Source organism: Sphingomonas sp. 28-62-20 (assembly GCF_002281505.1).
In genome coordinates this window covers 1-92566 of record NZ_NCGH01000013.1, presented here as the reverse complement: position 1 = coordinate 92566, position 92566 = coordinate 1, and the positions used below count along the sequence as shown (strand labels likewise).

95 protein-coding genes, 1 tRNA gene and 1 pseudogene are annotated in these 92566 nt (G+C 63.2%); 53 read left to right on the top strand and 44 right to left on the bottom strand.

Annotated features, from left to right (window positions below; all coding sequences use genetic code 11):
- Positions 1 to 176 precede the first annotated feature (176 nt).
- A complete protein-coding gene (locus tag B7Y43_RS12800; RefSeq protein ID WP_374132041.1) occupies positions 177 to 569 on the bottom strand; it encodes a hypothetical protein in 393 nt (130 codons plus the stop codon).
- Complete coding sequence (locus B7Y43_RS12795; protein ID WP_374132050.1) at positions 566 to 1891, bottom strand: MFS transporter; 1326 nt, start codon at positions 1889 to 1891, stop codon at positions 566 to 568. Before B7Y43_RS12795 ends, B7Y43_RS12800 begins: the two co-directional genes overlap by 4 nt.
- An 89-nt stretch (positions 1892 to 1980) precedes the next feature.
- Between B7Y43_RS12795 and B7Y43_RS12790 the strand changes: the two genes are divergently transcribed.
- From B7Y43_RS12790 to B7Y43_RS12765, 6 genes are all read left to right on the top strand, one after another.
- Positions 1981 to 2250 (top strand): metal-sensing transcriptional repressor, encoded by a 270-nt coding sequence (locus B7Y43_RS12790; protein ID WP_374132040.1) that lies wholly within the window; start codon positions 1981 to 1983, stop codon positions 2248 to 2250.
- Between the two features lie 426 nt (positions 2251 to 2676).
- Positions 2677 to 3039 (top strand): hypothetical protein, encoded by a 363-nt coding sequence (locus tag B7Y43_RS12785; RefSeq protein WP_374132039.1) that lies wholly within the window; start codon positions 2677 to 2679, stop codon positions 3037 to 3039.
- A 68-nt stretch (positions 3040 to 3107) separates the two neighbouring features.
- Positions 3108 to 4343: a TolC family protein gene (locus B7Y43_RS12780; RefSeq protein WP_374132038.1), complete on the top strand. Its 1236-nt coding sequence runs from the start codon at positions 3108 to 3110 to the stop codon at positions 4341 to 4343.
- Positions 4340 to 5575 (top strand): efflux RND transporter periplasmic adaptor subunit, encoded by a 1236-nt coding sequence (locus tag B7Y43_RS12775; protein ID WP_374132037.1) that lies wholly within the window; start codon positions 4340 to 4342, stop codon positions 5573 to 5575. The genes B7Y43_RS12780 and B7Y43_RS12775 overlap by 4 nt, the downstream gene beginning before the upstream one ends.
- On the top strand, positions 5572 to 8691 hold the full coding sequence (locus B7Y43_RS12770; RefSeq protein ID WP_374132036.1) for an efflux RND transporter permease subunit: 3120 nt from the start codon (positions 5572 to 5574) through the stop codon (positions 8689 to 8691). Before B7Y43_RS12775 ends, B7Y43_RS12770 begins: the two co-directional genes overlap by 4 nt.
- Before the next feature lie 11 nt (positions 8692 to 8702).
- Positions 8703 to 9056: a copper-binding protein gene (locus B7Y43_RS12765; protein WP_374132035.1), complete on the top strand. Its 354-nt coding sequence runs from the start codon at positions 8703 to 8705 to the stop codon at positions 9054 to 9056.
- A 26-nt stretch (positions 9057 to 9082) separates the two neighbouring features.
- Here the strand turns inward: B7Y43_RS12765 and B7Y43_RS12760 are convergent, their stop codons facing one another.
- The 7 genes and pseudogenes from B7Y43_RS12760 to B7Y43_RS12730 all read right to left on the bottom strand — a co-directional run bounded on the left by B7Y43_RS12760 (position 9083) and on the right by B7Y43_RS12730 (position 14547).
- Positions 9083 to 9802, bottom strand: a complete 720-nt coding sequence (locus B7Y43_RS12760; protein ID WP_374132034.1) for a hypothetical protein — start codon at positions 9800 to 9802, stop codon at positions 9083 to 9085.
- 40 nt (positions 9803 to 9842) lie between these two features.
- On the bottom strand, positions 9843 to 10244 hold the full coding sequence (locus B7Y43_RS12755; protein ID WP_374132033.1) for a DUF305 domain-containing protein: 402 nt from the start codon (positions 10242 to 10244) through the stop codon (positions 9843 to 9845).
- Between the two features lie 78 nt (positions 10245 to 10322).
- A pseudogene (locus B7Y43_RS12750) lies at positions 10323 to 11380 on the bottom strand (copper resistance protein B).
- Positions 11377 to 13254, bottom strand: coding sequence for a copper resistance system multicopper oxidase (locus B7Y43_RS12745; RefSeq protein WP_374132032.1), 1878 nt, complete (start codon positions 13252 to 13254; stop codon positions 11377 to 11379). Before B7Y43_RS12745 ends, B7Y43_RS12750 begins: the two are co-directional and overlap by 4 nt.
- A gap of 5 nt (positions 13255 to 13259) precedes the next feature.
- Positions 13260 to 13841 (bottom strand): RNA polymerase sigma factor, encoded by a 582-nt coding sequence (locus B7Y43_RS12740; protein WP_374132031.1) that lies wholly within the window; start codon positions 13839 to 13841, stop codon positions 13260 to 13262.
- Positions 13838 to 14278: a periplasmic heavy metal sensor gene (locus tag B7Y43_RS12735; protein WP_374132030.1), complete on the bottom strand. Its 441-nt coding sequence runs from the start codon at positions 14276 to 14278 to the stop codon at positions 13838 to 13840. The genes B7Y43_RS12740 and B7Y43_RS12735 overlap by 4 nt, the downstream gene beginning before the upstream one ends.
- Complete coding sequence (locus B7Y43_RS12730; RefSeq protein WP_374132029.1) at positions 14275 to 14547, bottom strand: hypothetical protein; 273 nt, start codon at positions 14545 to 14547, stop codon at positions 14275 to 14277. The genes B7Y43_RS12735 and B7Y43_RS12730 overlap by 4 nt, the downstream gene beginning before the upstream one ends.
- A 118-nt stretch (positions 14548 to 14665) precedes the next feature.
- On the opposite strand from B7Y43_RS12730, the gene copC reads away from it, so the two are divergent.
- The 3 genes from copC to B7Y43_RS12715 are packed head-to-tail and all read left to right on the top strand — an operon-like array spanning position 14666 to position 16197.
- On the top strand, positions 14666 to 15049 hold the full coding sequence (copC, locus tag B7Y43_RS12725) for a copper homeostasis periplasmic binding protein CopC (protein ID WP_374132028.1): 384 nt from the start codon (positions 14666 to 14668) through the stop codon (positions 15047 to 15049).
- A 3-nt stretch (positions 15050 to 15052) separates the two neighbouring features.
- Positions 15053 to 15940: a copper homeostasis membrane protein CopD gene (copD, locus tag B7Y43_RS12720; RefSeq protein ID WP_374132027.1), complete on the top strand. Its 888-nt coding sequence runs from the start codon at positions 15053 to 15055 to the stop codon at positions 15938 to 15940.
- Between the two features lie 29 nt (positions 15941 to 15969).
- On the top strand, positions 15970 to 16197 hold the full coding sequence (locus B7Y43_RS12715) for a hypothetical protein (protein WP_374132026.1): 228 nt from the start codon (positions 15970 to 15972) through the stop codon (positions 16195 to 16197).
- A 41-nt stretch (positions 16198 to 16238) separates the two neighbouring features.
- On the opposite strand, the gene B7Y43_RS12710 is transcribed toward B7Y43_RS12715, so the two are convergent.
- Positions 16239 to 16532 carry a metal-sensitive transcriptional regulator gene (locus tag B7Y43_RS12710; protein ID WP_374132025.1) on the bottom strand — a complete coding sequence of 98 codons (294 nt, stop codon included), beginning with the start codon at positions 16530 to 16532 and terminating at the stop codon, positions 16239 to 16241.
- 85 nt (positions 16533 to 16617) lie between these two features.
- Between B7Y43_RS12710 and B7Y43_RS12705 the strand changes: the two genes are divergently transcribed.
- The 13 genes from B7Y43_RS12705 (at position 16618) to B7Y43_RS12645 (ending at position 29107) form a co-directional block, all read left to right on the top strand.
- Positions 16618 to 16896 carry a hypothetical protein gene (locus B7Y43_RS12705; RefSeq protein ID WP_374132024.1) on the top strand — a complete coding sequence of 93 codons (279 nt, stop codon included), beginning with the start codon at positions 16618 to 16620 and terminating at the stop codon, positions 16894 to 16896.
- A gap of 60 nt (positions 16897 to 16956) precedes the next feature.
- A complete protein-coding gene (locus B7Y43_RS12700) occupies positions 16957 to 19320 on the top strand; it encodes a heavy metal translocating P-type ATPase (RefSeq protein ID WP_374132049.1) in 2364 nt (787 codons plus the stop codon).
- 261 nt (positions 19321 to 19581) lie between these two features.
- Positions 19582 to 20517: a P-type conjugative transfer ATPase TrbB gene (gene trbB, locus B7Y43_RS12695; RefSeq protein WP_374132048.1), complete on the top strand. Its 936-nt coding sequence runs from the start codon at positions 19582 to 19584 to the stop codon at positions 20515 to 20517.
- Positions 20514 to 20831: a TrbC/VirB2 family protein gene (locus B7Y43_RS12690; RefSeq protein ID WP_374132023.1), complete on the top strand. Its 318-nt coding sequence runs from the start codon at positions 20514 to 20516 to the stop codon at positions 20829 to 20831. Before trbB ends, B7Y43_RS12690 begins: the two co-directional genes overlap by 4 nt.
- Positions 20831 to 21097, top strand: coding sequence for a VirB3 family type IV secretion system protein (locus tag B7Y43_RS12685; protein WP_374132022.1), 267 nt, complete (start codon positions 20831 to 20833; stop codon positions 21095 to 21097). The genes B7Y43_RS12690 and B7Y43_RS12685 overlap by 1 nt, the downstream gene beginning before the upstream one ends.
- Before the next feature lie 7 nt (positions 21098 to 21104).
- A complete protein-coding gene (gene trbE, locus B7Y43_RS12680) occupies positions 21105 to 23540 on the top strand; it encodes a conjugal transfer protein TrbE (RefSeq protein WP_374132021.1) in 2436 nt (811 codons plus the stop codon).
- On the top strand, positions 23537 to 24274 hold the full coding sequence (trbJ, locus tag B7Y43_RS12675; RefSeq protein ID WP_374132020.1) for a conjugal transfer protein TrbJ: 738 nt from the start codon (positions 23537 to 23539) through the stop codon (positions 24272 to 24274). Before trbE ends, trbJ begins: the two co-directional genes overlap by 4 nt.
- An 11-nt stretch (positions 24275 to 24285) precedes the next feature.
- Positions 24286 to 24621, top strand: a complete 336-nt coding sequence (gene trbK-alt / locus B7Y43_RS12670; RefSeq protein ID WP_374132019.1) for a putative entry exclusion protein TrbK-alt — start codon at positions 24286 to 24288, stop codon at positions 24619 to 24621.
- Positions 24622 to 24623: 2 nt separating this feature from the next.
- Entirely contained in the window at positions 24624 to 25922 is a 1299-nt protein-coding gene (gene trbL, locus B7Y43_RS12665; RefSeq protein ID WP_374132018.1) for a P-type conjugative transfer protein TrbL, read from the top strand.
- A gap of 8 nt (positions 25923 to 25930) precedes the next feature.
- A complete protein-coding gene (gene trbF, locus B7Y43_RS12660; RefSeq protein WP_374132047.1) occupies positions 25931 to 26611 on the top strand; it encodes a conjugal transfer protein TrbF in 681 nt (226 codons plus the stop codon).
- The gene (gene trbG / locus B7Y43_RS12655; RefSeq protein WP_374132017.1) at positions 26611 to 27609 is read left to right on the top strand and encodes a P-type conjugative transfer protein TrbG; all 999 of its coding nucleotides are present in this window, start codon (positions 26611 to 26613) and stop codon (positions 27607 to 27609) included. Before trbF ends, trbG begins: the two co-directional genes overlap by 1 nt.
- Before the next feature lie 116 nt (positions 27610 to 27725).
- Positions 27726 to 28865: a TrbI/VirB10 family protein gene (locus B7Y43_RS12650; RefSeq protein ID WP_374132046.1), complete on the top strand. Its 1140-nt coding sequence runs from the start codon at positions 27726 to 27728 to the stop codon at positions 28863 to 28865.
- Positions 28866 to 28867: 2 nt separating this feature from the next.
- On the top strand, positions 28868 to 29107 hold the full coding sequence (locus B7Y43_RS12645; RefSeq protein WP_374132016.1) for a DUF2274 domain-containing protein: 240 nt from the start codon (positions 28868 to 28870) through the stop codon (positions 29105 to 29107).
- Between the two features lie 337 nt (positions 29108 to 29444).
- Here B7Y43_RS12645 and B7Y43_RS12640 read toward each other — a convergent pair.
- The 3 genes from B7Y43_RS12640 to B7Y43_RS12630 all read right to left on the bottom strand — a co-directional run bounded on the left by B7Y43_RS12640 (position 29445) and on the right by B7Y43_RS12630 (position 31923).
- Positions 29445 to 29519, bottom strand: a tRNA-Thr gene (locus B7Y43_RS12640).
- Between the two features lie 204 nt (positions 29520 to 29723).
- On the bottom strand, positions 29724 to 30119 hold the full coding sequence (locus B7Y43_RS12635) for a cupin domain-containing protein (RefSeq protein ID WP_374132015.1): 396 nt from the start codon (positions 30117 to 30119) through the stop codon (positions 29724 to 29726).
- 10 nt (positions 30120 to 30129) lie between these two features.
- Complete coding sequence (locus B7Y43_RS12630; protein ID WP_374132014.1) at positions 30130 to 31923, bottom strand: aminopeptidase P family protein; 1794 nt, start codon at positions 31921 to 31923, stop codon at positions 30130 to 30132.
- 118 nt (positions 31924 to 32041) lie between these two features.
- Here B7Y43_RS12630 and B7Y43_RS12625 point away from each other — a divergent pair, with 118 nt between their 5' ends.
- Entirely contained in the window at positions 32042 to 34102 is a 2061-nt protein-coding gene (locus B7Y43_RS12625; protein WP_374132013.1) for a S9 family peptidase, read from the top strand.
- Between the two features lie 2 nt (positions 34103 to 34104).
- Entirely contained in the window at positions 34105 to 34497 is a 393-nt protein-coding gene (locus B7Y43_RS12620) for an acyl-CoA thioesterase (protein ID WP_374132012.1), read from the top strand.
- A gap of 172 nt (positions 34498 to 34669) precedes the next feature.
- Here the strand turns inward: B7Y43_RS12620 and ppc are convergent, their stop codons facing one another.
- Positions 34670 to 37357: a phosphoenolpyruvate carboxylase gene (ppc, locus tag B7Y43_RS12615; protein ID WP_374132011.1), complete on the bottom strand. Its 2688-nt coding sequence runs from the start codon at positions 37355 to 37357 to the stop codon at positions 34670 to 34672.
- Between the two features lie 155 nt (positions 37358 to 37512).
- Here ppc and B7Y43_RS12610 point away from each other — a divergent pair, with 155 nt between their 5' ends.
- Positions 37513 to 37845, top strand: coding sequence for a hypothetical protein (locus B7Y43_RS12610; protein ID WP_374132010.1), 333 nt, complete (start codon positions 37513 to 37515; stop codon positions 37843 to 37845).
- Positions 37846 to 37852: 7 nt separating this feature from the next.
- On the opposite strand, the gene B7Y43_RS12605 is transcribed toward B7Y43_RS12610, so the two are convergent.
- A complete protein-coding gene (locus B7Y43_RS12605) occupies positions 37853 to 38419 on the bottom strand; it encodes an HNH endonuclease (RefSeq protein WP_374132045.1) in 567 nt (188 codons plus the stop codon).
- Positions 38420 to 38552: 133 nt separating this feature from the next.
- Here B7Y43_RS12605 and gluQRS point away from each other — a divergent pair, with 133 nt between their 5' ends.
- The 6 genes from gluQRS to B7Y43_RS12575 all read left to right on the top strand — a co-directional run bounded on the left by gluQRS (position 38553) and on the right by B7Y43_RS12575 (position 43607).
- The gene (gene gluQRS, locus B7Y43_RS12600; protein ID WP_374132009.1) at positions 38553 to 39422 is read left to right on the top strand and encodes a glutamyl-Q tRNA(Asp) synthetase; all 870 of its coding nucleotides are present in this window, start codon (positions 38553 to 38555) and stop codon (positions 39420 to 39422) included.
- 9 nt (positions 39423 to 39431) lie between these two features.
- Positions 39432 to 39659 carry a twin transmembrane helix small protein gene (locus B7Y43_RS12595; RefSeq protein WP_374132008.1) on the top strand — a complete coding sequence of 76 codons (228 nt, stop codon included), beginning with the start codon at positions 39432 to 39434 and terminating at the stop codon, positions 39657 to 39659.
- Between the two features lie 19 nt (positions 39660 to 39678).
- Positions 39679 to 40248: an ATP:cob(I)alamin adenosyltransferase gene (locus tag B7Y43_RS12590; protein ID WP_374132007.1), complete on the top strand. Its 570-nt coding sequence runs from the start codon at positions 39679 to 39681 to the stop codon at positions 40246 to 40248.
- 23 nt (positions 40249 to 40271) lie between these two features.
- Positions 40272 to 41531, top strand: coding sequence for an ergothioneine biosynthesis protein EgtB (gene egtB / locus B7Y43_RS12585; RefSeq protein WP_374132006.1), 1260 nt, complete (start codon positions 40272 to 40274; stop codon positions 41529 to 41531).
- A 2-nt stretch (positions 41532 to 41533) separates the two neighbouring features.
- Positions 41534 to 42511 carry an L-histidine N(alpha)-methyltransferase gene (egtD, locus tag B7Y43_RS12580; RefSeq protein WP_374132005.1) on the top strand — a complete coding sequence of 326 codons (978 nt, stop codon included), beginning with the start codon at positions 41534 to 41536 and terminating at the stop codon, positions 42509 to 42511.
- A 226-nt stretch (positions 42512 to 42737) separates the two neighbouring features.
- The gene (locus B7Y43_RS12575; RefSeq protein WP_374132004.1) at positions 42738 to 43607 is read left to right on the top strand and encodes a 3-hydroxyacyl-CoA dehydrogenase NAD-binding domain-containing protein; all 870 of its coding nucleotides are present in this window, start codon (positions 42738 to 42740) and stop codon (positions 43605 to 43607) included.
- A gap of 22 nt (positions 43608 to 43629) precedes the next feature.
- On the opposite strand, the gene B7Y43_RS12570 is transcribed toward B7Y43_RS12575, so the two are convergent.
- A complete protein-coding gene (locus tag B7Y43_RS12570; RefSeq protein ID WP_374132003.1) occupies positions 43630 to 44394 on the bottom strand; it encodes a MerR family transcriptional regulator in 765 nt (254 codons plus the stop codon).
- Between the two features lie 52 nt (positions 44395 to 44446).
- Positions 44447 to 45706 carry a NupC/NupG family nucleoside CNT transporter gene (locus B7Y43_RS12565; RefSeq protein WP_374132002.1) on the bottom strand — a complete coding sequence of 420 codons (1260 nt, stop codon included), beginning with the start codon at positions 45704 to 45706 and terminating at the stop codon, positions 44447 to 44449.
- A 256-nt stretch (positions 45707 to 45962) separates the two neighbouring features.
- Here B7Y43_RS12565 and B7Y43_RS12560 point away from each other — a divergent pair, with 256 nt between their 5' ends.
- From B7Y43_RS12560 to B7Y43_RS12530, 7 genes are all read left to right on the top strand, one after another.
- On the top strand, positions 45963 to 46643 hold the full coding sequence (locus tag B7Y43_RS12560; RefSeq protein ID WP_374132001.1) for a VUT family protein: 681 nt from the start codon (positions 45963 to 45965) through the stop codon (positions 46641 to 46643).
- A gap of 86 nt (positions 46644 to 46729) precedes the next feature.
- Positions 46730 to 47191 carry a hypothetical protein gene (locus B7Y43_RS12555; RefSeq protein ID WP_374132000.1) on the top strand — a complete coding sequence of 154 codons (462 nt, stop codon included), beginning with the start codon at positions 46730 to 46732 and terminating at the stop codon, positions 47189 to 47191.
- Between the two features lie 381 nt (positions 47192 to 47572).
- Positions 47573 to 48490: an acetylglutamate kinase gene (gene argB, locus B7Y43_RS12550; protein ID WP_374131999.1), complete on the top strand. Its 918-nt coding sequence runs from the start codon at positions 47573 to 47575 to the stop codon at positions 48488 to 48490.
- A 66-nt stretch (positions 48491 to 48556) separates the two neighbouring features.
- Positions 48557 to 48859 (top strand): YggT family protein, encoded by a 303-nt coding sequence (locus tag B7Y43_RS12545; RefSeq protein ID WP_374131998.1) that lies wholly within the window; start codon positions 48557 to 48559, stop codon positions 48857 to 48859.
- Positions 48856 to 49164 carry a DUF167 family protein gene (locus B7Y43_RS12540; RefSeq protein ID WP_374132044.1) on the top strand — a complete coding sequence of 103 codons (309 nt, stop codon included), beginning with the start codon at positions 48856 to 48858 and terminating at the stop codon, positions 49162 to 49164. Before B7Y43_RS12545 ends, B7Y43_RS12540 begins: the two co-directional genes overlap by 4 nt.
- Positions 49161 to 50036 carry a bifunctional 5,10-methylenetetrahydrofolate dehydrogenase/5,10-methenyltetrahydrofolate cyclohydrolase gene (gene folD / locus B7Y43_RS12535; RefSeq protein WP_374131997.1) on the top strand — a complete coding sequence of 292 codons (876 nt, stop codon included), beginning with the start codon at positions 49161 to 49163 and terminating at the stop codon, positions 50034 to 50036. The genes B7Y43_RS12540 and folD overlap by 4 nt, the downstream gene beginning before the upstream one ends.
- Positions 50033 to 50653, top strand: coding sequence for a MarC family protein (locus tag B7Y43_RS12530; protein ID WP_374131996.1), 621 nt, complete (start codon positions 50033 to 50035; stop codon positions 50651 to 50653). The genes folD and B7Y43_RS12530 overlap by 4 nt, the downstream gene beginning before the upstream one ends.
- Before the next feature lie 169 nt (positions 50654 to 50822).
- Here B7Y43_RS12530 and B7Y43_RS12525 read toward each other — a convergent pair whose 3' ends face one another.
- The gene (locus B7Y43_RS12525; RefSeq protein ID WP_374131995.1) at positions 50823 to 52610 is read right to left on the bottom strand and encodes an AcrB/AcrD/AcrF family protein; all 1788 of its coding nucleotides are present in this window, start codon (positions 52608 to 52610) and stop codon (positions 50823 to 50825) included.
- Between the two features lie 60 nt (positions 52611 to 52670).
- Here B7Y43_RS12525 and B7Y43_RS12520 point away from each other — a divergent pair, with 60 nt between their 5' ends.
- Together B7Y43_RS12520 and B7Y43_RS12515 are read left to right on the top strand one after the other, a co-directional pair.
- Positions 52671 to 53093 carry a GtrA family protein gene (locus B7Y43_RS12520; protein WP_374131994.1) on the top strand — a complete coding sequence of 141 codons (423 nt, stop codon included), beginning with the start codon at positions 52671 to 52673 and terminating at the stop codon, positions 53091 to 53093.
- A gap of 13 nt (positions 53094 to 53106) precedes the next feature.
- Positions 53107 to 53838, top strand: coding sequence for a bifunctional 2-polyprenyl-6-hydroxyphenol methylase/3-demethylubiquinol 3-O-methyltransferase UbiG (locus tag B7Y43_RS12515; protein ID WP_374131993.1), 732 nt, complete (start codon positions 53107 to 53109; stop codon positions 53836 to 53838).
- On the opposite strand, the gene B7Y43_RS12510 is transcribed toward B7Y43_RS12515, so the two are convergent.
- The 4 genes from B7Y43_RS12510 to B7Y43_RS12495 all read right to left on the bottom strand — a co-directional run bounded on the left by B7Y43_RS12510 (position 53813) and on the right by B7Y43_RS12495 (position 59250).
- Positions 53813 to 54874, bottom strand: coding sequence for a glycosyltransferase family 2 protein (locus B7Y43_RS12510; protein ID WP_374131992.1), 1062 nt, complete (start codon positions 54872 to 54874; stop codon positions 53813 to 53815). The genes B7Y43_RS12515 and B7Y43_RS12510 overlap by 26 nt on opposite strands.
- A gap of 52 nt (positions 54875 to 54926) precedes the next feature.
- A complete protein-coding gene (locus B7Y43_RS12505) occupies positions 54927 to 56726 on the bottom strand; it encodes a DUF885 family protein (protein ID WP_374131991.1) in 1800 nt (599 codons plus the stop codon).
- A gap of 68 nt (positions 56727 to 56794) precedes the next feature.
- Positions 56795 to 58885 (bottom strand): bifunctional (p)ppGpp synthetase/guanosine-3',5'-bis(diphosphate) 3'-pyrophosphohydrolase, encoded by a 2091-nt coding sequence (locus B7Y43_RS12500; protein ID WP_374131990.1) that lies wholly within the window; start codon positions 58883 to 58885, stop codon positions 56795 to 56797.
- A 50-nt stretch (positions 58886 to 58935) separates the two neighbouring features.
- Entirely contained in the window at positions 58936 to 59250 is a 315-nt protein-coding gene (locus B7Y43_RS12495) for a hypothetical protein (protein WP_374131989.1), read from the bottom strand.
- Positions 59251 to 59418: 168 nt separating this feature from the next.
- On the opposite strand from B7Y43_RS12495, the gene B7Y43_RS12490 reads away from it, so the two are divergent.
- The gene (locus tag B7Y43_RS12490; RefSeq protein WP_374131988.1) at positions 59419 to 59910 is read left to right on the top strand and encodes a helix-turn-helix domain-containing protein; all 492 of its coding nucleotides are present in this window, start codon (positions 59419 to 59421) and stop codon (positions 59908 to 59910) included.
- 3 nt (positions 59911 to 59913) lie between these two features.
- On the opposite strand, the gene B7Y43_RS12485 is transcribed toward B7Y43_RS12490, so the two are convergent.
- Genes B7Y43_RS12485 through B7Y43_RS12475 form a run of 3 tightly spaced genes read right to left on the bottom strand, consistent with a single transcriptional unit; the run spans position 59914 to position 62401 of the window.
- Entirely contained in the window at positions 59914 to 60339 is a 426-nt protein-coding gene (locus tag B7Y43_RS12485) for a thioesterase family protein (protein ID WP_374131987.1), read from the bottom strand.
- Positions 60340 to 60388: 49 nt separating this feature from the next.
- Positions 60389 to 61162, bottom strand: a complete 774-nt coding sequence (locus B7Y43_RS12480) for a sulfite exporter TauE/SafE family protein (RefSeq protein ID WP_374131986.1) — start codon at positions 61160 to 61162, stop codon at positions 60389 to 60391.
- A 30-nt stretch (positions 61163 to 61192) separates the two neighbouring features.
- Positions 61193 to 62401 carry a pyridoxal phosphate-dependent aminotransferase gene (locus B7Y43_RS12475; RefSeq protein WP_374131985.1) on the bottom strand — a complete coding sequence of 403 codons (1209 nt, stop codon included), beginning with the start codon at positions 62399 to 62401 and terminating at the stop codon, positions 61193 to 61195.
- A 123-nt stretch (positions 62402 to 62524) separates the two neighbouring features.
- Here B7Y43_RS12475 and B7Y43_RS12470 point away from each other — a divergent pair, with 123 nt between their 5' ends.
- The 4 genes from B7Y43_RS12470 to murA all read left to right on the top strand — a co-directional run bounded on the left by B7Y43_RS12470 (position 62525) and on the right by murA (position 67116).
- Positions 62525 to 64282, top strand: coding sequence for an alpha/beta hydrolase (locus B7Y43_RS12470; RefSeq protein ID WP_374131984.1), 1758 nt, complete (start codon positions 62525 to 62527; stop codon positions 64280 to 64282).
- Between the two features lie 123 nt (positions 64283 to 64405).
- Positions 64406 to 65224, top strand: coding sequence for a phasin family protein (gene phaP / locus B7Y43_RS12465; protein ID WP_374131983.1), 819 nt, complete (start codon positions 64406 to 64408; stop codon positions 65222 to 65224).
- 179 nt (positions 65225 to 65403) lie between these two features.
- Positions 65404 to 65733 carry an ATP-dependent Clp protease adaptor ClpS gene (clpS, locus tag B7Y43_RS12460; RefSeq protein WP_374132043.1) on the top strand — a complete coding sequence of 110 codons (330 nt, stop codon included), beginning with the start codon at positions 65404 to 65406 and terminating at the stop codon, positions 65731 to 65733.
- A 99-nt stretch (positions 65734 to 65832) separates the two neighbouring features.
- Positions 65833 to 67116, top strand: coding sequence for a UDP-N-acetylglucosamine 1-carboxyvinyltransferase (murA, locus tag B7Y43_RS12455; protein WP_374131982.1), 1284 nt, complete (start codon positions 65833 to 65835; stop codon positions 67114 to 67116).
- Positions 67117 to 67139: 23 nt separating this feature from the next.
- Here murA and B7Y43_RS12450 read toward each other — a convergent pair whose 3' ends face one another.
- From B7Y43_RS12450 to rpmF, 5 genes are all read right to left on the bottom strand, one after another.
- Positions 67140 to 67484 (bottom strand): MerR family transcriptional regulator, encoded by a 345-nt coding sequence (locus B7Y43_RS12450; protein ID WP_374131981.1) that lies wholly within the window; start codon positions 67482 to 67484, stop codon positions 67140 to 67142.
- 14 nt (positions 67485 to 67498) lie between these two features.
- Positions 67499 to 67798 carry an integration host factor subunit alpha gene (locus B7Y43_RS12445; protein ID WP_374131980.1) on the bottom strand — a complete coding sequence of 100 codons (300 nt, stop codon included), beginning with the start codon at positions 67796 to 67798 and terminating at the stop codon, positions 67499 to 67501.
- 93 nt (positions 67799 to 67891) lie between these two features.
- On the bottom strand, positions 67892 to 68851 hold the full coding sequence (locus B7Y43_RS12440; RefSeq protein WP_374131979.1) for a beta-ketoacyl-ACP synthase III: 960 nt from the start codon (positions 68849 to 68851) through the stop codon (positions 67892 to 67894).
- Positions 68848 to 69879 carry a phosphate acyltransferase gene (gene plsX, locus B7Y43_RS12435; protein WP_374131978.1) on the bottom strand — a complete coding sequence of 344 codons (1032 nt, stop codon included), beginning with the start codon at positions 69877 to 69879 and terminating at the stop codon, positions 68848 to 68850. Before plsX ends, B7Y43_RS12440 begins: the two co-directional genes overlap by 4 nt.
- 29 nt (positions 69880 to 69908) lie before the next feature.
- On the bottom strand, positions 69909 to 70088 hold the full coding sequence (gene rpmF, locus B7Y43_RS12430) for a bL32 family ribosomal protein (RefSeq protein ID WP_374131977.1): 180 nt from the start codon (positions 70086 to 70088) through the stop codon (positions 69909 to 69911).
- A 159-nt stretch (positions 70089 to 70247) separates the two neighbouring features.
- On the opposite strand from rpmF, the gene B7Y43_RS12425 reads away from it, so the two are divergent.
- Positions 70248 to 70829, top strand: a complete 582-nt coding sequence (locus B7Y43_RS12425) for an MAPEG family protein (protein ID WP_374131976.1) — start codon at positions 70248 to 70250, stop codon at positions 70827 to 70829.
- Between the two features lie 17 nt (positions 70830 to 70846).
- Here B7Y43_RS12425 and B7Y43_RS12420 read toward each other — a convergent pair whose 3' ends face one another.
- Positions 70847 to 71515 carry an MBL fold metallo-hydrolase gene (locus B7Y43_RS12420; RefSeq protein ID WP_374132042.1) on the bottom strand — a complete coding sequence of 223 codons (669 nt, stop codon included), beginning with the start codon at positions 71513 to 71515 and terminating at the stop codon, positions 70847 to 70849.
- 118 nt (positions 71516 to 71633) lie between these two features.
- On the opposite strand from B7Y43_RS12420, the gene pabB reads away from it, so the two are divergent.
- From pabB to msrA, 4 genes are all read left to right on the top strand, one after another.
- Positions 71634 to 73430 (top strand): aminodeoxychorismate synthase component I, encoded by a 1797-nt coding sequence (pabB, locus tag B7Y43_RS12415; RefSeq protein ID WP_374131975.1) that lies wholly within the window; start codon positions 71634 to 71636, stop codon positions 73428 to 73430.
- 31 nt (positions 73431 to 73461) lie between these two features.
- Positions 73462 to 74661 carry a pyridoxal phosphate-dependent aminotransferase gene (locus B7Y43_RS12410; RefSeq protein ID WP_374131974.1) on the top strand — a complete coding sequence of 400 codons (1200 nt, stop codon included), beginning with the start codon at positions 73462 to 73464 and terminating at the stop codon, positions 74659 to 74661.
- Between the two features lie 137 nt (positions 74662 to 74798).
- A complete protein-coding gene (locus B7Y43_RS12405) occupies positions 74799 to 74945 on the top strand; it encodes a hypothetical protein (protein WP_374131973.1) in 147 nt (48 codons plus the stop codon).
- A gap of 72 nt (positions 74946 to 75017) precedes the next feature.
- Entirely contained in the window at positions 75018 to 75677 is a 660-nt protein-coding gene (gene msrA, locus B7Y43_RS12400; RefSeq protein ID WP_374131972.1) for a peptide-methionine (S)-S-oxide reductase, read from the top strand.
- A 7-nt stretch (positions 75678 to 75684) separates the two neighbouring features.
- Here msrA and pdeM read toward each other — a convergent pair whose 3' ends face one another.
- The gene (gene pdeM, locus B7Y43_RS12395) at positions 75685 to 76347 is read right to left on the bottom strand and encodes a ligase-associated DNA damage response endonuclease PdeM (RefSeq protein ID WP_374131971.1); all 663 of its coding nucleotides are present in this window, start codon (positions 76345 to 76347) and stop codon (positions 75685 to 75687) included.
- A 122-nt stretch (positions 76348 to 76469) separates the two neighbouring features.
- Here pdeM and B7Y43_RS12390 point away from each other — a divergent pair, with 122 nt between their 5' ends.
- Complete coding sequence (locus B7Y43_RS12390; protein ID WP_374131970.1) at positions 76470 to 78389, top strand: potassium transporter Kup; 1920 nt, start codon at positions 76470 to 76472, stop codon at positions 78387 to 78389.
- A gap of 26 nt (positions 78390 to 78415) precedes the next feature.
- On the opposite strand, the gene B7Y43_RS12385 is transcribed toward B7Y43_RS12390, so the two are convergent.
- The 5 genes from B7Y43_RS12385 to B7Y43_RS12365 form a co-directional block, all read right to left on the bottom strand.
- Entirely contained in the window at positions 78416 to 78742 is a 327-nt protein-coding gene (locus B7Y43_RS12385) for a RodZ family helix-turn-helix domain-containing protein (RefSeq protein ID WP_374131969.1), read from the bottom strand.
- Between the two features lie 339 nt (positions 78743 to 79081).
- A complete protein-coding gene (locus B7Y43_RS12380) occupies positions 79082 to 80506 on the bottom strand; it encodes a M20/M25/M40 family metallo-hydrolase (RefSeq protein ID WP_374131968.1) in 1425 nt (474 codons plus the stop codon).
- A 63-nt stretch (positions 80507 to 80569) separates the two neighbouring features.
- On the bottom strand, positions 80570 to 81532 hold the full coding sequence (locus tag B7Y43_RS12375) for a retroviral-like aspartic protease family protein (protein ID WP_374131967.1): 963 nt from the start codon (positions 81530 to 81532) through the stop codon (positions 80570 to 80572).
- Positions 81533 to 81571: 39 nt separating this feature from the next.
- Positions 81572 to 83983, bottom strand: coding sequence for a ligase-associated DNA damage response DEXH box helicase (locus B7Y43_RS12370; RefSeq protein ID WP_374131966.1), 2412 nt, complete (start codon positions 83981 to 83983; stop codon positions 81572 to 81574).
- 150 nt (positions 83984 to 84133) lie between these two features.
- Positions 84134 to 85489: a hypothetical protein gene (locus tag B7Y43_RS12365; RefSeq protein ID WP_374131965.1), complete on the bottom strand. Its 1356-nt coding sequence runs from the start codon at positions 85487 to 85489 to the stop codon at positions 84134 to 84136.
- Between the two features lie 271 nt (positions 85490 to 85760).
- On the opposite strand from B7Y43_RS12365, the gene B7Y43_RS12360 reads away from it, so the two are divergent.
- On the top strand, positions 85761 to 86042 hold the full coding sequence (locus tag B7Y43_RS12360; RefSeq protein WP_374131964.1) for a helix-turn-helix domain-containing protein: 282 nt from the start codon (positions 85761 to 85763) through the stop codon (positions 86040 to 86042).
- Positions 86043 to 86124: 82 nt separating this feature from the next.
- The gene (locus tag B7Y43_RS12355) at positions 86125 to 87123 is read left to right on the top strand and encodes a ligase-associated DNA damage response exonuclease (protein ID WP_374131963.1); all 999 of its coding nucleotides are present in this window, start codon (positions 86125 to 86127) and stop codon (positions 87121 to 87123) included.
- Here B7Y43_RS12355 and B7Y43_RS12350 read toward each other — a convergent pair.
- From B7Y43_RS12350 to B7Y43_RS12320, 7 genes are all read right to left on the bottom strand, one after another.
- Positions 87120 to 87530, bottom strand: a complete 411-nt coding sequence (locus B7Y43_RS12350; RefSeq protein ID WP_374131962.1) for a hypothetical protein — start codon at positions 87528 to 87530, stop codon at positions 87120 to 87122. The two genes, B7Y43_RS12355 and B7Y43_RS12350, sit on opposite strands and share 4 nt — an antisense overlap.
- Positions 87531 to 87634: 104 nt before the next feature.
- Entirely contained in the window at positions 87635 to 87931 is a 297-nt protein-coding gene (locus tag B7Y43_RS12345) for a putative quinol monooxygenase (RefSeq protein ID WP_374131961.1), read from the bottom strand.
- Positions 87928 to 89427, bottom strand: a complete 1500-nt coding sequence (gene rpoN, locus B7Y43_RS12340) for an RNA polymerase sigma-54 factor (RefSeq protein ID WP_374131960.1) — start codon at positions 89425 to 89427, stop codon at positions 87928 to 87930. The genes B7Y43_RS12345 and rpoN overlap by 4 nt, the downstream gene beginning before the upstream one ends.
- Positions 89428 to 89545: 118 nt before the next feature.
- Positions 89546 to 90334 carry an ABC transporter ATP-binding protein gene (gene lptB / locus B7Y43_RS12335; RefSeq protein WP_374131959.1) on the bottom strand — a complete coding sequence of 263 codons (789 nt, stop codon included), beginning with the start codon at positions 90332 to 90334 and terminating at the stop codon, positions 89546 to 89548.
- Between the two features lie 136 nt (positions 90335 to 90470).
- Positions 90471 to 91040 carry an LptA/OstA family protein gene (locus B7Y43_RS12330; protein WP_374131958.1) on the bottom strand — a complete coding sequence of 190 codons (570 nt, stop codon included), beginning with the start codon at positions 91038 to 91040 and terminating at the stop codon, positions 90471 to 90473.
- Between the two features lie 6 nt (positions 91041 to 91046).
- A complete protein-coding gene (gene lptC / locus B7Y43_RS12325) occupies positions 91047 to 91685 on the bottom strand; it encodes an LPS export ABC transporter periplasmic protein LptC (RefSeq protein WP_374131957.1) in 639 nt (212 codons plus the stop codon).
- A 5-nt stretch (positions 91686 to 91690) separates the two neighbouring features.
- Positions 91691 to 92311 (bottom strand): ribonuclease D, encoded by a 621-nt coding sequence (locus B7Y43_RS12320; protein ID WP_374131956.1) that lies wholly within the window; start codon positions 92309 to 92311, stop codon positions 91691 to 91693.
- Positions 92312 to 92566 lie beyond the last annotated feature (255 nt).

The following is a 92566-nucleotide window of genomic DNA, read 5'->3' as shown; positions in this document are numbered from 1 at the left end:
TTGCTTGAGCAACAGAGCGAAAGGTGGCGCGGGGTCTGCCCACGCCGGACCCGCCAGCGTCACGCTCGCGAGTCCGCCGAACAGCGCCGCAAGGCGCCGCCGGCTGATAAAGCCAGTCATAGAGATGTGATCCTTGCACGAGTTGGACTCGGGCGCGCCCCAGCGCGCGGCAGTGATCAGGCCTTAGGTGGTCTCAGCAACGATGTCGGGTCGATGCCAGCTTTAAGGGCTGAACGCGGCACCGACCAGTTGGTCGTGAATGACGCCTCATAGATCGGCGCGACGGCTGTATCAGGCACTGCGAGACTCTGCCCGACCATGTGCGCAGTAAGGTGCACGGCGCCGTCGGGGTCGCTCGAATCCTGTTTCTCATGATCGTGTGAGATCGAAACGGCGTGGATCGCATCGTCGTCGTGAACGCTGGCATTGTGCCATGTCGATACGGCACTCATCGTCATCAGCGCGATCAACGCGAGCAGGAACCCCCAAGGGGCAGATCGAGGTCGAACGAGCAGCACGCTCAGCAGTCTAAGCGGAGTGCTGCGTTGCGGCAAGGCAAACGCACTCATGCCTTGGGCCAGTGCGGGTGACGCTTGTCGATCACAAAGGCATGATCGCCGCTCTCGTGCTCTTTGAGGTGCGGGTCGCCAGCGGGAAGGTCGTGGTGATCGTGCGCCACCAGATCGGGATCGTTCGCCGGCCACAGCCGGATCGCCGCCAGCGTGCCGACCGCCGCGATAGCCGCCATCGCGCCGAACGCGGTCGCCATGCCGACCCGCGCGCCAAGCTGCCCGACCAGCGGATAGCAGAGCAGCCAGCAGACGTGGCTGAGTGCGAACTGCGCCGCGAACAATGCGGGGCGGTCTTCCGCATTGGCGGATCGGCGCAATAGCCGCCCGGACGGCGTGACGCTCGCCGAATAAGCGAGGCCCATGACGATCCACCCAGCAATCAGCATATACCAATAGCTGTCGGCCTTCCCCATCGTGGCGGTGACCAGCGCCATCGCGGCGAGCGCTAGCGCCATCAGTGTAGCGGCAGCGATCATCACGGTGCGATCGCCGACGCGGTCGAGGATGCGCGGCAGGGTGAGTGCCGCCGTAATCGACCCGCCGCCGAATGCCGCCAGCGTCAGCGCAACGTCGCGCTGGCTAAGCCCAAGCCCCCTCACGATCACCACGGTGTTGACGATCACCATCGCGCTCGCTGCCGCCGCCGCCAGCGTCAGCGCGAGCAGCCCGCGCAGGCGGGGCGTCTTCAGATAGATGCGTGTCCCGCGTGTCGTCTTGTCGTAGATGCCGCCTGCGTCTTCGACCGCCTTGGGTCGCGGCAGGGTGGTCGAGACCACCAGCAGTGCAGAAGCGACAAAGCCGACGGCGGTCCCGGCGAACAACCAATGGAAGCTGATGACGGTGAGCAACGCCGCGGCCAGGATTGGGCTGGTCAGGCTTTCCATGTCGTACGCAAGCCGAGATAGCGACAGCGCCCGCGTATAGTCGCGCTCTTCCGGTAACACGTCGGGGATCGTCGCCTGGAAGGTCGGCGTGAAGGCGGCCGATGCCGATTGCAGCACGAAGATCAGGACATAGACTTCCCAGACCTGCGTGACGAACGGCAGGCAGAGCGCAACGGCGGCACGGATCACGTCCATAACGACGAGCAGCGCCCGGCGCGGCACCTTGTTGGCGAAAGCTCCCGCGATCGGTGCCACGCCGACATAAGCGATCATCTTGATCGCCAGTGCCGTGCCCAGCACGGCACCCGCGTCGCCACCGGCGATGTCATAGGCAAGCAGCCCGAGCGCCACAGTCGCGAGCCCCGTGCCGATCAATGCAATGATCTGCGCAAGGAAAAGGTGGCGATAGGTACGGTTGGCCAGGACAGCGAGCATAGGCCGCATATCACTTGCTTATGCTCCCATGTCTATCCCCCCTGGGGGATATCATGGACAGGTTAGCGATGGCATGTCAGAGTCGAGGGATGGCTCATACAGCGCACACCAGCCACCCGGCGATCGTCAAACGTCTCAACCGGGCAACCGGCCACCTCCGCAGCATCGTCACCATGATCGAGGAGCAGCGGCCCTGCGTCGATATTGCCCAGCAGTTGCAGGCGGTCGAAAACGCTATCGCCAGTGCCAAGCGCGCGCTGATCAACGATCACATCGATCATTGCCTCGTCCACGCGGAGGAAGGCGAAGGCCCGCAACAGGCGATCGAGCAGTTTCGGGCGATCTCGAAATACTGGTGATTGTGGTGAATGGTTTTCGATATGAAAATTCGCCACGACCTTTCGGCAATTGCGATGTATTGGCCGTTGATTGACGCGAACGAATATCCGACTTTAGTCAGCGGCACACTAACTCGGCGAGGCTGCCGGTAGGCCATCTCGAACTTGAAATTAGTTGGCGAAGATCTGCTAACTGACATTGCCCGTCTGAAAAACCGCCGGACAATGATCGGGCCATTGCAGCGTTTCTGGTTATGGCGGTAGTCTCCGCTCGGGGGTGGGTCCCAAAAGCGACAATTTCGGCAATTTGTCGGTGACTTAAATCGGTCGTCAGAGCAAGCCAGCGACCGCCCGGTGAAGCTCTAGCGCCAAGCCTGCGACCGAGCCGAACTGACGTCGTTTCTTCTGAGAATTGACTTTAGCGATGCGCCAGCGCACTCAAACACCATGTTCGCGACGCTTATCCGTCACTTCTTGCTTCTCGCGGTCGTTATCGGCCTTGCGGGTCAGGGCGTCGCGCATGCTTCGGCGCCATGCGATGCCATGATGAAGGCTCAAGCCAGTCCGATGGCCGGCATGACCGACTGCGATGCGATGGCAGGTGCAGGCAAGAACAAAGCGCCCTGCAAGGATATGACGGCAGGCTGCTTTGCCATGGCAGGCTGTTCGACCGTCGCGGCGATCGACACGCACCCCGATCTCTTTGTATCACCCATGCCCATGACCATCGCGCCAACATGGCCTGCGACGCCGGTGCTGACCGGGCGCGAGATCGCGCCCGACCCCGACCCTCCTTCTCTGCTTGGCTGAAACGAAGCGAAGTGGGCGGCTGACCTGGCCGCCCCTTCGCGTGTTCGCTTCAACCAAGGGGTTGCACAATGAAAATGTTCTGGATGGCTGCGTTTGCAGTCATCGTCCCGCTTGGGACGGGCGCGGCGTTTGCCGAGCCGATGACGTTCGACGCCGCACTGAAGCGGGCGAGCGAAGCACCAAGCCTGCGCGGGCGGGATGCGAGTGTCGCGGCGGCGCGCTCATCGGCGATCGCTGCCGACCGGCTCCCTGATCCGACGCTTGATGTCGGGCTGAAGGATTTTCCGGTGACGGGACCTGACGCAGGCCAGTTCAACCGCGACAATTTCACGATGACTACCATCGGCGTCAGCCAGCAATTCACCAATCCGGCTAAGCGCCGTGCCCGCGCAGCACTGGCAGCAGCGGGCATTGGAGTGGCCGAAGCCGATCGGCTGATCGAAGCCCGCGCGGTGCAGCTCGAGACCGCACTGGCATGGATCGACGTCTATTATGGGCAAAAGCGTCTCGCATTGCTGCAGACACTCGATGCGAGCCTTGATGATCTGCAAAAGACCGTTAGCGCGCGTCTCGCCTCTGGCAGCGCGCGACCGTCACAGGCCCTCGAACCAGCTCAGCTCCGCGCCCAAGTCATCGACCGCCGCGCAACGCTTGTATCGGAAATCGCGCGCGCCAGAGCCAAGCTGGTCCGGTTCACCGGCGACCCCGATCCCCAAACAGCGGGCGACCCACCGGCACCGATGGTGGATGGTGCCCGGCTGCGAGCATCGCTTGGCGCCTTGCCCGCGCTCCGCGCCCGCGATGCAGCGACGTTGTCGGCGGAAGCACAGACCGGACTTGCGCGCGCCGACAAGCATCCCGACTGGACCGTGAGCGCGTCTTATGGCCGCCGCGAACCAGCCTTTGGTGATCTTGTGTCGGTGGGGGTCAGCATGGACCTGCCGCTCTTTGCCAAGCGTCGCCAGGACCCAAAGATTGCGGCGGCGGCGAGCGAGGCTGCCCGCACGAGGTTTGACCGGGAAGCCGCAGAACGCGAATGGGCAGCCGCGCTCGACGCTGATCTCGCCGAACATGCGATGCACCACCAACGCCTCGAAAATGCGCGCAATACGCTCGTGCCACTGGCCCGCCAGCGCGCCACGCTTGACCGCGACAGCTATGCGGCTGGCAAGACAGATTTGGGCACCGCGCTGCTTGCCACCCTTTCGGTTGCCGAAGCCGACGTCGATCTGCTCGACCGTGAAGCCGAGGTCGCGCGCGATGCCGTGCGGATCAACATCACCTATGCGGGGGACGACCGATGAGCATCGAAGCAACACGGGCGGCGCGGTTGCGCGCCGTGGCACTAATCGCTGTCGTCCTTGCAGGCGGCGGTGGATATTGGCTCGGCACGCAGCGCGGCGGTGGCACTGCAGCGACTGAGGCGACCGGGCCGGGGGGCAAGATCCTCTATTATTACGACCCGATGTTCCCGAACCAGAAGTTCGACAAGCCGGGTAAATCGCCGTTCATGGACATGCAGCTGATGCCCAAATACGCCGACGGCGCTGGGCCAGGAGCTGCACCCGGCGTGAGCATCGACTCTTCGGCGATGCAGAATCTCGGCATCCGTGTGGTGGCTGCCAAGACCGGCACGCTGGCATCGACCCTCAATGTCACGGGCAACATCGAGTTCAACCAGCGTGACGTCGCGGTCGTTCAGGCGCGCTCGGGCGGGTTCGTCCAACGCGTCTATGCCCGCGCGCCCGGCGATGTGATCGGGGCTGGCGCGCCGGTTGCCGATGTCCAGCTTCCCGAATGGGGCGGCGCGCAAACCGAGTTTCTGAGCGTGCGGCGGATTGGCAATCCATCGCTCACTGCTGCTGCCAGGCAACGACTCCGTCTGCTCGGCATGTCCGATAGCGTGATTGCGGGTGTCGAACGCAGCGGACGCACGAACGGCACCGTCACGATCACAAGCCCCATCAGTGGCGTCATCCAGACGCTCGATGCCCGCGCCGGCGTGACGCTCGCCATGGGCCAAACCCTTGCACAGGTAACCGGCCTCGGAACCGTCTGGCTGAACGCCGCCGTGCCCGAAGCCCAGGCCGGGGCCGTTCGCGTCGGTCAAAGTGCGACGGCGACATTGACTGCTTTTCCAGGCGAGACGTTCGGCGGGCGCGTGATCGCTATCTTGCCGACTGCCCAAACCGATAGCCGCACGCTGACAGTTCGGATCGAGCTCGCCAATCGTGGTGGCCGGTTGCGGCCGGGCATGTTCGCGCAGGTCGGTCTTGGCGGCGATGCCCGTCCGGCATTGCTGGTTCCCAGCGAAGCCGTGATCCGTACCGGTACGCGCACGATCGTCATGCTGGCATCGAAGGACGGACGCTACCACCCCGCCGAAGTGCGTACAGGCCGTGAGGGTGGCGGCCAGACCGAAATCCTCGAAGGCTTGCGCGAAGGCGAACAGGTCGTCGCCTCGGGGCAATTCCTGCTCGACTCCGAGGCGAGCTTGACCGGCATTGCCGTCCGTCCGCTGGGTGGCGCAAAATGATCGAAGCCATCATCCGCGCTTCTGTGAAAGCACGTGGGCTGGTCGTTGTCGCCGCGCTGGTGCTGACCATCATCGGCATCGGCGCAGCGCGGACCACGCCCGTTGATGCACTGCCCGATCTGTCGGACGTGCAGGTCATCATCCGCACCACCTACCCGGGACAAGCGCCCCAGATCGTCGAGAACCAGGTTACCTATCCGCTCACCACGACGATGCTGTCGGTTCCCGGCGCGCGCGTCGTGCGGGGCTATTCGTTCGTCGGCGATAGCTTTGTCTACGTGCTGTTCGAGGATGGCACCGACCTTTATTGGGCACGTAGCCGCGTGCTCGAATATCTCAGTCAGGTGCAGGGCCGTTTGCCCGCAGGCGCGACCGCCTCACTCGGCCCCGATTCCACGGGCGTCGACTGGATCTACGAATATGCGCTGGTCGACAAGACCGGCCGCCACGATCTCGCGCAACTTCGCAGCATCCAGGACTGGTTCCTGCGCTATGAACTGAAATCGGTCCCGGGCGTCGCTGAGGTCGCCAGCATCGGCGGGATGGTCAAACAATATCAGGTGGTGCTCGATCCGCAAAAGCTCGCCGCCTACGGCGTCACGGCGAACGATGTCAGCGATGCCCTCAAGCGCGCCAATCAGGAGACCGGCGGCGGTGTCGTCGAAATGGCCGAAGCCGAATATATCGTCCGCGCAACCGGTTATCTCAAAACACTCGACGACTTCCGCGCGGTCCCGCTGAAAACCGCAGGCGGCATTCCCGTGACAGTTGGCGATGTCGCCACCGTTCAAGTCGGCCCTGACATGCGCCGCGGTATCGCCGAGCTTAACGGCGAAGGCGAAGTCGCAGGCGGCGTCATCGTGATGCGCCAAGGCAAGAATGCCCGCGAGGTGATCGAAGGGGTGCGCACCAAGCTGGCCGAACTCAAGGCCAGCCTGCCGCCCGGTGTCGAGATCATCACGACCTATGACCGCTCGGGCCTGATCGACCGCGCGGTTGAAAACCTGACCGGCAAGCTCTTCGAGGAATTTGCCATCGTCGCGCTGGTTTGCGCGCTGTTCCTTTGGCACGTCCGCTCGGCATTGGTTGCGGTGTTGACGCTGCCGCTCGGTATCCTGATCGCGTTCCTCGTGATGCGGGTTCAAGGGCTGAACGCAAACATCCTGTCACTCGGCGGCATTGCGATCGCAATCGGCGCGATGGTCGATGCGGCCGTCGTCATGATCGAGAATGCCCACAAGCATCTCGAGCGCTGGGCGCACGATCACCCTGATACCGAACTCAAAGGTGCAGAACGCTGGCGCGTCATCACCGATGCGGCAGCCGAAGTCGGACCTGCACTTTTTCTCAGCCTGCTCATCATCACTTTCTCGTTCATCCCCATCTTCTCGTTGCAGGGTCAGGAAGGCCGACTGTTCGCGCCGCTCGCCTTCACGAAGACCTATGCGATGGCGGGCGCGGCGCTGCTCTCGATCACGCTTGTCCCTGTGCTCATGGGGTGGCTGATCCGTGGCAAGATACCCGCCGAACAGAGCAACCCGATCAATCGTTTCCTCACGCGCATCTACCGCCCCGCGCTGGACTGGGTGCTGGCCAAACCCAAGCAAGCCCTCCTCATTGCGGGATTGGTGTTCGCATCGAGCCTTTGGCCGATAAGTCAGACCGGCGGCGAGTTTATGCCGCAACTGAACGAAGGCGATCTGCTCTATATGCCCTCGGCATTACCGGGCATTTCTACCGCCAAGGCGTCGATGCTGCTTCAACAGACCGACCGGCTCATCAAGACAGTGCCCGAAGTCGAAAGCGTGTTCGGCAAAGCCGGCCGCGCCGATACCGCCACCGACCCTGCGCCGCTCGAAATGTTCGAGACGACGATCCGATTCAAACCCAAAAGCGAATGGCGCGCGGGGATGACGCAGGGCAAATTGATCGAAGCGCTCGACAAAACCGTCAAAGTCCCCGGCCTCGCCAATTTCTGGATACCGCCGATCCGCAACCGCATCGACATGCTGGCGACCGGTATTAAGAGCCCGATCGGCATCAAGGTGTCCGGCGCCGACCTCGGCGACATCGACCGCACTGCGCGCGAGATTGAAGCGGTGGCGAAGACCGTGCCGGGCATCAGCTCGGCGCTCTCCGAACGGCTTTCCGGCGGACGCTATATCGACGTCAATATCAATCGGGCCGCCGCCGCGCGGTACGGCCTCAACGTCGCTGACGTACAAGGCATCGTATCGGGGGCCATCGGCGGCGAAGCGGTCGGACAGACCGTCGAAGGCCTGGCGCGCTACCCCATCAGCGTTCGATACCCGCGCGAAGTCCGCGACAGCCTCGATAAGATCGTCAATCTGCCGGTCCTGACGCCCTCGCGTCAGCAAATCACGCTGGGGACTGTGGCCGATGTCCGCATCACCAACGGCCCGCCAATGCTCCGCAGCGAAAATGGCCGTCCTGCCACCTGGGTCTATATCGACGGGCGTAGCCGCGCGCTCACCGATATCGTTGGTGACCTGCAACGCGCGATTACACAGAAGGTTAAGTTGCCGCCCGGCATCAGTGTTGCCTACACGGGCCAATTCGAGTTTCTCCAACGCGCGACGCAACGATTGACGATCGTCGTGCCCGCCACGTTGCTGATCATCTTCGCGCTGCTCTACGCGACCTTCCGGCGTTGGGATGAAGCCGCGCTCATTATGGCGACCTTGCCGTTTGCGCTCACCGGCGGGGTCTGGCTGCTCTATCTGCTCGGCTATAACCAGTCGGTCGCAACCGGCGTCGGATTCATCGCGCTGGCGGGCGTGTCAGCCGAGTTCGGCGTGGTCATGCTCATCTACCTCAAGCACGCGTTGGCGGAGCATCGGCCTGAGGACGTCGAAGCCGCCGTCCGCGAAGGCGCGCTGCTCCGCGTGCGACCTAAAGCAATGACGGTCGCTGTCATCCTCGCCGGGCTGTTCCCGATCCTGATCGGCACCGGCACCGGGTCCGAAGTCATGAGTCGGATCGCCGCGCCAATGATCGGTGGCATGATTACCGCGCCACTACTGTCGATGCTTATCATCCCGGCGGCCTATCTGCTGATGCGGCGACCGCGCCCTAATTCCATCCCGCAAAGCTAAGGAGAACTGTTATGACCAAAGTCCTGACTATCGTTGCACTGCCCGCGCTTCTTGTTGTTGCCGGATGCAGCAAGCCTGCCGAGCAAGCTGCGACACCGACCGCCTCAAACGCGATGGCGAACATGGAGATGTCGACCGCATCCAAAACGGGCAAGGCCACAGGAACGGTTACCGCAATCGATACTGCGACAGGCAAGATCACGCTGGATCACAGCCCCGTTCCCGAGCTGCAGTGGCCCGCCATGACGATGGGATTTGGTGCGAAGCCGGAACAGCTCAAGGGCTTGGCCGTCGGCGATAAAGTCGCATTCGAGTTTACCATGAAGGGCACCACTGCGGAAATCTCGACAATCTCAAAGCAATGACGCTGTTCTATCGGCAATGGACGGATTTAGCTGTCGGTTCGTGCGGGTGAGCCACCGTAAGTGGCTCGCTTACGCCGAAACGGCCAGCGCATGAGCAGAAGGACCGTGCCGGCGAGCCCGAGGGTCAAACCGCCAAGGGCAAAGGCGAGCAGCCACCATGTGTTGAAGTTTTCGTGGTTCGACCAATCCATGATGTGGAGGCCCCAGAAAAAGTCGTAGAGCCGCCACGTTCCTGTGCGGACGGCGGCGATTCTGCCTGTGCCGGTCACAAACACGCGGGTATGGTCGGCGTCGGCAAAAGCTACACGCCATGCCGGGAGTAAACCACGATATTCGGTACTCTCGGTCGTAATGCGTTCGGTTGTCGACGTGGGATGGCCCGTGCCGATCCAGGCGGTGTCGGCAATTTTCTTCGCCTGTGCCGCTGTCACAAAGGGGAGCGCCGATCCGGTCGATCCGTCGAACAGCTTGATCCCGCTCTTCGTTGCGACCTCGAAAACGGGTCGGCCGAGCACAACGCGAACCGTCACGCTTTCAGCGTCGCCGCCAGCGCTGCGCAGCACCGTGTTGACGTCGGCAAGAGGAACACTCTGCGGGATTGCCGTCACGGTCTTGCGATCAACAAGATGGTCGCCATGCACCTTGTCGATCGAAAGAAAGCTCATCAGCGCGCCGCTGGAAAACCACAGAATCAGCTGGAATCCGATGACGAGCGCCAGCCATTTGTGAAGGCGGCTGGCAATCATGTGGATCCGTTGGCGACGTAGTTTCAGCTCCTGTTCCTTCCTATTGAGCAGGTTTGCCGTGGCTGCTGAGCCAGCCCTGAAGCTCGCCGATGTCCTTTTCCTGCATGTCGATGGTCATCTGTGCCATCCGCTTGGTATCGGCGTCGGATGCCTGGGCGAGTGCAACACGCGACATGGCAATGGCACCACGATGATGCTCGATCATCTTACGGGTCCACTTTTCGGAAGCGTCACCCGCCTTGGCCATCATCATCTTCATATGCATGTCCATCTCGGACTTCGCATAGGGGTTCGACGGGTCATTCATCATCATCGAATGATCCATGCCTGCCATACCCGACATAGCGGGTTTAGCCGGCTTAGCGTGCTTGTGCTCGTGTGCGAGCGCCGGGGTCGCCAGTGCGAATGCCGCAATCGCGGCAATTGTGTAGGTCAGTTTCATTGATCGTTCCTTCGTCGGGGCCCCCGCCTGTCGTAACCAGTCGCAGCGCCGGATGGGCCAGCCTGCAACGCGGTAATATCAAAACCAGAATCGAATGCCGGCAACGAGGCCCGCGCTGGTGGGGTTCTCGCCATCGGATAGGGCGCGAACTGGCGCTTGATCTCGTAGCGAAGCCGCAAGCCGACCTCGGCTGTGGACAGCCCCGCGCCGATCCGGCTCGATGGCACATCCTGCGCTGCAAAATTCAGCTCGACGCGAGGCTGCAAGATCAGCCGCTGAGTGAGGCGCTGGTCGTAATAGCCTTCGAGACGCCCAAGCACGTCGCCCTTGTCTGACAGGAACAGCGCGCCTCCGACCTCGAACCAATAGGGTGCAAGACCTTCAAAGCCCACGGTCGCATAGGTGCGTCGTGCCCCGCGCCCGAGATCCTGGCGGATGCCGACCTGCGCGTTGAAATAGGGATCGATGGCGCGGCTGTAGAGCGCTTGCACTTCGGCTTCATCGACCCCTTCTCCGAACCGGCCCTCGCCTTCGGTCTTGATCGTAAAGCGGTTGATGTCGCCACCATACCAGCCCTCACCGTCCCATCGGAAGCCATCCTGCCCGCGACGGGGCTGATACTCAGCGAGGTTGAACATAACGAAGCCGAACGTCTGCGCACCGCTCTCGTTCATCATTTGCCGATGCGACCGTTCGATGTCGGCGGCGGGGAAAATGCGCGTCGCATAATGATCAGAAGGCGGCGCGGGCGCGGGCGCGTTACCTGCGGGCAGATCGGTGCCGCTTTTGGCCATGTCGGGCATCGCGCCCTGGCCGGTTGCGACACCGTCCACCGGCGGCGATGATGCGGCCGCGTTATCACCCGACATGTCCATTCCGGGCATGGTCGCGTGATCCATCCCGCTCATGTCATCCGCTTTGGGAGCGGGCGATGAGGGTCCCTTGTCAGGAGCGCGTTTGACCGGCTTTGCCTGCGGCTTGGGAGCTACGGGCTTGCGCGGTTTGGTCACAGCTTTGGGCGCAGGCATTTTCATGCCCGGCATCGAACCATGGTCCATCCCCGACATGCTCTGGGCTAGCGCGGGTGAAGTCGCACCGAGCGAGGCAGCCAGAGCAAAGGCGATGACGCGACTCACGCGGCTTCGCCGCGCGGACGGACGCTGACGACACGCATCATGCCCGCCGCCATGTGGTAGAGCAGGTGGCAGTGAAATGCCCAGTCGCCGACGGCATCGGCCGTCACGTCGAATGTCACCTTGCCGCCAGGCTGCACGATCACAGTGTGCTTGCGCGGAGCGTGGTCGCCGTGCCCCGTCACTAGTTCGAAGAAATGCCCGTGCAGATGGATCGGGTGGCTCATCATAGAGTCGTTGATGAGGTTCACCCGCACCCGCTCGCCTTCGATAAAGGGAATTGGCGCATGATGGTCGGACATCTTCACGCCATCGAACGACCACATGAAGCGTTCCATGTTCCCGGTCAGATGTAGATCGAGCGACCGGTCAGGGGCGCGCACATCCGGGTTGCGGTCGAGCGCCATCAGGTCGCGGTACGTCAGCACCTTGTGGCCGATGTCCTGCAGACCCTGACCCGGCTCGCCAGTGCGATCCATCGGCATCGGCGAAATCGTCTGCACGCCGGGATCGCGTTTCACCTGTGGCGCGGCCGAAAAGTCGCGCATCTTCATGCTACCGTGATCCATGCCCGCCATCGCCCCGGCGGCGGGCGCTGCCCCCGACATGTCCATTTCCGGCATCGCCGCGTCTGGCGCTGGAGCGGGTGCCGACATGTCCATCGTCGCGGCACCATGCCCCATCGCCGCATGATCCATCCCGGCCATCGAACCACCCGACATGTCAATGCCGCTCATGTCGCCCATGCCCATGTCTGTCATGTTGGCAAGCGGACGTTTGCGAAGCGGCGGTACCTCGGCGACCATACCTGCGCGCGGCGCAAGCGTCGCACGCGCCATGCCGGAACGGTCGGCCGCCTCGCCGACGAACGTGTAGGCCCGGTTGTCACTTGGCGTCACGATCACGTCATAGGTCTCGGCAACGCCGATCTGGAACTCGTCGACCTCGACCGGGCGAACGTTCAGACCGTCGGCCTGTACGACTGTCATCCGCAAACCTGGAATGCGGACGTTGAAAAACGTCATCGCCGAGGCGTTGATGATGCGGAAGCGAACGCGCTCGCCGGGCTTGAACAGGGCCGTCCAGTTGTCGCGTGGACCGTGGCCGTTGACGAGAAACGAATAAGTCGATCCGTTTGTGTCGGCGATGTCGGTCGGGTCCATCCGCATCTTGCCCCAATCGATCCGATCCTTGATCGGCTGATCCCGCCCGGCGAGTAACCCGCCGAGCGTCTGGCGCTGCATGTTGAAGTGGCCTGGATTGACCTTCATGTTCCGGAATATTGCTTCGGGCGACAATGGGCTGTGATCCGACAGCACAATAACATGCTCGCGGTCCGAACCGATGGGATCGACGCCCTCGGGATCGATAACAATTGGCCCATAAAGGCCCTCTTGCTCCTGGAAGCCCGAGTGGCTGTGATACCAATAGGTGCCCGCCTGATTGACCGGGAATTCATAGACAAAGGTCGAGCGCGGCTTGATCCCCGGGAAGCTGACGCCGGGCACCCCGTCATATTGGAACGGGACGAGCAAGCCGTGCCAGTGGATCGAGGAGTCAACGTCAAGCTCGTTCGACACAGACAGCCGGACTTTTTGGCCCTGACGCAACCGGATAAGCGGTCCCGGTACGGTTCCGTTGATGCCAATGGCGCGGAACGGCTTGCCGTCGATCCGCATCGCCTGCCGCGCAATCCGCAGGGTGACATCGGAACCGCTCACAGTTGGCAGTGGCGCAATAATGCCCGTCGACGCAGATTGCGCCCAGGCCGGGAACCACCCGGCCAGCGCAGCAGTGCCGCCGACCGCAGCCCCCGCGCGCAGCAGCGCGCGACGATCGATTACAGGGAGGGTTGCTGAGAGTTCGCTTGGTGTCATGCGAGTCATACGCGGCGCGGCCCGTCTTCCCTCAAAGCCTCGTTCAGTTTCTGGCGCGCACGATACAGGCGGGTCTCGACCGTCTTTTCGCTCACCCCCAGCGTCGCTGCGACCTCGGCTTGCGACATGTCCTCGATCGTCCGGAGCAACAGCGCTTCTTTCAGTCGCGCTGGCAAAGTAGCAATAGCAGCCGCGACGCGCGTCAGCCTCTCCCGGTCTTCGGCGGTACGGTCTGCCCCTACAGCCTCGTCGGGGATTGAATGACCGACGTGGTCAGGCATTCCCAGGCTGAACAACCGCCGCACTGCGCGTCGTCGTCCCCAGTCGCGCGCCTTGTTGAGCGCAATCCGCGCGATCCAGGCACGGAATGGACGCGCGGTGTCAAAGCGATCGAGCGCACCGAATGCGGCGATCAATGTTTCCTGGGTGATATCCATCGCTTCGTCGGCGTCGCCGGTTGCACTGCGGACCAGCCGGTAGACGGCCTCACGGTGGCGTTCGGCGAGCACGCGGTAGGCGGCTTGGACACCCCTGCGTGCTAACGCGACCAATTCCCCGTCAGACGCGTCATCAAGCGCAAGCGTCACTGCGCGTCAGCGGTCAGCGCCTTGACCACAGCCTGGTCGAACACTGCCGTCTGGTCGCGCCTCAGGAGCGATCGCATGGCAAAAACATGTTCGAGCGTTACCTTCTGCAACTTCCCCATGGTCACGTGGCAGGCGTCGACAGCTGCGGCGACACGCGGACCAAAGCCGTGCTCGGTCTCGATTGCTTCGGCGAGCCGGGCGTTGTCGGCACGCAGTTCGAGTTCGAGCGCTTTGCGGCGAACCGAAAATGTTGCTTCAAGGGCGTCGAGCTTCGCATGCTGTTGAGCATCAAGCGTAAGCTTGTCGTGCAACAAGGCGTGAAGTTCGGCACCCGTGTGCGACGGTGCTGGAAGCAAAACTCGTCCGATAAAAACACCGGCGATTGCAGCGACAAACGCGATGACCCCGATAATCGCGGCACGGCGCACCGCGGTCACGGCGTTTGTCCAAGCAACGTCGAAGGCATGAGTGGGGAATTGGCTGCAAAGGGTGTCAGCGAGCCTTGCGCCGACGCCGGCTCGGTCGGTAACCCGGCACCGGCCATCCCGACAACGAGTGCAAAAATGGTAGCAAACGCAATCGGCCGACGAAGATCACCGGCGCGTGCCGCCGCCACATCGGCGAGCATTGCCCCGTCGATCGTCGCAAGCTGTGGCGGCACGGGCATTTGACCCAGCTGGATCACCAAATCTTCGACATCGCTCATAATCGTCCTCCGGCCCGATCATACTATACGGCGCTCGCCCGCGTTCCCCTCAATCGACCACTATGAGGGGTTGGTCGTTGCGACGCGTATGCATAGCGACCCAACTGAGGAGCCTGCCATGATCAATCGCTTTCGCGCCGCCATGTTCGCCCTTGCTGCCTTTGCAACGAGCAACGCAGCGCTGGCGCATACCCATCTCGTAGCGTCGACTCCGGCCGCCAATGCCAGCGTCGTGAAACCGACCACTATCTCGCTCAACTTTAACGAGAAGGTCATGGCTGAATTCTCGGGGGCCGAAGTGGTCATGACCGGGATGCCGGGAATGGCGAACCACCAGCCGATGAAACTTTCAGGGTTGAAGTCAAACTGGAGCGAGGACGGCAAGACGCTGACGCTTGTCGCCGGCCGCGCTTTCCCGGTCGGCACTTATCAGGTGACCTGGCACGCGGTGGGCGCGGACACGCACCGGATGCAGGGTACGTTTACGTTTTCGGTCAAATAACGGGTGAGTGACCCGCTCTACATCGGCATCCGGTTCGCGCTTTACGCGGACTTGATGCTGCTGTTCGGCTTACCCTTCTTCGCAATTTATACGCCGGGCGAGCGAGGAAACTTTCCCCATCGTCGCCGGGTGCTCGGCTTCCTCGCCGTGCTCGGAATAGCGCTTTCGGCCCTGTCGATCGCGGCGATGACCGCATCGATGGCGGGCGTCTCGCTTCTCCAAGTCGATCGCGCGTCAATCGTCATGATGGTGTCTGACACGCCGATGGGCACGGCGTGGGCCGTGCGAATGGCTGCGCTCACCGCGGTTGCGATCAGCGCACTCATCAAAGCACCGCCAGTCCCCGTCGCGGTGCTCGGGGCGATCGCGCTCGGCACGCTAGCGTGGACAGGGCACGGTTCCGCTGGCGAAGGGAACGCCGGGATAGTACAGTTCCTGGGCGATCTAGCGCATCTGCTGGCAGCGGGCGCTTGGCTCGGCGCGCTCGTCGCACTGAGCTATATGGTCTGGGCAGCGCGCGACGCAGCGGCGACACAGCATGCCCTGGCCAGATTTGCATCGGCCGGCACACTTATCGTTGCGGCCATCATTGGCAGCGGGCTGATCAATGGTGTCTATCTCGTCGGCTGGTCCAATCTCGGCATGCTGCCGCGCACAAGCTATGGGCAATTGCTAATTCTAAAAATCGCATTGTTTTGCGGGATGCTCGTGCTCGCGGCACTGAATCGGTTCCGGCTGACTCCCGCGCTGCATGCAGCAATCGAACCCGACGGGACCGTTCTCGCGTGGCGAGAGTTACGTCTAAGCCTCATACTCGAATTGAGCTTGGCAGCAGCGATCCTGGGCTTGGTCGCATGGCTAGGTACATTGGAACCGCCAATGTCGATGTGAGCCACCAAGCACATACGAAGGTACAGGCGATGCCAAAGGCAATCCCACTCTCGATCCTAACTGCAATGCTGCTTTCGGGCTGCGCCACGACCGGCGACCGGATGGCGACGAGCGAACAACGCGCCGCGTGCGTGGAAATGGAAAAGAACATGGGGCTCGGCAGTCCTCACGATCATGGCGAAATGAAAGGCAGAGGCCTGAACTCGATGAATCTGAGCCATGAGCGCTGCGTCCAGATACTCAAGCAGCCGATTTGAGCGGCGATCGGCGGGCGTGGTGTGCCCGCCGACGCTACCGCTCAGTCCTGGGCCATTCGAGGGAATACACGCATCAGCTCTTCGAGCTTGATCGCCCGTGTTTCTGCGTCGCCGCTGGCGGCAGCTTCATCGAGACAATGGCTGACGTGACCGCGCAAGCCGCGCAAGAGTTCGGCCTCGACTTTTGACAATGCGGCCCGTGCCGCCTGCACCTGCGTCACGACGTCGATACAGTAGCGGTCGTTGCCGATCATTGCGGCAATTCCCCTTATTTGCCCCTCGATGCGCGCGAGCCGCTTTCCCAAAGCATCCTTGTTACCGCTGTATCCTCGCATGTGTTCCTCTGATCCACGTCCGGATTGCATATACCCCTTGGGGGTATCATATAGTGTGCGGGGCGGCTGGAAACAGGAGTTATTTATGACCCACCCGGACACAAGCATTCATGCGCACAGGCTCAGCGTCAACCGGCTGGCAATGACCGGCGCACTGTCGACTACGCTACTCTTCATATTGTGCTGGGTCGCAGGCGCGCTTGGCTTCGTTGGCAGCCACGCGTTTATTGCGCTCTTCACCCTGGCTCCGGTCCTCTCGGTCACGGCACTTTGCATCGGCATGCTTAGTGCTGCGGTGTTCGGCGGCATCGGCGGGGCGGCAATCGCACTAATCTACAACGTCCTCGGCCAGCGCGCTGCGTGAAACTGCCGTATCGCAGGAGTATTTGATATCGTGACCGAACATCCCGCAGCCGCATCATCCATGCCGGCCACCAAGCCTGACGACGCCGTCGAAGGCGGATGCTGTGGCTGCTCAACCTCCAAGGTAGCGGAGACTGGTGGCAGTGTCCTTGATCCGGTTTGCGGGATGACGGTCGATCCAGCAAAAACGGCCCATCACGCGACTCACGATGGAACGGAATATCATTTCTGTTCCGCGGGATGCCGGACGAAGTTCGTCGCCGCTCCAGCGCAATATCTGAAGGAAGGCCCACCCGCCGCGCCCCAGGCTGCGGAGGGCGCGATCTGGACATGTCCGATGCACCCCGAAATCCGCAGGCCCGGTCCGGGCAATTGTCCGATCTGCGGCATGGCGCTCGAACCCGAGGCACCGTCGCTCGACGACGCACCTAACCCCGAACTGATCGATTTCACCCGCCGCTGGTGGGTGTCGGCGGCGCTGGCAGTTCCACTGCTGGCGCTCACGATGGGAACCGATTTGCTCGGGCTACATCTGGTGAGCGCGACAATTTCGCCGTGGCTCCAACTTGCCTTGGCCGCCCCGATCGTCTTGTGGGCAGGCGCTCCCTTTTTCGTTCGCGGCTGGACTTCGCTCAAGACGCGCCACCTCAATATGTTCACGCTGATCTCGATCGGGGTGGGCGCAGCGTTCCTTTACAGTCTTGTCGCGACACTCGTGCCGGGTATTTTTCCCGACACGTTCAAGATGCACGGGATGGTGCCGGTCTATTATGAAGCGGCGGGTGTCGTGGTCGCGCTGGTCCTACTCGGCCAGGTGCTCGAACTCCGCGCGCGCGCCTCGACTGGTAAAGCGATCCGAGCGCTCCTGAACCTTGCACCAAAGACCGCGCGGCGGATTGCACCTGACGGCACGGAGACCGAAGTACCACTCGTCGAAATTGTCGCAGGCGACCATCTCCGGATCCGTCCCGGTGAGGCCGTGCCTGTCGATGGCATCGTCGTTGACGGCAGGTCGTCCGTCGATGAGTCGATGCTGACCGGGGAACCGCTCCCCGTTGAAAAAGAACCAACGAGCGCGCTGACAGGCGGCACGGTCAACGGCACCGGCAGCCTGGTCATGGAAGCGCAAGCGGTCGGCAGCGACACAATGCTCGCGCGCATCGTCAGGATGGTTGCCGAGGCGCAGCGCAGTCGGGCACCGATTCAAGCCGTCGCCGACCGTATCTCGGGCTGGTTCGTGCCGCTGGTTATCGCCATTGCGATTGCCACGTTCATCGTCTGGAGCCTTGTCGGTCCCGAACCGCGCATCGGTCATGCACTGCTCAACGCGATTGCGGTGCTGATCATTGCCTGTCCGTGTGCGCTTGGGCTGGCGACGCCGATGTCGATCATGGTCGGGACCGGACGCGGCGCACAGGCAGGCGTGCTCGTGAAAAGCGCCGAAGCGCTTCAGGGCTTTGAACAGGTGGACACCTTGCTGATCGACAAGACCGGGACGCTGACCGAGGGCAAACCCAAGCTCGTCGGCATTGAGACGATCGGCGAAGTTGCCGAAGACGAACTGCTGCGGCTCGTCGCATCGGTCGAGGCGCGTTCCGAACACCCACTCGCCCACGCCATCGTCATGGCGGCAAAAGAGCGCAAACTCGTGCTGGCCGATCCAGCGGGATTCGAAGTCCAGGTCGGCGCTGGCATCAGCGCGACAGTTGACGGGCGCACCGTCGTCATCGGCAACACCGCCCAAATGCAAAGCGTGGGTGTCGACCCGCAACCGCTGTTCGACGCTTCGGAGGCCAAACGCCGCCAGGGCGCTGGCGTCATGCTGGTCGCCGTCGATGGTGCACTCGCTGGCTTTATCGCCGTTGCCGACCCGATCCGCGCCAACGCAAGGGATTCAATCACCGCACTGCGCAAGCAGGGGCTGCGGATTATCATGCTCACCGGTGACAACCCGACGACGGCGAAGATCGTCGCCGATGCCGTGGGCGGCCTGGATAGCGTTCGCGCCGAACTCAAACCCGAAGACAAGGCACGCATTGTCGCCGAACTGAAGGCTCAGGGTGCAAAGGTCGCGATGGCAGGCGACGGCATCAACGATGCGCCCGCACTCGCAGCTGCCGATGTCGGCCTAGCGATGGGCACGGGCACAGACGTCGCCATTGAAAGCGCCGGGATCACGCTGACCAAGGGCGATCTCGCTGCCATCGTCCGCGCCCGCACCCTCGCAAAGGCAACGATGGCCAATATCCGCCAGAACCTGTTCTTCTCGTTCGTGTTCAACGGCATTGGAGTGCCGGTTGCGGCGGGTGTTCTCTATCCGATAACGGGTTTGTTGATGTCACCGATGTTCGCGGGTGCCGCGATGGCACTATCGTCGTTCACCGTCGTCGCAAATTCACTGCGACTGAACCGCGTTAAACTCTAGGTGTCCATCAAACGCGACGGTCTGACCTGACGTCAAAAGGCCGCCAATCTGATTTGAACCAAATTGCCGCCATTCCGCCCTCTGCAAGTCGTTGCACGCCAGAACCCTACGCCACTCGGTAACTTGTTGAACTTCATCGATCCTGCCGCTTCTTGATCGACCCCGATGAATCGTCGCCCGCGCGAGCGGGCGACGCACACGGGATTGATATCGGTGAACACGCTCGCTTTCAGGTCGGAGAGCTACGCGCGCGGCGCACGGATGCTGCGCACCGCGCTCGGGCCCGCGATCGCCGGCTTCCTCGACGATGCGAGCGTCGTCGAGGTGATGCTCAACCCGGACGGGCGGCTGTGGATCGACCGGTTGACCGGCGGTCTCGAAGATACCGGCGCGCGCCTCAGCCCCGCCGATGGCGACCGCATCGTGCGCCTGGTCGCACACCATGTCGGTGCCGAGGTCCATGCCCAGGCGCCGCGTGTTTCCGCCGAGTTGCCGGAGACCGGCGAGCGGTTCGAGGGGCTGCTTCCGCCCGTTGTCGCCGCGCCCAGCTTCGCGATCCGCAAACCCGCCGTCGCGGTGTTCGGCCTCGGCGACTATGTCGCCAGCGGGATCATGACCGAGCCGCAGGCGGTCATCCTGCGCGCCGCCGTCCACGAGCGCCGCAATATCCTGGTCGCGGGCGGCACCTCGACCGGCAAGACGACGCTCGTCAACGCGCTCCTCGCCGAGGTCGCCCTGACCGGCGACCGCGTGGTGCTGATCGAGGACACGCGCGAGCTGCAGTGCGCCGCGCCCAACCTCGTGGCGCTGCGCACCAAGGACGGCGCCGCCAGCCTCACCGATCTCGTCCGTTCGGCGCTTCGCTTGCGCCCCGATCGGATTCCGATCGGCGAGGTCCGCGGCGGCGAGGCGCTCGACCTCATCAAAGCGTGGGGAACCGGCCACCCCGGCGGGGTCGGCACGCTCCATGCCGGGTCCGCGCTCGGCGCGCTGCGCCGGCTCGAGCAACTCGTCCAGGAAGCGGTCGTGACGGTGCCGCGCGCGCTGATCGCCGAGACCATCGATCTCGTAGCGGTCCTGTCGGGTCGCGGCGCGGCCCGCCGCCTCGCCGAACTCGCCCGCGTCGAAGGCATCGGCCCCGACGGCGACTACCGCCTGACACCCGCAACCCCGCTGACCCAAGGAGACCCCGCATGACCTCGCTCCGCCGCCGGTTGACCGGCACCGCCCAGTTCACCGCGCTCATGGTGCTGACCGCTCCGGCCTATGCCGCCGGCTCCTCGATGCCGTGGGAAGCTCCGCTCCAGTCGATCCTCGACTCGATCCAGGGCCCGGTCGCCAAGATCATCGCGGTGATCATCATCATCGTCACTGGCCTTACGCTGGCGTTCGGCGACACCTCGGGCGGGTTCCGACGCCTCGTCCAGATCGTGTTCGGCCTTTCGATCGCGTTCGCCGCCAGTTCCTTCTTCCTCAGCTTCTTTTCCTTCTCCGGCGGGGCGCTGGTCTGATGAGCCCGGAGGAACCGATCACCGGCTTCTACGCACCGGTGCGCCGGTCGCTTACCGAGCCGATCCTGCTCGGCGGCGCGCCGCGTTCGGTCGCGATCGTGAACGGTACGCTGGCGGCCGCGCTCGGTCTCGGCCTGCGGCTGTGGCTGGTTGGCGCAGCGCTCTGGCTCGTGGGTCACATGGCGGCGGTCTGGGCCGCGCGGCGCGATCCCGCCTTCGTCGAGACCGGGCGGCGGCACCTGCGCTACCCGGCGCATCTCGGGTGAAGCCGAGATGCTGAACCTCGCCGAATATCGCGCAAAGCCACAGGTCCTCGCCGACTTCCTACCCTGGGCGGCGCTGGTCGCACCCGGCGTCGTCCTCAACAAGGACGGCAGCTTCCAGCGCACCGCGCGGTTTCGGGGGCCGGACCTCGACTCCGCGACGCCGGCCGAGCTGGTCGCGACGACGGCACGCCTGAACAATGCGCTTCGCCGGCTCGGCTCAGGCTGGGCGATCTTCGTCGAGGCGCAGCGCCACCCCGCCGGCGGCTATCCGGCAAGCACGTTCCCCGACATCGCCTCTGCATTGGTCGACGCCGAACGTCGCGCGCAGTTCGACGAGGCCGGCGCCCATTACGAGTCCAGCTATTACCTGACCCTGCTCTGGCTGCCTCCGGCGGAAAACGCCGCCCGCGCCGACGCGTGGCTCTACGAAGGGCGCGGTGATCGCACTGCGTCTGGCCGCGAAGCGCTTGGCCAATTCGTCGACCGCGCGGAGCGCGTGCTGGCGATGGTCGAAGGGTTCATGCCCGAGGCGGCCTGGCTCGATGACGCCGAGACGCTGACCTATCTTCATTCGACCGTCTCAACCCGGCGCCACGGCGTCCGGGTGCCAGAGACGCCGATGCACCTCGATGCGATCCTTGCCGACGAGCCGCTGACCGGGGGCCTCGAACCGCAGCTCGGGGGCGCGCACCTGCGCACGCTGACCGTGATGGGCTTTCCGAGCCAGACTTGGCCGGGCCTGCTCGACGACCTCAATCGCCTGGCCTTTCCCTATCGCTGGGCGACGCGAGCGATCTGCCTCGACAAGACCGATGCCACCAAGGTGCTCGGCCGCATCCGCCGGCAATGGTTCTCCAAGCGCAAGTCGATCGCCGCGATCCTCAAGGAGGTGATGACCAACGAGGCCTCGGCCTTGATTGACTCCGACGCCGCCAACAAGGCGCTCGACGCGGATCTCGCCTTGCAGGAGCTCGGCTCCGATCTTGTCGGCGCCGCCTATGTCACCGCGACAGTGACGGTCTGGGACGCCGATCCGCGCATCGCCGACGAGCGGCTGCGCCTGGTCGAGAAGACCGTGCAGGGCCGCGACTTTACCGTCATGCGCGAGACCATCAATGCGGTCGAGGCGTGGCTCGGGAGCCTGCCCGGCCATGTCTACGCAAACGTCCGCCAGCCGCCGATCTCGACGCTCAATCTAGCGCACATGATGCCATTTTCGGCGGTCTGGGCGGGCCCGGCAGAAGACGCGCATTTTGGCGCGCCGCCGCTGTTCTTCGGGCGCACAGAAGGTTCGACGCCGTTCCGGCTATCGCTCCACGTCGGCGACGTCGGCCACACTTTGGTGGTCGGCCCGACTGGTTCGGGCAAGTCGGTGCTGCTCGCGCTGATGGCGCTGCAGTTCCGACGCTATGCGCGCTCCCAGGTCTTCGCGTTCGACTTCGGCGGCTCGATCCGGGCGGCCGCGCTCGCCATGGGCGGCGACTGGCACGATCTCGGCGGCTCGCTCGGCGACGACGTCGCCGAGCCCGTCGCGCTCCAGCCACTCGCCCGTATCGACGACCCCACCGAGCGCGCCTGGGCCGCCGAGTGGGTCGCTGCCATCCTTGGCCGGGAACGGGTCGAGGTGACGCCTGAGGTGAAGGATCATCTCTGGTCAGCACTGACCTCGCTGGCGTCGGCGCCGCCGTCCGAACGGACGCTCACCGGCCTGTCGGTCCTCCTTCAGGCGCAGCCGTTGAAGCGCGCTTTGCAGCCCTATTGCGTCGAAGGCCCTTGGGGCCGGCTGCTCGACGCCGAGGCTGAGCGGATTGGTGATGCATCGGTCCAGGCATTCGAAACCGAAGGGTTGATCGGGACCTCTGCGGCTGCGGCCGTGCTCGCTTATCTCTTTCACCGCATCGAAGGTCGCCTCGACGGTCGCCCGACGCTGCTCATCGTCGACGAGGGCTGGCTCGCGCTCGACGATCCGGGGTTCGCGGCACAGCTGCGCGAATGGCTGAAGACGCTGCGCAAGAAGAATGCGAGTGTCATCTTCGCGACGCAAAGCCTCGCCGACATCGACGGCTCGACCATCGCCCCGGCGATCATCGAGAGCTGCCCGACCCGCATCCTGCTCGCCAACGAGCGCGCGCTCGAGCCCCAGATCGCCGCCATCTACCGCCGGTTCGGACTCAACGATCGCCAGATCGAGATCCTTAGCCGGGCGACGCCCAAGTGCGATTATTACTGCCAGTCGCGGCGCGGCAACCGGCTGTTCGAACTGGGCCTGGGCGAAGTCGCGCTCGCCTTCACCGCCGCGTCGGCCAAGACCGACCAAATCCTGATCGCTCAACTGCTGGCTGAACACGGCCGCGAGGGGTTCGCACGCGCCTGGCTCGCCGCGCGCGGCGCGGGCTGGGCGATCGACCTCATTCCCACCCTCGATCTGGAGACTGTTCAATGAAGCCCTTGCGTTCGATCCTCACCGCCGGCGTCGCCGCGCTCTCGCTCGTGACCGCGACCGTGCCGGCGCACGCCCAGTGGACCGTGTTCGACCCGTCCAACTATGCCCAGAACATCCTGACCGCGGCGCGCTCGCTCCAGCAGATCAACAACCAGATCACCTCGCTACAGAACCAGGCGCAGTCGCTGATCAATCAGGCGCGCAACTTGACGAGCCTGCCGTTCTCCTCGCTCCAGCAATTGCAGCAGTCGATCGCGCGGACGCAGGCACTTCTGCAACAGGCGCAGGGCATCGCCTATAACGTCCAGAACATCGACCAGGCGTTCCGAACCACCTATGCGCCCGCCAGCGCGTCGATGACCGACCAGCAACTGGTGTCCGGTGCGCAGGCGCGGTGGCAGCAATCGGTCCAGTCGCTCCAGGATGCGATGCGCGTGCAGGCGACCGTCGTCGGCAATCTCGACACCAACCGCACGCAGATGTCGGCGCTGGTGTCCTCGAGCCAGGGCGCGACCGGCGCCTTGCAGGCGACCCAAGCCGGCAATCAGCTGCTCGCGCTCCAGGCCCAGCAGCTCGCAGACCTGACCGCCGCCGTCGCCGCGCAGGGACGCGCGCAGAACCTCGAGGCCGCGCAGCGCGCCGCGGCGCAGGACCAGGCGCGCGAGCAGCTCCGCCGGTTCCTCACGCCCGGCGCTGGCTACCGGCCGACCACCGTCACGATGTTCCACAACTGAGAGGATCGGCGATGCGTCGGCTTGGCTGGATGCGCAGGATGGACGGTGCCGAAGCCAGGAAGCTGATCGCGCTGATCCTCGTCGGCATGATCCTCGCCGCTGCGGCGGCGTGGATGACATCGAGGGATCGGTCACCATCGATCGACCGCGATGTCCCGACCGAGACAGCCTCATCTGATCCGCTCAAGACCGAGTTCGAGCGCTGCCAGCTGCTCGGCGAGGCTGGCGCGCATGACCCAGCCTGCCTCGCTGCCTGGGCCGAGAACCGTCGCCGCTTTCTAGCGCCCGATCGCCGTCCCGCCGCTCCAAACCCGGCCGCAACGTCGACTGCAACGGAGGCGCATTGATCATGGGCGGCACCGGCGTCATCGATCGTTTCCTTGAGGTCTTCACCCGCTACATCGATAGTGGGTTCGGGCTCCTGCAAGGCGAAATGAAGTGGCTGGCGGCCACGCTGATCGTCATCGATCTCGTCCTGGCCGCCCTGTTCTGGGCTTGGGCGCCCGATGAGAACGTACCCGCGCGGCTCGTCAAGAAGGTGCTGTTCGTCGGCGCATTCGCCTTCCTCATCAACAACTGGGGCAATCTCGCCCGGATCGTCTTCGAGAGCTTCGCCGGTCTCGGGCTGAAAGCGTCGGGCACGAGTCTCGCCACCGCCGATTTCCTGCGCCCGGGCCGCGTCGCGCAGGTCGGCCTCGACGCCGGCAAGCCGATCCTCGACTCGATCTCCGGCCTGATGGGCTACGTCTCGTTCTTCGAGAACTTCATCCAGATCGCGGTGCTGCTGTTCGCTTGGGTGATCGTCCTGCTGTCCTTCTTCATCCTCGCCATCCAGCTCTTCGTCACCCTCATCGAGTTCAAGCTGACGACGCTCGCAGGCTTCGTGCTCATCCCGTTCGGGCTGTTCAACAAGACCGCGTTCGCCGCCGAGCGCGTGCTCGGCAACGTGATGTCGTCAGGCATCAAGGTGCTCGTGCTCGCAGTCATCATCGGTATCGGCTCGACGCTTTTCGACGAGTTCAAGACCGGCTTTCCGGTCACGCCGACGATCGAGGACGCGATGGGCATCATGCTCGCCTCGCTGACCTTGCTTGGCCTGGGCATCTTCGGACCCGCCATCGCCAACGGCATCGTCTCGGGCGGCCCGCAGCTCGGCGCGGGCGCGGCGATCGGCACTGGCCTTGCCGCAGGTGGGGTGCTCGCGGGCGGCGCGGCGCTCGCGACCGGAGGCGCATCGCTCGCCGGTGGCGCGGTCGCAGGCCTCGCCCGCGGTGGCGCGTCGATCGCGGGCGCTGCCTCGGCCGCCTACAGCATGGGCGCGGCCGGCCAGACTGGCGCTACTTCGGTCGCAGGAGGTATCGGCAACGTCGCCAAGACAGGTGCGGAGGCTGCAACTAGCCCGCTCCGCCGCGCCGCCGATGGCTTGAAGCAGAGTTTCGCCAGCGGCTCAGAGTTCGCCGCGCGTGGCGGCGCGCCCGCCGCCAACGACCCAGCGCCGACCGGCAGCGGCGGGTCGGGCGAGCCCGCCTGGGCCGCCAACATGCGTCGCCGCCAGGCTGCCGCCCATGCCGTGCAAACCACGGCCCAGGCCGTGAAGTCCGGCGATGGCGGCGGCTCCGGCTCCTCCGTCAGCGTCTCCGAGGACTGATCCCGATGATCTTCAAGCGACCCGCGGTCCGCTACGGCCGGACTCCCGAACCCGAAACACCCTATCAGCGCGCCGCCCAGGCGTGGGACGACCGCATCGGCTCCGCCCGTGTCCAGGCGCGCAACTGGCGCCTGATCGCGTTCGGTAACCTGATCTTGTCCGCCGGGCTCGGCGCGGGTCTGATCTGGCAGTCCGCGTCGGGCACGATCGTCCCCTGGGTCGTACAGGTCGACAAGCTGGGCCAAGCGCAGGCGGTGGCTCCAGCCGACGCCGCCTATCGTCCGACCGATCCGCAGATCGCCTGGCACCTCGCGCGGTTCGTCGAGGAAGTCCGCTCGATTCCGGCAGACCCGATCGTGCTCCGGCAAAACTGGCTGAAGGCCTATGACTTCACCACCGACAAGGGCGCGGCGGCGCTGAACGACTATGCCCGCGTCAACGACCCATTCGTCCGCGTCGGCAAAGAGCAGGTCGCGGTCGACGTCTCCTCGGTTATCCGCGCCTCCAACGACAGTTTCCGCATCGCCTGGGTCGAGCGCCGCTATGTCGATGGCGCGCTGGCCACGACCGAGCGCTGGTCAGCGATCGTCACCCTGGTGATCCAGACACCCCACGACGCCGAGCGGCTGAAGAAGAACCCGCTCGGCATCTACGTCCATGCCCTCAACTGGTCCAAGGAGCTCGGCTGATGCGCCTCTTGATGCTTGGGAGTGCGGCGCTGGCCTCGACCGCGCTCTCCGCCTGCGCCCACAAATACACCCCACCCGCGATCAGCTACGACGCACCGGCGGCGGCGGCCGTGCTGGCGCCTGAACCGCCGCGACCGGTGCAGATAGTCACCGTGCCGCAGCCGCTCCCGCTTCCCGGTCAGCTGAAACCCTTGCCGAGTACAGCGCCCGCGCCGCCGCCAGAACCCGCCGATCCGCGCGCGCGAGTGGAGGCGGCCAATGGCGCCGCCCGCGTAGAGCCGTCGCGCAGCGGCTATGTCAACGCCGTACAGGTCTATCCCTTCGCCGACGGCGCGCTCTATCAGCTCTACGCCGCCCCCGGCCAGGTCACCGACATCGCGCTCGAACCCGGTGAACAGCTCGTGGGGCCGGGGCCGGTCGCCGCCGGCGACACCGTGCGCTGGATCATCGGCGACACCGAAAGCGGCACCGGCCCCACGCGGCGCGTCCATATCCTGGTCAAACCCTCGCGCGCCGACCTCGTCACCAATCTCGTCATCAATACCGATCGGCGGACCTATCACCTCGAGATGCGTTCGGCCGCGACCACCTACATGGCGTCGGTCTCCTGGTCCTATGCAGCCGATCAGTTGATCGCGCTGCGTCGTCAGAACGCCGCCGCCGAGGGCGCGCAGCCGGTCGGCACGACCAGCGCTGCTGGGATCGAGAACCTTCAGTTCCGCTACCGCATCGAGGGCGATGTCGCGCCCTGGCGACCGGTCCGAGCTTTCGATGATGGGCGCCAGGTGTTCATCGAGTTTCCGGCCGGGATCGGCCAAGGCGAGATGCCGCCGCTTTGGATCATCGGTCCGGAGGGCGGCGCCGAGCTCGTCAACTACCGCGTCCGCGGCCATCACATGATCGTCGACCGGCTGTTCGCGGCCGCCGAACTTCGCCTCGGCGGCGCCCGCCAACAACGCGTGCGGATCGTACGCACCGACGGGAGGCCCGCATCGTGACGGACGAACGCGTCGAAGACGGGGAAGCGAGCGCACCCTCGGCCCGGACGGATCTGCCCGAGCCGCCGCGCGACACGTCCGCGGCGTTTCGGCTGCGACCGGAGCGGCCAAGCGTCATGCGCCTCTCGCGCCGCGCTCTTGGCGCGCTGGCGGGCGTGTCGGCGGTAGCGCTCGGCGGCGCGCTGGTTTTCGCGCTACAGTCCTCTCATCCCAAGAAGCAGAGCGAGGAACTCTACAACACCGATCACCGGACAACTGCCGATGGCCTGGCGCGGTTGCCCGGCGATTATGCGGGTGTGCCACGCGCGGTCCCGCAGCTCGGGCCGCCGCTTCCCGGCGACCTGGGGCGCCCGATGCTCAAGGCGGGGACACCGCCGCCGCCGATGGCAACCGGCGATGGGTCAGCCCCCGACCCCGCCCAGCAGCGCGCCGAGCAGGAACGGCAGCGCCGGACTCAGGAACTCGAGGCTGCTCGCACGAGCCGACTGTTCGCCAGCGAGGCCCGCTCGGCTGCGCAAGGCGCCGGCCAGCCGAACCCTGGGATCGATCTCACCGGCCTCGGCGGTCAAGCGCCCGCCACCGCTCTAAGCCAGCCAGCGCCGCAGCCTACCGAGGGCGACCGCAAGCTCGCCTTCCTGAACGGCGGAGTCGATCGCAAAACGGTAAGCGCCGAGCGCGTCGCCACCGCGCCGAGCCCATTCATCGTGCAGGCCGGCGCCGTGATCGCCGCGGCCATGCTCACCGGCCTGCGCGCGGATCTCCCTGGGCAGATCACAGCGCAGGTGACCGAGAACGTCTATGACGGCCCCACGGGCCGGACGTTACTGATCCCGCAAGGCGCGCGGCTCGTCGGACAGTACGACGCCCAGGTGATATTTGGGCAAAGCCGCGCGTTGCTGGTCTGGACGCGCTTGATCTTCCCCAATGGCCGCTCGATCGTGCTGGAGCGCCAACCGGGGGCGGACCCGGAAGGCTATGCCGGGCTCGAAGACCGCGTCGACAACCATTGGGGCCAGTTGTTCAGGGCCGCGGTCCTATCGACGCTGCTCAGCGTCGGCTCGGAAGCCGGCACCTCTTCGGACGAGAACGATCTCGTCCAGGCGCTTCGACGGGGTGCGTCCGACAGCATCAGCCAGACGGGACGCCAGGTCGTCGGCCGCGCGCTCAACGTCCAGCCTACGATCACGGTGCGGCCGGGATTTCCGGTGCGGGTCATCGTTACCCGCGATCTGATCCTTGAACCTTATCGGGGGTGAGCATGACCAAGCTCAAACTTGGCTCGATTGCGGACGAACGGCCCGTACGGATGACCCTGGAGCTTCCAGCCACGACCCACCGCGAGCTGGTTGCCTATGCCGAGGTGCTTGGGCAGGAGACCGGCCAGCGGACGGATCCTGTCAAACTGATTGCCCCGATGATAGCGCGGTTCATCGCGTCCGATCGCGCGTTCGCCAAGGCTCGGCGCGCGATGCGCGAGACACCTCCAGTCTCGAAATAGTGGCGCTTTGCCGTCAGCAATAATCCGCCGATCTGTAAGCTGCCGTGAGCGAGTTCGCTGCCAGGCGGTGATTATATCCGGCGTTACGCGTCACGAAAGACGCGAGGCTTTACCGGAACGAGGCGCGGCCTCGCCCCTGACCGACCATCCAAGTCATAAAATCGGTTGGGTCGGAACGCCACGGCCGCGGTCGCTGATGACCGAACCGCACCAGAGGCAACGGAAAAAGCGGTGAGCCGAAACTGCACCACTTGTTTCCTATGCGTTTCCGAATGCTAAACCCGGCAGTACCAGCCCCTAACGGGGAAAATAATTTCGTTTTTTATCAGGGATTTAATGGTGCTGCCGGTGAGGATTGAACTCACGACCTCAGCCTTACCAAGGATGCGCTCTACCACTGAGCTACGGCAGCGTTTCGCCGCTTTTTGAGGCGGGAGCGCGCCTATGGTCTGACGCGGCCGCGCTTGTCAAGGCAAGCTTGTCAGCAAGGCAGTTGCGCGGGATAGGGCGTGCATGACCCAAAAGGACGAGCGCGCAGAGCGATTGGCGGCACAATTGCGCGAGAATTTGAAGAAGCGAAAGGCGCGCGCGCGCGATGTCGCCGCTGGCGCTCCGCTCAACGAGGACGATGCTCAGTCCCCAAACCGGCGGTGATGAACAGCGCCGTCGCTTCCCCCGCTACGTCGGCGGTGTGCCAGCAGCCGGGCGGGTTGATCGCGTAATCCCCCGCACCAATCGTCGCGGTTGCCGTGCTGCCATCGGCGAATTCCTGGTGCAGCGTCATTTCCCCGGCCACACAAACCACGACTTCATCGCCGCTGGGGTGCATTTCCCACGAATTCCAGCTTTCGGTGAAGCGGTACATCATCACCAGCCGCCCCTCGATCCCGTCGGCGTCGTGGCGTTCGCCATAGCCTTCATACCAGTCCACGCCGGTAAAATCGGGCTGGACCAGGGCCCTGGCACCAGGGCCAAGATGAATCGGCGTCGTCAGCAGCGATGACATCGTCATTGTCTCCCGTTCAGATGGCCGCGCATTTGGCGGTGAGCCAGGCGAGATCGTCGCCCTGCATTTGCGGGCCTAGTATTGCGAGGACACGGGCATGATAGGCATCGAGCCAGGCGCGCTCGCTTGCGGTCAGCATTTGGGGCACAATTAGGGATCGTTCGATCGGGCAAAAAGTCAGCGTCTCAAAGCCAAGCATCGGGGCTTCGCCGCCCGGTAGGTCGCGGTCCTCGACCAGAATCAGGTTTTCGATGCGGATGCCATACTCACCCGCCTTGTAATATCCCGGCTCGTTGGAAATGATCATGCCCGCGCGGAGTGGCTCTGACGGGCCACCACCGGGGTAATTGGGCGTGGCGATCCGCTGTGGGCCTTCATGCACCGACAAATAGGCGCCGACGCCGTGCCCAGTCCCGTGCGCATAATCGAGCCCCGCTTCCCATAGCGGGCGCCGCGCAAACGCATCAAGCTGGCCGCCATTGGTGCCGTGTGGGAAGACGGCGGTGGCGAGTGCGATATGCCCTTTCAGCACGCGCGTGAACCGATCGCGCATCTCAGCGGTAGGCGGACCGATCGGCAGCACCCGCGTTACATCGGTGGTGCCATCTTGATATTGCCCGCCTGAATCGACCAGATAAAGCTGGCCAAGTTCAAGCGGCGCGTTCGATTCTTCATCGACGCGGTAATGTGGGCTCGCCCCGTGCGCACCGGTCGCCGAAATTGTATCGAACGAGGTGTCGAGCAGCACGCCCGATGCCTGGCGAAATTCGAGCAACTTGGCGGCGCAGCTCAGTTCGGTCTGGCCGCCCTTGGGCGCCTCCGCCTCGACCCAGCGGAGAAAACGGGCGAGTGCAGCACCGTCGCGCGCGGACGCTGATCGGTGACCGGCGATTTCCACAGGGTTTTTGAGCGCCTTGGCCAGCACCACCGGGTCGCGCTGCGCGAGCACGCTCGCACCGCCAGCATCAAGCGCGTCGAAGATCGCAGCGACGGCGCGTTCCGGATCGGCGGCAACGCGCTTGCCCGCATAGCTGGCAAGCGCTGCGGCGAATTCGCTGCGATCGCGCACGCGGATGGCATTGCCGAGATGCTGGCGGACCGCGTCGGTCAGTTTTTCGGGCGCGATGAACAGATCGGCGGTGCCATCCGCCTGGACGATCGTATAGGCGAGCGCGACGGGGGTATGATCGACATCCTTGCCGCGGATGTTGAACGTCCAGGCAATCGAATCGAGCGCGGTCAGCACCACTGCATCGGCCTTGCGCGCAGCCAACCAGTCGGCAATCCCGGCGCGCTTCTGCGCCGATGACTGCCCGGCTTGATCATCGGTTTGCACGCTTAGCGTGGCGGTGGATGGGGCCGGACGATCGGGCCAGACCGCATCGACCGGATTGGTATCGACAGCAACCAGCACGGCGCCGCGCTCGGCCAATGCCTTGCTCGCTTCCTGCACCCAGGCGCGGGTATGCAGCCAGGGATCATAGCCGATGCGCGCGCCCTGCCCGGCATGGTCGCCCAGCCAACCAGCGACGCTGGTCTGCGGCACACCAATATAGGCCCAATGAGTGCCATCGACCTGCTGCCGCACCTGCAGCGTATAACGCCCATCGGTAAAGATCGCTGCGGCCTCGGGCAGCACGACCGCCGTCCCGGCCGATCCCTGAAACCCCGTCAGCCAAGCCAGCCGCTGCGCATAGGCACCGACATATTCGCTCATATGCTCATCGGTGAGCGGCACGACAAAGCCATCCAAGCGATCGCGCTTGAGCTGGTCGCGCAGGGCGGAAAGACGGTCGGCATGGGTAGACATGGCTTATCCTGACTCTGATGATGGCATATCTTACGCGCTGGTGCCCGGCCAAGTCGAGCCGCCGCCTTTGCGTCCCTGCCTCTCGACGAAGCGTCATTTGAACGGTTAGGGATAGAAGATGACCATCACCACCCCGCCGCCCCGCGCCGAGCGCCGCCAGCATAGCTTTACCGCCCACGGCCAGACCATCGACGATGCCTATGCCTGGCTGAAGGACCCCGGCTATCCTGAGGTCACCGATCCAGACGTGCTTGCCTATCTCGAAGCCGAAAACGCCTATTTCGAGGGCGTGATGGCCCCGCTCAAGCCGCTGACCGACAGGCTTTATGAAGAGATGAAGGGGCGGATCAAGGAAGACGATTCGTCGGTACCGCAAAAGGATGGCGACTGGCTCTACTGGACAGCGTTCGAGACCGGCGGCCAGTACCGCAAATGGTGGCGCAAGCCCGTGGGCGGCGGCGCGGATGAATTGCTGCTCGATGAACCCATGCTGGCGGCGGGCAAGGAATATTTCCGGCTTGGTGCGCTGTCCGTCAGCAATGACGGCACGCTGCTCGCTTATGCGATCGACGACAATGGCTCGGAACGCTTCGAAGTCCGGGTCAAGGTCATCGCGACCGGCGAACATCTGCCCGAAATCATCCCCGGTATGCTCTCCGAAATCGTCTGGGCGGCAGACGATAGCGGCTTTCTCTATGGCCTTGCCAATGAACAATGGCGCACCGACAATGCGCGGTTCCACCGGCTCGGCACGCCCATCACCGACGATATCGAACTGTTCAAGGAAGCCGATGAAGGCTTCCGCGTCGGTGTGTCGGAAACCAGCGACCGGCAATGGATCGTCATCGCAACCGGCGATCATGTCACCAGCGAAGTCTGGCTGCTCCCCGCCAGCGACCCGCTCGCCACGCCGGTCTGCGTCTCGCCGCGCCAGGTCGAGCGCGAATATGATGTCGATGCGCATGGCGAGACCTTGTTCATCCACACCAACGATACCGACCCCAATTTCCGGCTCTGCACCGCGCCGATCAGCGACCCCGGCAGCTGGACCGAGCTGATCGGGCCAAGCCGCGATTTCTATATGACCGGCGTCAGCTGCTTTGCGCGCTTCTTCATCGTTGATGGCCGCGAAGAGGGCCTCGATCAGATCGAGATCCATAGCTATGAGGGCGGCGCACCGAAACGGATCGCCTTCCCGGAGGCGAGCTATGACGCCGGGCTCGGCGACAACCCGGAATATGACATGAGCGTGCTGCGGCTCGGTTATGAATCGATGGTCACCCCGGGGACGGTCTATGATTATGACGTCGAGACCGGCGAGATGGCGGTCCTGAAGGTTCAGGAAATCCCGAGCGGGTACGACGCGACCAAATACGCAACCGACCGGCTTAAGATTGTCGCGCGCGATGGCACTGAGGTGCCGGTGTCGATCGTTTATCCAAAGGATTTTCCGAAGGACGGATCGCGCCCGGTCTTCCTCTACGCCTATGGTGCTTACGGCTATGCCATCCCGCCGGGCTTTTCGACCGGGCGGCTGTCGCTGCTCGATCGCGGCTTTGCCTATGCCATCGCGCATATCCGTGGCGGCGATGATCTGGGTCAGCAATGGTATCTCGACGGCAAGCTGGAGAAGCGCACCAACACCTTCAACGATTTCGTCGATGTGGCGAAGGGATTGATTGCGGGCGGTTGGACCAGCGCGGGCAAGATCGCCATCGCTGGCCGATCGGCTGGCGGGGAGCTGATGGGCGCGGTCGTCAATTCCGATCCCGAACTATGGGGTGCAGTGATTGCCGATGTGCCGTTTGTCGATGTGCTCAACACTATGCTGGACGAAAGCCTGCCCTTGACGCCCGGCGAATGGCCCGAATGGGGCAACCCGATCGAAGACCCAAAAGCATTCGCGCTGATCCGCAGCTATTCGCCCTATGATCAGGTGAAGCCCCAGGCCTATCCGCCGATGTTCATTAGCGGCGGCCTTAACGATCCGCGCGTGACCTATTGGGAGCCCGCGAAATGGGCGGCCAAGCTGCGCCACGAAAAGACCGACGATCATGTCCTGCTGCTCAAGACCAACATGGGTGCCGGGCATGGCGGCAAATCGGGCCGGTTCGAGAGTTTGCGCGAGGCCGCCGAGGAACATGCTTTCGTGCTGTGGCAGTTGGGGGTGGAGGGATAGGCTTGGCCTTCACGCTGACCATTACCGCTGGGCCGGCCGACATTGACGAGCTCGGCCATGTCAACAATGCGGTGTGGGTGCGCTGGATTCAGGACCTTGCCACCGCACATTGGCGCGCCGTCGCGCCTGCTGACCAGATTGCTGCCTATGTCTGGGTCGTGACCCGGCACGAGATTGATTATCGCGGTAATGTCAGCGTGGGAGAGACCGTGACCGGCAAGACCTGGGTGCCGGGCAAACCCTATGGCGCGCGGTTTGACCGGCATGTTCGCTTCACCGGCGCGGACGGCAAGGTGAAGGTTGAAGCGGTCACGACCTGGGCCTTGATCGACCGCGCAACCGGGCGGCTGCTGCGCGTGCGCGACGAGATTGCCGGGCCATTCCTTGAAGGCTGACCTGGGATTGGGTTCACGCGGAGGCGCGGCGACGCGGAGTGGTTTCACCAAGCTGAGGCGTCGGAAACATGATTGGTGTCGTCGATCCGGCACAAGATCGATTTTCACGGCGGCGCCGTCTTCTTCTTCTCCGCGTCGCCGCGCCTCCGCGTGAACCCTATCGCCTCTGGCCCTAGCCAGAATTCCGCAGCGCCGTCGCAATCGCGTTTATCGACAGCAGGATACCCTCGCCGATCCGCTCATCCTTCTCGCCTGCCCGTCGCCGCTTGATCAATTCGATCTGGAGCAGGTTGAGCGGCTCTATGTACGGTAACCGCAGCCGGATCGAGGCATCGAGCGCCGGATTGGCAGCGAGTAGATGCGCCTGGCCCGTCGCCAGCAACAAGCCGTCGCGGCTGCGGTGCCAGCCATCGCTGATCCGTTTGAAGATCGTGTCGCCCAGCGCCCGATCCTGCACAAGCGCCGCATAGCGCGCGGCGATGCCCATATCGGCCTTGGCGATCACCTGTTCCATATTCGCCAGCGTCGCCGCGAAAAACGGCCAGCCGGCCGCCATTTCCTTGATCAGCGCCTTGTCCTCAAACGCGGCAATCGCGGTGCCGACGCCGTACCAGCCGGGCAGCATCACCCGCGCCTGTGCCCAGCTGAACACCCAGGGGATCGCCCGCAAATCCTCAATCCGGTCGGATTTGGTGCGGCTCGCCGGGCGTGAGCCGATCTTCAGGCCAGAAATCTCGGCAATCGGCGTCATCTGGCGGAAGAAGCTGCGGAACCCCTCGGTCCCGTAGACGAGATCGCGATAGGCAGCGAAGGCGGTGGCGGACAAGTGATCCATTGCCGCCGAAAAGCGCTCATAATCACGCGACGATAGCCGTTCGGGTTCAAGACTGGCCAGCAGCGTTGCCGCCGCAATTGCTTCCAAATTGGTCGCCGCACTTTCGCGCGTGCCATATTTGGCGGCGATCACCTCGCCCTGTTCGGTGATGCGGATGCGGCCCTGCACGGTACCCGGTGGCTGGGCCAGAATGGCCGAGAAGGAGGAGCCACCGCCCCGACCAACCGCGCCGCCACGACCATGGAACAGCTGCATCGCTACACCTGCCTTGGCGAACACCGGCGCCAGCGCGGTTGAGGCGCGGCTGAGGCTCCAAGTTGAGGTCAGATAGCCGCCATCCTTGTTGCTGTCGGAATAGCCGATCATCACTTCCTGATGACCGCGCGCCTGCGCCACGGCGGCAACCTCTGGCAGCGCGAAATAATCGGCCATCACGGCGGGGGCGGCCTCAAGATCCCCGATCGTCTCGAACAGCGGCACCGCCATGATCGCGGCATGCGGCAAATCGCCCTGACCCTGACCGGGCCGATACAGCCCGGCTTCCTTCAGCAACAGATTGACCTCGAGCAGATCGGACACTGACTGCGCCATCGACACGACATAATTGGTGATGCAGGCCGGGCCATAAGCCGCGTGCGACCGGGCTGCCTCATGCAGGATCGCAATCTCGGACATCGTCTCATCGGCATAGGTCGCATAGGGGCTGGTCAGCGGGCGTAGACTGGCGAGTTCGCGGCGTAACAGCGCGATTCGGGCGGGTTCATCGAGCGCGAGATAATCTGGTTCGACCCCCGCCCCTTTCAGCAAATCGGCCACGACGCGTTCGTGGACGGCGCTATTCTGGCGCATATCGAGCGTTGCCAGATGAAAGCCAAAGGTTTCGACGGCGCGGATCAACCGCCCAAGCGCGCCACCGGTGGCGAGGGCGCCGCCATGATCGCGCGCTAAGCCATGTGCGATGGCGACGAGATCGGTGCGAAAATCCTGCGGCGTCGCATAGGGCAAACTAGTGAGAGGGCCGGGGCGCGGCGCTGGCTTGCCGGTCAGCGCCAGATGAGTCGCGGCGAGCCGGGCATAGACGCCTGAAAGCGCGCGGCGATAGGGTTCGTCGGTGCGCGAGAGGGCCTCGTCGCCGCTGGCTTCGGCAAGGGAAACGACCTCGGGGTCGACACTTGCCAGCTCGCTCGAAATCGACAGCTCAGCGCCCAACAGGTGAATGGCATCGAGATAATAGCCAAGCACAGCCTCACTCGCCCGGCCCAGCGCCGTCCGCATCGATGCGGCAACGACAAAGGGATTGCCGTCACGGTCGCCGCCGATCCAGCTACCGGGGCGCAGAAAGCTGGGGCAGCGTTTGCCCAGCACTCGATCCCAGCGCTGGTAGAGCGCCGGCAGAGTCGGCAGGAACACCTCGCGCAGATAGCTGAGCGCGGTTTCCACCTCGTCAGTCACGTAAAGCCGCTCGCGGCGCAGCACGCGCGTCTGCCACAGCAAGGCGATTTGCCGGGTGATCGCCTCATCAACATGATCGCCATCGGGAGTGGTCGCCAGGCCCGCGTCGCGCAGCTTCAGCAGCTCGGCGATGCGGTTGCGGTGGTCGATCATGCTCTTGCGCCGCACCTCGGTGGGATGCGCGGTCAGCACTGGGGCGACCAGCGCATGCTCCAGCAGCGCGAGCGTGGCCTCTGTCCCAATCCCGTCGGCGCGCAACCGCTCCAGCGCGGCGGCCATGTCTGCACCCGGTTCGGCGGTGATACCGTGGCGATCCTCGGAAAGATTGGCGAGCATCGAGAACAGCATGAAACCGCGCGTGAAATCGAGCGTCTCATCCAGGCTCAGGCGATCGAGCGCCATATCCGTGGCGCTGTCATCGCCACGCCCCCGATGCCGCTCAACCGAGGCGGAGCGGATCGCCTCAACCCGCTCGAACAGCGCCGCCCCGCCATAATCGCGGATCACGTCGCCCAGCAATTTGCCGAGAAAGCGGATGTCAGGATTGTTGGTGATCGCAGGAAGGCTAGCCATGCCGCATGCTGCGCTGCGGCAGGGGCGTGGTCAACGTCGAAAGAGCGGGCCTTTCATCGTGACCCATCAACGCTTTCCCAACCCCGCCCTTGTGCCGCCATTATTGGTAACGATTATAGGGCACGTTCAGATCGTCTTTCGAAAGACTTAGCGCGATGCTCGTCACCCTGATCCTGTTCCAATCCGTCAATGTTGCGGGGCCACCGGTGCGGCTAGATTTGGCGTCGATCGACACGATTCCTGCAACGATCGAGCAGATCAAGCCGCTCCAAACCAGGTTTTGTCCGCACGATGCCAATGGCGATATCATCGTCTGCGGTGCATCCGACCCGAACGAGAAACATCGGCTGCGGTCGGTGCCGGAACGTTATGCTGATCCCAAGCGTGTCGGCGTCGCCTTGCCGGGCAATGCTTGGTTCGGGCCGGAGATTGCACAGGGCCGTTTGGGCGAGGGGCAAATCCTGTTGACGCTCAAAATTCCATTCTGAAGTGCCCCTACGCCTCCAGCTCGACATCCCAATAAAGCCAGTCGTGCCAGGTTTCGTGCAGATAATTGGGCGGGAAGCGGCGGCCATGTTCCTGCAGATGCCAGCTGGTCGGGCGGATCGGGGCGACGTGGAGCGGCATATGCGCTTGTTTGGGGGTGCGGCCGCCTTTTTTCAGGTTGCAGGGCGCGCAGGCGGTGACGACATTTTCCCAGGTGGTGCGGCCCTTTTGGGCGCGGGGGATGACGTGATCAAAGGTGAGATCGCGACCCGAACCGCAATATTGGCAGGTAAATTTATCGCGGAGGAAAAGGTTGAAGCGGGTGAAGGCGGGAAATTGTGAAGGTTTGACGAATTGCTTGAGCGCGATGACTGAAGGCAGCTTCAGCCTCGCGGTTGGACTTCGGACCTCTCGCTCATAATTGGCGACGATATCGACCCGGTCGAGAAACACCGCTTTCACCGCCGTCTGCCATGGCCAGACGCTCAAGGGATAATAGCTCAGCGGCGTATAATCAGCGTTCAGAACGAGCGCGGGGCACCCGTCCGGATGACGGACCATATCCGGGTGCCGGATAAGATCGGGATGATACATGTCACCTCCCAGACTTTTCCCAGACGCCTTTCGACGACTAGGATGACGGCATGATGACAGAACGCGCGACTCGCGGTCAAGAGCCAGAAAGAAGCCGCATCGGAGGGCGGGCCAAATGCCCGACCCCATGATCATCACCCGGTTCGCGCCAAGCCCCACCGGCGCGCTCCATTTTGGCCATGCCTGGTCCGCGGTCCAGGCGCATGATCGCGCGCGCGATCAGGGTGGCCGCTTCCTGCTGCGGATCGAGGATATCGATGGCACGCGCAGCCGGGCCGACCATATCGCCGGGATCCTTGCCGATCTTGCCTGGCTTGGGCTCAGCTGGGACGGGCCGGTTCTGCGCCAATCCGAACGCGCGTCGGTCTATCAAGCGGCGCTTGATCGGCTGCACGATCAGGGGCTGCTCTATCCCTGTTTCTGCACCCGCGCCGATATCACGGCACGGCTAAGCGCGCCGCATGCCGGACCGGACGGCGCAGTCTATCCGGGCAGCTGCCGGGCAATGGCACCGACTGAGCGACAGGCGCGCATCACAGCGGAGCCGCATGCCTGGCGGATCGATATGGCCCGCGCGGTGGCGTTGGCCGGGCCGCTCGACTGGGTCGACGCCCAGGCCAGTCGCGTGACCGCCGATCCGCTGGCCCATGGTGATGTCGTGCTCGCTCGCAAGGATGCACCAGCCAGCTATCACCTGGCCGTTACCGTCGATGATGCGGCGCAAGGCGTGACAGACGTGGTGCGCGGCGTTGATCTGTTTGCCGCGACGCATGTCCACCGGCTGCTCCAGGCGCTGCTCGACCTGCCGACGCCAACCTATCATCACCACGCCTTGCTGCATGATCAGCAGGGCAACCGGCTCGCCAAGCGCAGCGGCGCACCGACATTGGCAGCGCTTCGGGCCGCCGGTGAGGATGGCGCCGCATTGGCCCAAATGGTGCGGCGCGGGCAACTGCCCATTGGCATCGCGGCCATAACGCCCTAAATAGCGCCCATGACAGTTTTCCTCGCCATTTTGCTCGTGGCCGCGATGATCGCGACCCTCGTCGCGCTGATCCGCGGCATTGTTGCCTTCTTGCAGGCGACGGAGGCTGACCTGAAAGGGACCGGCCCCAGCGTGGCGAGCACCAAATCGAACAAGATGATGCAGCAGCGCATTTTCTTTCAGGCAATGGCGATTTTGATCGTCGTCGCCATTTTGTTCGTCACTGGCCGCACCTGATCATGTCGGGCCAGCGCCCGTGGTGAAGCTCAACCAAATCTATACCCGTACTGGCGATGATGGCACGACTGGCCTGGTCGATGGGTCGCGCGTGGCCAAAACCGATGTGCGGCTGGCGGCGATTGGCGATGTCGATGAAGCCAATAGCGCGATCGGGGTCGCCATAGCAGCGCTCGGCCCGGGACCGGTCGCGACCGCGCTGACCCGCATCCAGAATGATCTGTTCGATCTCGGCGCCGATCTCGCCACGCCGGGGGAGGATTTCGCGCCGTCGGAGATGGTGTTGCGGATCGTTCCCCATCAGGTCGCGCGGCTCGAGGCAGAGATTGATGCGATGAATGCCGACCTGTTGCCGCTGACCAGCTTCATTCTGCCGGGCGGTACGGCGGGGGCAGCATCACTCCACCTTGCGCGGGCGATTGTCCGCCGCGCTGAGCGGGCGGCGGTGGCGGCATCCGGCACCGTGCCGCTCAATCCACAAGCGGTCTCATATCTCAACCGCCTGTCTGATTTTCTGTTCGTCTGCGCGCGTTTTGTGAACATTCCGGCGGGCGGCGACATATTATGGGTTCCCGGCGCGTCGCGCTAGCGGCCTTAAGCAGAGGAACGACAATGCAAACCAAGCCCCGTCTGGTTGCAAATCCGGCTCAGCTTTCGGAACAGTATCAGGCGGTACGGGCGCTGAGCGTGGCGCTGGTCGCGCCGCTTTCCGACGCCGATGCCAGCGTGCAATCGATGGACGACGCCTCCCCTGCCAAATGGCATCTGGCGCATACCAGCTGGTTTTTCGAAACCTTCATTCTGCGCGATCTCGTTCCCGGCTATCAGTTGCATGACGCGCGCTTCCCGTTCCTGTTCAACAGCTATTATGAGGCAGAGGGCGAACGCCATGCCCGCGCCCGGCGCGGCATAATCACCCGGCCGACCTTGGCCGAGGTGCTTGGCTATCGCGCCGCCGTCGATGCAGCACTGCTAGCCGCGCTGCCGTCGCTCCCCGGCGCAGCGCTCGATCTGGTGGAACTTGGCTGCCATCATGAACAACAGCATCAGGAATTGTTGATCACCGACATCCTGCATTTGTTCGCGCAAAACCCGACCGAACCCGCGATCTGGCCAGCGTCGCGCAAAGTGCCGGTTGCGATGCCGGGGCCGATCGGCTGGATCGCGCATCCCGGCGGGATCGTCGACATCGGCCATGTCGGCGATGGCTTTGCCTTTGATGCAGAAGGGCCGCGCCACCAGGCGCTGCTCAGCCCCCACGCCATTGCTGACCGGACGGTGACCAACGGCGAATGGGCCGCCTTCATCGCCGATGGCGGCTATCGCGATCCGCGCCACTGGCTGTCGGATGGCTGGGGCTGGGTGAAGGCGCACGCCATCACCGCGCCCCTTTACTGGGAAGAGCGCGATGGCCGTTGGACCCGCTTCGGGTTGGACGGCAGGCGTGCGATCGACCCTGCCGCCCCTGTTACCCATGTCAGCTTTTATGAAGCCGATGCCTATGCCAGCTGGGCAGGCGCGCGGCTGCCGACTGAGGCAGAATGGGAGACCGCCGCGCAAGCGCAAGATCCTGAAAGCGGCAACCAACTCGATCAGGCAGGACCAGTCGAGCCGAGGCCGTCAACCGCCGGCCCGGCTTGGTATGGCGATGTCTGGGAATGGACCGGCAGCGCGTTCCGGCCCTATCCGGGGTTTCGCGCGGTTGAGGGTGCGGTCGGTGAATATAATGGCAAGTTCATGAGCGGGCAGTGCGTGCTTCGGGGCGGTTCCTGCGCCACGCCGCGCGCCCATTTGCGGGCAAGCTATCGCAATTTCTTCTATCCGCACCAGCGCTGGCAGTTCACCGGCGTCCGCCTGGCAAAGGATGTGTGAGCGTGCTGAAACCTGAAATTGAATACGGCGAAGCCAGTCTGGCGAGCCCTGCTTTTCGCGCTGATGTCCTGAACGGCTTTCTGGCGCGCCCTCGCGCCATTCCAGCGCGCTGGTTTTACGATCGGCGCGGGTCTGAGCTTTTCGAAAAAATTACGGACCTGCCGGAATATTATCCGACGCGGGTGGAAGCGAGCATCTTGCGCGACAATGGCGCTGCAATTGCCGCGCGGATTGGCGCCGGCCACGCCGTTGTCGAATTCGGTTCCGGATCGTCAGCGAAGACGCCCTTGCTGCTCCGCGCAATCGCGCCTGCGGCCTATGTGCCGATCGACATTTCGGGGGATTTTCTGCGCGAATCCTCAGCCGCACTGTCGGCAGATTTTCCCGGGCTGCCGGTGCTGCCGATCGAGGCCGATTTCATGCGACCTATCGCCTTGCCGGCAGCAGTGGCCGATCTGCCCAAGCTTGGCTTTTTCCCCGGTTCGACAATCGGCAACATGATCCCGTCTTCAGCGGTCGATCTGCTGCGCGCGATGCGGCTGTGGCTCGACACCGGATCGCTGCTGCTGATTGGGATGGATCGGCTGAAGGGCGAAGACGTCCTCGTTCCCGCTTATGATGATGCGCAAGGGGTCACGGCGGCATTCAACCTCAACCTGCTCGAGCGGATCAATCGCGAGCTCGACGGGACGATTCCGGTGTCGGCGTTCCGCCACCGGGCGATCTGGAACGACATGCGCGCGCGGATCGAAATGCATCTGGAGGCGACCGAGGATGTGTCGTTCACCATTGAAGGGCGTCCTTTCTCGATCGCGGCGGGCGAGACGATCCACACCGAGAACAGCCACAAATATGGCGACCGTGATGCGCGAATCTTACTGCGTGCAGGCGGCTGGACGCCGATCGGGGAGTGGACCGATGCCGATGATCGCTTTGCGCTGATTTTGGCGGAGGCTCAGGCGCCACGGACGGCGCCTTAGAGTTTTTGTTCGCGCGGAGGCGCGGAGACGCGGAGATGTGGCGTTTGAGGCAGCCTCGCGTCCATCTCCGGCGAAGCCAGAAAAGAGCCTTCGGCTGGTTATAACCCCCGACCTTCCCCCTCGCGAAACACCTCCGCGTCTCTGCGCCTCCGCGCGAACCAACCTTCTTTTACTTCGCATTTGACGCGCTCAGCGATAAACCGCGCCACATCAAAAAGGAGCGACCATGAAAACGATCGGCGTTATCGGAGCGGGGCAGATGGGCGCGGGGATCGCGCAGGTGTCGGCACAGGCGGGCTATCATGTGCTGCTGTCCGACGTCGATCTGGCGCGCGCCCAGGCGGGCAAGACGGGGATCACCAAGGCGCTCGATCGACTGGTCACCAAGGAAAAAATCGGGAGTGACGCGCGCGATGCCGCGCTCGCACTGATCGAACCCGTCGCCAGCGTCGAGGCGATGGGCGGTTGCGGCCTCGTCATTGAAGCTGCGACCGAGCGCGAGGAAATCAAGCGCGCCATCTTCGCCACCGTCGGCAAGGTGCTGGGCGCCGAGGCAATCCTTGCCTCCAACACCTCGTCGATCCCAATCACCCGCCTCGCCCAGGCATCGCCTGATCCGGCCCGCTTCATGGGCGTCCACTTCTTCAATCCTGTGCCAGTGATGGGATTGATCGAACTGATCCGCGGGCTCGCCACCAGCGATGCCACAGTCGCCAGTGTCGAGGCATTCGGCCAATCGCTCGGCAAGCAGATCGTCCATGCCAATGACGCGCCGGGCTTCATCGTCAACCGTGTGCTCATGCCGATGATCAACGAGGCGATCTTCGCGCTTGGCGAAGGCGTGGCAACGATGCGCGATATCGACACCGCCTGCATGCTTGGCCTCAACCACCCGATGGGGCCGCTGACGCTCGCCGACTTCATCGGGCTCGATACCTGTCTGGAGATTATCCGGGTGCTGCATGACGGCACCGGCGACCCCAAATTCCGCCCCGCGCCATTGCTCGTCAAATATGTCGAAGCCGGCTGGTATGGCCGCAAGGTCAAGCGCGGCTTTTATGATTATTCGGGGGCCGAGCCGGTGCCGACGCGGTAAAGCGCCGACACCGGTCCGGTCGTCATTGGGCCGCCGCGTTCGCTGCCTGGATGAACTGGAACACTTCGTGGTCAAAGCCGGGATCGGCCTGGCCTTCCCACTTGTCCATGTTCGCGTACATCTCGCGCGTCTGTGCCATCATCGCTGGCGTGGCGATACGGGCAAAGGGTTCGAGCAGCGCCTTCCACTCAGCGGCAAAGGCCTGGGCGGCGTCACTCGCCGGGTCCATCGGCAGCGCCGCCTTGATCCGGCTGCCCAGATCCTTCCACTTGGCACCCGCCGCCGCGGCATCGAAGGAATCGCCCATTTGCGGCAATGTCCGGGCGAAATCGGCCTTGGCCTCGTCGTTCAGATAGCGGTCGGTCACCGCCTGCCATTTTTCGGTTTCGTCGGTCATCATCACGTCTCCTGTCCTGATCAGCGAGCAGAAGGTCGCGGCATCGATCGGCTCGCCGCGATCGATTCGGGACAAGGTCGTGCGCAGGATAGTGCGCGCTTCGGTGAGCGCGCGCGCCTGATCATCCAGCGTGTCGAGTTGCAGCGCGACCAGCTGGCGCAAGTCGATGGGCTTTTTGTCAAACAGCGCCTTGATTTGCTGCAGGCTCAAGCCCACCCGTTTGAGCGCGACGAGCTGATGCAGCCGTTCCAGCTCGCCCGCGCCATAACAGCGCCTGCCCGAGCCGGTGCGCAGCGGCTTCACCAGCCCCCGCGCCTCATAGAAACGGAGTGCGCGCGCGGATAGGCCAGTGGTGCGGGCAACCTCGGCAATGTCGATAATCTGCGTCATGCCCTGCTTGTAGCGGTTGACGCAGCGTCAACTTCAAGCGGTTTTTCTGGCCTTAGCTGATCAGCATCCCCGCCAGCGCCGCGCTCATCAGATTGGCCAGCGTCCCCGCCGCCAGCGCGCGGATGCCGAGTTTGGCGATCATCGGGCGCTGGTTGGGCGCAAGGCTGCCAGTCGCTGCAATCTGGATCGCGATCGACAGGAAATTGGCAAAGCCGCACAGCGCAAAGGTGACGACAGCGGTGGTGCGCGCCGACAGCTCTTTCATCTGCCCCAGATCGATAAACGCGACGAATTCATTGAGCACCACCTTGGTGCCGACCAAACTCCCCGCCGCCGCCGCTTCATTCGCCGGGATGTTGAGCAGCAGCATGAACGGCGCAAGGATATAGCCAAGGATCCATTGGAAGGTCAGTTCGGGATGGCCGAACAGCCCGCCCGCTGCGCCTAGCAACCCGTTGGCGAGCGCAACCAGCGACACAAAGGCGAGCACCATCGCCGCGACGGCGACCGCAATCCGCACCCCCGTCTGCGCGCCATTGGCGGCGGCCATGATGACGTTCTCGGCACGCTCGACCTCAAGCACGGGATCGACCGGATCGGCGATCTCGACCGGCTGACCGTCCACGGTGTCGGCAGGCGGCACTGGCGGCACGTCAGGCATGATGATCTTGGCCATCAACAGCCCGCCGGGCGCCGACATGAACGATGCAGCGAGCAGATAGGGCAGCGCCGTCGGACCGAGCAGCGCGGCATAAGCCGCCAGAATGGTGCCCGCGACGCCCGCCATGCCGACCGACATCACCGCAAATAGCTGTGGCGGCTTCAGCGCGGGCAGATAGGGCGCAATCACCAAAGGCGCTTCGCTTTGCCCGACAAAGATATTGGCGGCAGCGCACAACGCCTCAACCTTCGACACGCCAACGATCAGCTCGATGCCGCCGCCGACATATTTGATCACCAGCTGCATGATGCCGAGGTGATAGAGCACCGCCACCAGCGCCGCGAAAAAGATGATCACCGGCAGCGCGGAAAACGCAAAGGCCGACCCAAAAGTGGGATCAGTCGCCAGCTTGCCGAAAATCAACTGAGTGCCCGCCGCTGCATAGCCGAGCAGCGCGGAGACGCCGAGCGCCATCGTTTCGATCACGCGTTTGCCAGCGGGCACGTACAGCACCAGCACCGCCATCGCCACCTGTAGGCCAAAAGCAGCAATCACGACGCGCGGGCGGATCAGCCGTTTATTGTTCGACAGCAGAAACGCGGCCAGCAGGATGACGGCAATCCCGGAAAGGCCGATAAGCGTCTGGTTCATTGATACCCTTTGCGCACAAAACTCACGCGCCCCCCCGGCTGCGCCAGCCGCGCACCATACAGCGCTGACGGCTTTGGGCTAGAGCAAAGCAAATACGGCTCGAAACGCCGCCCGTTCGGGCTGAGCGAAGTCGAAGCCCAAGCGCTGCGCATGCCCTTCGACTTCGCTCAGGGCGAGCGGAGGTTTTTGGTAAACGAGCTATAAAGCACTGCCCGCCCCGTTTGACGGGCGCGGAAATCTCGCTAGCAATCGGCGTATGAACCAAAATGATCTCCGCATCCCGCGCTCGCTCTTCGCGCTGTCGATTTTCTATGGTGGCATGGTCTGCATTGCCGGCGTGCTCGGCAACAAGCAGGTCACGCTCGGGCCGCTTTCCGCGATTGGCCCGATGCTGGGGCTGGGGCCGCTGGCGATTGAGGCGGGGATCTTCGCCTTTTTGATGCTGGTGGTGGTGTCGAGCGCGATTGCCGAGCTGCACGGCGCGGTCATCGCCAACCGGCTGGTCCGCTTCGGCTTTGTGCCGCTGATTGCGTCGATCCTGTTGTCGCTGATCGTCCTCATCATTCCCGCCGCGCCCGACATGGACCCGGCCCGCGCGCAGGCGTTTGAACTAATGATGGGCGCCACCCCGCGCATCTGGGTGGGCGGCATCATTTCCTACGGCATTTCGCAGACGCTGAACGTCTATGTGTTTTCCGCGCTGAAAGGGCGTGAGGGCGGCGGGCTGCTCTGGCTGCGCGCCGGGATCGCCAGCATTTTGAGCCAGATCGTCGACACGCTGCTATTCGTCAGCATCGCCTTTCTGGGCGTCTTCCCGATCCGCGAGCTGCTGATCGGGCAGATGGTGGTGAAGGTGGGCCTCTCCGCCCTGCTGGTACCGCCGCTGATTTATGCAGTGGTGGGGATTGGGCGGTGGCTGGACCGGGGGGAGGGGTGAGGGCTGAGATTGGGTGGAAAGCGACGGTCGGCTTTTGGATCGGATGAGCGTATAGCTGACGGTCCCGAAACGGATATTCTGGCGTCATGAGCGACCCGATAGGTGCAATCACCGAGCTACTGCGCGAGGAACACGGCATATCTCTTGCCAAGCTCCATCCATCGGCGCGGCTAGCGCATGATCTTGGAGTCGATGGGGATGACGCGTCCGATCTTTTCCAGCGCCTTCACGAGCGGTTTGGCACCGACTTTTCGGCGCTGAACGAGCGATGGACCCAGTTCTTCAACCACGAGGGTGCGTCTCCTCGATCAATCCTGATCGCCTTGGCGCTTATGATCCCGTCCACGGCCTTGACGGTGTGGATCGCAGTCGGGCTTGATCTCTCCACGAATGTGGGTGGTTTGCTTGGCGTGGTGGTGTTTTTCGCATCGTGGATCGTGCTTGGACGGCTGCTCCCCGGAAAGCCGAAACGGCCCGTCACCATCGAAGGGCTGGCCGATGTGATCCGCGTCGGCGCATGGCCAGATGATCCCGCGAATGTCCGGTAACAGGTGACGTAACCATGGGTCGTATCGGCTGAGTTTGAGGGGATTGCAGACTAGCCGGTCTTCTGGCCGATAGCTGCCAATCTTCCCTTCTCCCATCGGGAGAAGGATACCGCAGCTTGACAGCTTGCTGTCTAGCGAAGGTTGGATGAGGGGTTCCGCGCTATCGAGGGGGTGATCCCCTCACCCAGCTTCGACTAGGGCCGCGCCAAAGAAGCGCGACCCAAGTCTGCGCAACCCTCTCCCGACGGGAGAGGGATTCCTGCCGCTTGCCCTACCCTTTACCGCGGTCGAAGGTCGGCGCCTTCTGGTGCGAGCCACATCGCATGCCGACCGCTCGCGCCGAGCTTTCGCTGGGGTGACGTTTTGGCTAGAGGACGTGCCATGACCACCCCCGCTTCCACCCCCAATCACGCGCCCGACCCCGCGATGCTCGCCAAAGCGGAAACGCTGACCGAGGCTTTGCCCTATCTTCAGCGCTATGCCGGCAATATCTTTGTCGTGAAATATGGCGGGCACGCGATGGGCGACCCCGAGCTTCAGCGCGATTTTGCCGAGGATGTCGTGTTGCTGAAGGCGGTGGGCATCAACCCTGTCGTTGTGCACGGTGGCGGGCCGCAAATTGGCGCGATGCTGAAGAAACTTGGCGTCGAATCGAGCTTTATCGATGGGCTTCGCGTCACCGATGCACAGACCGCGCAGGTCGCCGAAATGGTGCTGTCGGGCGCGATCAACAAGGAAATCGTCGCCTGGATCGGCCAGGCGGGGGGTCGCGCGATCGGCATTTCGGGCAAGGATGGCGGGTTCGTGCGCGCGTCGAAGGTCGAACGCACGACGCGCGACCCCGACAGCAATATCGAGCGCGTCGTTGATCTGGGCTTTGTCGGCGAACCCGAATCGATCGACCGGACGGTGATCGACACGATTTCAGGCGCGGGGATGATCCCGGTGATCGCCCCGATCGGCATCGGCGCGGATGGGCAGACCTATAACATCAACGCCGATACGATGGCGGGCGCGATTGCGGCGGCATTGGGTGCATCGCGGCTGTTCCTGTTGACCGATGTTGCCGGGGTGCTCGACAAAAGCGGGCAGTTGATGACCGATCTCGACCCTGCAAAAATCGCCGCGTTGCGGGCGGACGGCACGATCACCGGCGGGATGATCCCCAAGCTGGAAACCTGTGTGACCGCCGTCGATGGCGGGGTGGACGCCGCCGTCATCCTTGACGGGCGCGTGCCGCATGCGATGCTGCTTGAAATCTTCACCCGTCAGGGCGCAGGGACGCTCGTCCACCGCTGATCGCTGGGCGCTTGCCGAAGTGTCATAGTTTAGTATAACGCCTGATATGCCAATGGAGAGCCGGTTTTGATTACGCTTATTCAGATTGCGATGGTGCTGCTCAATCTGGTCTGGTGGGTTGTCGTCGTCCAGATCGTGCTGTCGCTGCTGATCTCGTTCAACGTGATCAACACCTATAATGACTTTGTCCGCTCGCTCTATCAGGGCCTCGATAAGCTGACAGAACCGATGTACCGGCCGATCCGCAAGGTCCTGCCCGATTTCGGCCAGATCGACTTTTCGCCCGCCGTCATCCTGATCGGCCTGCAGATCGGGCAGCTGGTGCTGGGCAATGTCGCTGCCTCGATCGCGACCGGCGCGCCACTCTGACGGACAGGCCGTGGACCGCCACGGCTGACGGCATCATCATCGCCGTGCGCGTCACCCCACGCGGCGGGCGCGATGCGTTGATCGCGGGAACGACGGCGCATTTCGCAGCCCGGCTGGCGGCGGCCCCGGTTGAGGGTGCAGCAAATGCCGCGCTGATCGCGCTGATCGCCAAGGCCTTTGCCCTGCCCAAGCGCGACGTTTCGCTGATTGCCGGCCAGACTGCGCGGATCAAGCGCCTCAAGCTTAGCGGCGATCCGCAAAGGCTGGCGGAAATCGCCGCTGGCCTCTATGCCCCGGCGGCATGAGCGCACAACTTATCGACGGCAAAGCCATCGCGGCCGCCCTGCGGGATCGGATCGCGCTTCAAGTAGCGGGATTTCGCGATGCGGCCGGGCGTGCGCCTGGGCTCGCCGTGGTGCTGGTCGGTGAAGACCCGGCATCGGCCGTGTATGTGCGCAACAAGCGCAAGGCGACGCTGGCAGCCGGGATGGCGAGCTTTGAATATCGGTTGCCCGCCGATGTCGAGCAGGGCGATGTGCTGGCGCTGGTCGATACGCTGAATGCCGATCCGGCGGTTGACGGGATCCTGGTCCAGCTGCCCTTGCCGCCGCAGATGGAAGCGGGGGCCGTGCTGCTGGCGATCGACCCCGACAAGGATGTCGATGGCTTCCACCCGGTCAACGCCGGGCGACTGGCAACCGGGATTGACGGTTTCGTGCCGTGTACGCCGCTGGGCTGCGTGATGCTGTTGAAGGACCAATTGGGCGATCTGGCGGGACTGGAGGCAGTAATCGTCGGCCGCTCCAACATTGTCGGCAAGCCATTGGCGCAATTGCTGATCGCGGAGAGCTGCACGGTGACGGTGGCGCATTCAAAGACGCGCGATCTGTCGAGCGTCGTCAAGCGCGCCGATATCGTCGTGGCCGCCGTCGGGCAGCCGGCGATGATCAAGGGCGAATGGATAAAACCTGGCGCGACGGTGATCGATGTCGGCATCAACCGGACCGAGGATGGCCTTGTCGGCGATGTCGATTTCAATGGCGCGGCCAGCGTTGCCGCCGCGATCACGCCAGTGCCCGGCGGGGTTGGGCCAATGACGATCGCTTGCCTGCTGCGCAACACGTTGGTCTCTGCCTATCGTCGGGCGGGTCTGACACTAGACATGGCCTCGCTGTGACCGAGCTGTTCATCTCCTCGCTGATCACCTTTTTTGTGGTGATCGATCCGCCCGGCTGCGCACCAATCTATGCCGGGCTGACAGCGGGCGTGCCGGCGGTGCATGCCCGCGCAATGGCGCTGCGCGCGGTGCTGATTGCCGGGGCAATCCTGGTGGTGTTTGCGCTGTTCGGCCAGACGATCCTGTCGGCGATTGGGGCAAGCCTGGATAGTTTCCGCGTGGCGGGCGGCATCCTGCTGTTCGTGATCGCCACCGAAATGGTGCTCGAAAAGCGCACCCAGCGCCGCGAGGACCGGGCCGAGAAGATCAAGGGCACGCCCGAGATTGAGGATGTTTCGGTGTTCCCGATGGCGATGCCGATGATCGCCGGGCCGGGATCGATCGCGTCGATCATGTTGCTGATGTCAAAGGGGCACGGGGTTGAGCGCACCCTGGTGATCCTGGCCGCGCTGGGCGTGATCCTGGCGCTGACGCTGTTAGCACTGGTCGCGGCCGGACCGATCATGCGCGTGCTGGGCGACAAGATCGAAGCGGTGATCACCCGGCTGCTCGGCGTGCTGCTGGCTGCCCTCGCCGCGCAATTCGTGATTGACGGGCTGCGCGCGAGCTTTTTCTAGCGCCGGGTGCTCCCTCTTCCCGCTACGGCGTGATGGCGTCAGGCCTATTGAACTTCACACCCGTTCGGGCTGAGCGAAGTCGAAGCCCACGCCCACGCGCACCCTATGCCCTTCGACTTCGCTCAGGGCGAACGGGGTATGGGTTGATCCAATCCGACGTCATCACCCGCTAGTGAATCCGCCAGAGTTTCAGCGGCGATCGTTTGGGCAGCGGCACGGGTTCCAGCCAGGCGGGCGTCTCGCCACGCACCAGCCGGGCGTAGAACCCGTTCTTCGCGCGCACCGTATAGACCGTCGATTCAGCCATGTTCGGGCAGGTCAGCAATAAGGTCGCGCCGTGGCGGCGGGCGATCGCGTGGAATTCATCCGCGCTGCGTTTGAAGCCGTGCTGCACGTCAAGAATCGCCGCGCCATTGCGGTGATAGGGGCCCGCCACCGCCGAATGATGCGTCAGCGTGATCAGCCGCGGCCCCAGATCGATAAAGGTGAAGATGGTTTGCGGCGGCAACCGGTTCAACACACCAAGGCTGGGAATGGTCGGGCACGACGCCCCGGCACGATTGACCGCCTTAGTGTTGGTGCTTGGCTTGTCGGGCACGGCAAAGCGGATGACCAGCCCGATAAAAGCACCCGAAACCAGCAGGAAACCGGCAACCGTCCCGAACACCCGGACCAGCACGGATCGATGCGCCAGGCACCAAGGCAGCAGCACCCATCCAAGCGCCACTGCGCCAGGCACCGCCAGCAACTGCGCAGCGGCACCGGCCCGGACCTGCCAGAGCAGCAGCCCGCCCGCCAGCAAGGTGAACAACAGCACCGCCGCCCAGGCGGCAAAGCGATCGCTGCGCCGCGCCCGCCAGGTCGCGATCAGCGCGCCGATCACACCGATAATCGGCAGGGCAGCGACGGTCAGCGCGCCGCGCCACGGATGCGCATAGATCGGCTTGGCCTCACGGACATTGTTGAGCCAATTGGCGGCGAGTTCGGGCGACACTTGTTCGGGCCGCCCCAGGCATTGCGGAAAAACCAGCGCAAAGGCGATGATGATCGCTGCGCCAGCGCCTGCCGCCAGCCCAAGGCGAACCGAGCGGCTGGCCGGATTGACCCGGGCGAGGATGAACAGCAGCGCGCCCGCCTCGATCATCACGCTCAGCCACACTGGCGTCAGCGCATCACAGCGCAGCGCCGCATTGGCGGCGGAGACGAACAGCACATAGCCAATCGCGCTGCCCCCGGCGAGCGCCAGGCCGTAAACGGTCAGCCGCTCGGCCTCAGCACGGTCCCAAATCCAGCGGAGCCCCAAGATCGCACCTGCCCCGGCCGCATAGGGCAGCATCTCCAGCCCGATGCTGAGCGACACAGCGCTCGCCAGCCCGACGGTGATGCCGCCCCGGCGCTGAAGCGGATCGGCCAGGCCCGCGACCGTCAGGCTAAGGCAAGCGAGCTGCCAGCCATGATGGTCAATGCGTAGAGGCATGAACATCAGCATCGTCGCTGCACACATCAGCAGGAAGATCAGCGCCAGCGGCCAGGCAAACGGGCTCACCAGCCGGCGCACGGTGAAGGCCAACCCCGCCATCGCCACCGACAGCGGCAGCAACGGCGCGATCCCGCACGCCAGCCGCTCGGCCAGCGCCGTCCCAACAAAGGGCCTGAACGCCAGGATCAGCCCGGCGATCGGCAGATCGACGATCCGGCTCCAGTGCATATCGAAACCAACCGGCGGATTGAGCCGATACTGGCGCAAATCATACCAGGCCTGCCCATTGAGCAGCGCGCGCACTTGCATCAGCCGCATATTGTCATCGGTATCGCCCAGCGACAGCCAATGGATCGCTGGCCAGCGCTGCCAGACGAACCAGGCCGCGATCACCGCCCAGGCGATCAGCGTCAAGCTAAGCCAGTTGCGGTCCAGTTGCTGGGTGAGCGACGCATCGCCGTGCTGCTTGTCGTTCAAAGATGCTTCCCTCGCCTCTCTTCGCGCTCTAGTGCGGCCCCCACAAAGGGCAAGCGGCACGTGAAGACGGTCAATCAGGGACAACAGCGACAACGGGCGGGCGATATGCTCGGCCAACTCGTGCGGTTCGCCATTACCGGCGGATTCGTGACGATGCTGTACGCGATCGTTTACTGGCCGCTCGCCACCTATGTCATTCATCCGATGGCGGCGTTTGTGGCGGGGTATCTGGTCGCGCTGACGACGGGCTATGTCCTGCACAGCCGCTGGAGTTTTCGCGGGCATGGCAGCCGCGACGATATCCGCCGCACCACCGGCCGGTTCTTTGCGGTGTCGTTGGTCAGCTTTGCGCTCAACGGCCTGTTCACCTGGGTGCTCACCGGGCCGCTTTTGCACGGCGCGACCTGGTGGCCGCTGATCCCGATCTTCTTCTTCACCCCGCTGGTCACCTTTGCCCTCAACCGGTTGTGGGTGTTTGCGTAATGGGACGTCGCTGATGGACCGCATCGTTTATGACCGGATGGCCGCGCATGATTCCACCCATTGGTGGTACCGCGCCCGGCGCGAGATTCTGTCGGACTATCTGACGCGCGAAGCCGGGTTGCCCAAGGACGCGCGCATATTGGAGATCGGCTGCGGCACGGGGCATAATCTGCCGATGCTGGCGCGGTTCGGCACCGTTGAGGCGATCGAGATCGATCCGGTCGCGCGCGGCATTGCCAGCGAGCGGCTCGGCAAGCCGGTCAGCGCCGCGCCGCTGCCTGCGCTGCCGGGAATCGAGCGCGGTGGCTATGATCTGATCGCGGTGCTCGATGTCGTCGAACATATCGAGGATGATATCGCCGCCCTTGCCGCGATGCGCGATTGCCTGAAGCCCGGCGGCAAGATCTTGATCACCGTCCCCGCGCATCAATGGCTGTGGAGCGCGCATGATGTGGTGAACCACCACCATCGCCGCTATTCAAAGACAACGCTGAACAGCGCGATTGTAGCAGCCGGGCTAGACCATAATGGCCTGCGCTATTTCAACTCGCTGCTGTTCCCGCTTGCCGCTGCCGCGCGAGTCGCCGGGCGGATGACGGGCCGCGACGACAGCGATGATTCGCCGCCGCCCAAGGCGCTCAACACACTGTTCGAAACAATCTTTGGCTGGGAACGCCATCTTGTCGGCCGGATGCCGCTGCCGCCGGGCGTGTCGATCGTTACGTTGGCGGCACCGGCGGCTTGACGCGGGGTTTCCGGCGCGGTGCGGGCGCCGGTTGGGCGCGCGTGGCCGTCGCCTCGTCTTCCTGCGGCTCGGCACGATAGCCAAGCGTCGCGCGACCCTGCACCGGGCCCGCCACATCAGCGACCAGATAAAGCGGCCGCCGCTTCGATTCCACATAGAGCCGGCCGAGATATTCGCCGATCATGCCCAGCACGAACATCTGCACCGCGCCGAGCAGCACCACGACCAGCATCGTCGATGTCCAGCCCTGCACCGCGCTGCCGGTGAAAAAACCAATCGCGATATAGACGAACAGCAGCAACGACGCCCCTGTCAGCGCGAGCCCGGCATGGCTGGCAAAGCGCAGAGGCGCGGTCGAAAAACCAGTCACCGCATCGAGCGCGAAGCGGATCATCTTGGCGAGCGGATATTTGGTCTCGCCCGCATGCCGTTCGGCCCGGTCGTACAGAAACGGCACTTGGCGAAAGCCAATCCACGCCACCATGCCGCGGATGAAGCGCGCTTGTTCAGGCAGGCTCAAAAACGCATCGAGTGCACGCCGGCTCATCAGCCGGAAATCGCCGGTATCAAGCGGGATCGGCGTATCGGTCACGCGATCGAGCACGCGGTAAAAGGCCGCGGCGGTCAGTTTCTTGAAAAAGGTTTCGCCCTCGCGCTTACGGCGGACCGCATAAACGACATCGGCCTGCTCGGCGGCCATGGTCGCGCGCATATCAGCGAGCAATTCGGGCGGATCCTGCAAATCGGCATCGATGATCATGATCTGCTGGCCGCAGCACAGATCCAGCCCCGCTGTCAGTGCCAGTTGATGGCCATGATTGCGCGACAGGTTGATCGCGATGAGATGCGAGTCGCCCGCTGCCAGCCGCTGCATCACGGGCCAGCTCGCATCCTTTGATCCGTCATTGACGAAAACGATCTCGTAATCGTCGCCAACGGCCGCCTGCGCCGCGGCCGAGACGCGGGCGTGCAGAATGTCGAGACAGGCGGCTTCATTGTAACAGGGTACGACAATGGAAAGGGCGGGGCGCTTCATCCGCCCCCTCTACCGTGTGTTTCACCAATAGGGAATCGCCAAGCGCGGGACGCTAACCCAGTTGGGCCTTGGCGCGCGCCTCGACCAGTCGTTCCAGGATCGTCAGTGGCACCGCGCCATCGCGCAGCACCTCATGGAATTGCTTCAGGTCGAACTTGTCGCCCAATATCCGCTTGGCATTGTCGCGCGCGCGCAGCCAGCTGATATGGCCAAGCTTATAGCTGCACGCCTGCCCCGCCTGGGTGCAGTAGCGTTCGATCTCGCGCAGCGAGCGCGGGCGCGCAAAGCCGACAGTCTCGACGAAATAGTCAGTCGCCTGCTCGCGCGTCCAGCGTTTGGCGTGGATGCCGGTGTCCGCCACCAGCCGCGCAGCGCGGAACAGGAAGGACTGGAGATACCCCGCCCGTTCGATCGCATTGGCATAGCCACCGAGTTCCTCGGCCACTTGTTCGGCATATAACGCCCAGCCTTCCGAATAGGCGCTGAAGCCTGACAACCGCCGAAGCAGCGGCGAATCAAGCTTCTGGACGATGCTGAGCTGCAAGTGATGCCCCGGCACCCCTTCATGATAGCTGAGCGAGGGCAGTGTATATTTCGGCCAGTCACCAACGCTTTTCAGGTTGATGAAGTAGATCGCCGGGCGGGTGCCATCGAGCGAGGCGCGGCGGTAATAGCCGTTTGAGGCGCCGTCCTGAATCTCCACCGGCACCGCGCGGATATCGAGTGGTTCGCTGGGCGGGTTGAGAAACGCCTCGCCAAGCCGTTTCTGCATCGCCGCTACGCCGACGTTCAGGCCCGCCAGCAAGTCGGCCCGCCCTTCCGCCGTATCCGCGTAAAGCTGTGACGGCATGTCGTTGAGCGCCGTCAGCCGCGCCCCGACACTGCCCTTGGTCAACCCCTGCGCCTTCAAAATCGCATCGAGCTCGGCGCTCAGCGATGCGACTTGCTCCTTGCCGATCTTATGGACTTCATCGGGCGTGAAATCGGTGGTGGTGGCTGCCTTCAGCGCCTCGGCATAGATGGCATCGCCATTGGGCAGTGCCCATAGTCCCGCTTCCTTGCGACGCGGCAGCGCCTGAACGAGCGCGATTTGCCGATCGAGCGCCGGATAGACCTGGCTCTCGACAATGGCGGCAGCCTTTGCTGACCAATCGCCCGCCAACCCGGCAGCCTTGGCGCGCGTGAGGAGCGAGTTGACCATCGCACTGGCGGCGGCAGGCTTGCCCCGCAGTGCCTTGAGCTGGCCGATCGTCAGATCGAGCGAGAAATCGGGCGCGACAAAACCGCGCGCGGCTTCCTCCTTTTGCACCGCACTGTCCTGATCAAGCGCAGTCGCAAAGGCGGAGAGGCGCGCGCAATAGGCTTCGGCATCGGCGGTGGTGCGGATGGTGTGCGCAGAATTGAGGAAATCGGGGACCGAGAAATAGGCACCGCCCTGCTGGAAGATACGATAGGGGCGGATCGTGCTGCCAATCCCGAATGTGTCGGGGCCAACAACGCTGCTATTCAGCGAGTATAAGACGACTTCGCGGTTGAGCTTGGCCGTTTCGGACAGCGTGGTCGTGTCGATCGCCTCGATCCGCGCAATCGCTTGCTTGGTTCGTGCAAGATCAGCAGCGCGGGCGGCGAGCGACCGATCCCCTAACTGCCCCTTAGCGGCAGCGCGCTTGCCCGTATCGAGCCCAAGTTGGGTTACGCTCTCCGGCGAATCATCAAGACCTTCCTGAAAAATCGCTTCGAACAACGCGTTGATCGCCGCGTCGCCAGCGGGAGCGGCTGCGCGCAGCGCGCTAGGCGTCAGGGAGAGCGCGGCGACAGCACCGCTGGAGGAAAGAAATTGGCGGCGGTCCATGGGCGGGCGACTCCTGTGTGAAGGATGGGAGGGAACCTAGTCGACGACAGCCAGTCAGCAAGCTGCTTCTATACGCGCTCCACCGCGCTCACCGCATCGGCAGCCCGTAGCGCCGCGATCAGGCGCATCAGATGCTGAAGATCGTGGACCTCAACATCAATGGTGTTGGTGTGATAGCCCGAATCGCGATTATCGAGCCTGAGGCCCAGAATATTGGCTTTATGCGCGCCAATGATGGTGGCGACGACGCCCAGCGCGCCGGGTTCGTTCTTCAGATCAACCGCAATTTGGGCGGTTGCGCCTTCGGTCTTGTCGCCCCAGGCAAGATCGACCCAATCCGCATCATCGCCGTCGATCAGCGTCTTGCAGTCGATCGAATGAACCTCGATCAGCCGATCAGGATGGCGCAGCCCGACAATCCGGTCGCCGGGCACGGGATGGCAGCATTCGGCGAGTTCAAAGGCAATGCCGTGCTTCAGGCCACGGATCGAAATCGCGCTTGATTGCGGTGGCAGGGCGTGGCGAGCGGCCTTGTCGGCCGATCCCGGCATCAGCGCTTCCATCACGTCGGCATCTGGAATGCGGCGCTTGGCGATCGCCTCCATCAGCGCGGCTTCATCGGCCAGCTTCAGCCTTTTCAACGCCACATTGATCGCATCATCGGCCAGCGTGGCGGGCAGCCGCTGGACAATTTCCTCATAGATTTTGCGGCCAAGCGCCTGGCCTTCGCTGCGTTCGGTCTGGCGCAAATGGCGGCGAATGGCGGCGCGCGCCTTGCCGGTGATTGCAAAGTTAAGCCAACCCGGCTGCGGCACTTGCGCTTTGGAGCGCAGGATTTGCACCTGATCGCCATTCTCTACCCGCGTCCGCAAGGGGGCAACCCGGCCATTGATCTTGGCCCCCACCGCCTGGTCACCCAAATCGGTATGGAGCGCATAGGCAAAATCAATCGGGGTTGCGCCCTTGGGTAGCTGGATCAATTCGCCACGCGGCGTAAAGGCAAAGATCCGGTCCTGATACATCGCCATGCGGGTATGTTCGAGCAGCTCTTCGGGGCTCTCGGCGGTATCGAGAATCTCGACCAGATCAGCGATCCAGCGCACCTGCGTATCGGGGCGCACCTTGCTCTGCTTATAGGCCCAGTGTGCGGCCAGACCGTGTTCAGCCTCAGCATGCATTTCCGTCGTGCGAATCTGGATTTCGACACGGGTATTTTCGGCATGCATCACCGACGTATGCAGCGAACGATAGCCGTTACGCTTGGGGGTTGAGATATAATCCTTGAACCGGCCCGGCACCATCGGCCACCGGCGATGGATCAGCCCGAGCGCGGTATAGCAATCCTCCACCGTCGGCACGATCAGCCGGAACGCCATGATATCGGACAATTGTTCGAAGCTGATGTGCCGTTCGGCCATCTTCTTCCAGATCGAATAGGGGTGTTTTTCGCGCCCTGAAATCTCCGCGCCAACCCCGCCGCGCTCAAGCAATTGCTTGAAGCTTTTGGCGATCTTGTCGATCCGGTCGCCATCGCCTTCCTTGAGCTGCTCCAACCGCTTGGTGATCGAGCTATAGGCCTCTGGCTCAAGCTCGCGAAACGCCAGCGTCTGCATTTCCTTCATGAACTCATACATGCCGATCCGCTCAGCAAGCGGGGCATAGATGTCCATGGTTTCGCGCGCGATCCGGCGGCGCTTTTCAGGCTTGGCGATGTGGTGCAGCGTCCGCATATTGTGCAGCCGATCAGCCAGTTTGACGAGCAGCACGCGAATATCGTCTGACATCGCCAGCAGGAATTTACGCAGATTTTCGGCCGCGCGTTCATTTTCGGTCTGCGCTTCGATCTTCGACAGCTTGGTCACGCCGTCAACCAGCCGGGCGACATTGGCGCCGAACAGCCTTAGGATTTCCTCCGGCGTGGCGACCGTGTCTTCGATCGTATCGTGCAGGATCGCGGTTGCGATGGTTTCATCATCAAGATGAAGATCGGTCAGGATCCCGGCGACTTCGATCGGATGGCTGAAATAGGGGTCGCCGCTGGCGCGCTTCTGGCTGCCATGCGCCTGCATCGAAAAAACATAGGCGCGATTGAGCAAGGCCTCATTGGCCTGTGGATCGTAGCTTAATACCCGATCGACGAGTTCATATTGCCGCAGCACGCGACCACGATGGGGCCGCGTGCTGCTGCTTTGCAACAATATACTTTGTGTCAGCTCGCGCGCGCATTGCACTTGGCAAGCATTTCGGCGTCGAGCGGCGTGCCAGCGACAGTGAAGGCGCTGAGCGCGCCAACGCGCTGGACGACCATCTGGCACATGATCACGTCGCGCTGGGTCGATTGCTTGGCGGTGCAAACACCGTCTGCGCACTTCCACAGCGTGCCGGCGGTGATGACGCTGGCCTTGGTTGGGGCGGTCACGGGCGTTGCGCTATAATAGCTGCTGGAAGCCGCCGACGCGGCGCTGGCGAAGAGCAGCATAGCAGAGGTGGCGAGGGCAGCGGCGATGGGGAGGGTGCGTGTCATGATGAACTCCATGATCGGTTCGTGGACAGATTGAGGCGTAAATTACCGGCAACCGAATTAAGTTGCGAATCACTACTTACTCCGATAGGTTTCCAGTTGCAACTAGAAACTAATATTTCATTCGCATGACGGTTCAAATTTGTTAGATTACGTCAGGATTGAGGACGCATGGACGGAAAACTGAGAGAACCCTTGCGCGAACTGGCCGAGTGCAGCCTGCCGGCAGCGCTGGAGGCGATGGGTGAGCGCTGGTCCTTTTTGATCCTGCGTGCCGCCTTTAATGGCTTGTATCATTTCGAGGAATTTCAGTCCGAACTGGGCATTGCGCGCAACATTCTGGCCAATCGCCTGGCGCGACTCGTCGAACATGGCATCCTGAAGCGCGAGGCGATGCCCGATGATCGCCGCAAGATCGAATATCGGCTGACCGATAAGGGTTTTGCCCTGCTGCCGACGATGATTGCGCTGCGGCAATGGGGGGAGCGCTGGGAAACCGGCTTTCCCGCCTCACCCGTGCTGGTCGATGAACGCGATCGGCGGCCGATCGCGCAGATTGACGTGCGCGCCTGGGATGGGCGGGTGCTGACCAAACAGGATCTGCTCTGGTCACTGCCCGAACATGTTGCGGGCAACCCGATCGACATTCGCGCCGCCGAATAGGGCTTAGCCGCTCACCAGGGCTTCCAGCCGGGTGCGCACTTCTCCCGTGATCGGTTTGGGGCGGCCCGTGGCCAGATCGACATGAACGATCGTCATCAAAATCGTGCAGTGCAACGCCCCCGTCGCTGCATGGCATAGCTCAAAGCGCTGCATCATGCTGGTCCCGCCGATCCGCTCAATGCGGACAAAGGCCTCGATCTCGTCGTTCATCACGAACGGCTTGAAATAATCAATCTCGGTATGGCGGACGTGAAATTCCGCTTCGGTCCATTCGGGGCCTAGGTCTTCCAGTCCCGTACTGGGCCAGAATTCCGACACCGCCACGTCGACATATTCCAGATAGCGCGAGTTATAGACGACGCGCTGAGCATCGACCTCCGCGTAGCGGACCTTGAATCGGGTGGAAAAGCGAAAGCCAGGGCGTGTCATGCCCGGTCGATGAAGGGCCATGGGCGCGGCGTCAATCGCTGCGTGCGGATCAGGCGAGCAGCCGGATACCGACCAGCGCGAGCGTAATCGCCAGGATCGGCACCAGAATATGTTCATGAATGCGTGCCGCGAGCATGCTGCCAAGGATGATCCCGGGAATCGACCCCAGCAGCAGCGAGGCGAGCAGCCACAGATCGACTGAGCCCATCGCCAAATGGCCGATGCCGGCAATCAGCGTCAGGGGCACGGCATGCGCAATATCAGACCCGACCAGCCGCGCGACCGGCACTTTGGGATATAGCACCAGCAGCGCAGTCATCCCCAGCGCGCCCGCCCCGACGGAGGTGAGCGACACCATCACGCCGAGCACCACGCCCAGCACGATCGTGATCTGATCAAGCCGATCCGCATTGGCGCCGACCAGCAGTGGCGACAAGCGCGCCACGATCGTCTTTCTGAAAAAGACCGAAATGGCCGTGGCGATCAACGCGACGCCAAGGGCACCCGTGATCACCTTGCCCATCGCTTCGCCCTGCCAGTTGAACAGCCAGAGGGCCGCCAGCGTCACCAACGCCGCCGGGACGCTGCCGGTCGCGAGACGGCGGACCACCCGCCAGTCGACCGTGCCGTGTCGGCCGTGCACCAATGTGCCAACCGTCTTGGTCGCCGATGCATAAAGCAGATCAGTGCCAACCGCCGTCGCAGGATGGAAGCCGAACAACAGCACCAAGAGCGGCGTCATCAGCGATCCGCCGCCAACCCCGGTCAACCCGACCAGCACCCCGACCAGCGTGCCGGCGAACGAATAGAGCGGATTAATCACTCAGCCATCCGCTCGGCACAGAGGCTGGGGTCAAGCGGAGTCACGCGCGGGCGTGTTGACGCCCATCGATTGGAGATATTTTTTCACGTTGCGCGCTGCCTGGCGCAGTCGCTGTTCGTTCTCGACCATTGCGATCCGCACAAAGCCCTCACCGTTCTCGCCATAGCCCACCCCTGGCGCAACCGCGACCTGCGCGCATGTCAGCAATTGTTTGCTGAACTCAAGGCTACCTAAATGCGCCAATGCCGGCGGCAGCGGCGCCCAGGCAAACATCGATGCGGCAGGCGCAGGAATATCCCACCCTGCCCGACCAAAGCTTTCGACCAGCACGTCGCGGCGCTTATGATAAAGCTCGCGATTCTTTTCGACGATATCCTGCGGCCCGTTCAGCGCGGCGCAGGCAGCAGCCTGAATCGGCGTAAAAGCGCCATAATCGAGATAGGATTTCACGCGCGTCATCGCGGCGATCAGCTTCTTGTTGCCGACGGCAAAGCCGATCCGCCAGCCGGCCATTGAATAGGTCTTGCTCAGGCTGGTGAACTCGATCGCGACGTCCTTGGCGCCCTTCACCTGCAGGATCGACGTGGTTGGCTTGCCGTCAAAATACAGCTCGGAATAGGCAAGGTCGGAAATGATCCAGACCTTGTTCTCGCGCGCCCAGGCGACCAGCCGCTCGTAAAAAGCGATATCGACCGTCTCAGCGGTGGGGTTCGACGGATAATTGACCACCAATATCGACGGACGCGGCACGGTGAAGTTCATCGCCCGCTCAAGTGCTTCCCAATAGCGTTCATCGGGGGTGGTCGGCACGGCGCGGATCGTCGCCCCGGCAATGATGAAGCCAAAGGTGTGGATCGGGTAGCTGGGGTTGGGCGCGAGCACGACATCGCCCGGTGCGGTGATCGCGGTGGCCAGGCTGGCGAGCCCTTCCTTCGATCCCATCGTAACGACAACTTCGCTTTCCGAATCGACCTCGACGCCGAAGCGGCGACCGTAGTAATTCGCCTGCGCCTTGCGCAGCCCGGGAATGCCGCGCGACGCCGAATAGCCATGCGCATCGGGCTTGGCCGCGACTTCGCACAATTTTTCGATGACATGGGCGGGCGGCGGCAGATCGGGATTGCCCATGCCCAGGTCGATAATGTCCTCCCCGGCCGCGCGCGCCTGCGCCCGCATCGCGTTGACTTCAGCGATGACATAAGGGGGCAGGCGTTTGATGCGGTAAAATTCGTCTGACATGGGTGCATTCCATCGGTCGGCGGGGTCGGTACAGCCCGTTCATAGGCGATTTGTCGTGCAGGGTGAATGACGGCGAAGCATGCTTGCGGTAGGCTGCAGCAAATAACAAGAATCGAGGATGCGATGCGCGAGCCCGAGCCGACCGAGACGCCGCTGAGTTCGGCCTTCACGATCCCCAGTCTGGAGGACATGCAGCACTGGACATGGGTGATGGGTCGCGCGCAGCAGATGATGCTGGAGGCGGGGTTGCAGACGATGCAGGAAACCCCGGCCATGCCGATTATCCCCGGCTTCAGCGATCAACGCACCATCGATCGCGCGCGCGATTTCTGGACCGACAGCATGAAGCTGTGGCAGCATTTTTTGGCCCCCGCACTGGCCGATCCGATTGAGGAGTCAGCCGAACACGCGCGCGACAAGCGCTTCAAAGCACCGCAATGGCGTGAAAATCCGGTGTTCGACTGGATCCGCCAAAGCTATTTCCTGGTTTCAGACCATCTCTTGCGCGGGGTGGAGGAAATGGACGGGATCGACCCGCACCAGCGCGAACAGCTGCGCTTTGCCACGCGCGGCTTTGTCGATGCGATGAGCCCAAGCAATTTTCCCGCCACCAATCCGCTCGTGCTCGAAAAGACGCTGGAAACCGGCGGCGAAAATCTGCTTCACGGTTTGCAGCATATGCTCGCCGATATGAGCAAGGGCCAGCTCACCCATACCGATCCCGATGCGTTTGCAGTCGGGCGCAATCTGGCGATGACGCCAGGCAAGGTCGTCAAGCGCACCCCGCTCTATGAACTGATCCAATATTCCCCAACCACGCCCGATGTGCTGGCGGTCCCGCTGGTGATCTTCCCGCCATGGATTAATCGCTTCTACATCCTCGATCTCACGCCTGAGAAAAGCTTCATCAAATGGGCCGTCGATCAGGGGCTGACGGTCTTTGTCGTGTCGTGGAAATCCGCCGACGCCACGATGAAGGATGTGGTGTGGGACGATTATGTCGAGCAGGGCCAGATTGATGCGATCGATACGATTCGCGATCTGCTCGACGTCTCCTCAGTGCATGCGATCGGCTATTGTGTGGCGGGCACGACGCTGGCGGCGACGCTTGCCGTGCTGGCGGCGCGGGGCCAGGCCGACAAGGTCAAATCGGCGACCTTCTTCACCGCGCAGGTCGATTTCGCGCAGGCCGGCGAACTGCTCCATTTCGTTGATGACGAGCAGATGAAACTGATCGAGCAGCTGTCTCCCGATGGCTTTCTTGATGGGCGCTATATGGCGGCGACCTTCAATCTGCTGCGCGGGCGCGATCTGATCTGGAATTATGTCACCAATAATTATCTGCTCGGCCAGGATTATGCGCCGTTCGATCTGCTCCACTGGAATGGCGATACCACCAACCTGCCAACCAAATGGCATTTGAGCTATTTGCGCGATCTCTACCGCGACAATTTGTTGGTCAAACCCGGTGCCCTTTCGATCTCAGGCACCCCGATCGATCTCACCACGGTGATGACGCCGAGCTATATTCAGGCCGGGCGCGAGGACCATATCGCGCCCGCCGAGAGCGTGTGGCAACTGACGCGCCAGCTCCACGGGCCGATCCGATTCGTGCTCGCAGGCTCCGGCCACATCGCCGGCGTCGTCAATCCGCCGGCAGCGGCCAAATATCAATATTGGACCAATTCGGTGCTGGGCGATTCGCTGGTCGACTTTGTCGCCGGTGCCGCTGAGACAAAGGGCAGCTGGTGGCCGGACTGGATCGACTGGATCAGGCAACAGGATGCAGCATCGCTTGCAGCAAAAGGGCCGCGCCTGCCGGGCAAGGGGCGGTTAAAGGCACTGGCGGATGCGCCAGGCAGCTATGTTTGTGAGAAATAAAATCATATTTTTCAATATATTGAACAATTAATCAAATAATATGTTGCGACGCACAAAAAATCCTTGAATCGGGCGAGACACTCGCATATATTGCAGTGCAGCAAACGAGAAGAGGAGGCCCCGATGGCCGACAAAGTCACCAAGGATGTTGCCAAGCCCGCTCCGGTAGCAGCCGACAAGGTTGCCCCCTCGGTCGTCGCCAAGACCAAGCCTGCCCCGGCAGCCAAGGCACCGGCGGCCAAAGTTACGCCGGCCAAAGTATCGGCGCCGGCACCTAAGACTGTTGCGCCGGTTGCTGCGGTCACCGCGCCCAAGCCAGCGCCTGTCAGTGCGCCGGTTGCCGCAGCGCCAACGCCGGTTGCGGAAAAGCCCGCACCCGCTCCTGTTGCCGAGCCCGTTATTGCCCAGGCAATGCCCGTGAAAACCCCAGAAGCCGTCAAGACCGAACCAACGCCGATCGCCGCAACCGCGACGCCGGCACCTCAACCTAAAAAGGAAGTCACCATGGAAAACACCGTCAAGAACACCGCCGAAAAGGCGCAGACCATGTTTGTTGAAATGAACGATCGCGCCAAGGCAGCGCTGGAAAAGACCCAGGGCATGTTTGCCGACATGAACGAATTCAACAAGGGCAATGTCGAAGCACTTGTCGAGTCGTCGAAGATCGCTGCCAAGGGCATCGAGACGATGGGCCAGGATGCCGCTGAATATACCCGCAAGTCGTTCGAAGGCATGACCGCAATCGTCAAGAGCCTGGCCGCCGTCAAGTCGCCGACCGAGTTCATGAAGCTGCAGAGCGATTATGTCCGCACCTCGTTCGACTCGATGGTCGCCGAATCGTCGAAGACCACCGAAACGATGCTGAAGCTCGCCGGTGAGATCGCTCAGCCGATCTCGAACCGCGTTGCGGTTGCTGCTGAGAAGATCAAGATCAGCGCCTAATTGATCCGGCGTTTCGGCGCCGATCCATATGCCAAAGGGGCGGTCGCAGCGATGCGGCCGCCCTTTTGCATGCAAAATCGGGGGAAAAACGGATTAGCATGCGCTTCCCCCTTGCCCTTGGCCGGGCAGGTGCCATATTTTCAGGGCACATGACCATTGGCTTTCACATCCCGCACGCAATGGCGCAGCGACCGCCCGGCGAGGACGACGAGGGCACCGGCCTCGGCGTCGCCACCCGCACGCGTACCCGCACCAAACAGCCGACACCCTATCGGGTGCTGATGCTCAATGATGATTATACCCCGATGGAATTCGTGGTGCTGTGCCTGCAGCGCTTCTTTCGGATGAGCATTGAGGAAGCAACCCGGGTGATGCTGCATGTCCACCAAAAGGGCGTCGGCGTCTGCGGGGTCTTTACTTATGAAGTGGCCGAAACCAAGGTCAGCCAAGTGATGGATTTCGCCCGGCAGAACCAGCACCCGCTGCAATGCACACTCGAAAAGGCCTGAACACGCGAATCGGTTGGCGGCCCGGCAATATCGTTGATTGACAGGCGCGATTCAGTCGCACCCCTTGCGTGCCATCGCTGAGACGATAGAAGCTCGGCAATGGACAGAATCCTTATTCGCGGCGGCAATCGCCTCTCCGGCCGGCTGCCTATTTCGGGCGCCAAGAACGCAGCCCTAACGCTGATGCCTTGCGCGCTGCTGACCGAAGAGCCGCTGACGCTGCGCAACCTGCCGCGACTGGCCGATGTCGATGGGTTCGGCCACCTGCTCAACCAGCTTGGCGTCTCGACGATGGTCGAAGGGTCGCGCCCCGATGAATTCGGTCGGGTGATGACGCTGAAGGCGGGGCGGCTGACCTCGACGGTCGCGCCCTATGATATCGTGCGCAAGATGCGCGCGTCGATCCTGGTGCTCGGGCCCCTGGTTGGGCGCGCGGGCGAGGCGACGGTGTCATTGCCGGGCGGCTGCGCGATCGGCAATCGTCCGATCGATCTTCACTTGAAGGCGATGGAGGCCTTAGGCGCTGAAATCGAATTGGCTGCGGGCTATGTCAAAGCGATGGCACCGGGCGGACGACTGCCGGGCGGCCGCGTGAGTTTCCCTATCGTGTCGGTCGGCGCGACCGAGAATGCGCTGATGGCCGCCGTGCTCGCCAAGGGGCCGTCAGTGATCGAAAACGCCGCGCGCGAGCCGGAGATTGTCGATCTGTGCAACTGTCTGGTGGCGATGGGGGCATCGATCAGCGGCATCGGTACCGAAACGATCGAGATTGAGGGTCGCGACCGGCTGCACGGGGCGACCTACCGTGTGATGCCCGATCGGATCGAAGCGGGCAGCTATGCCTGCGCAGCGGCGATTACCGGCGGTTCGCTCGATCTGGTTGGCGTTGCGGCGGCAGACATGCGCGCGACCACGGCGGCGCTGATCGACGCTGGGGTCACGATTGAAGAACATGCTGATTTCCTGCGCGTCACCGCAACCAATGGCTTGTCCCCGCTCACCTTGTCGACCGCGCCTTTTCCGGGCTTTGCAACCGATATGCAGGCGCAGTTCATGGCGATGCTGTGCATGGCCGATGGCGCCAGCGTGCTGACCGAAACGATTTTCGAAAATCGCTATATGCATGTGCCCGAGCTGGCGCGGATGGGCGCCGATATTCAGGTGCGCGGTCGCACAGCGGTGGTGCGCGGCGTCGACAAGATGATCGGTGCGCCAGTGATGGCAACCGATCTGCGCGCGTCGATGAGCCTGATCCTGGCCGGTCTTGCTGCCGAGGGCGAAACGCAGGTTCAGCGCGTCTATCACCTTGATCGCGGTTATGAGCGGCTTGAGGAAAAGCTTTCCGCGGTTGGTGCCGATATCGAGCGGGTCAGCGACGGCTGACGACGCAGTCGCGCGGCGATCGCTTAACAGCGATCCTGCGCCAGCGCATCGGCCAGCAGCGCACGCACGGCCCGCACCCCTGCCAGCGTTGGTGCAGCCTTACCCGAATCGGGACCCGCCACGGGCTCTGCTGCGAGCAAGCTTTGCACGCCGCGGATGGTATAGCCTTCGTGGTTCAACAACATGTTGATCCGTCGCACCAACGCGACATCTTCGGGCCGATAATACCGCCTTTTGCCGGCGCGCTGGAGCGGCCGCAGCTGCGTAAATCGCGTTTCCCAATAGCGAAGAATATGCCGGGGCAGGCCAATTTCCTGCGACAATTCGCCGATTGTTCGAAATGCCCCGGCCGATTTTTCGAGTGGCATGGCCACCTTGGCCGTCAGCTTGCCTCGACGATGCGTTCGCGCATCATCTGGCTGGCGCGGAAGGTCAACACCCGGCGCGGCGCGATTGGCACTTCAACGCCGGTCTTTGGATTGCGGCCGACGCGCTCGCCCTTATTGCGCAGCACAAAGGTACCAAAGCCCGAAATCTTCACATTTTCCCCAGCGGCGAGCGAATCGCTCATATGATCGAGAATTTGTTCGACCAATTTGGCCGAATCCATCCGCGACAAGCCAACATCGCGGTGCAATGCGTCTGCCAGATCAGCCCGAGTCAACGTACCTGCTTCAGCCATATCAAACTCTCCCCCCAAAATTTGGCTACCCTTGTCAGACACTAACACAAGCGACAAGCTGATCGGAAGAGATTTGTAACCCGTTTGTTACAATCAATATCGGATCAGCGCGGCGCCCCAGGTAAATCCTCCGCCCATCGCCTCGAGCACCAAAAGCGCGCCGCGTTTGATCCGCCCGTCCCGAACCGCGACATCAAGCGCGAGCGGCACCGAAGCGGCCGATGTATTGGCGTGTTGATCGACCGTCATGATCACTTTTTCAGGCGGCAGCCCGAGTTTGCGCGCGGTCGCATCAAGAATACGGGCATTGGCCTGGTGCGGCACCACCCAATCAACATCCTGCGCGGAAAATCCCGATGCGCTCAGCACTTCCTCCATCACCGTCGCCAGATTGACAACGGCGTGGCGAAAGACTTCACGTCCCTTCATCCGCACCTTGCCGACCGTGCCGGTGGTTGACGGCCCGCCATCGACATAGAGCAGCTGATTATGACGGCCATCGGCGTGAAGCCGGCTGTGCAGCACGCCCCGGTCACCCCCCGATTCGCCCTCCAGCACGATTGCCCCGGCGCCGTCGCCGAACAGCACGCATGTCGTCCGATCTTCCCAATCAAGCAGTCGGCTGAAGGTTTCCGCGCCGATCACCAGCGCGCGCCGGGCCGCGCCGGTGCGAATCAGGCTGTCGGCAACATGCAGCGCGTAGAGAAACCCCGAACAGACCGCGGCCACATCAAACGCAACGCAATCATCAATGCCCAGCATCGCCTGGACCTTGGTCGCCGAGGACGGAAACGTCTGATCAGGCGTCGCGGTTGCCAGCACGATCAGATCAATTTCGTTCGCTGTTCGGCCGGCGGCATCAAGCGCCGCGCGACAGGCATCGGCCGCAAGCGTCGCCGTCGTCTCGCCCTCACCCGCGATGTGGCGGAAACGGATCCCGGTGCGCTCAACAATCCATTCGTCAGACGTATCAACGGTTTCAGCGAGTTCGGCATTGGAAACACGGCGCGCCGGCAGGGCGGAACCGGTGCCAGTGATCACTGAGCGAATCATGCCGCCTGATCTTCAACATTGCGCAAATCATCACTGATTCGCCGGGTGAGATCGTCGCGCACCAGCTTGGCCGCCACTTCGATTGCATGCGAAACGCCGGTCGCATTGGCGCCGCCATGGCTTTTGACGACCAGACCGTTCAGCCCCAGAAACACGCCGCCATTATGGTTGTTTGGATCAAGATGATCGCGCAGCAACTGAGTCGCCGGGCGCGAAATCAAAAAGCCGACCTTGGACCGAAACGAACTGCGAAACGCGCGCTTGAGCAGATCGGCGACGAATTTGGCCGTGCCCTCAGCGGTTTTTAGGGCGATATTGCCGGTGAAACCGTCACAGACGATCACGTCGACATTGCCGTGCGAAAGCTGGTTGCCTTCAACAAAGCCCGCAAAATGCAGCGGCAGATGCGTCGCCTTTTTCAGCATCGCGGCGGCATCGCGGATGCTGTCCGTGCCCTTCAAATCCTCAGTGCCAATGTTGAGCAGGGCGACGCGCGGGGCAGCCAGATCAAAGCTGGTGCGCGCATAGGCAGCACCCATAACCGCAAACTGCACCAGATTGCGGGCGTCGCATTCGGTGTTGGCGCCCAGATCGAGCATGACGACATCATTCTCGCCAAGCGTCGGCATCAGCGCGGCGAGCGCCGGCCGGTCAATCCCGGGCAAGGTGCGCAGCGCGACCTTGGCCATCGCCATCAACGCGCCGGTATTGCCAGCGGAAACGGCAACGCTGGCCCGGCCTTGCTTGACCAGATCAATCGCTACCCCCATCGACGTCGTCTTGGCCCGGCGCAGCGCCTGGCTGGGTTTTTCATTGGACGTCACGCTATCGGGCGCGTGGACGATCTCGACCGCGTCGGCGAGAATCGGATGGCTTTTCAGCGCATCGCGAATCGCCGCCTCATCGCCAACCAAAAGGAAGCGCAGCGTCTCAAACCGGTGCCGCGCATCAGCAACGCCGGCAACCATGACCGATAAGCCACCATCGCCACCCATCGCATCGATAGCAATAAGCGCATCGGTTGGCACGTGCTGGATACCCCCGGTCGGTGCTTTGATCAGCCTTCGACCGACATGACTTCACGGCCGTTATAATGGCCGCAAGAAGAACACAGGGTGTGCGGGCGCTTCAATTCGCCGCAATTCGGGCATTCCTGATAGGCTTCGACAGCCAGCGAATCGTGGCTGCGGCGCATGCCGCGCTTTGACGGTGAAGTCTTTCTTTTGGGGACGGCCATTTCGGCACCTTAGCTATGAATTACGAACAAAGGCGATAAACCGGGCCACTGGAACACACAACCAACAGCCAATCGGCCGCAGAAGCCACCAGCGGCCAGACGCATCGCGAAGCGTCGCGCTATAGCGGATTCGGCGCGCCTTGCAAGCGCAGCGACTCCATGGGCTGCCGCATGAGCCGCAAGCCCATCGCCGCCGCATCGTTGGCGCCGTTGGCGTCGCTCACTTGCTCCCGCCGCCTTACCCTGCCAAGCCGATTCGCAGAAGCGATCGCCCATGATCGCCTGGCCGGGGGGAAATTCATGTCATCTGCGCTGCCCATCACGCTGATTGCCGCTGGCGGGGCGGCGTTGATCAATTTCTGGCTATCGATGCGCACCGGCAATGCCCGCCGCGCGGCCAAGGTCAGCATCGGTGATGGCGGCGATCCCGCGCTGATCGGGCGGATGCGCGCCCAGGCGAATTTTATCGAATATACCCCGATCGTCCTCATCCTGATCGGCGCGATCGAACTGAGCCAGGGTAGCTCGACCTGGCTTTGGGCGGTTACTGGCATTTATCTGCTTGGCCGGGTTGGCCATGCGCTGGGCATGGATGGCATGCCGGTTGGCCGCTTTGCCGGGACGATCACGTCGCTGCTGACGATGCTGGGGCTGGGCATTTATGCGCTGATCATCCCCTTCACCGCGCCCAACCCGCCGGTCACATTGGTGCCGGTGACCGTCCAGCAACCCGCCGGCTGATCCGCGCCCGCTCGGGCTTACCCCGCCATCGCCATATCGCTGACAAACGGGTTGTGGCGGCGTTCATGGGCAAAATTGCTCATCGGGCCGTGCCCGGGGACAAAGGCGGTGTCGTCGCCTAGGGGCCATAGCTTGGTGGTGATCGCGTCGAGCAGATCCTGGTGATTGCCCATTGGAAAATCGGTGCGGCCGATTGATCCCTGGAACAACACATCGCCAACCAGCGCCAGCTTGGATGCCGGGTGATGGAAGACGACATGGCCGGGCGTGTGGCCGGGGCAATGATAGACATCAAGCACCAGGTCCCCCACGGTCACCTGATCACCGTCGATCAGCCAACGATCCGGTTCGAACACTGCGCCGGCAATGCCGTAACTGCGCCCATCCTCATCTAGCCGCGCTATCCAGAAGCGATCCGCTTCATGCGGCCCCTCGATCGCTACGCCCAATTCCTTGGCCAGCGTTCCCGCTTCACCGCAATGATCGATATGGCCATGGGTCAGGATGATTTTTTCGATCGTTACCCCGTGCTGCGTCATCGCCGCCTTCAGCTTGGGCAGATCGCCGCCGGGATCGACAAAGGCCCCGCGCATCGTCTTGGTACACCACAGCAATGTGCAATTCTGCTGGAGCGGGGTGACGGGCACGATCGCGGCGCGCAGGGGCGGGGTGGCTGCATGGGTCATCGCCCAGCAAATATGCCCCACGCGCGCGCCACACAAGCGCCAGCCGACCGCAGCGGGCTGGCCAATGTAACCATAGGCTTGCCCCGCCTTGCCGGGCGATGCATTTGGCAGGGAGCCGATGCCCGATTTCGCCACCCCCTTTGTCTTGCTTGATGATGCCCGCGCGGGCGGCGCACCCGCGCGCCTTTATCAATCGCCGACACAGGTTCTGGAAACATCTGACATCGCCGGGGTCATCCCGATCCTCGAATCGATTCGCGCGGCAACTGCCAGCGGCCAGCACGCCGCCGGCTTTATCGGCTATGAGGCAGCCGCCGCGTTTGAGCCCGTTCTGGGCGAGCCGCAGGGGCGGATCGGCCCGCTTCTCTGGTTCGGCCTGTTTGACGGCTTTACCGAAATCCCCGGCGACGCCGTTGCTGCAGGACTGCCTGATCCCGCCGGGGCCTGGATTGCGCCGCCCCGCCCGCACCATGATCGCGCCGCCTATGATGCCAAGCTGGACAAGGTGCTCGCCCTGATTGCAGCAGGCGATCTCTACCAGGCGAACCTCACCTTCCCCTGGACCGTCGCGTTCGAAGGCAATCCGCTGGCCGTCTATGCGCAGCTGCGCGCGCGATCGGGCGCTGGATATGGCGCAGTCGTCCATACCGGCGAAGATCTGCTGCTCTCGCTCTCGCCCGAGATGTTCTTCGCGCTCGACAATGGCAAATTGCGCTGTCAGCCGATGAAGGGGACCGCGCGTCGCGGCGACACGCTCGCTGAGGATCAGGCGATCATCACGGCGCTTGTCAACGACCCCAAACAGCGCGCCGAAAATCTGATGATCGTCGATCTGATGCGCAATGATCTGTCGCGCGTCGCGGTGCCGGGCAGCGTGGCGGTGCCGTCCTTGTTCGCGGTCGAGACCTATCCGACGATTCATCACATGATCTCTACCGTCACCGCCGATCTCGCGCCGGATAAGGATGCGATCGATGTCATGGCCGCGCTGTTCCCCTGCGGCTCGATCACGGGCGCGCCCAAGATTCGCGCGATGCAGGCGATTGCCGACATCGAAGCAACACCGCGCGGCCCCTATACCGGCGCGATCGGGCGGTTTGATGCCGCTGGTGCATCGGGGCCAGGCGACGCAATGTTCAACGTCGCGATCCGTACCCTGCTGATCCAAGGGAACGACAAGCAGGCACTGTTCGGCGCGGGCGGCGGGATAGTCGCCGATTCGCGCGCCGAAGAGGAATGGGACGAGGCGCGCGCCAAAGGGGCGTTCGTCAGCCGGGACCAGCCCGGTTTTGACCTTATCGAAACAATGGCCTTCCACCCGCAAACCGGAATCGCGCTGCTCGATCGCCATCTCACCCGGATGAAGGCCAGCGCTGACCGGTTCGGCTTTGCCTTTGATCGCCACGCCGCGCGCAACGAGCTGCAAGCCGCCACCTTTCGGCTGGATGTCTCGAGCCGGGTACGGCTGCTGCTCGCCGCCAGCGGAGCAATAGCCATCGAATCGGCCGCGATGCCGCCGGTGCCCGAAACCCCCGTGCCCGTCGCGATCATGCCACTGCCGGTCGATCCAGGCGATTTCCGGCTGCGCCACAAAACCAGTGACCGTCGCTTTTACGACACCGCCCGGATCGCGTCGGGCCAGTTTGAGGTGGTGTTTGTCGGCCCCGACGGTCTGCTGACCGAGGGGAGCTTCACGACGATTTTCGTGCCTAAAGATGAGCGACTTGTAACCCCCTCACTGCTGGGGAGCGGCCTGTTACCGGGCGTGCTGCGCGCCGACCTGATCGCGCGCGGCACGGCGATTGAGGGCACACTGACCCCGGCCGATCTCGCCGCGCCGTTTTTCATCGGCAATGCCCTGCGCGGGCTTATCCCAGCCGTGCTGGTTGCACCGCCGCAAAAGCCGGGGCTATAGCCCGCTCGTTCCCCAGCAAAGGCGAAACGACATGCATCCCTCAGCCGCCCTCGACCGGATCAAGCCATCGCCGACGCTTGCCATCACCAGCCGAGTATTCGAGCTGAAGGCGCAAGGGATCGACGTAATCGGCCTGGGCGCGGGCGAACCCGATTTCGACACCCCCGATTTCGTCAAGGAAGCCGCAATCAAGGCGATTCGCGACGGCAAAACCAAATATACCAATGTCGACGGCACGCCTGAGCTAAAGGCCGCGATTGTCGCCAAGTTCAGCCGCGACAATGGGCTCGACTATGCGACCAACCAGATCACCGTGAATGTCGGCGGCAAGCACACCTTGTTCAACGCGATGGTCGCGACGCTTGATGCGGGCGATGAAGTCATCGTCCCGGCCCCTTATTGGGTAAGCTATCCCGATGTCGTGCTGTTTACCGGCGGCGTGCCGGTAATCGTGCCGGCTGGTGCCGATCAGCACTATAAGATCAGCCCCGCCCAGCTTGAGGCAGCAATCACCCCCAAAACCAAATGGCTGATCCTCAATTCACCGTCGAACCCGACGGGCGCTGCCTATAGCGCAACCGAGCTTCGCGCGCTGGGCGAGGTGCTGATCCGCCACCCGCATGTCTGGGTGCTGGCGGACGATATGTACGAACATATCCTGTATGACGATTTCGAATTCGCGACGATCGCCCAGGTCTGCCCCGAACTCTATGATCGCACGCTGACGATGAATGGCTGTTCCAAGGCCTATGCGATGACGGGTTGGCGGATCGGCTATGCCGGCGGCCCGGCCTGGCTGATCAAGGCGATGGGCAAGCTGCAATCGCAATCGACCTCAAACCCCTGCTCGATCGCCCAAGCCGCCGCCGTCGCCGCCCTAAACGGCGACCAGAGTTTCCTGCGGGAGCGCAACGCGGCCTTCCAGGCGCGCCGCGATCTGGTGGTGTCGATGCTCAACCAGACCAACGGCATGACCTGCCCCCGGCCCGAGGGTGCCTTTTATGTCTATCCCGAATTTTCGGCGCTGATCGGCAAGCGCACGCCCAAGGGTGTGGTGATCGACAATGACGAGACGATGGTCGCCTATCTGCTCGATGAAGCCCGGGTTGCCGCGGTGCAGGGCGCGGCCTTTGGCCTCTCGCCCGCGATGCGGATCAGCTACGCCACATCGGAAAATTTGCTCCGCGAAGCCTGCGAACGTATCCAAACCGCCTGTGCCGCCGTATCTTGACCGGATTGGCTAGCGTTTGTTCCCAGCTTCTGTTCATCGCCCCCAAGATAATCTTGGGGTTGTTTGGATAGCGATCGCGCCGATCTGAAGGACATGCCGCGCGCGTTCCCTAGCGCCCGGCCCACAAGGATCAGGTTATGGTGAAGTTTTTGAAATCATCGCTGCTCGCGCAGCTCGGCTCCGGCTTTGTGCTGGGCTTGGTCGGCATCATTGCGTTCCAGCCTGCGCAGGCGACGCGCACGCTGGCCAGCCAAGTCGCTTCAATCGCGCCATTGATTGGTTGAGGTGATGCATCGCGCCTGTAACCAGCCCGGCGCGGCGCCCGTATTCCTACCGGTACAACCAAGAGGAATATCATGACTCGACTGATCGTTGCCACTGCCGGCCTTGCCGGTCTCGCCCTGCTCGCCTTTACCGGCGGCAGCGCCAATGCCGAGCGCGCCGTGCAAATCCCCGCCGCGCTGAAAGATGTGCCGCGCACCCCGGGACTACAGACGGCGGTGTTCGCCGGCGGTTGTTTCTGGGGCATGGAAGCAGTGTTCGAAGGCGTAAAGGGCGTCCAGTCCGTGACGTCGGGCTATGCCGGCGGCACCGCCCAAACCGCACAATATGATATTGTCAGCACCGAGACGACTGGCCATGCTGAGGCCGTCCGGATCGTCTATGATCCTGCCAAGGTCAGCTATGCGACGTTGCTGCGCGTCTATTTTTCGGTCGCGCACAACCCGACCGAGCTGAACCGCCAGGGCCCCGATAGCGGCCCAAGCTACCGGTCCGCGATCTTCCCGCAAAATGCCACGCAACAGCAGGTAGCAGCAGCCTATATCGCGCAGCTGCAAAAGGCGCATGTCTTTGACCAGCCGATCGTGACGCGCGTTGAAACCGGCAAATTCTTCCCGGCCGAATCCTATCACCAGGACTTTTTCCGGCTGAATCCCTATCACCCCTATATCGTGCGCTTCGACAAGCCGAAGGTCGCTGCGTTCAAAACCGCTTTTGCGTCGATAGCCCGCTAACCGATCGTCACGCCGCCAGGGCGAAGCGCAGCAACCGGTCTTCCACCGGCACAAGCGCTTCGGCCTGGCCGCCGATCGCGCGGCGGATTTCCGGGTGACCGGCATCGAGCCCGCCGGTCAGCGCCCCAAATGCGGGCAGGATGATCTTGGCCGGGCTGGCGACGAAGCAGCGCCGCGAGACATGACGACCGCGCACCTTGACCCTGAATTTGGGGTGGAAATGCCCCGACAGCTCCGGGCGCGGGTCCGCAGGATCGGCCTCATGCCGCAGCACCAACCCGTCGATCACTGCTTCATCGGCAATGATACCGCCGCAGCGATCGGATAGGCCGGCATCGTGATTGCCGGTGATCCAGGTCCAGCGGGTCCGCGCAATCAACGCCTGCAGCATCGCCTGCGCGCGTTCGGGCAGCCGATCGCTGCCGCGCGAATCATGAAAGCTATCGCCCAGGCACCAGATTTCAGCGGGCTGCACCGCGTCAACGATGGTGGTCAGATCCGCCAATGTGGCGATACTATCATAGGGCGGCAGCATCTGCCCGCCCGCGGCAAACCAGCTCGCCTTTTCGAAATGCAGATCGGCAATTAGCAGCGCGCGGCGCGCCGGCCAGCAGAGCGCCCCCTGCGGCAGCGCGACCAGCGCATGATGAGCGAACGAAAAGGGAACCATGCCCCCGCTATGCCGCTATCCCGCCCGCCCGGCAATGGGCCTTGTTCGCGGGTGCAACAAACTAGTTGCGTCGAATCCCCACAGGCGTAAAGCGCGCCGTCCTGTCCTGAGCACCAACCCTTATGTCTGCTACTGACACTGTGCCTGAAGGTCCAACGCCCCATCCCCGCTCCACGCTGATGCTCGCCATCGGCGCGATCGGTGTTGTGTTCGGCGATATTGGCACCAGCCCGCTTTACGCCTTTCGCGAAGCACTGGCGCAATCGGCGGGTGATGGCATCGATGCGGCCGAAATTCTGGGGGTGTTATCGCTTGCCATCTGGGCCCTGATTCTGGTCGTCACGCTCAAATATGTGCTGTTCCTGATGCGCGCCGACAATCAGGGCGAGGGCGGCGTGCTGGCGCTGACCGCGCTGGCGCGGCGATCGCTCGGCACGCGCGCCAAGGTTGCGTTGGCGCTCGGCGCGACCGGGGCGGCGCTGTTTTACGGCGATGCGATCATTACACCGGCGCTGTCGGTGCTGTCAGCGGTTGAGGGGTTGAAGACGATTCCCGGCGGCGCGGCGCTGTTCGGTGAGCCGGAGATCATCGGGCTGACCATTTCGATCCTGATCGGCCTTTTCATCATCCAGGGACGCGGCACGGCGAGCGTCGCGCGGCTGTTCGGGCCGATCTGCATCTTGTGGTTTCTGGCGATCGGCGGCCTTGGGCTCTACCATATCCTCGACGCGCCTTCGATCCTGCGCGCCTTGTCGCCCAGCTATGGCATCAGCTTCTTGTTTAGCCACGGCGTCATCGGGCTGTTTGTGCTGGGCGCAGTGTTCCTGACGGTGACCGGCGTGGAGGCACTCACCGCCGATATGGGCCATTTCGGACGGCTCCCGATCCAGCTCGGCTGGTTCGTGCTGGTGTTTCCGGCGTTGGTCTTCAATTATTTCGGCCAGGGGGCATTTGCGCTCGATGCGCTGGAAACAGCAGCAGCAACTGGCCAGCCTTTTGCCAATCAGGACTGGTTCTTCCTGATGGCCCCGGGCGTGCTGCGCGTACCGCTGGTGTTGTTGGCAACGCTGGCAACAATCATCGCCAGCCAGGCCGTGATTACCGGTGCCTATTCGCTGACCCAGCAGGCCATCCAGCTCGGCCTGTTGCCACGGCTGCGCATCCGCCAGACATCGGCCGATCATTCCGGGCAAATCTATCTGCCCGCCATCAACTGGCTGTTGCTGATCGGCGTGCTCGTCCTGGTGACCCAGTTCCGGACCTCATCATCAATGGCAGCGGCCTATGGCATCGCCGTGACCGGTACGATGGTCGTCACCACCTGCCTTGCCTATATCGTCGTGCGGCATCACTGGCATTGGGGGCGGCTGCCAGCGGTCGCGCTGATCGCCCCGTTTCTGTTGCTCGATCTGATCTTTTTCGGCGCCAATATCCTGCGCGTGATCGAGGGCGGCTGGGTGCCGCTGGTGGTGGCTGCGGTAATCGGGCTGCTGATCGTCACCTGGCGGCGCGGCAAGCGCATCGTCGGCGCGTTCGAGGCACGGCAAAGCATCCCGCTCGCCGATCTTGCCGCCGCGCTCGCCAAGCGCCCGCCCGAACGCGTTGAGGGCACAGCGGTGTTCCTCACCGCCAATCCCGCCAATACGCCGGGCGCGCTGCTGCACAATCTGAAACACAATAAGGTGCTGCACGCGCGCAACCTGATCGTCAGCGTCCGCACCGCCGATCGCCCGACCATCGCGCCTGAGGAGCGGGCAACGGTGGAACGAATCGATGACAGCTTCACCAGCGTGGTGCTGAAATATGGGTTTATGGAAACACCGGACGTGCCGCATGATCTGACGATGCAGCTGGCGATCACGCCGATGAAGACCAGCTATTTCATCGGTCGCAACACGTTGAAAGCATCAGCCGAAGAGGGCATGCCGCTCTGGCAGGACCGGATCTTCATGTTCCTGCAACGGAACGCCAGCGACCCGACCGATTTCCTGCGCATCCCCCCCGGCAAGGTGCTCGAGCTGGGCGAACAAGTGACCGTGTAAGGCGGTGCCCTTTACCCTGCCGCCAATCAGGGCCGAAAGGGCTGCTTGGGCGTTTTGAGGTAATCGGCACGCACCGCGTCAGCGATCACCTCTTCAGGCAAACCAACATAGCGGGCATAGGTGCGGGCAAATCCCACGGCATAAATGCTCGCGGCTATCTCGCTATAATAGCCAAGCTCGATCGATTCGAGGTGGCGTTCTGCGATGCGGGTGTGGAGCGACACGTCAGCGAGCGAGGCGCCCATCGCCTCACGCGCGCGGCGGAGCATTTTGCCGGGCGCGTCGATGGTGGCGATGCCGAGATCGACATCGTTAAATGCAGCAAATGTGGGCTCGTTCAGATTGGCCAACATTGATTACCCCCCAAGGCAGCGCCATTTTTGTGCAGTAGATCGCTCGGCCACCGCAAGCGGCAGATGACGCATCTCGGCGAAAAGGGAGAGTCGACACTGCTCAATTCGGGTATGCTATCGCGTCGCGCGGCTGATTCCCTGCACGCCTGAGCCGATCAGCGCAGCATGCGGCGAACAGCGGTGGTGTCTCGATCAGCGACATGGCGTTTCGCTGCCGCGCCCCGATGCAGCATCAACACCGCGATCACCCACTGAAAGCCGCGTGACATTTGGCCACATTGGCTGTCGCTGGTCCGAAGCGGCAGGCAGGCGACAAGCGGTCGCCGCGCCTGCCCCCGCTCACCCCGCGTACAGCTTGACCAGATCGAACAGATAATCCCGCCCAGCATAGATCGATTCAACCTTGATCCGCTCATTCAGCCCATGCGTGCCATTGCCATCGGGATCGATGAAGGTACCCGGCGCACCATAAACCGGGATGCCGATCGCTTGCAGGAAAATGCCGTCCGTCGCGCCTGTCGACATCAGCGGCAGCAGGGGGACGCCCGGAAAATGCTGCGCGGCGAGCGTCCGGGCCGGGCCCATGATCTTGGGATCAAGCTTGGTCGGCACCGCAGTCGGGCGGATCGGGGCGTTCGCCGTCACGGTCACGGCTGGCCCGGCCAGTTCCTGCAATTTCAGCCGCGTCCCCTCCACTGTTTCACCAGGGAAGATGCGGCAATTGATGTTGGCGCTGGCGCGCTGCGGCAGCGCGTTTTCAGCATGGCCGGCAGTGGCGATCGTTGCCACACAGGTGGTGCGCAAGGTTGAATGCATCGCCTTGTCGCGGCTGACCACTGCATCGGCTTCGGCATCTTCAGGATTGGTCAGCAAACGCGTGATCGCCGTCGCCATTGGACCCCCAACTGCAGCGGCGCTGGCGATGAAGAAAACGCGCGTTGTATCCGTGAACTTCACTGGAAATTCATAGCCTTGCACCGCCTTGATCGCGTCAGCAAGCTGGTAGATCGCGTTGATCGGCACTGGTTGCGAACTATGCCCGCCAGGATTGGTGACGAGGAAAGTATAGTTTTGCGAGGCCTTTTCACCGACCTGCATGGCCAGCACTTGGCGCCGTCCGGTCGCGTCATAACGCCCGCCGCCGCCCTCGTTCAGCGCAAATTCGGCAGCGATCAGATCGGGCTTGTTCTGCGCCAGCCACTGCGCGCCATTCCAGGCATAGGTGGTTTCTTCGCCGCAGGTCAGCGCCAGCTTGATCGTGCGCTTGGGCTGATAGCCTTCGGTCTTGAAGCGGATCATGCTGTCCGCCCAGATCGCCGCCTGTGCCTTATCATCGACCGTACCGCGCGCGTAATAATAGCCATCTTCCTCGATCAGCGTGAACGGATCGCGCACCCAATCCTCGCGCTTGGCTTCGACCACGTCGAGATGGCCGAGCAGCAGCATCGGCTTGGCTTTCTTGTCAGACCCATCAAGGATCACGACAATGCCGCCTTCCCGGGGGTGATCCGGCACGCTGAACAGCGTGATCGCGCTGTCGCTATAGCCCGCCGCCTTCATCCGCGCGCCAATCTGTTCGGCGGCCTTGGTGCAACTGCCAACCGACAGCGTCGTATTGGTTTCGACCAGTTCCTTGTACAGGCCGAAAAACGCCTTTTGGTCGGGCCGCGATTGCGCCTGGGCCGTGGCGGGGAGCAAAGCCGCCAGCGCCGTCGCGCCAAGCAAGGCTCCCAATCGTGCCGCCATCAATCCTGTCGCCCGCATGACCCGTCTCCTGCTATCGTCAATTGCACCGAGTAGACCGGGTTTGTCGCAACGTTGCAACCGTCAGCGCGGCCGCACCGGCAAGGCAAGCCTGACCTCGCGATTGGCAAAATCGATATCCACCCGCCGGAACTCGCGCAGCGCATCAATGCCGAGCAGCAACGCAGGCCGGCGGATCAAACCGAAACGGGCAAAGGGCGCGGCATCGGCAAAGGCGACCGGCAAATTTTGGAAAACTACCGTCCCAAGCCGAACCTCGCCGATCGACGCATAATCGGTCGACAGCGACGCGCCCGTCACACTGGTCAGCGCAAGCGGCTTAATGCCGCCCCGCGGGTTGACGATCCTGCGTCGCAACGCCTGATTGCCGACCGTTACCGCTGATCCGGTATCCAGCACCACCTGCACCCGCTGGCCGCGAAAAGAGGCATCGGTGACAACCAGCTGACCGAACAGGCTCTTCGCGCGGATCACAATTTCGTCCGGGTCGTTGCGCGCTGCCCGCGTGCTGCGCCCTGCCGCCCGAACGGTCATCACCTGTCGATCGAAATCGATCGACACCGCATGTCCTTTCAGCGAATCAAGCCCAAGCAGGCCCGGCGCGCCCAGATCATTGCCCTTGAATATCGGCGCCTCAATCCGACCCGTAGCGATCGTGCTGACCTTTAGGCTGGGGATGATGGCGGTGGCGACAATGCTTGCGCCCGTCATCGTCGTCACCCGCACACTGCGCCCGCGCGCCAGGCCGAGCAGCCGGACCAATTCGCCGGAAATCACGCTGCGCTCGGCACCGGTATCGATCGTGAAGGGATAGGGGCCTGCGGCGCCGATCATCACCGGCACCGTCAACCGACCGGGAATATCGCTGCCCAGCTTGAGCACATCGGCTTCGGTGACGGGCAGTTGCTCAGAGGAAATCGGTGCCGACGCTGGTGCCGATGCCGGGGCAGACGCTTGCGGGGCACCCTGGACGGCAGCCAATCCCAGCGGCAATAGCGCCAACGCGACAAGGGCAGAGCCAAACACGGACTGACGCTAGGCCTCAGGCTTCGCTCCGGCAAGCGATCAATCGAGTCGCATCGCCACGCTGGCGAGCGTTTCCGCCTCGATCAGGATCGCATCATCCGCCAGCCCCTGCGGCACGCTCTCGCGCCCGATCATCACCAGCACCGGCACGGCCAGCGGCGACACGCGATCGAGCGCCACGTGCAGCATCGTCCCCGCCGCGCGATCGAGCAGGTCCGCCAACCGCCCGACATCGGTCATCTTCGCGCGCGCATCGGCCCAGGCGGCTTTCAGCAACAGATGATCGGGCTCGTAGCGCCTGAGCACGTCGTAGATCAGGTCGGTTGAAAAGGTCACTTGCTTGCCGGTCTTGCGCTTGCCCGGATGCTGGCGCTCGACCAGACCACCAATTACCGCGACCTCCCGAAAGGCGCGCTTGAGCAAATGCGATCCCTGCACCCAGTCGACGAATTCATCTTCCAATATGTCGGCGGAAAACAGCGCCGCCGGGTCGCTCACTGGATCGAGCGAATAACATGCCAGCGCATAGTCATTGGCGACAAAGCCCAACGGTTTCAGCCCGTTCGTCTCCATCCGACGGGTCAGCAGCATGCCGAGCGACTGGTGCGCGTTCCAACCCTCAAAGCAATAGGCGACCATGTAATGCCGGCCCTCATGCGGGAAGGTCTCGACCAGCAACTGCCCCGGCTGCGGCATGATCGAGCGTTTCGACTGGATATCGAGCCAGTCGCGGACATCATCGGGGAAGCGGTGCCAGCCGCCCGGATCGGCGAGGAACCCGCGCACCCGGTTCGCCAAATTGGTCGTCAGCGGCATCCGCGCGCCGCCATAGCTTGGGATACGCGCCGGGCGAGCGGTGGCGCGCACCACCAGATCCTCGGTATCGATCTTCTCGACCTCAAGGCTCATGCCGGAAAAGAAAAACGTATCGCCCACCGACAACGTCGCGGCGAACCCTTCCTCCACCCGCCCCAATTGCCGCCCGTTGCGAAAGCGCACGCTCAGCATCGTCGCTTCAACGATGATCCCGGCATTCAACCGGTGCTGTGCGATGAATTTCGGGTGGCTGACCCGCCACATCCCATCGGACTCGCGCACCAGCCGCTTGAACTTGTCATAGGCCTTCAGCGCATAGCCGCCGTCGCTGATGAACCCAAGCACATGGGAAAACTGTTCGGCTGTCAGCGCGGAGTAAGGCAGCGACGACCGCACCTCCGCCAGCATCGCCGCCTCGTCGAACGGGGCGGCACAGGCGCAGGCCATTAGATGCTGCGCCAGCACGTCGAGCCCGCCCATCCGGAACACATCCGCATCCAGCTCGCGGTCCGCCACCGCGTCGAGCGCGGCGCGCGCCTCGAGATATTCGAAGCGATTGCCCGGCACCACGATCGCCTCAGACGGTTCGTCGAGCCGGTGATTGGCGCGCCCAATCCGCTGCAACAGCCGCGACGCGCCCTTGGGCGCGCCCATCTGGATCACGCAATCAACATCCCCCCAGTCGATCCCCATATCGAGGCTGGCGGTGCAGACCAGACCGCGCAAGCGCCCGTCCGCCATCGCCGCCTCCACCTTGCGCCGCGCCTCCAGCGAGAGCGATCCGTGATGGATGCCGATCGGCAGCTGCAGGTCGTTGACCTTCCACAAATCCTGGAAGATCAGCTCCGCCAGCGCGCGCGTGTTGCAAAAGACGAGCGTCGTCTTGTGCGTCTCGATCTCGGCAATCACCTGTGGCGCGGCATAACGCCCCGAATGCCCCGACCAGGGCACGCGCCCCTGCGGCAGCAGGATCGAGATATCGGGGTCCGCCCCCGGCTCGCCCTGCACCGTCGTCACCAAATCGATATCGCCATCGGGTGCGAGCCAGCCGCGATAGCCATCTGCGTCAGCCACCGTCGCCGACAGCGCCACCCGCCGCATCCCCGGCGCAATCGCCTGCAATCGCGACAGGGCGAGCGACAGCAAATCCCCGCGCTTCTGCGTGGCAAAGGCGTGGACCTCGTCGATCACGATCGTCTTCAGATTGGCGAACATCAGGAACGAGTCGGGATAGCTGATCAACAGCGACAGCGATTCGGGCGTCGTCAGCAAGATCTGGGGCGGACGAATGCGCTGCCGCACCTTCCGGTCGGAGGGCGTATCCCCAGTCCGCGTCTCAACCCGGATATCGAGCCCCATCTCCGCAATCGGGTTCAGCAGATTGCGCTGCACATCCACCGCCAGCGCCTTCAAGGGGGAGACATAAAGCGTGTGCAGCCCCTCGGCTGGGTGCTCGATCAGATCGGCAAGCGTCGGCAAAAACCCGGCCAGCGTCTTGCCCGCCCCCGTCGGCGCGACGAGCAAAGCGTGGCGGCCAGCGCGCGCGGCGGCGAGCATGTCGAGCTGATGCCGACGCGGCGACCAGCCCTTGGCGGCGAACCATGTGGTGAGGGATGGGGGAAGGGTGGCGGTCACGCGCCCGATATGGGGGCAGGGCAGGGGTGGTGGCTAGGGGGTGACGTGGCAGGTGGTGGGCCGCTTCCTGACTGGCAGCTTTCAGCGGTCCAACCGAGAAGAGCCGCCATGGCAGCGGCAACCGTGGTCAAGCGACGGTCGCCGGCAGCGCTAGACCCAGGCGTAGCGTTTGTTGACCGTCCACTGCACGGCGTCGAGGCCCTCGGCGAGAGCGTAAGCCACCGCCAGCGCAATCGCGTGTTCCCGAAACATACGCACATTCTCGGCCAACGGTTGGATGATCGGATCGCCTTCCATCGGCTCCCGGACGATCGCGATGTGCGAGATGTCGTTAGCGCGGTCCTGACCTATCTCCTCAGTAACTGCGAGGACAAAGGTGCTGAGCACGATGCCGGTCGCTTTTCGTTCGCGAGCCGTCTCGATCAAGGCGCGAGCGCTCTCCTCGAACAGCATATGTGCATAGCCGTTGAGGCTCTTCAGATTGGGCTCCACGTTGGTCTCGCGGCACCAGTCCAGCCAGGCGCCGGGGATGACATCGATCGCCACCAACGGCTTGGTCGGGGTCGCTGCGGCAGCGGCGGAGGCGACATGACGCTGCCAGTCGGGATAGCTCGCTAAGACGGTCGCGGCCGAAGTGACGGCGTCGGTTACCGCCGCAAAGGCAGCTTGGTCGAGCTTCGGGACGATCAGCGCGACAGGCGGACAATGTTCGATGCCCGAGGAATTGTCGCGCGGTCGCCCGTTCACGTAAAATTCGGACGGACTGCCCAAGACAGTCGCCGGCCGGACGTAGCGCACACCGTCGACGTCGAACACAATATCGCGTACCGCCAGCTTGCGCCCGTCCGACTGCGGGTCGGTCACGACCGAGGTCATGAACTTGTTGGCGAAGCCCATGAAGGCTTCCTGCAACTTGTCGAATTCGGGAAAGACGTGGTCGAGGCGGATCGGGACGTAGCTGCAATTCCAAAGAAAGATGCTGTCGAACCCGTCGCTATGATAATAGCAGCCCGACACGATGATGCCCTCGATCGAACTCGTGTCCTGTCGAACCCGGTTGGCGACGACTTCCGCCAGCGTGTCATTATCGAGCGCGGTATAGCCGTTGTTGAACACCCATAGCACAGACCCAGTCGTGGTTGGCAATTCGGTGCGGGACTGGTTGAGCTGCTTTCGCGCCTTGGTCGCGGCTTGCTTGACCGGCCCTTCGATGATGCGCCGGTAAGTGCGTTGGTCTACGTCGGACAGGCTGGCCGGATCGAGCACCACCACTGGCCGGTCTGGCTCATGATCTCCGAACAGGGCCGCGAGCTTCTTCTGGCGTTCCGGTTTGCCGAAGCCTTCGTCATCGAGCATTTTCAGTTCGATTATCGTGTTGCCCAGCACGAAATCGGCTCCGGCATCGGTTCGCCGGTCGGCGTCGGTGTGCACGCGCACTCCACCAGCTTCGGTCACGACCGAGTCGAGATCGTTTTCGCTCAGCGTGTGGACCGGAAATGCCTGCATCCCGGCGTCATAGCAAAGCGCGATGTCGAACCCTAGCTGCTGCGACGCGGCCTGACTTGTGGCATGGCAGCTTTTACGATCGGCGCGCTGGGGACTGAACGACCAATGTTAGAGCGCAAAGCTGCCGAGTCGAGGAACCTCGACTCCAACCCAGCGGTAAACCTCAAAGCCCCGCCGATGCCCAGCGCATGCCAAGGATTTCGCGTCACCAAGCCTGCTTGTCCCAAAAATCAGCCTGCAAAAATGTATCGAATTTGATACACACCTTCCCATGACAGCCGTTCCTTTCGAAAACGTTTCCAACGCCCTTGCCGACACGCAGGCAAAGGCCGCGAACATGAAAGCGCGGTCCTACCTGCTTTCGTCGCTGACCAGCCAAATCCGGTCATGGGACCTGTCGCAGGAGGCGGCGGCGGCGCGGCTTGGTATTACTCGCCCTCGGCTCAATGATCTGCTGCGCGGAAAGCTTGGCAAATTCTCGCTTGATGCGCTGGTGAACCTGGCCACCGCCGCCGGGCTGGTGCTCGAGATCAGGGTTGCGGCCTCCGCGTGAGCTTGGTCGATGGCAACCTGCAACTTCCGCAACTTTACCCCTGCAACTTTCCTACAAACCCACCCCACCCCATATTCCAGCAATGACCAAGCTCGGCGACTGGATCGAACCGCACCCGCACGGAATCTATATCCCCGCGGCTGACGCGTGGATCGATCCGGCGCGCCCCGCCCCCCGCGCGCTTGTCACCCACGGCCATGCCGATCATGCGCGCGGCGGGCACGGCGCGGTTTGGTCGACGCGGGAGACGCTGGCGATCATGGACGCGCGCTATGGGCCTCAAGCGGCACACCCGGTCGACTATGGCGCGCCGCTGACAATGGGCGATGTCACGGTGCGCTTCGTGCCGGCCGGCCATGTATTGGGCTCCGCGCAAATCGTGCTCGAGCATCGCGGTGAGACCGTAATCGTCTCGGGCGATTACAAGCGTCGCCCTGACCCCACCTGCGCGCCGTTCGAGCCCGTTAAATGCGATGTCTTCATTACCGAGGCGACCTTTGGCCTGCCGGTCTTTCGCCACCCCGATACGGGGCACGAAATCGACAAGCTGCTGGCGGCGCTGCACGCCAACCCGAATCGCTGCGTGCTGGTCGGCGCCTATGCGCTCGGCAAGGCGCAGCGGGTGATCCGGGAACTGCGTGATCGGGGCCATGATGCGCCCATTTACATTCACGGCGCGATGCAGCGGCTGTGCGACCTGTATGTCGCGCATGGCGTCGACCTGGGCACGCTGCGTCCCGCGACCGACGCCACCAAGGCCGAGATGATGGGCCATATCATCATCGCGCCGCCCTCCGCGCTACAGGATCGCTGGTCGCGCCGCTTGCCCGATCCGATCACGGCGATGGCGAGCGGCTGGATGCGGGTGCGCCAGCGCGCGGTGCAGCGCGGGGTTGAGCTGCCGCTCATCCTGTCTGATCACGCAGATTGGGATGAGCTGACGCGCACGCTCACCGAAATCGCGCCGAAGGAGGTTTGGGTGACGCATGGCCGCGAGGAGGCGCTGGTGCATTGGTGCGAGACGCATCAGATCAAGGCCCGCGCGCTGGCGCTCAGCGGGTATGAGGAAGAAGACGATTAACGCGCGGCGACGCTGATCGGTGCTGGTTGAGTGTCTTCGTCATTGCCGAACAACCAGGCCTCGGCCTCCTCGGCATTCCGGAAATAGGCAACATCGCGCGATGCCGCCGCCCGTTGCAGCTGCATCCGGGCCAGCGTCGAGGCATGAACAAAGGCCAATTTGCGCGACCGATGCGTCGGATCGGCGAGCAACCGCTGGAACGAAAGCACCATGTCTTGTGATTGGATGCTCATGTCGCTGACATCGGTTAGCGTCATATGGTCATGCGGCCCACATTGCAGACGAGCATGCGCTGCGTTGCGGGCTTTGATGAATTGTTCAATCGTCTCCGGCCCAAAAAACCCGCCCATGCGGATCAGCACCAGATGGCGAGGGACATCGACATCGATCGTGAAATACGGCTCCATGGCAGGCGTTATGCCGCGAAATTATTGTCGATCGGTAAAAAGAGCACCGATTTTGCCAAGTATCGCACCAATACCGAGTCCCCGCCGAGTAAAGCTGCGCCCTGTCATCGCTCGATCGGCGACGCCGTGTAGAGGTCAAGCGTGCCGGGGCGTGCGGCATAGGCTTTGATCGCGTCCATGAATTCGGCCGATCCGGGTTGCCGGAAATGCAGTTGCAGCGCGGCCATGTCGCGCCAGCGTTCAAAAAAGACGAGGGTGAGCGGGTCCTCCGCATCAATCTGGACCGCATGGCTGATGCAGCCATCCTCGGCGCGTGAGCGCTGGACATGATCCAGGCTGGCCTGAAGTAACGCCTCGAAACTGTCGGGCCGTGCGGTCGCGGTGCCGGTTACGATAATCATGATGCCCCCTCCAATGCCTTGGCCCGCCTGCGCCGCACGCTGCTGCCGATGCCGAGCGCCTCGCGATATTTGGCCACCGTCCGCCGGGCAATGTCGAAGCCTTTCGCCTTGAGCAGATCGACCAGCGTATCATCGGACAGGATCTTGGTGCCCTCAGCAGCGATCAGGGCTTTAATCGCGCTCTTGACCGCTTCCGCCGACACCGCATCGCCGCCATCGGCGGACTGGATGGCCGAGGTGAAGAAATATTTGAGTTCATAGAGCCCGCGATCGCAGCTGAGATATTTGTTGCTGGTCACGCGGCTGACGGTCGATTCGTGCATCTCGATCGCGTCGGCAACTTGCCTGAGGGTCATCGGGCGCAAATGCGCGACGCCGTTGATGAAGAACGCCTCTTGCTGCTTCACAATCTCGGTCGCGACCTTGATGATCGTGCGCTGCCGCTGATCGAGCGCCTTGACCAGCCAATTGGCGCTGGCGAGCATATCGGACAGCCAGACCTTGCTGGTCTTGTCCTGCGCACCGGTGGCCAGTTCAGTGTAATAACTGCGGTTGACCAGCAGCCGTGGCAAGGTAGCGGCGTTGATCTCGATCGCCCAACCGGTCTTGCGGCGCGCGATGAACAGATCGGGCACCACAGCCTGGGCCGCCTCCCCGCCATAGCGGCAGCCGGGCTTGGGATCATAATCGCGCAATTCGCGGATCATGTCGGCCATGTCCTCGTCATCGACGCCGCACAGGCGCTTTAGTCGGCCAAGTTCGCCGCGCGCCAGCAGATCAAGATTGTCAATCAGCCGCGCCATCGCCGGATCATAACGGTCCGCTTCGCGGGCCTGGAGCGCCAGGCATTCCGCCAGGCTCCGCGCGCCGACGCCGGTGGGGTCAAAGGTCTGGATCGTCGCCAGCACGGCTTCTACCCGGGCGAGCGGCACGCCCAGCCGATTGGCGATGTCGAGCAGCGGCACGGTGAGATAGCCGCATTCGTCGATCTGATCGATCAGATGCGCGGCAATAAAGGCATCCGCGCCGCTCATTACCGGACCCGCTTGAGCAAGCAGATGATCGGCCAAGCTGATATCGACCGCGGCGAAACTGTCAAAATCGGGCCCGTCTTCGCTCGACGAGCCTGCACCGCTGGCCGCATTCATGCCAAGCGAACCGTCCATGCCAGCACCGTCGGCCACGCTGTCATGGTGAAATGTCTCGGTAGAGAAATCGACATCAAGCGCGGCTTCACCGGCATGGTCGCCGCCCATGATCAGCTCATCCGCGCTGGCTGGCTCGCTGGGTAGGTCGGCGGACACCTCGCGCTCCTGGGTCGGCCCGTCATCATCAGGCGGCCCGGCCTCAAGCAGCGGGTTGCGCTCAATCTCTTCGGCAATAAAGCCTTCGACTTCCAGATTGGAGAGCGCGAGCAGGCGGATCGCCTGTTGCAGCTGGGGCGTCATCACCAGCGATTGCGACTGGCGCAGATCGAGGCGTGGGCCGAGTGCCATCAGGGTGTCCGAAGCACCGCAGCACCTGCCAGGGCCTTACCCATTGCCACGCACTTTTGCCGCACGCGATCACCGCTGTTGCCTGGAAAGCGACAAGAGCAAGGGCATAGCGGCATCGTTAAAGCGAGAAGCCCTCGCCCAGATACAAGCGGCGGACATTGGCGTCCGCCACCAGTTCATCGGGCGATCCGGTAAACAGCACGCGACCATCATAAATAATGTAGGCGCGATCAACGATCTCCAGCGTTTCGCGGACATTATGATCGGTGATCAAGACACCAATGCCGCGAGTCTTGAGCGCAATGACAAGATCCCGGATATCGGCGATCGAAATCGGATCGATGCCGGCAAAGGGTTCGTCGAGCAGCACGATTGAGGGATCAGCCGCCAGCGCGCGTGCGATTTCGGCACGGCGGCGCTCACCGCCTGAAAGCGCCATCGCGGGGGCATCGCGCAAGCGGGTAAGGCCGAAATCGTCAAGCAATTGATCAAGCCGCGCGATCCGCTTGGTTGGATCGGGCTCAGACAGCTCCAGCACCGTCAGAATATTTTTTTCCACCGACAAACCGCGGAAGATCGAGGTTTCCTGTGGCAGATAGCCAAGCCCCAGGATGGCGCGGCGATACATGGGCAGGCCAGTGATATCGACGCCGTCGAGCATGATGCGGCCTGAATCGGGCTTTACCAGCCCCATGACCGAATAAAAACAGGTGGTCTTGCCCGCCCCGTTCGGCCCGAGCAACCCGACAACTTCGCCGCGACCGACCGATACGGACACATCAGACAGCACTGGCCGCTTGTCATAAGCCTTGGCGATCGAGACGACCGAAAGCCCCTCGGCAACCGGTGGTGATACCGGCGGAACGGCGCTTACGGCGGCAGCCGTCAAGGTGGTCACATCGTCCATGGTGCAGCCTCAATGCTTGCAGGAAATGGTTAATGCCGTGTTGAAAAATCGCAATTGGCAAGCTTCGTGCATGGCTATTGCCCGATCATGCGCGCCGGGGAAAGCCCAACGCCGCGCATCCCCCGCAGGGTCAAGGCTATTTGTCGCGCTTTGGCACCGAGAATCGGCCCGTTACCCGCCCGCCCGAGCTGGTTACTCCGTCCGCGTTGCCGCCCACCGCTGCCCCGCCATCGAGATAGGCGCGCCCGGAATCCAAATCGATCCGCAGGCGCCCGCCATTCACTGGATTGCCGCCCTGCACCAGCATGACATTGCCAAGCATGGTGATTTCGCGCCGCTCGATATCATAAACGGCATATTGGCTGCGCGCCGATTGATCAGGCCGGGTGACCGTGACGCCGCCCGACGCATCGAGTCGTGACACCTGCGGGCTGCCATCAACAACCTGTCCCGTATAGGCGACCGTCATCCGCGCGGCGCTCAGCGTCATCTCGGCTTGGCGGACGGTGACGCTGCCCGTCAAAATCGCGCGATTCGCCTTATCCTGCAATTCGATATGATCGGCGCCGAAATCGATCGGCGCCGCCGAATCATGCCGGGTCTGCGCGGTGGAGGCGCCGGCCATTGCCAGCAAGGCGCTGGCCAACAGGCTACTGGCAAGCCGGGACGGCAGAAACGGGGCGGGGAAAAGGCGGTGCGCGTGCATGGACGCCTATCTCGCCCTTCGCGGCACGATCCGCAAGCGGGCATCGCCATCAAGAGTGACGACATGGCTATCCAGATCGGCCGACATGCTTGCGGCACTAAAGCTGCCCTGCGGCACTTTTCCGGTCACCGCGCCGTCACTTTTGAGCTTGCGGGTTTTCAGGTCGAGCGTGGCGTTGCCCGTCACCAGATTATACCCACTGGGCCCAGTGAACCGAATCGGCCCATCCGCCATCACCTTTTCGCTGGCGATATCATAGCGGCCGGCATCGGCGCGCAGATGCGCTGGCCCTTCCGCCATTGCCATTTCGGCGGACAAGGTGGTGAGCTTCACGATCGGTTCCGCCGAACTTTTCTGGACCGCCGATCCAGCGCGAAGCGAAAATGGCCGCCCCTGTTGATCGGCACCGCGATACAGCGCCGATTGAATCCGCAGCCGTTCCTTGGCGACTTCAACCTTGTTCTTGTCGAGCAGGAAGCTGACATCACCGCTCATCGTCAGCGGCGCTGTGACCAGAAATGCCGCAAACACGCCGATCATCACCGGCAGCACCCAGCGTGATGTTTCGACAACGCGATCATGCTGGCCGCCTGGGGCCGCCCAAAGCTGGCGCGCCGGCCGCTGGATAAGCGGGTCTTCAGCCATTTGCATCAGACATGCGCGAAAATATCGACTTCCGGCCAGCCCGCAAGATCAAGCTCGGCACGCGCGGGGAGAAAATCGAAACAGGATTGCGCTAGCGCCATCCGGCCTTCGCGGTGCAACCGAAGATCGAGTTCGGCCTTCATTGCATGCAGAAAACGCACATCAGAGGCTGCGTAATCCTTCTGCGCCTCTGACAGATTGGACGCGCCCCAATCCGAAGATTGCTGCGCCTTGGACAGTTCCTGGCCAAGCAGTTCGCGGACCAGCTCCTTCAGCCCATGCCGATCAGTATAGGTCCGCACCAGCCGCGAGGCGATCTTGGTGCAATAAACCGGCGCGGCAACGACGTTCAGATAATGGCGAATCGCCGCCAGATCGAAACGGGCGAAATGATAAAGCTTTAGCCGATCCGGATCCGCCAGCAGCTGCCGCAGATTAGGCGCTGCATAATCACTGCCCGGCGCAAAGCGCACCAGATGTTCATCCGTACCGCCATCGGAAAGCTGGACAACGCACAAGCGATCCCGCGGGGTCAGCAGCCCCATGGTTTCGGTATCGACGGCGATCGATTGGCCGGTTGCAAAAATGCCTGGCGGCAGGTCTTCTTCGTGGAGATGGACGGTCATCCCCGTCGCCTAGACCCGAACGCGCCCCGGCTCAATGCTTTGCATGCGCCCCTTTAATAAGCGTTTGCGCTAACGCTATTTGTTGGCGAGACGAATTTGTTCGCAGCGCGCGTGGTTTTGCGTTATGCACAAGGCGTGGCGCAAGCAGAGGAGCGCCCGGAGACCTGCGTTTGTCGTCCGACGCTCGGGTTCTTGCATCAATTACGGGCGAACCGGGAAGACGAACAGGGCATGAGTTTCGATAAAGGGCGCCGC

Bases quoted from the DNA above. Each gene is read 5' to 3' on its own strand.
- B7Y43_RS12715 (WP_374132026.1), top strand. From the start codon at position 15,970: ATGCCAAAGGCAATCCCACTCTCGATCCTAACTGCAATGCTGCTTTCG.
- B7Y43_RS12380 (WP_374131968.1), bottom strand. From the start codon at position 80,506: ATGCGGGCGACAGGATTGATGGCGGCACGATTGGGAGCCTTGCTTGGC.
- B7Y43_RS12390 (WP_374131970.1), top strand. From the start codon at position 76,470: ATGTCTGCTACTGACACTGTGCCTGAAGGTCCAACGCCCCATCCCCGC.
- B7Y43_RS12745 (WP_374132032.1), bottom strand. From the start codon at position 13,254: ATGACACCAAGCGAACTCTCAGCAACCCTCCCTGTAATCGATCGTCGC.
- B7Y43_RS12515 (WP_374131993.1), top strand. From the start codon at position 53,107: ATGGACCGCATCGTTTATGACCGGATGGCCGCGCATGATTCCACCCAT.
- phaP (WP_374131983.1), top strand. From the start codon at position 64,406: ATGGCCGACAAAGTCACCAAGGATGTTGCCAAGCCCGCTCCGGTAGCA.
- B7Y43_RS12770 (WP_374132036.1), top strand. From the start codon at position 5,572: ATGATCGAAGCCATCATCCGCGCTTCTGTGAAAGCACGTGGGCTGGTC.
- B7Y43_RS12470 (WP_374131984.1), top strand. From the start codon at position 62,525: ATGCGCGAGCCCGAGCCGACCGAGACGCCGCTGAGTTCGGCCTTCACG.
- B7Y43_RS12730 (WP_374132029.1), bottom strand. From the start codon at position 14,547: ATGAGCGATGTCGAAGATTTGGTGATCCAGCTGGGTCAAATGCCCGTG.
- B7Y43_RS12450 (WP_374131981.1), bottom strand. From the start codon at position 67,484: ATGCCACTCGAAAAATCGGCCGGGGCATTTCGAACAATCGGCGAATTG.
- lptB (WP_374131959.1), bottom strand. From the start codon at position 90,334: ATGGACGATGTGACCACCTTGACGGCTGCCGCCGTAAGCGCCGTTCCG.
- rpoN (WP_374131960.1), bottom strand. From the start codon at position 89,427: ATGGCACTCGGCCCACGCCTCGATCTGCGCCAGTCGCAATCGCTGGTG.
- lptC (WP_374131957.1), bottom strand. From the start codon at position 91,685: ATGGCTGAAGACCCGCTTATCCAGCGGCCGGCGCGCCAGCTTTGGGCG.
- trbB (WP_374132048.1), top strand. From the start codon at position 19,582: ATGCTGCGCACCGCGCTCGGGCCCGCGATCGCCGGCTTCCTCGACGAT.
- ppc (WP_374132011.1), bottom strand. From the start codon at position 37,357: ATGGCTAGCCTTCCTGCGATCACCAACAATCCTGACATCCGCTTTCTC.
- B7Y43_RS12495 (WP_374131989.1), bottom strand. From the start codon at position 59,250: ATGACACGCACCCTCCCCATCGCCGCTGCCCTCGCCACCTCTGCTATG.
- B7Y43_RS12610 (WP_374132010.1), top strand. From the start codon at position 37,513: ATGCTCGTCACCCTGATCCTGTTCCAATCCGTCAATGTTGCGGGGCCA.
- B7Y43_RS12785 (WP_374132039.1), top strand. From the start codon at position 2,677: ATGTTCGCGACGCTTATCCGTCACTTCTTGCTTCTCGCGGTCGTTATC.
- B7Y43_RS12475 (WP_374131985.1), bottom strand. From the start codon at position 62,401: ATGTCAGACGAATTTTACCGCATCAAACGCCTGCCCCCTTATGTCATC.
- B7Y43_RS12780 (WP_374132038.1), top strand. From the start codon at position 3,108: ATGAAAATGTTCTGGATGGCTGCGTTTGCAGTCATCGTCCCGCTTGGG.
- B7Y43_RS12355 (WP_374131963.1), top strand. From the start codon at position 86,125: ATGACCAAGCTCGGCGACTGGATCGAACCGCACCCGCACGGAATCTAT.
- B7Y43_RS12790 (WP_374132040.1), top strand. From the start codon at position 1,981: ATGGCTCATACAGCGCACACCAGCCACCCGGCGATCGTCAAACGTCTC.
- trbJ (WP_374132020.1), top strand. From the start codon at position 23,537: ATGAAGCCCTTGCGTTCGATCCTCACCGCCGGCGTCGCCGCGCTCTCG.
- trbK-alt (WP_374132019.1), top strand. From the start codon at position 24,286: ATGCGTCGGCTTGGCTGGATGCGCAGGATGGACGGTGCCGAAGCCAGG.
- B7Y43_RS12570 (WP_374132003.1), bottom strand. From the start codon at position 44,394: ATGACGCAGATTATCGACATTGCCGAGGTTGCCCGCACCACTGGCCTA.
- copC (WP_374132028.1), top strand. From the start codon at position 14,666: ATGATCAATCGCTTTCGCGCCGCCATGTTCGCCCTTGCTGCCTTTGCA.
- B7Y43_RS12800 (WP_374132041.1), bottom strand. From the start codon at position 569: ATGAGTGCGTTTGCCTTGCCGCAACGCAGCACTCCGCTTAGACTGCTG.
- B7Y43_RS12555 (WP_374132000.1), top strand. From the start codon at position 46,730: ATGAGCGACCCGATAGGTGCAATCACCGAGCTACTGCGCGAGGAACAC.
- B7Y43_RS12765 (WP_374132035.1), top strand. From the start codon at position 8,703: ATGACCAAAGTCCTGACTATCGTTGCACTGCCCGCGCTTCTTGTTGTT.
- folD (WP_374131997.1), top strand. From the start codon at position 49,161: ATGAGCGCACAACTTATCGACGGCAAAGCCATCGCGGCCGCCCTGCGG.
- B7Y43_RS12345 (WP_374131961.1), bottom strand. From the start codon at position 87,931: ATGATTATCGTAACCGGCACCGCGACCGCACGGCCCGACAGTTTCGAG.
- msrA (WP_374131972.1), top strand. From the start codon at position 75,018: ATGACTCGACTGATCGTTGCCACTGCCGGCCTTGCCGGTCTCGCCCTG.
- B7Y43_RS12635 (WP_374132015.1), bottom strand. From the start codon at position 30,119: ATGACGATGTCATCGCTGCTGACGACGCCGATTCATCTTGGCCCTGGT.
- B7Y43_RS12510 (WP_374131992.1), bottom strand. From the start codon at position 54,874: ATGAAGCGCCCCGCCCTTTCCATTGTCGTACCCTGTTACAATGAAGCC.
- B7Y43_RS12410 (WP_374131974.1), top strand. From the start codon at position 73,462: ATGCATCCCTCAGCCGCCCTCGACCGGATCAAGCCATCGCCGACGCTT.
- B7Y43_RS12705 (WP_374132024.1), top strand. From the start codon at position 16,618: ATGACCCACCCGGACACAAGCATTCATGCGCACAGGCTCAGCGTCAAC.
- B7Y43_RS12490 (WP_374131988.1), top strand. From the start codon at position 59,419: ATGGACGGAAAACTGAGAGAACCCTTGCGCGAACTGGCCGAGTGCAGC.
- B7Y43_RS12645 (WP_374132016.1), top strand. From the start codon at position 28,868: ATGACCAAGCTCAAACTTGGCTCGATTGCGGACGAACGGCCCGTACGG.
- B7Y43_RS12505 (WP_374131991.1), bottom strand. From the start codon at position 56,726: ATGGACCGCCGCCAATTTCTTTCCTCCAGCGGTGCTGTCGCCGCGCTC.
- B7Y43_RS12625 (WP_374132013.1), top strand. From the start codon at position 32,042: ATGACCATCACCACCCCGCCGCCCCGCGCCGAGCGCCGCCAGCATAGC.
- B7Y43_RS12575 (WP_374132004.1), top strand. From the start codon at position 42,738: ATGAAAACGATCGGCGTTATCGGAGCGGGGCAGATGGGCGCGGGGATC.
- B7Y43_RS12405 (WP_374131973.1), top strand. From the start codon at position 74,799: ATGGTGAAGTTTTTGAAATCATCGCTGCTCGCGCAGCTCGGCTCCGGC.
- B7Y43_RS12685 (WP_374132022.1), top strand. From the start codon at position 20,831: ATGAGCCCGGAGGAACCGATCACCGGCTTCTACGCACCGGTGCGCCGG.
- B7Y43_RS12485 (WP_374131987.1), bottom strand. From the start codon at position 60,339: ATGACACGCCCTGGCTTTCGCTTTTCCACCCGATTCAAGGTCCGCTAC.
- pdeM (WP_374131971.1), bottom strand. From the start codon at position 76,347: ATGGTTCCCTTTTCGTTCGCTCATCATGCGCTGGTCGCGCTGCCGCAG.
- B7Y43_RS12420 (WP_374132042.1), bottom strand. From the start codon at position 71,515: ATGACCCATGCAGCCACCCCGCCCCTGCGCGCCGCGATCGTGCCCGTC.
- B7Y43_RS12385 (WP_374131969.1), bottom strand. From the start codon at position 78,742: ATGTTGGCCAATCTGAACGAGCCCACATTTGCTGCATTTAACGATGTC.
- B7Y43_RS12700 (WP_374132049.1), top strand. From the start codon at position 16,957: ATGCCGGCCACCAAGCCTGACGACGCCGTCGAAGGCGGATGCTGTGGC.
- B7Y43_RS12440 (WP_374131979.1), bottom strand. From the start codon at position 68,851: ATGATTCGCTCAGTGATCACTGGCACCGGTTCCGCCCTGCCGGCGCGC.
- B7Y43_RS12360 (WP_374131964.1), top strand. From the start codon at position 85,761: ATGACAGCCGTTCCTTTCGAAAACGTTTCCAACGCCCTTGCCGACACG.
- B7Y43_RS12365 (WP_374131965.1), bottom strand. From the start codon at position 85,489: ATGCAGGCATTTCCGGTCCACACGCTGAGCGAAAACGATCTCGACTCG.
- trbE (WP_374132021.1), top strand. From the start codon at position 21,105: ATGCTGAACCTCGCCGAATATCGCGCAAAGCCACAGGTCCTCGCCGAC.
- B7Y43_RS12650 (WP_374132046.1), top strand. From the start codon at position 27,726: ATGCGCCTCTCGCGCCGCGCTCTTGGCGCGCTGGCGGGCGTGTCGGCG.
- B7Y43_RS12330 (WP_374131958.1), bottom strand. From the start codon at position 91,040: ATGCACGCGCACCGCCTTTTCCCCGCCCCGTTTCTGCCGTCCCGGCTT.
- B7Y43_RS12755 (WP_374132033.1), bottom strand. From the start codon at position 10,244: ATGAAACTGACCTACACAATTGCCGCGATTGCGGCATTCGCACTGGCG.
- trbG (WP_374132017.1), top strand. From the start codon at position 26,611: ATGCGCCTCTTGATGCTTGGGAGTGCGGCGCTGGCCTCGACCGCGCTC.
- B7Y43_RS12565 (WP_374132002.1), bottom strand. From the start codon at position 45,706: ATGAACCAGACGCTTATCGGCCTTTCCGGGATTGCCGTCATCCTGCTG.
- B7Y43_RS12630 (WP_374132014.1), bottom strand. From the start codon at position 31,923: ATGTCTACCCATGCCGACCGTCTTTCCGCCCTGCGCGACCAGCTCAAG.
- B7Y43_RS12760 (WP_374132034.1), bottom strand. From the start codon at position 9,802: ATGATTGCCAGCCGCCTTCACAAATGGCTGGCGCTCGTCATCGGATTC.
- B7Y43_RS12560 (WP_374132001.1), top strand. From the start codon at position 45,963: ATGAACCAAAATGATCTCCGCATCCCGCGCTCGCTCTTCGCGCTGTCG.
- rpmF (WP_374131977.1), bottom strand. From the start codon at position 70,088: ATGGCCGTCCCCAAAAGAAAGACTTCACCGTCAAAGCGCGGCATGCGC.
- murA (WP_374131982.1), top strand. From the start codon at position 65,833: ATGGACAGAATCCTTATTCGCGGCGGCAATCGCCTCTCCGGCCGGCTG.
- B7Y43_RS12795 (WP_374132050.1), bottom strand. From the start codon at position 1,891: ATGCTCGCTGTCCTGGCCAACCGTACCTATCGCCACCTTTTCCTTGCG.
- pabB (WP_374131975.1), top strand. From the start codon at position 71,634: ATGCCCGATTTCGCCACCCCCTTTGTCTTGCTTGATGATGCCCGCGCG.
- B7Y43_RS12595 (WP_374132008.1), top strand. From the start codon at position 39,432: ATGACAGTTTTCCTCGCCATTTTGCTCGTGGCCGCGATGATCGCGACC.
- clpS (WP_374132043.1), top strand. From the start codon at position 65,404: ATGGCGCAGCGACCGCCCGGCGAGGACGACGAGGGCACCGGCCTCGGC.
- B7Y43_RS12690 (WP_374132023.1), top strand. From the start codon at position 20,514: ATGACCTCGCTCCGCCGCCGGTTGACCGGCACCGCCCAGTTCACCGCG.
- argB (WP_374131999.1), top strand. From the start codon at position 47,573: ATGACCACCCCCGCTTCCACCCCCAATCACGCGCCCGACCCCGCGATG.
- B7Y43_RS12425 (WP_374131976.1), top strand. From the start codon at position 70,248: ATGGGCTGCCGCATGAGCCGCAAGCCCATCGCCGCCGCATCGTTGGCG.
- gluQRS (WP_374132009.1), top strand. From the start codon at position 38,553: ATGCCCGACCCCATGATCATCACCCGGTTCGCGCCAAGCCCCACCGGC.
- B7Y43_RS12350 (WP_374131962.1), bottom strand. From the start codon at position 87,530: ATGGAGCCGTATTTCACGATCGATGTCGATGTCCCTCGCCATCTGGTG.
- B7Y43_RS12710 (WP_374132025.1), bottom strand. From the start codon at position 16,532: ATGCGAGGATACAGCGGTAACAAGGATGCTTTGGGAAAGCGGCTCGCG.
- B7Y43_RS12445 (WP_374131980.1), bottom strand. From the start codon at position 67,798: ATGGCTGAAGCAGGTACGTTGACTCGGGCTGATCTGGCAGACGCATTG.
- egtB (WP_374132006.1), top strand. From the start codon at position 40,272: ATGCAAACCAAGCCCCGTCTGGTTGCAAATCCGGCTCAGCTTTCGGAA.
- trbL (WP_374132018.1), top strand. From the start codon at position 24,624: ATGGGCGGCACCGGCGTCATCGATCGTTTCCTTGAGGTCTTCACCCGC.
- B7Y43_RS12320 (WP_374131956.1), bottom strand. From the start codon at position 92,311: ATGACCGTCCATCTCCACGAAGAAGACCTGCCGCCAGGCATTTTTGCA.
- B7Y43_RS12775 (WP_374132037.1), top strand. From the start codon at position 4,340: ATGAGCATCGAAGCAACACGGGCGGCGCGGTTGCGCGCCGTGGCACTA.